Raw genomic sequence first — 87,231 nt, 5'->3', positions numbered from 1 at the left:
GTCATTGAATCTGCTTGTCGCTGAGTTTTTCTTCGTCGAGCGGTGTTTGGTTTCAGTCTTCTCTTCTTTTTTAGAGTCATTGAATCGAAGCATAGAGGAGGCGAAGAACTGGGAGTCGCCTAGTCGTTTCAGTCTTCTCTTCTTTTTTAGAGTCATTGAATCCGACCCTATTATTTTTCTTTCTGTCCAATCCGCTTCTTATTTTTGACTGTTTTGGAGGTGCTTTCCGATTATCTTGTAACTGCGAAAATGTTTTTAAGGATCATCGAAGGTCATCGGCATCCCCTGCTTTCATCGACTGGCGAGATTCAGATGGCGTTGTAAATAGCGGGCAATTTAACCAATGCAAAAGATGAAGACCTTATATGACTTCTCAATCACCCCCTACAAGGTCGCATATTTCAGCCTTTCCCGATTCTTATCTGTCCGCATCCATGAGGCTTATATGCTCCTATTGCATAATGCTCTAGCGCAGCTAGGCTTAGCGCCAACTCTCTGCTCTTAACGTCACATTCAAACTCGTAGACTGAGCCTGCGGAGACAGCTGGTTCAACACGCCTCATCCTATTAAACTTCAGTGACCATCCGCTGAAGAGTTCGCCCCTCACAACCCATCTTCTCAGGTTTACGTCGGGAAGCTTAGGCTTACCCTCACTGAAGGCCCATGAATAAGCCCTACGCGCAGCCTCAAGCAGTGATGCCCCGTCAAGAGATCCGCCATCAAGCAATAGGGGGGAGAGAAGCCTGACTCTAAAGCGGTCCGCCGCAAATTCATCAGCCCAACTCTCCAGAGAAGATGTATCGACATGCTCAACCCTCAAATCCTCGACGACAACCTTTCCAAGCCCCCTAGACTTTGACCCCCCAATCCCCTCATCTGGCAGAGCCCTCTCCAATACGTTCCTAAGAATGCTTAGAGCACCGCCCAGATCCCTGTGAACAACAATCTCAAAGCTGAAACGGCTTCCAAACTCTATAACCTCAAGGGTGTGAAGTGTGCCAGCGGCTTCGGCATCAGACACCCTGATCTGCGCCGCTGAAACCTTTTCTCGGTCGACGGCAGTCAAAGTTAACCTGCCAATCTTAACCGGTTCATCATCAAGTTCTCCGCATCCAGAACACTTAAAGCCCCTATAGGGCTTAACTGATGCGCCGCACTTACAGACATCTGGAGCAATGAAATCGTCGAAAACCCTCCTGCACTGAGGACTAATGCACCTAAAGAGCGTCATAGGGCTAGGCTCAAAGACCCCATTACAAATCAAATGCTGCGGATAAGAGTAGCGGAAGAATACCTTTGAAGTCTTACCGAACTCCTCTCCAAACAACTGGGCATAGAGGCAGTCTTCAAAGTGCTCACAATCCTCATGATTAATCAGAGGCCTATCAAGTTTGCAAACACTCTTTATCAAAGCTGTGCCAACAGCTCCGCGGAGAACCGCTCCCGGGAGATAACCACGGCAACGCTTAATGACACCGGTCCTCAAACCAGAGCCTATGTGAAGCGGTGTAACAGCCCTCAGAACACCACGTATTTTATAGCAGAATACACTCATCTGTTATGCCTCTAGTTTGAAAGAAGCCAGTTGCTCAGCTCCTCACCCTTAATCTCCCTCTCTTCCTCCTCCCCAAGATAGTAACCAGCAGTCCTCTCCTTAACGCTCTTAATCTTTATCCTAACCTTACCAAAACCTCGTGTCGAAGATCCGCCTAAAGCAGAGTCCTCAACAGACTTCAAAGCAGCCTTAAAAAGTTTAAGCTCATCATCGGTAATGTTCTCGGCAACAATTTCCAAACTGAATCTAGCACCTGCGGGCACCGCCTGTATAGAGTAGAGTGCACCACTCGCCACAGTGCCGGTTCCTCTATCTATGGCAATACCAGTCCTCTCTAATAGTATATCAATTTTATCTATTGGGTATGCATCCCTAAACTTCACTTTGCTTGCGCAGGAGATTTTCCCAGCTGTCCCAAATATTCTGCAGCAAATGCAGAACTCTTTGATGTCCTTCTTCTTTGAGCCGCACATCTCCCGCACATCTGGCGGCCTACAAACCTCGATGCCCTTCTTACGCGCTATCCTTTCAGCTTCGCTTCTCACTCTGCCCTTCAAAGAAGACCCTGGAATATACGGCTTTCCATCTGGAGAAGTCAGGACTGGTAATTCAACTTCGCCGATATCAACTTCAGGCTTTCCCGACCCTATGTGAATCGGAGTCACCGCTTCTATCTCCCCCGAGATTATGATTCTCCTCTCCAACCTTTCAAACACCATATCTCTCACCTCCATTATCTTTGATCAATCCAAACTCTCAAATCCAAACTGGAGAATTCAGGGCTGCTCTTCAGAGAGTTCTGGATCTCCAAAGCCAAAAGTTTCGGATTTTCATTGAACCGGCTTATCTTAACGTTCAACTCAAGGCTTTTGCCACGTAGTGACATCTTCACTTCCTGCAGCTCAGCCCCCCTCCTCTCAACAATCCTTCGGATGACAGGTTCAGCAATAGCCTTTAATCCTAGTATTGGCTCCTTCTCAATGTAGTCGTACAGCATCACAGCGTACATAAAAACCTTCTCAAGCGAGCTCCTGTCCTCCTCATACTTTTCTACGAGATCAAGCATCTTGGAGAACCCTTCAAACCCTTTGACATCCCTGCCGATCTGCCTTTTGATGTACGCCTGCACATATGGCAGTGGCTTAGTCTTTATAAGCCGGTATACTGTCTGCAATTGCTTAGCGCCCATCCCAGAATTAACCGAGACCTTTGCGAGATCCTCACCTTCAGCCTTAAAAATTTTTTCTTCCGACATCCTCCAAACTACCTTTAAATAGGTTGTAAACGAAATATGCTTCGGCCAACAGGTCTGTCTCGAGATACTTTAGGATCTTTTCTCCATCACTCCAGCTCAGATACTCTCTACCCACCAGATATTTGGTTAGAACCTCAGCTCTTACACGCCCCTCACCACTTCCTCTACGACTCGCCGCAGCCTCTGCTACCCGTCTAAGTTGAGAGGATGAAATACTGCTAGCACGCATGAAATTGGCGATGTCAAGTATCTTATCCAGCGCGTCCCAACTCCAAGATTTAACCATTCTCAGCTCAGTTGATGTCACCCCAGCGCCGCCAATAGCAGCGTATGCGATCTTATTTTTACCCTCACTCTTCGCCTTTGATAGCAAGTATCCAGCAGCCTCAACGCCAACATAAACAGGCAGCTTGTAATCGAATATGGCAACCCCTGCCGATAACGTGCATTCTCCCGCCATCTCCCGTCTAAAAACAGAGTACGCCTCCTTCGCGAATTCCAGGGCTGCATTACCCGGCGTAAACGCTAATAGGTCGTCTCCTCCCATGTACACGGGTTCACCGCCAAACTTCTCAAGAACATCTATGAATCTTTCCTCAAATACCCCATGAATCAGATCGCTTAGAGTTGAGATTCTTGAAGGAGTGCACGCCCTCCCCTTCTCAGCAAATTTTTCGCCTTCAAGCAATCTCCCGACACCGTCACCGTCAGCTTTTATGCACCCAACAAGGTTCCTCTCATCCTTCAGTTTTTCAAGCTCAACACCCTTACCCATCTCCCTAAGACCCCAGCATGAAACACAGAGCCTCTCAAATCTCGGCGCAGCATCTATGGGCAGGAGCTTCAACTTATCCTCCATCATTCCAGGCCGCATCCGACAAACATCGCAGGGCTCCACATCCTCCTGCAATTCAACCCTTGGAATGAGTAGTCGAGTTCCTTTCTCCCGCCGCATCTTCTGAATCGCCTCCCTCCACACTTGACCATAGGCATCCATGAGTCTGTCCCCACTACTAATGATGAAACAAGTGGTGATTGAAAGAAGACCGTTAACAGACTCTACAAAACTTTCCTCGGCGACATTTAGCGCCTTCTCAGCCAGACCAGGCGGGGATATTGCAAGAAAACTTCCTCCAGACGCGTAGAGGACGCATTCAGGCCCCAAGACTTCACTCAGAGATTCCTTGGCCCTGAGGGTTGCATTGATTATCAGTCTGCTCCTAGCGTTCAGATCAGGCAGGCGTAGAGACTCATTTATAAAATTGGAAATTCTGTCAGCATCGCCGCTTAGGAGGGCGAATTCATACCTACTTGGATCGTCCCCTCTCCAGCCTCCGGAAAGATATATGCATGTCGCGAATGCCGCCGCCAGCTTCAAATGGTTCCAAAGCGAAACATCATTCACCCCATCCCTAGTATCTGCCGGAATGAAACGAAGATCCGAAACCTTCAATATGTTGAAAACCCTAGAATACGCCCTCTTTGAGTCTTCAGAAAAATTCCGGCCAGCATCAACTAAGCTGCGAAGAAGCATCTGAGACAAGTACGCCAAATGAGATGCCTCAGTACTCTTCCTGATAATATTCCCTGCAAGGGTATGAGTCAATTTCACTGGCGGAGACGGTATAAAGGGTCCCTTGGAGGGCTGATCCCGCCTATCTGCGCCGGAGGAAATATTGTCAGCCAAACAAACTATTCTTTCTACGTCATCCTTTGGCAGACATTCATCCGCATATGATGGCCCACTATGATGCCTTTTCGCATGAAGCGCAATCTCCTCGCCAAAGCAGGCCTTCACAAACCTATATGTGTATTCAACATGCTCAGACCAAGGTCTCCTATTAGCCCAGCATTCAAGCTTTCCAATATCATGAAGTAGCGCAGAGACTCTTACGACGTCAAGTTCATCCAAAAACCTGTCAGCCCCAAATAATATTTTTAATCATTATAAATAAAAAATTAATTCTCTTTTCAAGCAAGCCTCCCTTTTTAAGCTCTATAAATATTGGATGCAAAACATTAATGATAGCCCCCTCAAAAAATGGAATTTTGGTCATCGGGGGCGGTCCACTGCGCATCTCAGGAGAGAAATGCTTGTAAATCATGTACACCACCAACATTAGGAAATGAGAAATTATTATTCTAATTTTGCTCGAGTGAAATTCTATTTAAATAGAGTTGAACACTATTAAAATGAATAAGAGTGGAGGACACCATATGCTCACCGAATGCAAGGAAACACCAAATTATGAGTGGGCCTTCTCACAAGATAACAGTAGAAAAATTGCAGAGGCAATCGCTAGGAGAGGAGGAGTAGCAAGGTTCTCAGAGATAGAAGCAACGTCGGGTGTGAAGGGATCAGTATTATACCACCACCTGAATAGGCTTGAGAGATTTGGAGTAATCGAGAAAGAGGTGAAAGGAACATATCGCCTAACTTATAGGACACCGCTATGTTTCCTCTATCAACCGGAAACAAAGGTGCCAGTAGTGTATCTCGGGCTTCTTGGAAGAAGAGAGGCGAGAGAGGAACCGGAACCAGCAGTAGCAATTAGGCTGCTTGCAAAAGAGGGCTTAAGGCCAGATTTTATTTATGTCGTAACATCTCCGGAAGCCCTCAACGAGTGGAAAGACTTGAAACTACCCTACAATTGGATACTATGCTATAGGGAGGAAATTATAGATGTCGACGCTGTCAAAGAGAAAATTGAACAGCAGCTAATCAGCCTCATAAAACAGTTCAATGTTATAATGGATTGCACCTCAGCCACCAAGCCCGCGACCATAGCATACTATGAACTAGCGCAAAAATACAAAGTTCCACTCATCTACATATATGAAGAAAACGTTCAGCTAAAATGGTTAATCTCAAAGGAAGAAATAGCAAAAACGTTAACATACATTGCATCCAAAAATAGATGATTACACTAGACCCATCATACTGGCAAATAAGACCTCAATCACGACCATAGACGCACTAGACTTCTTCCAGAGGCTGAGTTCGACATCCATTACTTCTAAATCACTATTGACTGATCCTAGACTATTGCTAATCTCACATAGATCTGAATGGATGCAAGCACTTACCGAGGTAAACCACAAGTCGGAAAGGATGAATTCGGCTGGAGCACTCTCCATATAAATCTGTTTTAAATCTTAAATCAGCGCATATGAGTAGGCGGTGATGTTTATGAATGAGACTATTAGAGCCATCAAGAGTAGGAGGAGCATCAGAAGGTTTAGGACTGAACAAATACCTGACAAGATATTAGATGAGATATTAGAGTGCGCCATTCATGCGCCTAATGCTAGAAACCAGCAAAAGTGGCATTTCACAGTTATACAGAACAGAAGCATCCTTGCCCAGATGATTGACATTTTGAGGGGGAACATGCTAAATTCAGGAGTAGAATTTTTGGTTGACAGAGCCAAGGATCCCAGCTTCAATCCCTTCGGGTGCGCTCCAACAGTGATACTAATCACAGCCGATAAGTCGGCCAGGTTTGTCGAGTTTGACTGCGCGGCAGCCGCAGAGAACATAATGATTTCCGCAGAATCCCTCGGCCTAGGCTCACATGTAATGGCAATAACCGAATTAATTTTTGCATCAGAGAAGGGACAGAGGCTTAAAAGAGAATTAGGGATCCCAGAAGGATATGAGCATATATGCACAATATCCCTAGGATACAAGGATGAGAACCCGCCGCCAAAACCTAGAAGAAGAGATGTAATAAATTATGTAAAATAGCATTTTCAAAACTTCTTTCAGCCACTCCTAATAGTCCTAATGGTTAAAGGAGAAGTTTTGCCGAATTTTATCCAACAGAAGTGGGTCTATTCCCAAGCCCACCCTTAATCATAGATGATGGGAAAGGCTATTGGAGGACTTGACTTCCTTACCAAAGGTTTTAATGGAATCCGTATCGTGAAGGTTGTTCCCTTTCCAGGTTTGCTTTTCACTGAGATTCTTCCGCCATGCGCTTCTATGAAGCGTTTACATATTGGGAGCCCTAGACCCATGCCTTGGGCTTTTGTCGTGAATAGGGGTGACCAGATCTTCTCTTGGATCTCCTTTGACATGCCTACTCCACTATCCTCAAAGGCTACTTGAATTTCTTCTCCAATTTTCTTGCCTCGGATTCTCAGGGTTCCACCATTCGGCATAGCGTCTATAGCGTTCTGCATTAGGTTCAGGAAGACCCTTCGCATCTTTTCAGCATCAACCGTCACACTCGGCAGATTCTCCATAGAGATTTCGACATCAACCTTTTCAGGAACCCTGGCTAAACGTAGAGCCTCCATTATTATCTGCCTCAGCTCCGCCTGCCTCGGCACAATGACGACTTCCCGCGAATAGTCCAATAGGTCGTTGATGATCTTGTCGGCACGTTTCACACCCTCAAGTATTATCCCAAGCATCTCTCTTTCCCTCCCACTAAGCTTAGAAGAGGCTTTGGCGTTTATGTAATGCGCAGCGGCAGCCATACTGGTTAAGGGGTTCCGCAGATCATGTCCAACCATGCATGCCAATTCGCCTATTGCCGCTAACCTTTCAGCCTTCAAAAGTTTCTCCTGCGCAGCATCTAATTTTCTCCTAGTCTCCTCAAGCTCTTTTTGAACAACCATTAAGGACGCGAGGCTGCTTCCGAAGTGTTTGCTAACCACGAATACTAAGCCCATCGGCACATGCCCATAGGACGCGAAGACAATCGTTAATTCCTCAGCCCAGCCCATCCCAACCGAGATCCCAGTGAGCATGTAGGATAGAAGCGTCAGCAGAAAAAGGAAGGCTATTAGATCCCGTCTTCTCACCACAAGGAAGAGCAATATCAGAAATGCGAGTAAGGCCAACGTGTAGATCAAGACGAGATACAGCATTTCATACTCGGCTCCAAGCGAGAACGGCGACGCCAACATAACTGCAGACAAGCCTGCAACACCTAGAAACCATCTGAACGGCTTATCAAAACTCTTCATCTTTAAAAGGGTGGATAAACTTGCCAATAAAATAGCAAATGTGATAGGCATAAACGACCACTGATAGGATCTCTCCAAGAAGGTTGAAAAACCAGCGGACTTCAACATTGAGTGGACACCGCCAACAAAGGCGAATCCCAAACTTATAATGAACATCAACTTCTGCTTATTCCCATCCTGCCGATACATGTGAAGAACGATAAGAATAAGCAAAAGGGTTAAAGTCAACGGAACAGCCCAAAGAAACGCGTATACGCCATCCACAAGTAGATACCCTTAACGCTCTCGCCTAGAGGAATATCACCTATTCTTCCACCAATTAAGCTTGTGAAATCCATAATACAGTATTAATTTCTTAGAAAAAGAGAAATTGTGCTCGGAATCAAGTAAGATGATAAGCAATTGCTGAGAGAAGCATTTATCGTTGTTATTGCCGAATGGTTGCTTATTTCATTTTCATTATCCACTTGAGAGTATAACAATATAATCCGCGGTGTCCGCGCACATATCCGCCGCTTGCTCTATAAATTCTATAAGGTCGTCAACGATTATAGAGGCCCCGACGTTCACTTGCCCCCCATAGGTTATGAGCATCTTTTTTATCGCCAAGTATTCCTTATCTATCTCGTCTTCGATCTCCTCAACCTTCGATGCATATTTCAAAGCTTCATCCCTGGCGGACAAGACGTTCTCTATGCTTGCTCGAAGGGCTGATGTGCACTCAGCTAATGTCGAGGTCATTTGCAAGATACTCTGAATTATCTCTCGCGGCACCTGCGTATCCTGAAGAACCCTCAGACACCTCGCAGCGTCCTTTACAAAATCTGCGAAGGTATCCAGCCTTTTGACGAGGTGCAAGATGTCTTCGCGGTAATCCGCATACAATGCGATATGCTTTGACATCTCTTTGAAGATCTCTCTCCTCAAGTTGTCAACTTCTTCTTCGGTCTTGAATAGACGCTCTATATTTTGGTCCGCTTCCTCCTTGGCTCCAACTGTTAGACTCTGGACAGCCTTCTGCAACTGCGTCACCGTGTCAAGAGCCTTCACTATCTGTCTCTCTGCCAGTTCCAGCGCCCTGGTCTTGCGTTGCTTCTCAAACCAAGAGTAGCTTCTCTTCTCCAACAATCTTCACCTCCCTACAATCCGAAAACCGGATTTGTTACGAGAGATCATCTTAAAACAACCTTCCTCCCTGTTGCGATGTAAATTATCGATTCGCAGATGTAAGTTGCATGATCTGCTATCCGTTCTAGATATCTAACTATTAGGACGCTTGAAACCACACACCTGATCGCGGCGTCCTTCTCTTCCATCAACTTATTAAGAAAATCAAAATACAGGTTGTCCACCTCATTTTCCTTCTCAGATATTTTCTCAGCAAGTTTGGGGTCATGGCTCCTAAGAGCGTCAGCACTTAATCTTATCATCTCCAGCGTTCTCTCACCCATCTCATGAATATGCAAGTTCACCCATTTCTCGCAGCTCTTCACACCTTCCAGCCGCTTGTTCGTGTAGGATATGTCGAGCGCATACCTTCCAAAACGGGCGAAGTCGTAGGCTATTTTCATGTAGGATTTTATTGTTCTCAAATCCGAGGCCACTGGCTGAAACCTCGCGATGAGCTCAAACGCTTTGTCTTCAACATCATCAGCCATAGCAACAAGCATATCAGACATTTCGCGGACCTCCTCGTGTAGGTCTTCACCCTCAAGACACTCCGTCAAGGACATTGAGACGATACGATATGCAAGTTTTCCCATCTTGTGAAGTGTAGCCGAAAGCTCTTCAAGGCCGGCATCAATAATCCTACTCACAATTTTACACCTCAACCAAATTCTCCAGTAATATACTTCTCAGTCAACTCGTTCTTCGGATTCTCAAATATTCGTCGAGTCTCATCATATTCTATCACCTGACCCAAATACATAAAAGCCGCATAATCAGAGACCCTAGCAGCCTGCTGCAAATTATGCGTAACTATAACGACTGTGTACTTCTCACTTAGCTGCCTGATTAAGGCCTCTATCTTCGCCGTGGCAATAGGGTCAAGGGCGCTGCAGGGCTCATCCATAAGTATAATCTCAGGTTTCACCGCCAATGCTCTTGCGATGCAGAGCCTCTGCTGCTGACCGCCAGACAGGCTGAAGGCATCATCATCCAACCTATCCTTAACTTCCTCCCAGAGCGCGGCCTCTCTAAGGCTTTCCTCTATCACTTTATCCATATCATTATGGCTTACAGTTTTATGAATCTTGAGCCCAAATGCCACATTTTCGCGGATAGACTTTGGAAAGGGGTTTGGTTTCTGAAAAACCATCCCAACCTTTCTTCGCAACTCATACACATTCGTATCTTCATCATAAATGTTCTTGCCGTCTATGTATACCTCTCCGCTTGTATGGCATCCGCCGATTAATTCATTCATTCTATTTATAGCCCTTATCAAAGTGGTTTTCCCACATCCTGAGGGGCCCATAATCGCCGTCACCGCATTCTCCTTTATTTGCAGGTCTATGTCCTTTAGAACATGAAGGTCTCTAAACCAAACATTGAGTTTCCTGATGTCTATCTTAGCCATGGTTGTCTTCTCCTATAGTAAACCCTTAGAACTATCGCGGCCGCAGCAAATAAGATAACTATGAAGAATAATATTAATGCGATTCCAAATACTTTCTCAGGCGGCTCGCCTAAAGCCGCAATTTTCACGAAGAGATTATACGCTAGCGCCATCACAGGCTCTAAGGGCGATTTAGGCAGGCCTCTTGTAATTATGACGCATGCTGTAAATAATATCGCCGCAGTCTCTCCTGCAACCCTAACGATGCCTAATAACACGCTTGTAATTATGCCAGGCGCAGCTGTTGAGACCTTCATCGAGCATATTGCACTCCACTTGGTCGCCCCTAACGCCAAGGCGGCTTCCTTAAAGGTTTCAGGCACCATCCTCATAGATTCCTCCGTCCCCCTAATGATTATCGGAAGCATCATTAAAGTTAATGTCAACCATCCAGCTGCAAGTGAAATACCCAACCCCAATTGCCTGCAAAAGACTGTGTAACCAAAAAGTCCTATAACTATAGATGGCACCCCAGCCAGATTGTTGATGGATTGATCGATCATTCGTGTCAGGTTCCCGCGGGGAGCATATTCAGCGAGATATATGGCGGCTAGAATTCCAATGGGAGCGGCAATCCCCATTGCACCTAAGAGTAGGTAGACGGTTCCCACGATCATTTCGAATAATCCGCCTCTCAGCGCACTGGTTGTTAAGAGATCTAACCTGAGTGTTCCAATACCGCTTAAAAGAATGAGGAGAATCATGAAGAATGCAGCTAAGCAAATAACAGTCGGGATCCCAAGAGCCGCAAAAATCACGTTTTCCTTATACAATCTTCTCATTTTCTACGACCCCCACTCCTTATCTCCTTTTTTATGATCAGATCAGCTGCGGTGTTCACGATAAACGCCACTATGAACAAGATTAATCCTAGGCCGAATAATGCGCTATATTCTAGGCTTCCGACAGCGGCTTCGCCCATCTGCATCGCTATGACTGCTGTCAAAGGGTATACTGGCGACAGGAAATTCCACGGAGGCGTCGGAACCATCGCCACGTTGCCAGCAACCATCAACACGGCGACCGTCTCGCCAATCGCCCTTCCAAAGCCTAGCATGATGCTTGCGAGGATACCTGACTTAGCTAGTGGAATAACAACGCTCCTTATCATTTGCCATCTTGTTGCACCTAGAGCTAACGCAGCCTCCTTATACTCCTTTGGAACAGCGGATAATATCTCACCTGAAACGGATATGATCGTTGGTACTATCATAATGGACAATAAGATTGAAGCTGTTAAGGCGACGGTGCCAGATGAGATTCCGAAGACTAATGCTATTCTCGGAACCAAGTATACTAGGCCTATGAACCCATAAATTATTGAGGGGATGGAGGCAAGCAGCTCAATAATTGATTTTATTATGTCTCTTATCGAGAAGGGTAAGACCTCAGATATGAATATTGCGGTGGCAACACCTATCGGGATAGCTAATGCAAGAGCGCCTGACACAACCATTATAGAGCCGTAGATTAGGGGAAAGGCTCCAAATAAATGCTCATTTGTTTCCCACCTCTGCCCTATTATGAAGTCTAAACCGAAAGTTGAAAAAGCTTGAAAGCCTTCTTTGGCTATGAAGATCAGCATCAATAATAGGATGATGATTGAAAAAGACGCGCAGAAAAACGAGATAATCTCGGCAGGCTCTTTTCTAAAATACTTTAAAAAAATACGGTTTATTATAGGCTTTTTAACTTCCAGCATTGTATATCGCCTAGAGTCTAGGGTACAGGTAGGGCAGCATTAGGTATCCACATTCCTCAACTATTCGCTGTCCCTCACTACTTTTTACGAAGTCTATGAACCTGTCTGCCAGAGACCCGCTTGGCGGTTGACCATTCGTTACAAAGTATAGGTATCGTGAAATCGGAAACTCACCACTTGCGATAGATTCAATTGTTGGGTATACATAAGGTTTTCCATATTCCTTTGCTAAAGCAACGGGGACCATTTGCTGGCTTAGAAAACCATAGCTCACGTAACCTATAGAATACGGTGTAGTCTCAACCTTATTCCTAACCGCCGGGTTGCTTGGCTGCACACTTGCCTTTGCCGTCACATTATATTTCCATGGCTGCATTGTATATTCCTCAAAAGTGCCTCTTGTGCCTGAACCGGGTTCCCTGACGACAACGACTATTTCTTTGTGGGGCAGTCCAGGTCTAACTTCGTCCCAATAGGTGTATATGCCCGCGAATATTTTGCCCACCTCCTGCAATGTCAGATTCAGAGAACTGCTAACTGAGGGGTGAACGACAACGCAGACGGCGTCTAATGCTATGGGATGCAACCAGAGGTCAACACTCTTGTTTCTGGCATTGTCTATCTCTGTTTTCTTCGGCTCCCTTGAAGCCATTCCTATATCCACAACCCCGTCTATAACATTGCTATAGCCGACTCCACTTCCTCCGCCTTGCACAGTGATCGTGGTAGCGTTATACTTGTTCATGAACACTATTGCGCAGGCATTGGCTATTGGTAGAACTGTGGTTGACCCTGAGAGAGTTATTTTGGATGTCCGCCAAGCACTATCCTCCAGAAGTTCTTGCGGCGTGGCCGTTGTACTGGCGCCTATATAGTATCCAGCGATTAGCCCGACTATCAAAAATATAATCATCGCGCCTATTGAAACAACATTGGAAACACCTCTATACTTACCCTTGCTCATTTATTTCACCTCGGGCACTATATTTATGTCAGAAAAAACTTATAGGTTTCCTGATTAGATAATATAGTGATAGATTGACTATATAGATGGGATCATTAAATATGATGGATCAATCAGCTGAAGAGATAAGAAAAATACAATTTACTGGAAAATCCACGTACATTATTTCCCTTCCAAAGAAATGGGTAACTTCGCATGGATTAAACGCCGGAAGCCAGATAATCGTCTCACAAAAAAATGGCTCACTAATCTTAACACCTAAAGAAGTGGCGAAGACCGAGACAAAGAATTTTGAGGCAACCCTAAAGATCTCGGAGAGTGATGACCCAGACATAATAACAAGGCAGATCATATCATTATACCTAGTCGGATATAGCTCGATAAGGGTGCTGGCCAAGGATGAACGGATAAGCGCAGCGCAAAGAAACGCAATAAAGGATTTAGTTCGTAAAAAATTAGTTGGCACAGAAATAATTTCGGAGACCCCGAACGAAATTAAAATGCAAATACTGATAGGCTATCCAGAGATCTCTGTTGAAAGCGCTTTGAGACGCATGTGCCTGATAGCCGCATCCATGCATGAAGACGCAATAAAGGCGTTAAGGAGCTTGGATAGAAATCTTGCACAAGAAGTCGTCCAGCTAGACGACGAAGTAGACAGGTTTAACCTTTACGTGATACGACAATTGAAGGCAGCTGCTCAAGACGAGAAGATCCTCAGGGATATCGGACTCTCCAGCCCGCGGGACTGCCTCGGCTACAGAGTTATAGTAAAATCGGTTGAAAGAATCGCGGATCATGCAGCAAGTATAGCTGGAAATGTATTACTCCTCGAGGAAGAACCAAATGAAGAGATCTTCCAGAAAATTATGGAAGTAAGCATCTTCGCAAAAACGGTTTTCGAGGACGCGATAAAATCACTCTTTAAGAGAGACTATTTCATGGCCGACCAAGTAATCTCTAAAGCAAAAACAATATCGCTAATAGAGAGTAAAATAATAAGGGAGGCCCAATCCAAGGTCAAGCAGACCGATATTTCTAACATGAGGATGATAATGGAGAGTATACGGAGAACTGCTGAGTACGCAAGCGACATAGCAGAGATAGTCCTAAACCTTAACATCAACCAAATAATTACAGCATAGTTAAAGCATCCAAACCTGCCATGGTTAGAAAGCAATTAACCCAAAATTGCAACGAAACTTTGCAATTTCTCGAATTCTACGGTATGGGTTCAGGCATAATAAGAAAAAACCAAATTAATTGGCAGCCCATTAAATTCTTTAGCGATCAATAATCGGTTGATGAAGGAAAGATTCCAGACGTTCGGGATTTAATGGTAGGAATAATGAGGGGAAGATTAACTGAGGAAGACCGTAAAAAGGCTCTTAAAGAGATTATTGGGCTAATACATGCCGGAGTGCCCCCAAACCAAGTTAAGGATAGGTTTATGCAATTTCTTGAGAGTGTTAGTCCACTCGAGATTGCTAAAATAGAGCAGGAGATTGTAAGCGAGGGTTTATCTAGGGAGGATATACAGAAGCTTTGCGATCTGCATTTAGAAGTCTTTAGGGAGCAATTGGAAAAGCAGAAGCTTGATGCTATTCCAGAAAGTCCCATCGGCATACTCATTGAGGAACATATGATGCTTCAGAAAATTACAAGAAATCTCAAATCATCGGCTGAGATGTTGTAAGTCCTTGAAAACTTTGAAGCCGCTAGAGAAGAGTTAACACAACTGGGACAAATTATAGAAGATCTTTTAGACGCTGAAAAACACTATTTAAGAGAGGAGAACTCCCTTTTCCCAGCTTTAGAGAGGCATGGAGTAAACGAACCGCCCGCGATAATGTGGATAGAGCACAATCAGCTTAGGGAGAAGAAGAGGCGGCTTAAGGAACTTGTTGAAAACTCTGAAAGCATTAGTTTTCCAGAATTTAAGAAGCGGCTCATGGAACTGGCTAGTACCATAAGCAATTTGCTCGAAAGCCACATATTCAAGGAGAATACTATTCTTTTTCCCACGGCCCTACGTGTCATTACAAATGAGCAGGAATGGTCTACTATGATGGCTGACTTCGATGAAATCGGTTACTGCTGCTTCACTCCAAAGCATTTAATATCTAAGACTGCGGCGCCCACCCCGAGAGTAGTTGTTGAGAGGCAGACTGGAAGGGAAGACCTGCTACAGTTTGAGACTGGATCGTTGACGGAAGAGGAGATTGATGCCATCCTGAACACTTTACCATTCGACATAACTTTTGTTGATAAGGATGATGCTGTACAATACTTTAACAAAGCTGACAAACGTATATTAGTGAGAACAAAATCAATCATCGGCAGAAGGGTGCAGCTTTGCCACCCACAAAAAAGCATCCACATAGTCAACAGGATATTGGAAGCCTTCAAAAAGGGCGAGAAGGATGTTGCGGAATTATGGATCCAATCTCACGGTCGCCTAATACATATAAGATATTTTGCAGTCAGGGATAAGGACGACGGATATCTGGGAACAATGGAAGTAACCAAGGATATAAAGAGGATAGAGGGCGAAAAGAGACTTTTAGACTGGGAAGGATGATCATTAGGCGCAAATAACACTATCATCAGCTCCGTGGAAGTGATGTTTAAGCATCTCAGGGGAAATTGAACAATCCTATCTCACATTTACGGAGAACAATTTAAGAAGCTTAGTCACTAATACTGGCTTCAACAAACATCTTGCCAAAAGGTTGGCAACCTTTAAGCGCATGATATACGATAGGTTCTATTGTCATCAATCTTATTCTCTGTATCCTCCAAGGATCTCGACCAAGAAGATCAGGTATAAGGAGAGGAGGATCGCCCCCTCCTTCCAGCTTATTCTTTTACTCGAGATGAAATACCATAGTAATAAGCAGGATATAAGCGCATAAACAGCTAAGCCAGTGAAGGCAGCCATATTTACCCTGAAATTCTGGCCTATCAAAGCCGTTCCCAAGATGAGGGTTACGTTCATGAAGCATGACCCGACAATATTTCCTAAAGCCAGCTCCGCATGCCCCTTAAGAGACGATTTTAAACTGTTTGCAAACTCTGGCAGGCTTGTTCCAAAGGCAACTATTGTGGCGCCAATAACCACTTTTGGGATCCCCATATACTCTGCAATGTATGAGGCTGAATTCACAAATATGGATGCGCTTACAATTAGAATAAACACACCAATTATGGTTAAGAGGACGTGGCGAGCAAGTTTATCATCCCTTCCATCCTGAGCATCCGCGTTCTCGATTCTCCTCTTCCTTGAGACCCTGTATAGGTTATATATGAAGAGCGCTATGAGAGAACAGCCTACTATCCTGCTCACATACCCCACGTAGATCAGGATTAGAGGAACCATTGAGGCCATGAAAAGCCCGAAGTAAAGGGTTTCCACCTCCTCTTTAACCTCTAAATGTGCCCCTCTTTTCCTTATCAGGGAGACTATTAGAAAAGTCAAGCCTAAAATAAGGCATATGTTAACTATATTCGAGCCTAGAGCATTCCCAACAGCTACACCAACATCCTCCAACCCAACCGCAACAAGAACTGACACGCTTAGTTCAGGCAGCGTCGTAGTCATAGCAACCAAGATAAAACCTACAACAGTTTTTCCCAGACCAGTAATATCTGCAACCCTGACGGCGTTTTCAACGGCTAAGTCGCTTGAACGATCAAGAATAAAGAGCGTTACTAATAGGATCAGCGCATTTCCAAATGGCCCCAACCACTCGAACATCTTAGATCAGCATTCTCAATAAACCTTTTTTAATAAGCATTTCCCTCGCGTTACCAGTTTTCAAGAAAACGCGGTCAGCAGCCTCATCCTCTACATCTTAAGGAAAAATACGCGACCATCTCAAATCTCAGTGCGGCGGCTTAGCCACACCTACCAAATAAACCTATAAAAACTATATAATCAATCCTTATTTTATTCAGAGTTCAAAATAATTAAAGGACCTTATCTTATGAGGTTGAGTTGGTTGAAAACCGTCTTATTTGTCTGCGTAGAGAACAGTTTCAGGAGCCAGATCGCTGAAGCCTACTTCAATAAGTATGCGCCTGAAGGCTGGAGAGCTGTAAGCGCAGGTATTCAACCAGCGGATAAAGTTCATCCCAATGCGGTTAAGCTTATGCTTGAGGATGGGATAAATATAAGCCGCAAGAAGCCGAAGCTCATTACAAGAAAACTCCAAGAAAATGCTGATGTTGCTGTCATAGTTTGTAGTGGCGCTCTATGCCCGATAGTCTATGCTAAGCACATCGAGGAGTGGAATATCCCTGACCCTGCGAGGATGACGCTTGGAGAGGCTAGGAAGATAAGGGACGAAATAAAACAGAGGGTCATAGATCTTATAAAAAGGCTTAAGCAAAATATGCTATAAGATGTGGGTGAAGCAGTATGAGCGGTTCTAACGGAGTCTATGATCTCGTGATTGTTGGCGCAGGCCCAGCAGGGATAACCGCAGCCATATACGCAGCCAGGAAGAGGATGAACTTCGTTGTGCTAACCCTGAATGTTGGCGGTCAGGTCACCTATTCATCCGGGGTTGAGAACTACACTGGCTTCCAATACATAACCGGGGAGGAACTTGCGGCAAAGTTCTACGAGCATCTGAACCGTTACAGCTTCGAACTGAAGATGGAGGAAGTTAAATCGGTCAAGCCTCTGAACGGCATGTTCCTTGTCAAGACGGACCGTTCCGAGTATAGGAGCAGAACAGTTATCGTTGCAACTGGTAGGAGACCAAGGGAGCTCAATGTCCCGGGGGAGAGGGAGCTTAGAAATAGGGGGGTAACATACTGTGCAACGTGTGACGCGCCGCTCTTCGAGAATATGGACGTAGCCGTAGTCGGCGGAGGAAACTCTGGCCTAGAAGCAACCCTACAACTGACAAGGATCGCAAGTAAGATATACCTAATCGAGGTTATGCCTCAACTCAAAGCCGATCCCATACTAGTTGAAAGGGCCCTAGCAACGGGGAAGGTTGAGGTTTGGCTTGGTACGAGAGTTCTTGAGATCACAGGCGATAGAACGGTAAATGGGATTAAAGTTGAAAGAGGAGGAGTAACATCCATTTTACCAGTTCAAGGAGTCTTCATCGAGATCGGATCCGCGCCCAACTCTGGAATGATTGATTTCGTCGAGAAGAACAAGTGGGGAGAAATAATCGTAAACTGTGCATGTGAAACAAGCTACCCTGGACTCTTCGCAGCAGGAGACGTGACAAGCGTTCCAGAAAAGCAGATAATTATAGCGGCTGGCGAGGGCTGCAAAGCAGCGCTCTCAGCATACCGGTACCTCATCTCTTCTAAGATGAAAGATTCGTCGAGGCCTCTTATCACTTAAGCCCTGTACTCTGCTTGACACATTCTCTGTAACGTCTCATAAAATCCTCGACAGCATGTTCAAGATCGGTCTTTGATAAAAAGCCGACCACCGAACCCAGATATTTCCCATCGCAGTAAAAAGCGATCGTAGGCGTACCTAAGACGCCGTTTCTTATCGCAACCTCTCTATTATTAGGATTCTTAAGAACATTGAACCTCACAAACTTTACCCTGTCCCCGTACTTTTCTGCAACCTCCTCAAAGATTGGATTCAACCTAATACACCACGGGCACCTCTCATGCCAGAAGTCAACGACCGTCAGGATGCTAGATGCTAGAACCTCCATCTCCCAGTCTTCAGCATTAACATCCAATACATTAGACATGAACGCACCCATTTCTTAGTATCTGAGAATGGAGATTTAAGTTTTCATTGCCTCCTCACATATGCCGCATTCTGGCATAGAATACCTTTAATCGCAGGCAACCACGTCAAGGTTAATATACTTCAAGCCCCAAAGAATTGTGGGGATATGAATGGCCGAGAAAATCGTTAGAATGGTATATATTGGTAACTCTAAAAGGATACCTGTTGGCGAGGCAAAAAAGTTCTCATACCCCGTTGGTGATGAAAAGGGAACCGAGAGGCCTGGCATACTAATCCATCTAGAGGAAGGATTTGTGGCTTATGATGCCTTATGCACACATCTTCAAGCCGAGGTTGAGTGGAACCGCTACACGGGAAAAATCTGGTGCACACTACATGACGGCATCTATGACCCTAAAACAGGCAAACCTCAGCTTGGAATGCCCAAACATCCCTTAAGAAAGATAGAGCTGAAGATTGAGGAGAATGGAGATATCTACGCTCTGATTTAGTTTGCACATCAAGAAAAACTATGGTTCTCAATTTTCTCAAGGTTCGCCCTGCCCTTACAGCATCATCCGTAATTTCCTATCCCATAGAGACCGACCATCTACTTCATTAAATACTAGGTGTGTAAAGGCAAGGAAAACCGCGCTATAATCTAAGAATCATTTAAACAGGAAAATAATTTCTAGGAGTTAGCAGGTGAGAGATTGCACAATCACAGCCATCATGATGTGCGTCACTTGGCAGAGTTTAAGAGGAGATTCCGGGTTTCGCTCTTTCTGACCGTCCCAATACTGCTCCTATCAAGAATGGTTCAGATGTGGTTTGGGCTTGAGTGGATCCAAGTTCCCTTCCAAAAAATGATTTTATCCATCTTCTCGATTATCATTTACGTTTACGGCGGATGGCCCTTCCTTAATGGGCTACTTCAGGAGGTTAGGAATAAACAGCCGGGTATGATGACTCTTGTAGGCACAGCGATCTCAGCGGCCATGTTCTACTCTCTAACAGCTTCCGCGGCGGATGGGAAAGATTTTTTCTGGGAGATTGCAACCCTCATCGACGTGATGCTTCTGGGACACTGGATCGAAGCTAAAAGCGTTCTAGGCGCCTCCATGGCTCTGGAGGAGCTGGTTCACATAATGCCGAGTATAGCCCACGTTGTTAGGAACGGTGAAATTGCGGATATCCCTGCCTCGCAGCTGAGCAGATATGATATCGTTCTTGTTCGCCCCGGAGAGAAGATTCCGGCTGATGGGGTCATTATAGAGGGTGAATCGTCTGTCAGCGAGGCCCTATTGACAGGTGAATCAAAACCAGTATACAAGAAAGTTGGGGACAAGGTTGTGGGCGGCGCCATAAACGGTGAAGGAATTTTGAAGGTTAGAGTGGAGAAGACGGGTGATGAGACCTACCTATCCCAAGTGATTAAGATTGTCAGGCAGGCTCAGGAAAGCAGGTCGCGTACTCAAGACTTGGCGAACAGGGCAGCTGCCTTTCTATTCTATGTCGCGGTTGCTGTTGGAGCCATATCGTTCACAGCCTGGTCGCTTATCGGATCCGTTGACACCGCTCTTGAAAGAGCGGTTACAGTCCTTGTAATCGCCTGCCCGCATGCCCTCGGCTTGGCAATACCATTAGTCATAGCCATCTCAACATCCATCGCTGCGAGAAGCGGGGTTCTCATACGTGATAGACGCGCCTTTGAAATGATTAAGGATGTTGATGCAGTTGTCTTCGATAAAACAGGCACATTAACAACTGGCAGATTCAGTGTGAGTGAAGTAATCTCCCTAATCCCTGAAGATGAACTCTTAAAGTTGACGGCAAGCGTCGAGCTGAACTCTGAGCATGTAATCGCAAGGGCTATCATCGAGTATGCGAGAAGCAGGGGCTTAAGCATCCCTCAAGCCACAGGCTTTAAGGCCTTTCCAGGACGAGGCGCATATGGAATCGTCGGGCAAAGAGAGGTTTACGTTGGAAGTATGAACCTGCTTAAGGAACTAGGTATAAGTCTTGAGGATAACGAGTTGACGAGAATGAGCGGCCACGGCGAAACCGTTGTCTTCACAGTCGTGGACGGAAGAATCGCCGGAGCCTTCGCGTTAACCGACACCATTCGATCCGAATCATATGAGGCGATCAAAGATCTTAAGGGGATGGGTTTGAAGGTCTACATGATTACAGGGGATTCTGAGGAGGTTGCAGGATGGGTTGCAAAGGAACTGGGTGTAGACGCATACTTTGCAAGGGTTCTTCCACATGAGAAGGCGGAGAGGATAAAGCTCCTTAAAGAGAAGGGCCTAATGGTTGCTATGGTTGGGGACGGCGTAAATGATGCACCATCCCTCCTCACAGCAGATGTAGGTATAGCCATAGGTGCTGGAACAGACGTTACGATAGAATGCGCAGATATAATCTTAGTAAAGAATGACCCTAGAGACGTGGCAAGGCTGATTGAGATTTCCCGTAAAACTTATTCGAAAATGGCCCAGAATCTATGGTGGGCAGCCGGCTACAATATTGTTACGATACCAGTAGCTGCTGGCGTTCTTTCATGGTTAGGTGTAAATCTCCCAGCCTCATTAGGCGCATTAATAATGTCGCTGAGCACAGTTCTAGTAGCAATCAACAGCCAAACCCTCAGAAGATATGAGCCTGAGGGGGCGGGAAAGAGACTCTTGGTTACGGATCCAGTCTGCGGGATGAGGATAGATCCACAAACAGCATACAGCAGAATTGAGTATGAAGGCGTTACAGTCTACTTCTGCTCAGAATTCTGCGAAGAAACATTCCTAAAGAATCCGAAAAGATTCAAGTTAGAAACCTAATTTGGCGGACTGTTCAGCGGCCAGGTTAAAGCGTTGACATCGCAACAAACGATAGACTTGTCGCCAGAGTCAATAATGGCATCACCAAGAAACCATACTTAGAGAATTGTGAAAACGATATTTTTACTCCCTTTTCCGATAATATTTTGTTCCACATGAGCCCAGCAAGCGCCCCTGTCAGCATATAGTTTGCGCCCAGATTGCTTCCAATGACCAATGCCGACATGACGCCGATCTCGGTCATACCGGACAGATGAGATGAAAGATTCTCCTTAATCATCTTAACAAAGAAAACGGTCATGGGATGGTTATTCATTAGGCCTGCGGCAAGTGCTGAGAGGAAGCTCAAGCTGGGCACGGTTATGAGCGCATCTTCTGAAATTATCTTCAAAATTGCTGGGGCGAATAAGCCTGTCCACCCAGAAACCGCTAGCGCCTCGACAATTATGAATAAGCCTACCAAGAACGGCGCTATCTTCCAAGGCATCCTAAAAATAACAGTCTTCGCCCTAGACCTATTGAATGCAAGGTTGTACAGTGCCATAATCGTTGCGAAGGATAGTGCAATAGTCCATGGTTGGGCATCTATATAGTCTCCGGGCAGACTTATCACAAATAACATTGCTCCCAGCACAAGCAGGCCGAATATTGCGCCCCTCCTATCCTTAAGTGCGGCTGAACCATTAACCGCCAATTCCAACCTTCCAGGAATCCTCCTCCTAAAGATTAGCATCAGCAAAAATAGGCATGTGAAGGTGGCCGCGATTGAGGGAATAAGCATCCACCTTGCAAATTCGATGAATTCTATGCCGAAGGCATCCGCAATCACAATGTTTGTCGGATTCCCAACATAGAGCCCCATGCTAAGCACATTTGCGGCGAAGAATTGCGCCACCAAGAAGGGAACAGGATCGATCTTCGCATGTACAGCCATATAAAGAATGACGTATGTAACCGTCAATATCACAACGTCGTTGCTCGTGAACATTGTCAGAAACGACGTCATCAAGAAGAGATATGCGAATAGCTTAATGCCAGAAGCCCTACCAACCTCCACAACTCTTAGAGAGACATGCTCAAAGAAGCCTGTACAATCCAATGAAATACAGATATAAGAAAGGGACAGGATGAAAATTATCACAGAGTACGGCTTAATATATGAGCAGCCAAAAAGCCCGCTTGCCAACAAGGTTGAGGCAGGCATCCCGGGAATTGCAAGCAGAACTAAAGCGCATAGAAGAGGCGCCGATCCATAATCGATCCGCACCCTCCTCGAAAAGAAGGGAAAATTCACACTCGGCTGCCTAAGAGTCAAGATGATTGAAACAATAAAAGCAAGCATTGCAACGATCCCATGAATAGACAATGATTACGCACCCGCCACCTAGTAGGAAATCAACGCCAAAGACTACTATGAAATCAATGGGATCCAGCATACATCTAAATAAACATTACTCACCAAACAGGCCAATCCATCAATTTGCGAAAAAGCCAAATCTGAGGAAAATATAATCTGGCGGGCCCGCTGGGATTTGAACCCAGGACCATCGGCTTAGGAGGCCGACGCCCTATCCTTACTAGGCCACGGGCCCACCAAATGTAAGAAAACCTTCACGGATTAAAAACCTTTTATCCGCATCAACTTAGATCAATTAAGCCATAGCCGCAATCCACATCCTCAACGAACTGCGAAAAACATAAAGGCATACCAAACCTAAATCAAGGTAGACACAACTGGGCCGGTAGTCTAGTCGGCTAGGACGTCGCCCTCACGCGGCGAAGGTCGCCGGTTCAAATCCGGCCCGGCCCACTTAAAATTTTAAGTGAACCAAAGGACCTCGCCAACTTCAAAGTTGATTGCGCTAGCCGCTGGTTTTTGCTCCCAAGGGTGTTAAAAAAGAACAAGTTCCTGAGCTCATGTCTAATTTAACCGCTGGAAAATTCTCCAGTTGTTTCAGCTTGTCGACTATGCGCTGCCTGTCTTCAAGACTGATTTTCTTTAAAAATTCATATGCCTTTTTATGGAGAAGAACCCTAAACTTCATCGAGGGATTTCAACTCGTTAAAGCGCTTTTCTTGATTATCTTATCAACCTGTTTTAGCAACAAATACTCTTTTCAACGGTTAGGAAAAAATCTTCAAGAAAGGCCTTTAACTCGTCAAGATTCCTGCCTATTTCCTCAACCTTCTCTAAAACCGTTTCACTCAAAAACACCCAAAATAAACGAGTACAAACTCACCCTAATAACATTTTGCTTCTCTCCAATCTGAATAGTTCAATTAACAGCGATTAATAGAATTCTTCTAAGTATTTCTGAGCGTAAAGCGAGTTTTTAGCATTTAAGGTTGTTTGCTGAACCGGGCTCGATGCATGTTTCCTACATAAGAATATATTTTCAGTGAGGATTTTTATCGTATGGATGTGGAAAATGCTTAATGATCTTTTGTCGACGGCCTAGGTGTTATCCTTGTTGCTTCTTCGTTTTTGCTTGCTGATGCAGCAGTATGTGGCGTCTTTCTCAGCGAAATTCGTCAGGGAAGTTAAGCTAAGAAGCAGGCTCTCATAATGCTTCGTAAATGCATATTTAGCCATCTTTAACCTACCGGATGGGAAGTTATTATGCCGTGTACCGGGCCTATAAAATATGCTTAAATAGCCCTGAATGATTATTACGAGAAGCAAGTGATAATTTGATGGGAAGTTCTTGGGTTTGGAGCTGGCGATAGAGACCGTGGGCTTAACGAAGAGGTATGGCCCCATCATCGCTGTTAACAATCTTAATCTAGAAGTTGAGAGGAACGCTATACACGGGTTTTTAGGGCCTAATGGAGCTGGGAAGACTACTACGATAAAGATCCTGGTGGGATTGTTGAGAGCTGATGAGGGGTTGGTCAGAGTTCTCGGTCAGGAGGTACACGGCGATATGCCTGAGACCCGGATGAGGATGGGCTATATGCCTGAGCTCCCGAAATTCCCGAAGCATCTGAAGGGCTGGGAGCTCCTAGATCTTTATGCGAGAATGTACGGCATGACTGAACAGCAGCGTAAGGAGCAGATTTCGAGACTTTTGGAGATGGTTGGTCTTAAGGGAAGAGAAAGGGACCTCATCGGCAAATATAGTAAGGGTATGCAGCAGCGGCTGGGCATTGCACAAGCAATGATAGGCGACCCAGAACTTGTGATCTTAGATGAGCCGAGCCTAGGCCTAGACCCCGTTGGCATGGTTGAAGTCAGAGAGCTCGTTAAGAATATGGCGAAAGAGGGAAGAACGATATTCCTGTCATCGCATTTACTATTCGAAGTTGAACAGGTCTGCACACATGTAACAATAATCCATAAGGGTGTAGCCTTAGCCTCAAGCACTCTCCAAAACATCGTAGGCAATCTTTCAGGCCACCCGATCCTAGAGGTTGAGCTTGCAAAGCCTTCAGAAGAGGTTGTAGAATCCCTAAAAAATCTACCATTCATCTCAAGCGTGGAAAAGGATGGAAACATGCTGACGATCAAGCTGAAGACTAGAGACGATGTTAGATCGGAGGTCTCGCAGCAGATCACAAAGGCCGGAGGCGTCATCGTTTCAATGAGTTTGAAGGGCCAGACCCTAGAAGAGTATTTCATGCAACTTATAGCAGAGCGGGGGCAGAGAGGCTGAAGATGGAAAACGGATTTAGAAGAAACTGGATGACCCGCTTCTGGGCAATAGTCGAATACGAGCTACTTTGGAACATTAGGAAGAAGAAGTTTATAGGCGTCGTCGCCATCGCCTTCGCTCTCACCACCCTCTCCCTAATCCTACCCGTCATCCTCTACAACATTATCGGGCAGCAGCTCCAACAGAACCCCGACCACGTAATAAACACAGGAGCGGGCATAGGAGGTTTAGGCATGTTCCTCTTCGCCGTCGCCATCGCCATGAACAGTATATCAGGAGAATTCGAAAGCGGATCAATAGTCCCACTGTTGACAAAGCCAGTGTCAAGAACAATGATATTTCTAGCTAAGCTCTTCGCAGCGTTCATAACACTACTATCAGCATACACTGTCCTCTTCGCTTACCAGACTATAGGCGGCATAATCATATATGGTCCGCAGAACAATCTCCATCTCCTACCATTATCCCTGCTTGGAACAACCCTAAGCACATTCGTCTGGATCGCTATCGTGCTCGCAATAGGCTCCATCTCTAAAAGCTCACTAATTTCCGCCCTAGGAACCTTCGGCATCTTCATGGCACTATCCATAAGCCACCCAATAATCCTACTATTCTCAGACCAAGCATGGATCCTTAACTATATTCCAGGAAACGGGGTCACCGGATACATACTAGGCGCAGCCGGCCAGACAACCTTCACGCCTGGATTGGCTATATCCACAGGAACAGACAACATCGCTGCAAATCTGGTTAACTATGCCCTTTACCCATCGGCAGAAGTAAAGTTCTATAAGATGTCGTTGAGGGGACAGTATCCGCAGCTTCTTTATTCTGAGCCCATCTCCATAGTCTTAGCAAGATCGATCCTAGTTGCCTCAGCATACATCATAGCACTACTAGCAGCATCATGGTACGCCTTCAAGAATGCAGAAGTTATGGAATAGTTAAGAAATTGAGGAGCCCACCAGATCCCGCGCATATAATGTTTAATAGAGAGGGGTCATCTACTCTTCAAACATATGAGTATAACTGAAATCTTGACGCTCTTCTCATTAGGCTTCTTTGCAGCCGTACCCTCATCAATGGCTGGACTTGGAGGGGGATTCCTAATAGTTCCAATCCTCATTCTCGTCCACCAGCTGTCATCCCAAAAAGCCGTCGCAATCAGCGTCGCGGCAATGTTAGGCACAACACTCTCAGCCACAATTGCCTATGCTAAACAGAGAAGAATTGACTATAAGCTTGGCCTACTCTACGATGTACTCGACCTGCCAGGAGTTACCATCGGCGCCTACCTAACCACGCTTCTGCCCTCCAATCTGCTGAGGACAATCGTAGGCTTATTCATCATGTCAATATCCATCCTACTCATAGTCCGCAAAGAATCCAATTCGACCCCAAGAGTTTGTGGCACGCAAAATGGTAGAGGATGGAAAAGGAGTAAGATTGACTTCTCAGGAAAGACCTTCGAATATGTCATTAGAAGACCCGAGCTGGCGCTATTAAGTAGCCTCGCAAGCGGATTAGTGACTGGACTGGCTGGTCTAGGAGGCGGAATAACCGACACGACGACAATGATCCTGCTAGGGGTACCACCACACATCGCGGTTGCATCTTCAGCATTTGCGATGGCTCTTACCAACGGTGTTGGGGTACTCATGCATGTCATGTTAAGCAACATTATGGTTGAGTACGCCCTCCCCATAACCATCGGGACCATCCTAGGCGCCCAGGTAGGTTCAAGCCTCGCCAGACGCCTAAAAGGAAAAACTCTTAAAATGATAATTTGCTCAGCCGCTTTCCTCATGGGGATAAGATTGATCCTACCCTTCTAATCTAACCAAAAATTTTACTAAACCATCCCTCGGCCTAAATTCTCGGTTAACACTATCATTTTCAGCCTTCTATTCTCCTACGTCATGGTGCATGATATTCTTGTTATAGTGTGCCATCAGGAGAGATAAACTTATTATGCATCCACAACATTATCCATCAACGCTTCTCTTTACACTTTGAAAATTCCCTGTTAAGAGGTGAAAATTATTATCTATATCCATGGAAATCCAGATCTGATTATTGCATCGATTCACTCTCGAGGCGTGGTATGGCAAGTGTTGGACATACGATATTTAACAAGAAAAAGTAGGGAGATAAGAAGACAAGTAATCGAGATGATCTACCGGGCTAAGACTGGGCATATAGGAGGCTCTCTGTCAGAAACGGATATCCTCGTGGCAATATTCTACGCTATTATGAAAAAGGGGGACAAATTCATCCTTAGCAAGGGGCATAGCACTGAGACTTATTACTCTATATTAGCGGATCTCGGATTTTTCCCAAAAGAGAGATTGAGAGATTACTGTCAATTCGGATCGGAACTAATCGGGCATCCTTCCATCGACGTGCCAGGCATTGAGGTTGCCACAGGCTCCCTTGGACATGGCTTATCCATCGCCTGCGGGTTGGCGTGGGCTTTCAAAGCAGATGGGAAGACTAATAGGGTTTATGTTCTAATGGGCGATGGAGAGTTGCAGGAAGGATCAGTCTGGGAAGCCGCGATGTTCGCCGCTACCCATAGCCTTGACAATTTAGTCGCGATTGTAGATCGAAATATGCTTCAAATCGGAGGATGCACAGAAGCAATTGTGAAACTTGAGCCTCTGGATGAGAGGTGGAGATCTTTCGGATGGGAGGTGAAGGAAACAGACGGTCATAACATCGAGCAGCTAATAGAGACCATCGGCTCGCTTTCATTCAATATGAAGCCTCATCTTGTCATAGCGAAGACCGTCAAAGGGAAGGGGGTCAGCTTCATCGAGAACAACTTTAGGTGGCATCATGGCAGATTAAGCGACGAAGAATACCAAAAGGCAGTTGAAGAACTTAGCCGTGAACCAGTGGAGGAGGAATAGATGAACGATTTGCCATGCAGAAAAACTTTTTCCGATACTTTATTCGTAAAGGCGAAAACGGATCCATCAATAATAGTTCTGACGACTGATGCCAGGTTCTCAGCTGCCGTGGATAATTTTGCGGAAAAATTACCACAACAGTTTATTGATGTGGGTATAGCTGAACAGAACGCTATTGGAATAGCTGCTGGACTATCTAAGGCTGGAAAAAAGCCCTTCGTCTTTATGCCAGCCTGCTTTCTAACCGCTAGATGCGTCGACCAGATAAAGGTTGACGTAGTCTACTCGAAGGCCAACGTTAAGTTGATAGGTGTAAGCGGAGGCGTTAGCTACGGCCCATTAGGCTATACACACCATGCAGTAAACGATATTGCGATAATGAGAACATTTCCAGGTATGACAGTAATTCTGCCAGCGGATCCAAGCCAGACAAAAGCGATAGCGGAAAAGATGGTTGAATATGAGGGACCCGCATACATTAGGATGGGAAGAAACCCGGTGCCAATAGTATATGAGGGTGAAGCCAATTTTGAAGTTGGAAAAGCGAACATACTGATGGATGGCAGCGACGTCACTATTATAGGCACGGGTGAAACAACATACCATTGTCTTGAAGCAGGAAAAAAATTGAAAAAGCACGGTATAAGCGCAGAGGTTATCGATATGTCAACCATTAAACCACTGGATGAGAAGACTCTTCTGAAAACATCGAAGAAGAATGGCAGAGTAATCGTTGTAGAGGAACATACGATTCACGGTGGACTAGGAAGCGCAATAGCCGAGTTTCTAATACAGAATAATCCGGTTCCAGTGAAATTCATCTCGCTTCCAGACGAGTTCCCAATCTCTGGGAGCCAGCCCCAAATATTCGAATATTATGGCCTCACATGTGAAAAGATAGTTCAAAAAACCCTTGACTTTTTAGAAAGATTCAGAAATTAGGTGATTCAGAAATGGGGTACGTCGTATCAATTGATCAGAGCACATCTGCAACCAAAGGTATATTATTCAACTTGAAAGGCGAGAAGATTTCTGAAGTCTCATACCCTCATGCACAGTATTACCCTAAACCTGGATGGGTGGAGCATGATCCTGAGGAAATCTACATGAATGTCTTAAGGGTCATATCTTCCCTCCTTAAGACCTGCCATCTAGAAGAACAGGACGTCCTTGGAATCTGCATAACAAACCAGAGAGAGACGATAGTTGTCTGGGATAAGAGGTCTGGTAAGCCCGTGTATAACGCTATTGTGTGGCAGTGCCTTAGAGGGGCTGAACTCTGCGAAGAGTATAGGAAATTAGGATATGAGGGCATAGTGCGTGAGAGAACGGGACTATTACTGGATCCCTACTTCTCAGCAAGCAAATTGAAATGGATTATGGAAAACGTGAAGCCGCCTGAAGGAAAAACTTTAGCCGGTACGATGGACAGCTGGCTCATTTGGAAACTCACTCGAGGAGCGGCCCACGCAACAGATCCTTCTAATGCTTCGAGGACAATGCTTCTTAACATAAAAACCCTATCATGGGATGATGAATTGCTCAGAGTCTTCGGCATCCCTGCTTCAATGATGCCCAACGTTATGCCATGCAACGGCATATTTGGATATACAGATTGCGACGGACTATTAAAGAGGGAAGTACCGATAAGCGGGGTTATGGGAGACTCCCAAGCCGCGCTCTTCGGCGAAGGATGCTTTGAGAAGGGAATGACGAAGGTAACATATGGAACCGGATCATCCATCGCCATGAATATAGGCGGGGAATATCTCCCGCCTCCAAACGGCATTGTTACATCGGTAGGATGGGCAGTAAATAATGAAGTCTCATATATTTATGAGGGAAATGTACACGCGACCGGTGCGACGTTAAAGTGGCTTCTTGAGAATTTAGAGATCTTGGAAACGACCGACGAAATTGAGAAGATGTGCCTTGCATTAAACAACAATGAGGGCGTATACTTTGTTCCTGCGCTTAGCGGGCTAGGTGCACCATACTGGAAGGCCGACGCCAGAGGCATGATATATGGTCTAACATTTAAGACCCGAAAAGAGCATATTGTCAGAGCTGCGGTGGAGGCGATAGCCTACCAGATTAGAGACGTCTTAGAAGTGCTTATGAAGCATGCAGGGGTAAAGATTGGAGAGATGAGAGCTGACGGTGGAGCTACCAGAAACAGTTTCCTCATGCAGTTCCAGGCCGACATACTAGGCATACCAGTTCTACGTGCCCGTATAGAAGAGATCTCTGCTTTAGGATCATTCTTAATGGGTGGACTTGGATTTGGAATCTGGAAAAATCTTGAAGAAGTGAGATCCATAATCAAGGAGAAAGAACCGGATGTATTCATGCCCAAAATGCGCTTAGAGGAGAGGGAGAAACTCTATAAAGAATGGAAGGAAATAGTCCAAAGGATACTAATATAAGCGCATTAAGGAATTTTTGAAGAAGTGGAGGGAGCGGGATGAGTACAACTTTCGGTTTGATAGTAGGTCATAGAGAATTCTTCTCAGAGGAGTTAGCAGCTCAGGGAAGGGAAAGGATGATAAAGGTTTTAGCAGAGGAGGGTTTTGATGTTGTCTGCCCATCCCCAGATGAGACCAGGCTTGGAGTAGTAGGTTCATGGGAAGATGCAAAGAGATGTGCCGAGATATTTAAGAAGAATGAGGAAAGGATTGATGGCATAATAGTTTCGTTACCAAATTTCGGAGATGAAAAGGCAATAGTTAATACGATAAGGCTTAGTGGGCTAAGAGTCCCGATACTGGTTCAGGCTTTCAGAGACAGATTAACATCGCTTGACCCTTCTTCAAGGGGGGACAGCTTCTGCGGCAAGATCTCAGTTTGCAATAACCTAGTCCAGTACAAGATTCCGTTCTCTCTGACATCTCTGCATACAGTAGATCCCGAGGAAAAGACTTTCAGAGAGGATCTAAAATGGTTCGCCATGGTATGTAAGGTAGTTAAGGGATTGCGAAATATTAGATTAGGAGCGATAGGGGCGAGGCCCTCTGCCTTCAACACTATGAGATTCTCAGAAAAAATTCTTGAGTCCTTAGGAATTTCTGTAGAAACATTGGATTTATCAGAGATTATAGAAGGAGTAGGCAAATTGCCCTCATCCGACACTAAAGTCAAGGCAAAAGCTGAGGAGATTAAGTCTTATGCAAAGTTAAGTCATTGCTCTGAATCTAAGCTGAATACACTTGCAAAGATCTACTTGATCATCGAGGAATGGATAAGAAAGAACGATATTAGAGCAGTAGCCATTCAATGCTGGACATCTCTGGAGCGTAACCTAGGGGTTATGCCATGTGTAGTGATGAGCATGCTGAGTGAAAAGATGATCCCAGCAGCATGTGAAGTTGATATCACGGGGACATTATCAATGCTTATTCTACAGCTGGCATCGGGTACACCCTCCGCAATCGTAGACTGGAATAACAATTATGAGCAAGAAGAAGACAGATGCATTATTTTCCACTGCGGCAACATGCCGAAATCCGTGCTACAAATAGAAAGTATAGGCTTTGGAGAAATAATTGGAAAAGTTGTAGGCATAGAAAACGCTTTTGGGGTGTGTATAGGAAGGGTTCGGGAAGGCCCGATGACATTTGCGAGACTAACAACCGATGATGTAAACGGGAAGTTAAAGGCCTACATCGGCGAGGGCGAGATAACCTCGGATCCAGCAGAAACATTCGGCGCATTCGGGGTGGTTAAGGTTAAAAATTTACAAGCCCTATTAAGTTATGTCTGCAGAAATGGCTTTGAACATCATGTCGCCATAAACAGGTCACACACGGCAAGAGCTATTTATGAAGCCCTTTCTAATTATTTGGGCATAGAGGTCTACTGGCACCAATAAAAACTTGTTAAGCAACAGTCAGCGTGAAAAGCCAATATGGATTTTAAGCGGATTAACAATTATTTTTGAATGGATTGGAAAGATGGGAATCAAATAAAGCTGGAATAAATTCAGGCGGATTCAACGTCTTAAGGTACAGAAAAACCATCCTTGTCGAGGCGGTCTTCTGCCTCTTAGCACTCTCCTACGTTGCCGCACCATCTTACGCTTGGAGCAACGGAGGCTACAGCTCAAATCCGCACAGCCCAAAGTATGGGACGCATGATTGGATCGCCGAGCATGCTTTAGATTGGCTTCCAGACTACGCTAAATGGTGGATAACTGAAAACAGGAACCTATATCTCTATGGCACTGAACTCCCGGATAACGGTCAGGCCCCAGATGGGATAGGAGACACCTTAAAACATCACATATACTATAGTCTAAACGGCACCTTAATTGATGATTCTGCAGCCAGAAGGGCGAATGAAACATACCAACAGGCATTAAACCATCTACTCTTAGGAAACTTTTCTGCTGCGGCGAAATACGCAGGTGCCATGACACATTATATTGCCGACATGGCTGTCTTCGGCCATATTATGGGGAAGAATACAGTTTGGGGTGAAGAGACTCATCACAGCGACTTCGAGGATTACGTGAATGCAAGAACAGGAAGCTACGATTCCGAGTTTAGCGCAGCCCTATACTTTGATGGAGAGTTAAAAATTATATCGGCTTATGAGGCGGCCGTTAAACTTGCCTATGACACCACATTTGACCGTCTCGGTAGAGGATTAACATGCCTTTGGATGGACAGGAACTATAACTGGAGCAACCCCACGTTTGTGGGTCGTGTAGGAGAATTGTTGAATCAGGCCGTAAACTATGTAGCGGATGTTTTATACACCCTCTACATCGAAGTTGAGCAGAGGCAGGTTTTCGACTTCACTTTATCCGTTAATCCAAGTAACATAAGCGTCAATAAAGGCGGGAATGGAACAGCCCTTATCAGTGTCGGCAAGATTGTTGACTGGCCTAGAGCGGTCACGCTCTCAGTTACAGACCTTCCTCCAGGGGTTTCCATATCTTTAAGCGTTCAGTCAAATACTCCCCCCTACACATCAACATTACTTATACTGATAAGTCGCACGGCGCCGTTTGGATTATACAATTTGACTATTACGGGCAAATGCGGAGATACAATTAGAACAGTGTTCCTCAGCCTAATAATAATGGAGCAGAGCCGTGAATGGTATGAGGAACCAATAGGCGTCGCAGCATTACTTGCAGCCGCAGCATTGTCCGCCGCGTCCATGATCCTACGTCGCAGGCGTAGATGACCCATAAAACATTGAGAATCTTAAACTTTCGCCTCGAAATATTGTAGAGCAGCCATAATATTCGAGACTTCGACTACCTTTATATTGTATCCTTTCTCTCTAAGATATTCTTGGACATTTACAGTCTGAGGAATGTAGCGTATAATTCTGATTGGCCCCCTCTGGATAACCTCTTGTATGTAGATTGTCGCAACTGATTGACCTTCTGGAACGAGGAATAATGTTGCACCGTTCATCGCGGCCGCCATGGCCTTCTCGATTATCCCTCCAACCCTTCCTATTGTCCCATCGCTGTATATCTCGCCAGTTATAACCACATCCCTTCTAGGCTCTTTACCCTTTAGCATCAGGGATAGGAGTACGGTTATTGCTGCGCCTGCTGAGGGGCCATCCACAACATCTATCGATTTGTTCGCGGTAACTATGAGCATACAATCTATGCTAGCTACGCTGGCGTTCGTGATCTGGCAAGCTACTGTGAACGCTGTCTCAGCTGACCTTTGGAGCTCGATCCCAATTTTCGGATTTGTAGCAATAAAGACGTTTCCCGACCCATCTATGAGCTTAGCGTATATCCTTAGAATCTCTCCCTCATAGGCTCCCGTGCTGGTTGTAGTTACACCCACCATGTATATCCAATTGTTTCCCGTAACAGAGGCGTTGGTCGGATGGTATTCGAGGGTGCGATTGAGAATCTCCAAACTTTCCCTAAGTGAAAGATTTTCAATGCTCAGTTCGTTGATCCTATCTTGAAGGCTCTGTAACCATTCAGCATACTCAACTACCCGCCAATAAAGGAAAATGTTTACTGAGAAGCTAAGGCAAAGCGCGATAAGCATCACGAGAAATACCTTACCAGCGGTTTGCATCGACCTTCCTCCAAAAGTCGTAAATGATTATCAAGGGATTAAATATTATGCTCCATAAATCCACCATTCAAGTTCCGGCTATAACGATCATAAAAGATAAAAACTCTATTAGTCTATCTCGACTCCCATGAACGCTCTTATCAAGAAGCTTAAAGCAAATGTTAGTGATGCTATTCCGAGACTTATAAAAACCATCTCGAGAAACCTCTTTTTGAATGGAAGACTCTTCGCAACAGAGACATAGAAGGTGAAGACGAAGATGATGATTATCGCATCAATCATCGTGAGCACCAGACACATGTACAAGTCTGGAAGGATTAGATATGGAAATATAAGGACCAGAACCGTCAGAATATAAGCCACGCCTGTATACCCTGCTGCTTTAATTGGGACCTTTCCACTCCCCTCAGACTTTGTTGAAAGGTACTCTGAAGTGGCCATAGATAGGGACGCGGCAACCCCAGTAATCAAACCAGCCATCGCAACTAGAAGTGTGTCTTGAAGAGCGAATGTAAACCCTACAAGAGCCCCGGTCAATTCTACAAGCGCATCATTCAGGCCAAGAACCATTGAGCCCACATATTTCAACCTCTCTTCGTCGATCAGCTCTAGCAGCTATTTCTCACGCTTATCTTCATCTTCTATAATGCTTCTGGCGAGAGGGATACACGCCGATATTTTTTCGTAGGTGACTTGTGCAGCCTCCTCACCGCTCTCCATCAGCTTTATGCCAAATGTTACTCCAAAAATTCTTGAAATCATGAGAAAAATCCATACCTTAAGCCTGTCTGGCTGCACATCTTTGCCAGCATATTCCCTCCAAAACCCGTAATGTTTCCATTCATCATATGAAATGCGTTTCAAAGTCTCTTTATTATAGGATCCTTTATAAGTTGGGAAAGCCTATCGTAAACGAGATGCTCTGTGATCTCATTTCTTTGGGCGGCTATCAGCATTCTCTTAACATCATCACTCAACATTTCTGGTCAACACAGCCATAATATGCAAAATCTAATATTAAAATAAAATCCAGTCAACCTCATTTTTTAGTCCCTCAAAAAATTCTATGAAGATTCGACTAAGCATATATTGATTGTCGAATAAACATATGCTAGTATTACTGGGACAGCCGATAAGCTTAGGGAGTTTGAAGACACCGCAGATTGTCTTAATCTCTCAAGAGAGTTTCTGTTTTTCCAAAATATTGGCATTTGACACTTTAGAGATCCCCCCACGTCTTGTATATCCATCTATAGGTTCCGTTGTCATATAGCGTCCATGAATCGCATCCCACTTGACCCGATATCCACTTATTTGTGGTGTCGTCCCAGTAATACCAGAACCAGTACTTCCATTCGGAGGGAGAAGGGGCAACGCCGTTAATAGTTTTCATGAAGATGTGGCCGGGTTCCATAGATGGGTAGTACTCGTATTCTATTCGGGCCACCTGCCGGGTTAAGTCAAAAAGTGACCAGCCTAGTCTTGCAGTCACATTATGCCATGTCTTTGTGCCGTTTCCATAGTCGATGCAGAGGTTCACCCTTATCGTAGTCACTTCGCCCAGCAGGCTTTCAAGACTCTTTGTCATAATATTTGCCAATAATTCGTCGAACTCCCTGAGTACTGATTCGAATTCTTCCCGTGTGACATTTTTCCGCCCTGCAAGTTTTAGAGTTGCATCTAACAGGCTTCTGTATGTCTCCTGTAATCCTAGAAGGTCGTTAATCGTTCCAGTATAGTTGCCGCCAAGATTATAGAGCAATTGGGCATATTTTCTGGCAAGCATTGAATAATCATCTTCCATGAACATGTAGTATTCTCCGAGTAATACATTGTAGTCTCTCATGAGGAGGTCCTGCTGCTCTAATGCCCTCTTGTATCCTCTAGAAATCCCTGAAATCGTTAGCAGTCTCTCATCTGACAACCTCTGAAATCTGCTCATCTCCACATGATAGTATGCTGCAAGGCCTGAAGTGCTCAGCGCCCAAACAAGCGCCGCTAAAGCCAATACGGTTATAGTTCTCTTCTCAACCACTCCTATTCACCTCCAATATCGTGTTGGTAACTTTAATTAAAGGATAAAGTGCAACTCCGAACAGAGCCGCGTTTGAAGCGACATGAATTATGGAAAATGGTGTACCATAAGCCAGAGCAATCATTAAGGCTAAATTGAAGGGTATATCACTTAAAGTTTGGTAGACCGCATACCCTAAATTAGTTATCAAATCGTAAATCAAGGTCAGAAGGGCCCCCAGTACGGCAACTTCAACACAAAAACCAGCAGAAAAATGGTTAGACACAAACCTCCTATAAAGTCCGCCGACTAAACCTACAAGACCCATGCCCACCATTTGAAAGGGCATATTCAAACCAGCGAAACCCCATGGCGAAAGAAAACCATTAATAAACATCACGAAACCACCAAACAAGCCACCAACAAGAGAGCCGAAAATGAAACCACTGAAAAATGTCAGAAGCGAGGTGAACTCCACATTTGGAGGCCTAGGTGACAATTGAAGAGACAGACATAAGACCGAAAGAACACTGATGAACGCAATTTTTGTTGTCTTGTTAGACACCATTCGCATACTTGGATGGATAATCCATCCAAGTATATATAGTTTTACCCAAATACAACAATTAGAACCGACTATTAAGTGAGCCCAAAATGCCGTAAATTACAATGTGTTTAGGAATTGGCCCATATTATAAAGTTAGCCTTTCACTAATCCTTTCATATTGGCCGCTTAAAGATCGCTCAGATCCGAAATAACCTCTTTGTTAACTTGAGGGTTCGCAAGCAACTGTTGGAGATTCTCGCCTCAAATAGAGGATGCCGAATTATTTCTAGCGGTGTGCCTAAATTAACTAGCATGCTGATCATCACCTTCAACCATTAATGGGTCAATAAGAAAAAAACGTGAGTGGATAGAACAGCTGATCGAAAGCGGCTTCGAATATATCTATGAGCAAGATGGGCTTAAGTTCTTTAGGAAGAGAAAATTATGTGTTCCTGGTTCATCCAAGAGTATATAAAGAGTGGACCGGGCGGGATTCGAACCCGCGGCCTCCGCCGTGCGAGGGCGGCATTCATACCAGACTGAACTACCGGCCCATTCACTATTTTTAGCTTGTCTTCATTTAGATCTTAAATTAATGTTTTCCGCGTTATTGAAATTTTGCTTATAGCGTTTCGCGTTTTACGTATAGTACTCTTCACATATGGTTCCTTACCTCTTGTGGAATGTAGCAGCTTACGAATTTTTAACAAGAATATAATTAAGGTTTCCCGACAAGATCTTATGAGCGGGATTGATAGACGAAAAGGATATATGTCCTATTTTCTTTTGTGAATGATTGTCGGGCGGTAGCTCAGCTTGGCAGAGCTTCCGAGCTAGCCCTTTTATGCGGGCTGGCGGAGATGCTGTAGTCGTCTACCAGCGTGGTAGGCGATCTCAGCCTGCCAAGCGTACAGAAACCGGATTGTCGCAGGAGAGCCGCAGATGATCTGCGGTTCGGCGAATTCAAAGTAGGATGGCTGTCAACGGCCTCCTATGAGAATCCTGCCCGCCCGACCAATCTTCTTCAAGCACATTGAGGAGGAAAAATTAAAAATCCCCTCTACCAATCTATCTGTCCGCCTGAGAGAGTTGATGGAAGAAGCTGGAATGCCTCAAGAAGATCTCCTCTCCCTCGAAAATAATCTTGCTCGGGAACTTAACACCATTAGGGCAGACAGGGATATGCGTAGAGAAGAGCTGAAGAGGATAGCCAAAATCCGCGATGAACTCAACGCAGAAACGCGGAGACTTCGGGATGAGGTCAGAGCCTTGAGGGTCAGAATAGGCGAGGCGAGGGGGGAGATCCAAAAGCTGAGGTCACTCAGAGATGAGGCGAAAAATAGACGTGCGAAGATCATAGACGATCTTAAAACATTGAGACAAAAACTGAGAATGGAGCTTGCTGCCAGACCTACCCGAAGCAGAGATTCTTTGCGGAAAGAGATAGAAGAGATAGAATGGAGGATCCAAACAGTTCCGCACGCAATTGATGAGGAAAGGAAGCTGATTGAGAAGGTTAAAGATCTGGAGAAGCAGATAGAATCTTATAGGAGGATAGATGGCATAAAGGAAAAGATTGCCTCCCTCCAAAAAGAGGCTGACATGCTCAAGGATGAGATAGCCACTTATAATGACAGTATTTCCCGGATTCTTGAGAGTAGCAAAAAAATTTTGAGGGAACTGGCGGAGAAAACCTCACTGCTCAACGAGAACCGAAGTAAGGCTGATGAGATGCATAGAAGGTACCTAGAGGTGAAGAAAGAAGCCCAGCTCATTGAAGAGAGATTCAGGGAGATTCAGGGAAAGATCAAAGCCCTCAAAATGAGGATCCATGAGAGTGAGGAGGCAGAGAGGGCTAGAAAGGAGATGGAGATGCGGAGTAAAGTTGAGCAGGAGGCATTGGAGAAGCTGAAGCGGGGGGAAAAGATATCCTTCGAAGAGTTCAAACTCCTCGCAGAGAGAGGTTTGATCTAAAAGATTTATTGGGAAGAACCCAAATTTACTTTTAGAACAGGTTGTTTGGAGAAGGGTAATGGCGGAGAAGCAAGAAAAAAGCTTGGAACATCTTCTAGTTTTATGCGTTGATAGGGATAATGATGTTGGAAGAAAGACAGGCATAAGGACACCTGTTATCGGAAGAGACAACGTCTTGGATTCAGCACTGAAACTGGTCCTTGCAGATCCAGAGGAAGCTGACGCGAACGCTATGTTCGAAGCCATCAGAATCTATGACTCCCTAAGGACTGACAAGAATACGTCCGGCCTATACGAGGTTGCTGTTATAGCGGGCTCCGAGTTAGGCGGGTTAGCCGCCGACCGTAAGCTCGTCTCCGAATTATCAAGCGTACTAGAGAAGTTCAGGACGGATGGACTTATACTCGTCACAGACGGATTCTCAGATAAGGAGATCATGCCCCTAATACAGTCAAGGGTTCCAGTAACATCTTTACGCAGAGTAATCGTTAAACACAGCGAATCCGTTGAGGAGACGGCCGCAGTCTTCTCCAAATATTTGAGAATGCTTGTAGAGGACCCGCGCTACTCTAGGATCGCTCTTGGGCTGCCTGGCCTGCTTCTACTCTCGCTGGGGGTTTTGACCCTCCTCGGCATATTCCTACAGTTTGATATTTACCTGTGGACGTGGATCGTCCTCCTCCTGATCCTTGGAAGCTCCCTCCTAGGAAAAGGCTATGGCCTAGACAAGAAGATCGTTGCCTTCTTCTCAAGGATCTATCACTACTCGATATCAGGTCTCGTCTCAGGGTTCTCGCTTATCACGGGCATCCTCCTGATCGTCACAGGTATATATCAGGCAGGATCGTACATAAACGCCAATTTTGATCTTAGATTCCAGTTTCCAATTGAGGTTGGAAAACTCCTTGAGATCTTACCTCAGCTCATCGGATGGTTCATTAACAAGTCGATTGATATGGCGATAGTCGGCGTATGCATTATACTCATAGGCCGATCGGTCGGATATCTTCTGGAGCGGGACTCAAGGTTCTGGCGGACCTCAGCCTTGGTCGCCATCTTCGCATGGTCATGGACGATACTCCACCAAGTATCCCTGATAATCATTAACCCCGTCCTGCCGGCTGAGGGGCTGATCATGTCAGTGATCATAGGAATAATAGTTATAGTGGCATCAGGGCTCATCTCCCACTTCCTCGGAAGAATTTATAAGGATATATTTAGGGAGAGAAGCGAAAAAACGGAGGAAAAGCAATACAATGTCCCCCAGTGAGAAAGGAGGGATTAGGGTCGCCATAATCGGTGGAACTGGGCTAGAATCTCTACTGAAAACCCCCCACACAATACGTGTAGGAACACCATATGGGCTTCCGCCTCCAATATCGGTAGGGGAGACCCAAGGCAGAAGCGTCATTTTTCTTCCACGCCACGGCCATGAACATTCAGCCCCTCCGCATCGGGTGAATTACCGAGCCAACATCTACGCGCTCCATACGCTCGGCGTAAAGAGGATAATAGCAACAAATGCTGTCGGCGCAATCAACTTAGACCTTAAACCTACAGACCTAGTGATACCTCACGACCTAATCGACTTCACAAGGCAAAGACCATCAACGTTCTTCGATGATTCAGCTGTGCACATAGATTTTTCAGAGCCTTTCTGCCCCTATCTACGCGGAATCCTAGCGGAAGAGGCGAAGAAAACTGGCTCCAGAGTCTGGGACATGGCTGTCTATGCCTGCACTGAGGGCCCACGCTTCGAGACCCCGGCCGAGATACGGATGCTCCGGATCCTAGGCTGCGATGTGGTTGGCATGACCGTGGCGCCCGAGGCGGCTCTCGCCCGTGAACTCGGGATATGTTACGCATCATTATGTTTCGTTTCAAATATGGCTGCGGGGATATCTGAGAGGCTTACTTCGAATGAAGTTTTAGAGGCTTCAAAATCTGTGATGCCTCAGATCAGAAAGGTTATAGAAGGCGCTATATCTCGAATCTCAGATGTTAGGAACTGTCTCTGCTCAGAGGCTTTAAGTGGATCCAAGGTAGGTTAACAGGAAATGCTTAAGACCCTCCTCTCAATCCTTGGCGTCTACCGCCTATATGAGCGGTGGCTCTGGCATCAGATAAAGGATGCGCAGATGCCTGAGCACATAGCCATAATCCTCGATGGAAACAGGAGATGGGCTGTAAACCATTCCCTAAACCCTAGCATAGGCCACCATTACGGAGCGGACAAGACGGAAGATCTACTGAGGTGGTGCTTAGAGCTAGGCGTTAAGACCGTCACCCTTTACGCCTTCTCCACCGAAAACTTCAGTCGACCTAAGGATGAGGTTGAAGAGCTAATGAGGATCTTTAAGGAGAGGCTTGAGCAGACATTAAGGAATGAGGACATACATAGGCACAGGGTAAAGGTCAAAGCTATAGGAAGACTGAATATGCTTCCCCCGCAGATTCAGGAGCTAGTCAGAAAGGTTGAAGAGATGACTAAGGACTATAACGAACACTTCTTGAACATTGCAATGGCCTACGGCGGCAGGGCGGAAATCGTCGACGCCGCAAAGAAGATCGCGATGGAAGCGAAGGAGAATAGGCTTACAGTAGATGAAATAAACGAAAACCTCTTCGAGAAATACCTTTACACAGCGCATCTTCCAAAACAGGATCCAGACCTAATAATCAGAACATCAGGCGAAGAAAGATTGAGCGGCTTCCTGCTCTACCAGTCCGCATACAGCGAGCTATGCTTCCTAGACGTATACTGGCCTGAGTTCAGAAAGATAGATCTTCTAAGAGCGATAAGAACATTTCAGAAGCGCAAGAGAAGGTTTGGAAAATAGTTTTACATCACCCTAAGCGTAGGTCTATGATACATATTTCCTTCTCTGCTCAGGTAAGAGGCCTTTCCATAACAGGAACTGTTTTCTGGCATCATCTAGGAATGTCCTAGTCCTATTAAGCCACATTTTAGGATCTCCTGTCTTCCGCCTCAAAATAATGAAAAACTGATACTTGTCCTCCTCCTTCTTAGCTTTAAAGACAGCCGTCTGAGTAATATCTTGTTCGACTGGACTAAGTATCACGTCGACCGATAATTCCAGGTCATTTATGTTAATGTCGGAGACGGAGAGCACGAGGAAGCCTGTCTTTTCGCTTCCGGCTCCTTCATAGTACTCCCTCAGGTACCTTAGTACACCCAACGCCTCAAAATGCTCCACCTTTAATGGTATCGGAACCTCCCATACGTCCCCCATAGGCTTTGTAGCAATCTTCCATCTCCTCTCCAGCGAAGGCGTAACTATCTTGGATGCTAAAAGCGCGGGATACAGCGACGCCAATAGGACAGTCGCTATAATCAGTATCATCGATAACATCACGGATATTGACATGAAATTGAATGTGTAGTCCGGAGGAAGCAGATTCATGTTTATGAAGACCGTGTTCATTGCATAGCCGATCAGGTAACCCGCAAGTATTCCGCTGAAGGCTAATGTGACACCTTCAGTCATGAATACAACTATAACCCCTCCCGGCGACAGTCCGATAGTCGAATAAACATGAACATCTCTTTTTCTTGTGATCAATGTTCCCAGCATAAAATTCACCAGTGAAAGCAGAGCCAATGCCAGAAGAACAGTTATAGTTGCATCCCATCCAGCAAAGTGGAAGACAAATAATCTCTGCAAGCCATATGATTCTCCATTATAGCCAACATAGGTGGATAGATTCGTGCAGGTGGTAATATCGGCCGCTATCTCTTCAAGTTCATGGAGAGACCTCTCAGTTTTCGGCGTTAACGCTATGCTCGAGATGAAGCCGCCTAGCTCCAATGCCGTCTCCCAAGGTATTATAACTACCTGATCAGGCGAAACTGGTGAGGGAAGAATCGTCTGCGGATATAGGGTGGATGATAGGGAAAGATCGGTTGAGAAGCCCGGGTCTATTGGAAAGATGGGGTTTCCATCAAAATCTAGCACCTGTCCCTGAACATCCATTATCCCGACCACTGTAAACTTTGCGTCCAGCCCCCTAATGGTTACAGAGTCCTTAACGTTGATCTTTAAGTGGTCAGCTAGACTCTTTGGCATTATACAATCGTATCTCCCTATAAAGATGCTGCTACCGCTTATGTATCCCCCGAATATTAGCTGCAGCTCTTTTGATGACAGCCCTAGGAATACGAGTTGCGACCGGACTGCTCCTTTTCCAGAGGCTTCGATCTCCGCTACTGGCATCAGCTCGGGGCTTTGGGTTTGTGGGTAAAGCCAGACCCTAGGCGAAATTTCATAGTCGTCGCCTGCGATCCACTTCAAATAGTTGACCGTGTTTATGTCAAATATTTTTCCTCTCTCCTCCGGCGGAAACCCATACATGACCTTGAGTAACACGCCATCATACGGCGCGCTTAGGATGCTCTGCCCCTTAACTGTTGCATATCCCTGCGATGCTGAGGTGAAAGCTGTCATAGCAGCCGTAACAAATGTTATGGTTATCATGGCCAATGCTGACAGCATCTTTCTTTTTCGCATACTCTCAACAGAGTATGTGATAGTATGCATTATCGTTGATACTCGACCTGTCTTGAAGATATGCTCACCTAGGAGGCTCACGCTGACCGCTTCAACCAGATCTTTCAGCTCGGTTAGGAATATAACGAGTATCGCAGCCAGCAGGATGAATACGCCGACGCTTATCACGGTCATCAGTGAATTCGTCATGACTGAGAACGCTGGGTGAACCGCTGAGTAGATGCCGAAGGTCAGGAGTGCAAAGCCGAGGATCCCTATAAACCTCTTAGATGATCTTAACTGGATAATCATCTTTTCGAGAAGCACGGAGTATGGGAGGATTAGTAGGGAGAAGAAGATTAGAGAGTTTGCAGCCTCATGGTATAGGGGCATGGCGGCGTTTGCGTAGGCATTATAGGAGTATTGTAGGGCTCGGTATGAATTGGCGTATATGCCCTCATAATCCTTTGCCGAATATGAGTTGTTCGCCATAATTATATATTTGAGGGCTTTTTCAAGCATCTGCTCGGCAAAGGCTACCCGAATATTGAACTTGGCGAAGCTCTCATATCTGCTCTTGGCTATTCGGTACATATCCAACGCAGCACGGTAAACCGTCAATGTGACCACAACATTCTCTGAGACCGTGATTCCATTTCCTTCGGGATTGTCTGCCGTGCTATTTGACATTAGCATGGTGGGCCAGGAGTATGCATCTGAGTTAGGGTTAAAGGCGACGGTTATCTTCTCTCCTTCCTTCACGTATATGTTGGCTATCCCATCAGCCCCCATAAATGCGCCATAAAAGATTGGTGAAGATTTTGAGTCTGTAGCGTAGATGCCTAATCCAAAACCATAGACGCCTATACCTCCTGAAAGCGCGGCAAATCTCGTCGCCGAAGATATGTACATGTTCAGGTAGCTGTGGTTTGGGTTTCTATAATCTCTCACAATTAACTCCGTAAGGCCGAAATAGTCAATCATATCGAAGAGTGTAACATGCTTACATTTGAACAGTGGAACAAGCGCGCTTACATTTGGCGTGATAGGAAACACGGTTGTTCGGAGCCCGCCTGCAACCTGCTGCGCGGTGCCATAAAATCCCTGATCAACAGCATACTCGACAGACCCACTTATAGGGTTAAACTTCCACGCATCGATCTGCCATGAGACTAGGGGCACCAGCCCATGAAAAACGAATCCTCCATCCTCTCCGCTGATCGTGTACCTGTATGCGAATGGCCATGCATTCAGGGCTTGGCTCTCATATATCTGCAGCCTAACGAGGGAGCATGGCACTGGCTCATACCAGCCAGTGTAATTGCTGAATTCAACAGTCTTACCCGAAAGTGTACTATAACCCATAGATGCCAGCCCAAATTGGAGCTGAGACCATCTTTTAGGCGAGACGTCGCTGTAGGCGTAAGGAGGATCAACATCAAAGTTTCTGTTAGCAATTCCTTGAGCCAGTGTCGTGGCAGTTATGACCTGTGGCCAAATCTTTGTCCAGTCTATACCTTGGTCAAGTGGGCTGAGCCAAGAGATCCTCCTACCATACTGAGTCTTTAATGTAACCGACATCATCGAGGCCGACAATGCTGGTTCCGTGTCAAGCATGTAGAAATCGTCTTGGGTGCCGAATCTGGATTCATATGTAAGGCCGAAATTGACAAGATTAACCAGTTTCTTAACATCTTCCGGAACATAATTTTCTAATCTTAGGTCTCTAATCGACACGTCGAGTAATCTCTGGAACCAGGATCTTAGCGGGTAAAATCTCTGCACATAAGTTTGCGTTAGGGCGAAGATCGTGTTTCTTTCACCAGCCCCCCAAGCATAGCTAGGCTCCATTGATCCGTAGACTGAACTTACATATAGACAATCCATTTTTGGCGATTCGCTTGAAATATCTAGACCCAGCTGGATCCAAATTCTCTTATTGGAGCTCAAGAGAGTATCCTCCACGAACTTTACAGCTCCGACGGTTCCTTCCCAGTGGCCTGAATAGGCAACAAACCATATTGTTGCCCTGGGCTTGTGCATCTTGAAGTATCTTGCCATCTCAAGGAGGATGGAGATGCCTATGGAGTCTTCAGATGATGGCGAAATAGCAGGTACTATGCTCCATGAGTCATAATGGGCAGAGAAAATTACAACGTCTTCTTTGCTGTCACCCTCCAGGATTCCGACAATATTTCTTGCCTCAGCATTCACCCATCGCATTCTTACATGTACTGTGACCGTGCCATTGCTGTCAGCCACCTCCTTAAGTTTCAGCCCCACATCCCTTTTAACATATAGTCGCGGAAACTCAAGTGGAGAAAGTGAACCCTTAGCAAGCGCCTCATATTTCGTGGTGAATGAAGGCTCAATGAAGATTACTGCTTTCGCTCCCAGCTTAGCAGCATTGATCCAGTTTCTTCCAGAGTTAAAGTCGAGTAATATTATAGAGCCATTGACGTCTAGGCCGCTCATCTCTTCGAGCGTACCTTCTCCACAATAAATTATCTTACCCTTGAACCCTCCTGAGATGCATGAGAGCCCACCGTTAGGCCAGAGAGAGTATGCAGTGAAATTTGAACCTGCATTAGCACCATCATTAACAATGATGTATGAGCCCTCATCTTTTGGGATCGGCGTCCAGTAATCGTGAACCAGCACTTGGAGCCCTAGATCTCTGAAAAACAACTCTATATACTCAGATGCAAGCCTGCATCCCTCATAACCTGTAACCCTTGTCCCCAGAGAAGAGAAGAATTTGACATGCGACTTAATATTATCAAGGCTTATGTCATCGACGATTACCCATGCTGCACCACCGCCTATGCGTGATCCCGCCTCGATTGCTCCGCAACAAACCGGGCTCCAGGAGAGAATGAAGGTTACCGCTAGTGCCAACGCCGAGATCTTTCCACAATCTAGAGCATGCTTCACCATGGCCACATCCACGCCGACTTATACATGAGAGCTAGGACAACGTTAAGCATAAGCATTAAACCTTCTCCTGAAAGCTCTCCTGCAACAATATAGCCCATTATACACCGCCATCTTTCCGCCCCGCCGAAAAGTTTAGGGGCTAGGTATCGGCTGACCAGGGATCCGATGAAGAGTGGGATAACGGAGTGGGGAGGAAGGTATAAACCCATAACTAAGCCCACAATCGGAAAAGAAAGGCCTATTACCCTTGAGATCTGATCCCCGATTATCAAGGCCACGAACAGGGCTAGCGCCGGCAATCCTATGCTCTCTAAGGTTATTTTCAATTGTCTAGACACAATCATCGCATCGTTATATGCGGAGCTAAGCGCGCTGTAGACTGTGAAGGGGTATGCAGATGACGGGATTGGCGCTATTCTCCAGAAGAAATCCAGCGAGATGAGACCGGATAACTGGGAAAGGAAGTATCCAAGCACCCATACTATGAGAAGGTCTCTGGGCCTTGCACCCACGTTTGACGATGCCTTAACCTGCTGGGAAAAGTACGCTGGCCCGCCAGAGTCTATTGCCGGAGGCTCTAATATGAAGCCGGCGTATCCTTGATATGGTGAGAAGTATATTAGTGTGTGCCAAGTCCATCCTGGAAGCCCAGGAACAGAAAAACCCGTCTCACCTCTAAACGCGGTTACAACCATTGCTATGAAGAAACCGAAAAGGAACACGTAGAGGATGGGTATTAGGAGACTGACTTCGGGTACAAGAATGTGGAAATAGACTACAGATAAGCAGCCAAATAACAACCATAAAAGAAATGACACTCTAAGCGATGGTAGCCCAACCATTACTCCAGGCTGCTCGGAGCCCCCTGCATGGAACATCTCCTTTAGGGCTTCAACTATCGGCTTCCTAGCCTCGAAGAGAATGAGGAAGGCTGAGGCGGCGATTGTGAAGCCTATCTGCGGTGCAAACCATATCCGAAGATATGATCGGTTCTGGACGGCAATAAGCCCCATTCCCTTCGAGTATTCTCTAACCCATTCTGGAGCTGCCCCAGGAAAGGTTGTTATGAAGAGCGAATTCATGATAATCCATATTAAGATGGAGGAGATGAGCATTGGGATTGTCTGGTTAACTGGTACAATTAGCCCCCCAAAATATGATGATAAGACGGTGACTAGCCCTAAGAGGGCTCCAGGAAGCATCTCCTCTATAATGCCTGTTAGGTCAAGATATGGTATTGGTATGAGCACGCCGCCGAATGAAAGGGGCAGATAGGCTATCGAACCGAAAATGACGCCGACGGTGAACGCGGGAATAAAGTACTTCACATATTCTCTCGGTCTCTCGCCTAGAAAGGTCGCTATCGAAGCATCTACAACAGCGTATGGGAATGGATAATTCAGTCTCTCAACGTAGATGTGGGAGGCCATTATTGAGAGGAAGATTGTAATGGCCAGCATTAGGACGCTCCAAACGAACCATACGATAAGCGGCGTTAAGAAAGCTGGTTGAAAGAATGTGCGGGCAGAGTATGATCCGGGAAGAGGAACAAGCCATGTGGGAATATACTCGATAAGCGGTCTCCCGGAGATGGAGTAGGAGCTGATAAGCGGCGAGTTAACAAAAAATGTTCTATAAATTATGTTGTAGTATATTGGCATCGCGGTGCCTCCCCAAGCTGCTGCGTAGTATAGTATGAGAACCTCCTGTCTTGAAAGATTTGAGCCAGTAAGCCTGACAATCTCCGAGAATACCAGCGTTATGAAGAAGACCGCCACGGACCCTTGAACAACACCAGTAATAAAGTATGAGTAGATGTTGACTGGAATGAAGAGGAAGATCGATGTTACCATCGCCAGAATGATCCGCCAACTTAGCCCCGTCTTCGGCTTCATTCATCCACTCTCTAGCCGTATGTTGGAACTAGGCGGCTTCCTTCGGTATAATCATTTGCAGGATCTTAAGAATTTTGCTATTCAACTTCATTGGACACCCTCAAACGGTTGAGGCATTAAAAAAATAATGGGTGGAAGCGATTGATCACTTCCAAAGCGTCAACAGATTCGGGATTGAACTTGTGCAGAGGACATAGATGCCGACGATCAGGTATAATGCACCTAAGCCTATTGCCAGACCAGCTAAAATCGGGACTAGATATTCCATCGTTCTCTTTGGACCTAGAATCTTGCTTAGCGAAATCCTTAAGGCTATGCCTACAACGGCGTTGAGCCAGAAGTTCCAGCCTCCTAACCCAGCGAAGCCGATTGCAAAGCCAACTGGATGTAGGAAGAACCATGGAAGGAATGAGCGGAGCGCTGCGACCACTATTACTATCACGGCCGCTATGATTGTTGCTATCCAATATTGACTGAACGGCATTACGCCTGTCGCGTAGGATAGGCTTCTGTTGCCCCAGTCGAGGACAGCCCTAATCGTTCCCAGCCAGCTAATGCTGCCGCTGTATTCTCCAAGGTTACTTATTCCAGCGTGGCTGTTAACATATGTATTGAATACCAATGCGAATGGAACCAGCGCTATGACGGGCACTATTGTGTAGAGGAAGACTTTCCTAATGTTTGCGTTAGTGCCACGTGCATATCCGTATGCTATTGCCATGAAGGGCGGGGCTATTGGGCTATTCGACTGGTATGCGCCGGTGCAGTGGCCCATGCTTGAGCATGAGAGACTGTAGACCGCCAGAGCCTGGTTCATTTGGGGCGCCGAAGCAGACCATACGCCGATGCTCGAGCCAATGTAATGTCCAAGTCTCCAGCTCATGTATCCATGGCAGTCCCCACCAAGCCATATCGAGTTGGCCCATATGTATGCGCATCCGACGTTTATAAGGGTGAAGAGGAGGAACCATATTATCTGCATGAAGAGATTTCCTCCCGCCGCTGTCAGTATCCCCAGCATCATAATTACGCCTGCAAACATTAGTAGCATTCCCGCCCTCATTGAGACGCCGTCGACTTGGAAGTCCCTGCTAAGTGACTTGAAAGCCTTTATCCATCTGTCTCTAGTAGCCCAGAATGCTATTAGCCCAAGACCAATGTAAGAGCCCACCCTAAACTCCAGATGTGGAATGGGCCAGACTTGACCGGGATCCGTGCCTCTGACTATTCCTGAACTTACAACGAGAGGTCTGTAGATTAGACTGAAGAACATTCCCACGATAGCTATTGAAGCTGAAATGTCTAATGGTAGGATAGCGTATAGGAGAATTAGGTATACGACGATCTGGCCCGAAAGATGAGCTGATGGAAGCATACCGCTAAAGTATGGGCCAAGGTTGATTGGATATGTTCCGTATCCTCCGCCGACCACCGCTCCGAGTGGAACCTGTGGCGCAACCTGTGAGATTATGAACGGTACATTAAGGACCAACCCGATTAAGAAAGCCGCCCAGAAAGCCTTGTTTCTTGCACTGGCAAGATTGAAGATTGACAGCCATTCAGCATTATCATGCTCCGAAACTGGAAATGTGTTATTAGTGAGGTACACCGCTGGCAGCGCCATAGGAAACTGTATCCTCTCCGTGTCATGCCAATATGGACCAAGTATTAGGAATAGCATGGGCCATGTTACTAGCACGACGGAGATTAGCAGAAGCGTCCAAGAGATTATTGGGCCTATCAGAACAGACCAGTTCTGCCCGCCGCCTCCTCGATAGTAGCTAGCGACATCTTCTGCGTAATGTGGGGCCAGCCACGCTGGCAGTAGTTGCCGAACATAGTCTGCAGCGCCTGATGGAAAGATGGGGGCTACAATGCAGCTGCTGTATGTTCCAGCAATCACGTCTATGAAATTGGCATCCGGCGACCCCGCGAAGAAGAAAAACTTTCCGGTCAATATGGCTAATACAAAGACTAAGGAGACCGCGAATTCTTTACTAACACCTCTGCCTCTTATTCCACGCTTACCGATCAACCCAAGGATGAGCAGCACATAGATGTATGGCACGAACATCCCGTCTACAACCCAGTATTTAGCTGGTGAGAAAGTTCTTGTAATGTAGCCTACAGAAAAGAAGACCCACGCCAGAAGTATGAGCACCAAGATCTCTATCGGGGAAACCCTTGCATGTATTCTTTCCTCGCTCATTTAGGGTCGAGTGTTAATTTTATTTAATGCGAATAAAAGACTTGCGATGAACCTTTTTTATTGGCAATCGACCGCTTCGTAGGAACAGGACTATAGTATATGAGAAAACTCGCCAAATGCTCAGACCAGTTGGTCACCAAATCTACATGAAGGAAAACAATAAGAGACCTAGCGCAAGATAAATTAGCCCAAGCGTCATACCCGTGGATCTCTCAGTCTTCTTGAACCATCTTTTAAGCTGACTGGTCTTAAGGTCAAAAGTGTAAGTCATCAATGTGATCAACAGGAAGGGCACTATGATAATGATGTTGTATATGAAGAGCAAAATTACGCCTTGAATAATGGTCTCTGTTCGTGAAATCAGAGAAAGAGCAACGAAGTAGGGGGCGGATGTGCAAGGGAGAAGTAGTATTCCAGCAACCGCTCCAACAATGAAGGAACCTAAGGAGGTAGCAAAGTTTTTTTGCAGAAGAGAGGACAACTTATCGGATATTGACGTCGGTACTCGTGAAATATTTTTTCCCAGCGTTACTGCAACCATCTCCCGCAAACCTAATATTATCGAGGCAACTCCAACAATCATAGCCATAATAGGCTTAAGCGGATGAGAGTATCTCAGCAAAACATTCATTCCCGAACCAAGAGCGAAGTATATAGTGAAGATGGCTGCTGAGTAAGTTAGCCCGGCTCTTAGGACCGCTTTCTTTCCCATATTGAAGATTACGAGTGTGAGAAATATTATTAGAACGTGGAACTCGCATGGGTTGATTGCATCTGCTAACGCCGCTGCCACAATTGCAGGTATGAACATTTGGAAATCAAGTCCAGTCGCTAATTCGTCAACGCTCTTATCAGTAAGCAGCTTGGCTATTCGCTGACAAACTATATCTTCTAGGAATGTTTCCGGCTTAACCACTCCATATCCATCTTTACCGAAATATACTGGCACTCTGTCGTATTTAGTCTCGGTTACGACGATCCAGTCATCCTGCGAGAATATGACCCTTCGGAATTCTACGACAGCGAATAAAGTATCATTTTTGAGAATTAGTATAAGCGGAAGGATGGGGCTTTCCATACCTGTCTGTTCAAGAATGCCTATTAGGACCTCTAGATTTTTGCTGTCCTTAATGTCATATATTATCGTTTCCCTAGGAAAAATATTTAAAAGCGGCTGAATCGCATTCATACAGCCTTCACAATCAGGGTTTGTGAAAACGTGAAAAAATGTAGCGTCGGAGACCAATGCCATCGAATTCAATGTTAGTGTATTGGAAACCGTAAAAAGAATGCAGATATATACTAGACCAGCCATCGTTTTTATACAGAGCGATCTCATTATTCTTTTCTCCAACAACAGCATAGCCGAAAATAAATTGATGGTATATAGAAAAAAATTGGGGATCTAAGAAGGCTTAACTGGATCTATTTCTTCTTAAAAATGAGGGTATGGCTACTCCGATTACCAAGCCAACCGCTGCTCCACCGCCTAAACCCATGTAAAGATTATTTGTCGCCTGATTCTGGAGATTGATCTTGTCAGTCTGCAATTTATCGACCTGACTCTGGAGGCTTGCCTTCTCTGACTGTAACTGACTAACTTGGTTCTGAAGATTTGTAACTTGTCCTTGCAGCTGATTCACGCTGTTCCGGAGGCTAGACACTTGACCCTGTAGAGTATTAATCTGGCTTTGTAGGGTACTTCTCTCACTCAATAGGCTGCTTATGTTGGATTGTAGTTGCGAGATTTGAGATATGTATCTAAGCATCTCTAAGTAGATATCGTTGCGGGGAGCTCCGAAGCAGTATAGCTTGCCGTCCCCGGCGCCGATGAACAGGCAGCCATACGCAATAGCACCATAAGCCTCATCACATCTGGTCGCATGGAACACGTCTGTCTGATACTTCCAGATAGCCTGTCCAGTGCCTAGGTCTATCGCATGGATAATCGCGTCCCTACCTATGATATAGACGGTGTCTTTGGCTATTGCCGGTATATTATACCAGGCCCCTACTACGCCCAGGGAGTAGTTCCAAATCAGTCGCCCAGTTTCGATGTCAAAGCAGTATACTATGCCATTATGGCTCCCGGATACAACGAGTTTGTCGCCTGCAACTGCGACGCCGCCTCTCAAGTTCCCACCATTAATTAACGTGTAATTTCTTACAACCTCACCCGTTGTCGCGTTAAGGGCATAAACTATGCCGTCAGCTACTCCAGGAGCCGCCTGCACAGAAGCGAAAACCAGCCCTCGATAGTAGGTTACTATGCGCAGCACATTACTATTTAAGGTCCTATTCCAGAGTAGAGCTCCGGTTTTCAGGTCTAGGCAATAAGCTTGATCATCATCTGACCCAAAGTATACCTTTCCATCAGCTATGGCTGGACTGACGTCTGCCTCATCTCCAGTAGTGAAGTTCCATATGACGGCCCCGGTTGTCGCATTTAAGCAGTAGAATCCCCTACCTTTCACTCCCGTTACAACCATTCCATCAGCCACTGCCGGGGAGCTACGCATGATGGGAATATATGTTGTCCCAGGTGTCGGCGGCACCACGAACTTCCAGATCAGCGCGCCTGTAAAGACATCTACGCAGAATAGTGTCCCATTTCTTGAGCCGAAGTATGCTTTTCCATCAGCCACAGCCGGAGTGCTTCTCATATCTGGCGTGGACCCCGTGGCTGTAAATTTCCAGATCAGCGTCCCGGTCGAGGCGTTAACAGCGTAGATGTTATCGTCATCTGATCCGAAGAGGACGATCCCATATGCAACAGCAACACCACATCTTATTCCTTGACCGACGCTTCCCGTGTCAAATATCCATAACGTATTATTTGTTTTCGGCCCCGCCTCATCCGTATATCCGGTTCGTTGCAGATTATATCCTGCCATAGGCCAAGCGTAATATGTGCCACTGGAGCTTGCTGATGCCCTGACAATCGGAAGTGTGGCAGAGAGCATGATTGAAAAGACGGCGAATGCCATCATTAGAGTCGATGTTTTTCTCAAGCCAGTTTTCGGCTTCGCTCTCAAATTTCATCTCCTCCTAACTAAGAGTTCCTTATTAATTAATATGGTTTAACTTTTAAGCTTTTTCTCAAACCAGATTCCTTTTTTGTGAGTCGCTTAATAAAAAAGAAAGGGTTCTTCATCTTTTCTTCAAGATGTAGGCGATGATTATGCCGATTATTAGGCCGGCTCCCGCACCGCCTCCTAGACCCATGTAGAGGCTATTGGATGCTTGTGATTGGAGACTTGACTTGTCAGATTGTAATTGATTGACCTGGCTCTGAAGATTATTGACCTGATTTTGGAGACTAGCTATTTGGCTTTGAAGTTGGATTGCATACTGTAATAATTCTGGATATTGCGTTACTGTTATTGTAGTGTCACGCTGAAGATCGATTGTGCCCACATAGAGTGGGATGGATCCATATTCTACTTTCACCGTGTAGTTGCCCCTGAAGATACTGAATGTTGCTTCCCCTGATGCGCTTATGTTCTGGGTAAACGTGTTCGTCCCGTTTGATATCGTGGCTTTTGCACCTATGACCGCTGAGCCATTCGCCCATATTACTTTTGCAGTCAATTTCATCGGAAGGTTTGGCGGTCTTCCAAAGCAGTATAGCTTGCCGTCCCCGGCGCCGATGAACAGGCAGCCATACGCAATAGCACCATAAGCCTCATCACATCTCCAATACTGGGCAGGATCTGTAACATATTTCCATATCATTTGGCCGGTGTTCAGGTCTACCGCATGAATTGCAGCGTCTGGAGCGATTAAGTAGACTATGTCCCGTGCGATTACAGGTATGGCTGCGTAGGCTTCAAGTCCAACCGTTCCGTAACTCCAAAGCCGCTGACCCGTCTCAATGTCGAAGCAGTAGACGGTTCCGCTTGTTACCCCTGTAATAACCAGCTTGCCGCTTCCAACCGCGACGCCGCCTTTCGGATACCCCATGATCGTGTAGTTTCTAATGTTTTCGCCTGTGGTTGCGTTAAGGGCGAATATTCTTTCTAATCCCTGAGACGCGGCGAATAATAGCCCATTGTAGTATACTGGCGCCCTGATCACATTGCTGCCTACATTCGTCTTCCAAATTAATTCGCCAGTATACAGGTTTACACAGTAGACGTAGTCGTCGTCGGAGCCAAAGTACACCCTATCCTTTACTACTGTTGGGCTTGAGTCTATCTCATTCTCCGCGGCGAACCTCCAGATCACTTGACCATTCGTCGCGTTTAGGCAGTAAAGCTTTCCGGATTTTTCCCTAGTTCCGAAGAGAACTCTGCCCTCTACGACCGCTGGAGAGCTGCGGAAGATAGAGACATTCTTTCCGTCCTCATCGACTGGAATATAGTACCATTTGACGGCGCCTGTGTAGGCGTCTAGGCAGAAGAAGACGCCGTTTCTGCTGCCAAAGTATACTCTACCATCGGAGATTGCTGGTGTGCTTCTCACGTCCGCTTTTCCGGTGCCTGTGAACTCTGTAACGTTAAACCTCCATATCATCTGTCCAGTAGTCGCATTTACGGCGTATACGCAATCGTTGTCGGAGCCGAAGTACACTATTCCATATGCAATTGAGACGCCGCTTCTAATAGGCTCGCCATACGTGCCCGTATCGAACACCCATAATAACTCATTAGTCGCCGGGCCTAGATCGCTCGTATAACCTGAGCGGGAAAGATCACGCTGTCCCATTGGCCATGGAGCATCGCTGGGCGCGGTTATTCCACCTACCCCGCCTGTTCCACCTGTACCACCAGTTCCTCCCGTACCACCAGTTCCACCTGCCCCACCAGTTCCACCTGTACCACCAGCACCACCCGTCTCTGCAGGCAATATTACATCCTCTTCACTTAGTGTTATTGTTCTTCCATCCGCAGTCGTTAGTGTAACTTTTATTGTGTATGTTCCTGGTTGCTTGTAAGTGTAGGTGACGGATGGATCATGGAAGAGGACTACATTTGTTACCGTTAGTTTTGTTCCGTCGCCGAAGTCCCAATCACATCTGACAATCTTATCTGAGGGGGTTCTATAGGGCTCGATGATGCAGTAGTACCTTGCCGTGGTGTTTCCGACATAGATATCTGTCCTGTTTAGGTAATGTTTTGATGGGTATGGATCATCCACAGATTTGAGGTTAACCATTATTCTCGGCTGGAATGGTATATTTGTTCCCGCCTGCGCCATTATCTTAAGTTTTAATCCTTCTGTTGCAGGTTCTATCTTGGCGGTGTAATAGTCCTCGCGTCTAAAGACAAGTCCGGAGTATCCCGGGCCAACTTTAGCTATCGCCCCATTAAGGAATAGATTATCCTTCAGCCTCACATATCCAGGATAGTCCAGCTCGCCTCCTGAGCCCACAGGAGCCACCACCGCTTCCTTGTTTTCTAATGCCTCGAAGACATTTGCCTCAACAAGTAGCTCTCCGTACATGCTTGCGCCCATTCCATAATCGCGCCAGCCATAAAGATAATTGTTATACGCGTCAACTTTTCCCCATCTGATCCTTGGGTTGCGCTGATCGGTGATGAAGAAGTAGTTATGGTGAAGTGTTAAGCGAACATTCTTCACCTCTTGTTCCCATGCATCTCCACCTATGAGCATAGTTTTCTTGTGACACCAGAATCTACACCATGAGACCGTTACATCTACACTTGGTCCAGCGGTCTTCACTATGTCTATTGCTCCATCGTTCCCATTCATGAAGTCGCAGTGATGGATCCAGATCAGTGTGGATTCTCCTCTGATCTCTATAATATCGCCGCCGACATTCTCGAAGCGTATGTTAGTTATTATGATGTTCTGTTGAAAATCTATTCTAACCCCCTTCCTTGCAATCACGATTTCTGCGCCTCTTCCATCAATCGTCTTATTTGATCTAATGTACAAAGGTTCCTCGTTTCCAAGGTCTATGGTTCCATTCACATCGAACACAATCCATAATGGCTCAGGCAATGAAACTGCCTCTCTTAACGTTCCAGGACCACTCGCTGGGGAGAGCGAAGTCACACGGTATACTCTACCGTTTAACCCGCCAGTGACATCCTTGGCGAAACCTTCCCGCTCAGCCAGTAAGCTTGCAACGGAATATCCCCGGTAACTCCAATCTAGAGTAGCTCTCTCCGTACTTTGACCCATTACCCTCTCTTTTACAGCTGTAGCTCCTACATGCGAAATTGATGATGCTAATAAGATGAATAATGCTAGAATTAAGGCATGGTATCTCATTATCTTACTCTCCGCTTAATTTAATTCATCTTGAACTATAGGTTGTGTGTTATTAAGTTTTTCGTCTTTCCTGTTCAAAGTAGGATAGGCGGAGCTAGACGTGTTTAGAAAAACAAAAATTTTATATAGGCAGGTTCCGGATGATCTTATCTGCCTAATATTTTGTCCTTGTTTTGAACCCATTCCATTAGAATGTCGCGGATTAGATCAGTGATTCTGTAGATCCACTTTTCCGATATCTCTATTCGGTCAGTATTAAGTACTAGATGGACCCTATACTTGTCTTCTCCTTTGTCTTTGCTGCATACTAATTCATTATTTATCTTTAGGTTTTCCTGTGGGCAATTGTATCTGAACTTTACTTTGCGTACGACCCTACCAGTGGGCGTTTGTACTTCAGGTTCATCCACCACGTCTTCAATCCTCTCGTAGATTCCTGATCTCATCTCCTCCATTCTTGACTTTATGAAAGTCGTGAATATGAGTATCTCCGCTTCCTTCACTTTTACTGGCATGGACATGCTTCTCTCCTGATATACTTTGAAAATCTCCTCCATTCTCGTCTCCTTCTCCTCTTCAGAGATCTTCGCCTTCCGAACCATTGATGGTGTGTACATCTTTATCGCGAGTAGAGCTGGTCTTAGTGTAGAGAGAACACAAGCCAAGACTGCCAGACATAGACATATGGCGCTCCAATACCATTCCACTTTTTCTCTAACTTCGATTCCAGTTCCAGTCAAGAGCATTATACGGTAGAATCCTAGGCCGAAAATGTATCCGAGCCCACCACCAACCATTCCAAGCGTCATTGCCTCCGCAATGAATAATGAAGCGAGCTGCATGGGATTTGATCCCATTGTCGTCAGAATCTTCATCTCCTTGCTTCTCTCGTAAACTGCGTTGAGCATGACGGCGCCGACGTTTATGAGGGCCATCACCAGTGGAACAAGGATTTCAAGAGCTCCCTTTGCCTCATAAGCAAACCCAATGTAATAATGGTATACTGCACCATCTTTAGAGACATAAGCGTCTTTGCCGAAGCTTTTCACAATGGTCTCGACCATACCTTTTATGTCCGCAGCTGGCTTAGGCTTTATTGATATTCTGGAGAGCTGATTGAGGGGGCCTGGTTCTTCAGGAGCCCTTTTATTCTGAACGTTTATCTTTGCCTGAAGTTCCAGCGCCGCTTCAAAGTTTAATATTATGACTTCTTTCGGCTCACATAATGAGTATGAGATGGTGCCGTTGGAAAATGCAGCCTTCTTAGGTCCAAACGGCTGCCCATCTATATCCCTTAACTGCTGGTAGGATGTGCTGCCGAAAATCCCTCGGACTGTAAAGTTTGAGACAATTCCTCCAATCGAGAATATAACCTTATCACCACTGTTTACTCCTAATTCTGAAGCCGCTTCGCTGCTTATGAGTAATCCTTCAAGGTCTCCGTCTTTTAGGTATTCGCCATTCACGATCGCATTGTTCAGTCTTGTAAATTGCGCCTCATCACTTGGCACTATGCCGATCAAACCGTAAATCGATAATGATGATCTATTTGAGAAGAGCCTTCCAATAGGTTCTGTGCTGGGATATGATTCTATCTTTGGAGCGACATGCTCGACTGCGGGATCTTGAGAAAGAGCGTACACAAGGCTGGATCCGAATGGAATAAAAAGCCTATAAACATTCTGTCCATAAATGAATGTTTCATTTCCTGTCGACCTTATCAATATCCCCTCAACGTTCGATGTGTATGGTATCTTCTCGTATGTTAGCCCATAAATATATCCCATAGAAGTTAGTGAGGTGAATGCTAGGATCAGAAGGATCACAGATGATAATGTGAGGATCCCTCTAGATCTTCTTACTCTTATCTGGCGTTTCCCCATTGAGAAGAACGTGGCCAGTACATCCCTGAACGTCGTTAAACCTTCAATTCCAAGCCTCGGTCGGCGCTGCAGGAAAAATACTAGCACCATTACACAGACTATGGATAGAATAGAGGCTGACAAAAATAAACGAATGTTTCCAGTCTCTGGGTTAATTATGGTTCTTGTACCAGGATAAATTTGGAATAGGGCCACGAGAAATACTATATAAAATATGAGGCTGGCAGCAACTTTTTTCCGGTCATCCTCAAAGAGGAAGAAAGCAAGTATTACGCTATAAACGGCTAGGAATGTAGGAAGGTAAACCGCACTCTGAGTACTCACCCCAACATAATAACGCAGGGTTTCTCTAACACTTAGACTTTCACTGTAAGCTTTGCTAAGGGCCTTCCAACATTCATAATAGTCCCGCCTATCCAATTCTCTCCTCGCATCATTTATCGTGCTGATCTGCTCCACTAGATTTGACCGTTCTTGCACAAAGTAGAAACCGATACTCTGGAGAAAAGATAACTCCTCCATGACCGATTGGACAACACTATTCACATCTTTAATGCTCTCACGTAAACTGTAATATGAGAGTTCATAGGCGGCTTCCTCTGACTTGCGGACTGAGACATTCTCAATCCTGAACGAGAAGGATCTAAATCCCACCTCTCTTCTATAGAATGTGGCCTCCACCAACAGATCTAGGTTAACGTCTGCAGGAACGAAGACGAGACTCTTATTTAGCAAGTCTTTCTCCGCAAGATAAAATCTTGTTGTAGAATTGTACTGGCTGATATAGTCTCCATTTAACATAGGAGGCTTTCCACAGGCTGGGTCAATAATCGTCACCGCAAAATTCTCTAGTAGCTCAGATATGCCAGCCATCCATATTGGACCTTTAAGCCTGATGGTTCCGCATGGAACAAGCCGGACCGTCAGATTCTTCACGGTGTCAAAGATTGAGAAATGTATTAAAAATGGTCCGGCAGGCGCATATTCCATATAACCGCTAGTCAAGTTCCCCTTATAGGCGTATATCCAATATTTCCCTTCAGGGACCGCTTCCTCATAAACGTACTCTCCGCTTTGACCTGTTGACCTTATCTTTGACTCCTCAAGCCCTGTGGTAATGTCAAGTATTATTAAAGTTGCGTTTGAGATAGGTTCCCCTGTGTTTGCGTCTGTAACTTTTATGTAGATGCGGCCTATCGATCGTGGGGTCTGCTCACATGCGGATGAAATAATTTGAGCGTTCACCAAAAGTATGACTGCAAGGATGTATGTAGCGGCCTCTTTCCATCCATAGAGCTTCCGGGACCCATGCATATAAGATCCCCGCCAACACTATCTTTACCTCCTTAACATCCATAATAAATTGTTTACTACTCATCACGTTTAATTGCTATACGTTGTTTTTGCAATTGGCAATTAAAAATAAATAGCATTAACAATCTTTGTCTTCTTTAGGTGGGAGTATGGCCCAAATATTTGGTTCAGAGCTCATATTTGAGGAGGGAAGGTTCCCTGATTGCCACGCTCCTACAATCGCTCAACTGCCAGGCGGAGATTTGCTTGCAGCGTGGTTCGCCGGATCGAGGGAGGGAGCTAGTGATGTTGCTATTTACTGCTCAAGGTTTTCCGGTGATTCTTGGAGTGATCCTGAGGTTTTGGCAGACGTCCCTGGAAAATCAGATCAAAACCCAGTGCTATTCGTAGATCCAAATGGTGTTGTGTGGCTTTGGTATGTCAGCCACGATCAAGGCGGACCCTCAAGCATAATAATGTACAAAAAAAGTTTTGACGGCGGGAATACTTGGAGTGAAGATAAAATCTTCCGTCCTAGGAGAGGCTTATGGGTGAGAAATAACCCTATAGTCCTCGATAACGGCGACATAGTCCTCCCAATATATGATAGTAAAGCGAAGCCTAATTGTTGTTATGTTATGATATCTGAGGACATGGGAGAAGTCTGGGACACCTACGGCCCAGTAACAAGTGTTACTGGATGCGTTCAGGGAAACATTGTTCAACTCTCTGATGGTTCTCTATTAATGTATATGAGGACTCGAAGCCATCCATTGCACGGCTTTTTGAAGGCAACAGTTCGGAGAACAGTCCAAGACTCAACAGGAAAGATCGCTGAGAAGAAGGAACTCCTCAATATTGGGGGATTTATCTGGAAATCCATATCGAATGACCGTGGAAGGACATGGAGTGAAGCAGTTGAGACCCAATTCCCAAATCCTAACAGCGGCATTTCCCTGATAAGGCTTAAAAATGGTCATTTTGTTCTAGCATTCAATGACACTCATATAGGGCGCACTCCCCTTAACGTTGCTTTCTCCATTGATGAGGGGCAAACATGGCCATATGAGAGAGTTTTGGAAGATGCTTTTGGACAATTCTCTTATCCTCAACTTCTACAAACAGACGATGGCATTATCCATATAGTGTATACATACTTGCGAAGAAGCATCAAACACTGCTGGTTTAACGAAGAGTGGCTTATGGAAGTGCAGGCCACAGAAAGGGAGCCGGACGTAGGGGATTGAGAAAAAGTAATATCAGCAAATCTGATGAATCCCTATGTGCGCTAATGTCCTCTTCTTAAAAATATTTTTTTATCCTGCTCTGCTTCAGCAAAACTGTATAGGCTAGTTGGAGATGGTAATATGAATCAAAAAATTGTTGATGTCTCTATTAGATTGGATGATTACGTGGGCCTCATAAACCCGAACCTTTATGGTCACTTCATCGAGCATCTCGGGAGATGCATATACCCGGGCATATGGGTTGGCGAGGATTCCAGCATACCGAACATTAATGGTATAAGGAAAGATGTTATTGACGCCTTAAGGGCTATACGTGCACCTGTCTTCAGGTGGCCTGGCGGATGCTTCGCAGACATGTATCATTGGGAGGATGGGATTGGTCCACGTGAGAATAGACCTAGAAGACGCAATTTATGGTGGGGAGGCGAGGAGTCTAATGAGTTTGGAACAGATGAGTTCATAATGTTCTGCAGGTCTGTGGGCGCTGAACCCTATATTTGCCTAAATGTCGGGACTGGAAGCCCACAGGAAGCGTTTAACTGGGTTGAATACTGCAACTTTACAGGTCGAACATTCTATACTGAGTTAAGGGCTAGAAATGGTCATCCAGAACCTTATAATGTGAAATATTGGGCAGTAGGAAATGAGAGTTGGGCATGTGGCGGATCATTCGACCCCACATACTATGCTTGGGAGTATAAGAGATTCGCCAATTTTCTAAAGGTGGCGGATCCATCCATCAATCTTATTGCATGCGGCCGCCTAAACATTCAGTGGATGACTACTTTTTTGGAATGCTTGAGAGATCGATTGAACCTTGTAGACGGCGTCGCCATCCACTATTATTTTAGTGGCCGCCGAAACCCTTTCGGAGGGGATGTAGAATTCACAGATGAGGAGTACTACAATCTACTATTCGATGTTCAGAATATGGAATTCTTTATTCAACAGACATCGAGGGCAATCAATCTTGTCGGAGAAAAGAGAATTGGTATCGTGGTAGATGAATGGGGAACCTGGTATCCTCAGGCGACACATAAGGTTGGACTTTTTCAACAAAACACCCTTAGGGACGCTATTCTTGCGGGATTAGTTCTCAATCTTTTTAACAGGTATTCAAGTATTATTGATATGGCGAACCTAGCTCAGACGGTGAATGTTCTCCAAAGCCTAATTCATACCGAGGGGCATAAAATCACTTTGACCCCAACATACCATCTATTTGATATATATAAGGAGCACATGGGCAACTATGCCTTAAATGCCAATGTAGATTCACCCATTATTTGCCACCCTACGCAAAAGATGGTGGAAAAATCACCATCCGGAGCCCTTAAGCCGTTAAGAGCGGTGGACGCATCAGCCTCTTTAGATAGAGAGAAAAAAAAGATAGTGGTAACACTTGTAAATCAGAGTTTGGACGAAGATTTTGAGGTAAGAATTAAAGTAATTGAAGGTAAAACAATAAAAGCAGCGAAAATATACATTTTAGGCTCAGCAGATGTCAGAGATTATAATGGGTTCGAGTTTCCATACAAGGTTAAACCGAGAAGCTCATATGAGGAAATCAGTGGAGACACACTCACATACACTGCCCCTAGACACTCGATAAGCGGGCTCATATTAGATTTGGCTTAGAAAACGCTTTGACTGACTATAAAATTATGGAAATTTGCGAATTGAATTGAGAATATTTTTTGAAACATTAAATTTATATTTAGGCTGCGAAGCGTTAAGGCAGATTTGTCGAATGAACTATTGATAGTGGTGAGCTCCATGTCCACTAGAAGTGATGTGAAACTTGAATTCAATGTTGAAACTGGAAAACTGACCTGCACCATTCGAAACAAGACACTCTTCAAGAATGGTTTTATGGGGTTCATCGATGGAGATGGAAACCTAATAAAGATTACAGACAGTTCATATAAGCGATCCGTAGCATGGAAGACGTTGAAGACAGGAGTAGGTGAGGCCCAGGGGTTAGAGGTTACTGCTGAAAGCGCCAATCTCCCGAAACTTAGATGGGTTGTATATTCTATTGGGCGCTGCATTGTTTTCCAGCCTGAAATCTTCAATGATAAGGATAACGACCTATATGTGAGAGAAGTTTACGCACTCGCATTAACTGAGGAAGAAGAAGGAAGTCTCAGAGAGTATGTTGGAAGGATCTTTTTTGGGATGCCATACTGGAAAACCGGAGGCGAGCCGCCTGAGTTCTCAAATGTGAGACTCAGAGTTGTCGGGAAAAATTGGGCAAGATGTTGGTGGACGCTACATATGGCAAAAAGCAAGGAGGGGGGAAACGGTTTGGTAGCAGGAGTCCTAGAAACTGCTAATGTCGAAGTCGCTGTTCTCATAAAAGAGGCTTCTGGAAAACCAATTCAGGGATTAAACCTAATTATAAGCGGCGGCTGCTACTTGGATCCATTATGGGGATCCGGGTCATGGGAAGAATATAATGGACCAGCATTAGAGAGGAGACCGCTAAGGATAAGACCTGAAAGATCCTTCAGAATGTCGGCTACTTTGCTCATGTGGGGCGACGACATCTTCAGCGTCATGGACCAATACGCTGAAATGTTGATGAAATATAATTATATAAATATTCATCCGACGCCAGTTGCCGGAGTATTCATGCCATACTCCTTCGATAAAGAAAACAATGCTTATACGCTCCTGGGCCGAGAATCATTCTTCATCGAGTGGATGGATTATCTAGACCATACAGGGCTGGGAAAGTATGGCCTCAAATATTTCTGGCAGGACTTTTCTTCTCACGGTTCACCAAACCTATTCAATCCGTATGAGATGAATTCATTCCCAATTTGGGTTGAGAACAGCAGAGGGTATAGAGTTGAGAAATACTTTCCAAGCGGAATCAAAGCGTTCGCGGATCTAGTTCACCGAAGAGGATATAAACTCTGCCTAAGTACACGCGCATTCCTTTACGTTAAGGCAGGAGAACACAACGAGAAAGAAAAAGTTAAGGAGATTTATGGAAAGATTGCGGACTGGGACATTGACTATGTGATCCTGGATTTCCATTACGACTTTACACATAATCTATCATGGGAACGAACCGCCATGGAGATATTTAGGGATCGATACCGCCAAGTGCGTGAAGCTGTTGGAAAAAATGTCTTCATAGAGGCATGCGGTGTTCCATTTGGCCCAGTCATAGGATTTGCAGATGCATTTAGAACCTCACGTGACTGGAGACCTCATCTTTCCGACCGTGTCCTTTCAGGTCTTAAGGCAATGTATCATCTCCATGGAAGGTGCTTCTGGAATCATCCGGAATTCTTCGATGTTTCGGAGACACCTTTCTGTCCCGCAAACTATCCACGCCCAAAGCCATACTCCTTTGAGAGGACGAGATCATGGATTTCGCTACTTGGAATCATGTGCCTAAACATGTTTGCAGGCGGATATTTGCAGAAGTTCGCAACCAATGAAAGAGTGGAGTTATACAAGAAAATTCTTCCAGTTTATCCGGGGCGAGCGAGACCCGTCGACCTCTTTGAGAATGATTTACCACAAATCTATGATCTGATCGTAAAGAAGCCATTTGGCGAATGGCATGTCGTTGGATTATTTAACTGGAGCTGCACTCAGAAAAAGACCATTCGTCTTGACCTAGGAAAGATAGGTTTAGCCGACAGAAAAGTTCTCGTCTTCGACTTTTGGAACAGAAACTTCATTGGAGTGCAACATGGCGAGATTGCTTTCGAGATTCAGCCTAATGACTGCAAGATTCTTTCCATACATGATTTCAGCGAGTCTCCTACAGTAATCTCGACGGATAGGCATATTACGCAGGGAGGGATAGAACTTGAAGACTTAAGGTGGGAGGGGGGCAGGCTGGTCCTAGACGGGATTTCAGTTAGTCCGGAGGACACAAGCCACAATATCTTCATTTATGTACCCGAAGGGTTCAGTCCAGTTCGCTTTAGCGGAGTAGAGAGCACTAATATTATGGGACCGATCTTGAAGGCTACAATTATGTTTCAGAAAGGAGAGGAGAGAAAAAGCTGGAGGATCTGGTTCGGGAAGACATAAATGTCTCGCCAGGCTTGACTCTTAATCTGATACAGAATGGCCTTTGTTAAACGTCACACCCCCTGATTTTTTGATATATTCCATTTTCTCTTCCGGCTTAAGTGATCTCCAAAGTAACAACTGTTTTCTAACAGCGTCGGCGAACCCTCTATTCTGCTGAATCCACCTATCACGCATGCCCGTTAACCTCTTGGTCAGGAGGAAGATCCTCCATCTTGCATCCTCGGTCTTTGCGATTACATTCGCTTCTTGAATGATACCTGTCTCATATGGGAAGAGGTGTACTTGCATGCTATACCCCATATATGGGACCCCATCCGCCTCTCCTTCAACGTATTTTATGCTTTCAACCCAGAAAACCGGCGCGTTCGAATCATAATGTCCAGAGAAAAATTCTCTCATGAATTCCAGGACCCCTCCAACCTCCTCCCCTGAGGTGAAGAATGGCATCGGGATATCCCAGTTATCGCCGACTGGTTTTGTTGGCATTTTCCAAGCTCGCTCTAAACTCGGTGTGACGAGTTTTGCAATGATCGTCGCCGGGTATACGCTCACAAGTATCACCATCAGCATCGCTCCTAGCACAGAGACATTGAATTGGATTATTGAGTACGTGTAGTTTATTCCTAGCTGTCTCGCAATTAGCAATAAGAGCACGTTTCCTCCGATGAAACCACAAACGCCGCCTATCACCGCATGGACTGCATGCTCGGTTAGGAACATAAGCGCGGTGTTTAATGGCGAGGCACCAAGCACTGAATATACGGAAATTTCTTTTTTCCGTTCCATGACTGATGCGAGCATCATATTCAATATTGAAAGCATGCTTATTCCGATGGCGGGAAACATGTATTCAAGCCCGAATACTTGCGTTTGCGAAATGCGTGTCGGCGTGTAGACTTTTCCATCCATACAAACCCAGAAGGATAGGCTTCCGAATCTCTCATAGAGCTCTTGCACGACGGTCCACGCGAGACTTGCGTTCGAGATTTTTAGGCTTATACATCCAGTACGCGCTCCCCAAATGTTAATGACGGTCCAGTACGGGATGAAAATAACCTCAGATGGCTCATAATATGTTACCCACGCGTCCACAGTTTTTGATGCTCGAATATCTACTGGCAGAACACTGTACCCGTCAAGTTCTCCTGCAGAGGAGATCTCTTCATCTCTTATTATTCCTATAACCTTGTAGGGCATTCCCTGAATTTCTATTATAGAATTTATTGTTGCCTTAAGTGATTGGGCGTGGGAACTCATTAGTATGCACGCATATTTATCTGTGGATAGGAACCATCTTCCGTTAAAGTTTGGTAGGAAACTTGTGAAATGATGATCCTCTGGAGATAACCCGTAGAGGCAATATACTTTGATTGAGTTATTTTCATGTGTGATGTCTATTCCGGCTTCGTCATCATAGTACCATGGCCAATACCACGCCCTCTTCGCTATCATTGCTAAGCTTGAGTACTTGATCTCCACATAATTTTCCACTAGCTCACCTATCCAGTGACCTTCTCTTTCTCCCCCCCATTCATTGTAATGGATAAGTATACCATTGTATGGGATCGTTTGATAGCCGGTTTCAGGCGGAACGAACCTTTGCGGAATCACTGGCACGTCTTGAATAAACCATGTCATGGCTACTAGCGCACTTATGGTGAGCGCTATTGACACTAGAACAAGCGCGGTCCTCCCCTTCCTCTTTCGCATATTCTCTATTCCCAGCTGAATAGCTGCAATTGCAAGTTCTACTCGGCCTACCTGGATCTCGTGGCGACCAAAAACCTTAATTCTTATCTCATTCAAAAATGCTACAACCTTACTAAGTATTATGAAAAGAATCGGGATTGACAGGATAACTGTACTAAAAGCTATGACCATTAGAACCGGGTTTCCTGAAAGTTTGAACGTCGGGTTTACAGTATAAATTATACAGAAGATGAGTACTAGTATTAATATTGTCGATGCTATGCGTTTACTACCACTTGATTTTAGTATGAGCCTTTCAGTCAAATAGGCGAAGGGCACCAAAAAGAAGGCGACATAAGGCGCGATGGAAACGATGTTCTCAATTTCGCCTCTCTGATTGGCATATGCCCAATATAAGTCGCTCCACGCATCTATCATATAGGCGTAGGCTTCCGAGTATGATAGATTATTTAATGCGATATACACTTTCTCTAGGCTTTGTACACCCCTTATGAAGCGACCATAAATGTAGGGATCCACGGGCTTATACTGCTCCACCAACCTAAATCTTTCTTCGATAACCCATCTCAGATTCTCGCAGTAAATTAAATATGGGTACTTTAGGATAGTTTGTCCATATCCAAAAGTTATACCCGTCCCAAGCATATTTTCTCGGCTGGCGTTAACAATGAGACCATAAGGCACTCTTCCCCTCCCGATCATCACCTCTATAGGCTCGTTTGTTGAGAGAAGAATCGCCGCGAGACCGACTGCAGGGTCATAAAGGACGGCGTAGTGTTCAGGTTGGACATGCGAGAGGAACGTATTCACCGTGATTGATGGGTGAGGAAAACGATCATAGAGATTTCTACTTACAAATTCTCCAATAGCATAATTGTCAGACACGATTATTGTGCTAGTAACGTTTTGTACAGTGAGGTATCCGAGGAAGCAATCTCCATATTTACCCTCCCAAACAGTATTAGCGAAGGGATATGGAATCATGCTTCGCCGTCCAAGATCTGGACCCACAACTATCTGGCCTGTTTCAGGATCTATGGCATAAGCTTCAAAGTATACTTCATCATCTGTTCCGACCCAGGCTTTTGTTGATACTCGGACAGTATATGGGAACCTAAAGGTGCCGTTCTCGTCTGAGTATGTGAAGAACCTGTAATATGTTGGGCCTGTTCCTCCCCATCCGTCCCAACCTGAAGCCTTATTTACGCTGTAGTACATTCTTGCGACTACAAGGAGGTTAGGAACTGGTTTATACCATGTCGTTTTGGGGTCCCAGAAGGCTGTTTGCCCTACAAATGCTCCATTTCTTTGGACACGCCCGCTTGGAGCGCATGATCTTAGCGGGTTCTCTATAAGCCACTGCACGTCCTCATTCGAATACAAAGTTAGAATTAACGCATATATATATCGCAGTTGTTTCTCGAGGTTTTCGAAATTCAACTTGTCATATGTATCGAATGGTGTGAAGATGTATGGACGAATATCCTTCGCCGTAATGATATTGAAGAAGGCTGGGTTGCAATAGTCAGGCGCTCTGCTTCCCCAAGGGTCGAAGGCGTCTAATTCCGTCAGGAACGCCCTATTCGGATGGGGTTCATGATAGTTGGTAGGCGGGTCTCCAGGACCCCCAGTCCTCATTTGAATGTATGTAGTCCAAACTGTAGGCGGTTCTAAGCCTGCCCGAACATATGCTTCCGATATTGCTTTTCGCATATTCTCAAGATGCCTGCCTATCCCGATATAGGCTTCTGTGTGGCCAGCCTGAGCGTGGGTCCAGAGGTGAGCCACATTTGTAACATGAAGGGCATCTGACCCAGTGGAAAGGTCTAGGTTAAGTATCATCCAGATCTTTTGGCTTATTTCCGCATACTCCCTACTCTCTGCCCATTGAAGTGCACCTGCAACTGTCTGATAGTGGCCTCCAAATGCGATGAATATTATCGTCGCCTTAGGCCGATGTTCGTTGAAGTGTTTAGCAAGGGCAAGTAGTGCTGCAATTCCACATGCGTCCTGGGCTCCTGGCGCAAGATCAGGAGCAAACGAGTATGAGTCATAATATGAGGAGATCCCGAAGATGACATTCGGGTTCTCTCCTCGAATGAAGCCAATTATATTCCAAGATTCAGCATTCTCCCATCTAACAGTTGATTTTATTGTAACATTCTTGCCTAGATTGATGAAAAGACTCTTCAAGTCTTCCTCCTTCACATAGAAGCGGGGGAAGTAGACTGGGAAATTCTCAAGATACTTCGGGTGGGTGTGATGATGCCCGTATGGGGAGAAACTGTTTAATGGATCTTTGGGCGGCAGGAAAATTACGGCTTTGGCTCCCAGCTTCATGGCATTAAGCCATCGATTTCCAGATTCATAATCCAATATAACTATTGACCCTTCAATCCTCATTCCGTCGAAGTCTTTAAGGTACCCTTCACGGGCGTATTGAAGTGTGCCACTTATCCCCTCAGGCGGCGTGGTTGAGGGGCAAACTAGGTTAGGTAGCACTGGATATAATTTTATGACGCTGCCGTCAGGAAACGTAATATTGGCGCCGTAACTCTTCGGTACTGGAACTCTGAAACTCTGAATGGAAACATTCTCCATTAGTCTATTAAATTCTTCATAAATGTATCTTGCGGCAAGCTCGTTTCCCAGAGTCCCCGTGGCGCGACTGTGCACACCAGATATTTCATAGATCCCTTTTGACAACATGTAAAGATGATGCTTGACAAGTTCCATGTCTACCATACTTGCGAGTTTAAGATAGTCCATTTCTGAGGGGGTTGAGGTGACTGTTAAAATTTGATCTGCGCGGTAAATCTGGGTTAGGTTGAAAAAGCTGATGAGCATTATACTCGCCATTAATAAAATCTTGATCCATTTGCATACTTGCCTTTTAGATGACATTATTCCTCCACTTATATTCATCCAATTTCACCATGGAAGAGAGAGCTTTGAAGCGTCCACAAGCATAAGGGAGACCGCTATGGAGACCGCTATGCTTAAGCCGAGAGTAACACCAGCGGCTATGATGTTTCTATACTCTTGCCAGAACTTTTCGCCGAGTATCCGCCGTATTAGAAGAGAAGCCAGTCCGCTAATTAGGTAGGCTATCGCATTCGGAGGCAATGTGCCTACCCCTACTGCAAGAGCGATCACCGATATTGGAATTCTGAGAAAAACTGACGTTAAGTGAAGAACCACAACTATCAACACCGCCAATCCGACATGGCTAATGTTGAAGAGGCCTGCTGCTCTTCCCCCAACCCAAATGGAGGTATAGGTAGCCGATATCGGCCAGTATATGACTGTTCCAGGATATCTTCCTGAGGGTATGGGAGCTATGCTAAGGAAGGCTTGGGTGAAGAGCAATGAGAGGATTATGGCTACCGGCGCGAATATAAGTGTTGTCTTCAGAAGAGAGGATGATTTCGTCTTGGTTAACTCAGCTATCTTTATCGCATGGACATTTCCACTCCATGTGCTGAATGGTGTTCCACTGAGCCCCTCAGAATATGAGAAGCCGGGATTCGGCGAGAACCAAACCTTCACGGGAGCATTAGTCGCATAATATATAAAGTTTTCTATTTGACCTAGACTGGGTGAAAGTCCAGTTTCACCCTGGGCACGAGAACGTGTGAGCATGTTTAGGAATAGAAGTGATGGGAACGCTGCTAGAACCCATGGGTTCTGCCCAACCCATTCTGGAACAAAATAAAGGAGACAGCATAACTGGACTATGAAGCCTATCGTTATTGGAATGAGTGCTCCTAGGAGCAGGCCGCCTGGAATAGGCTCTGTTCGCCTGTCTTGGCTCCTAGCCCGAAGCGTGAAGAGTTGACTGAATGTCCTCCTAAGCATTTTTGGCTGTGAAATTAGGGGAAGTAGACCAGCTGCAAGTGAGAAACCAATTTGGAGACTAGCCCACATGTAGAGGATTGAGCGCTGAGCCAGTGTCTGAGCGGAGAAACCTGGAAACCACCAGTCCCTTATTCCAAAAGGGGGAGAGAGTCTGATAGATAAGTAATTTCCAATAATAAATATTGCAACTGATGCTATAAATATCTGCACTATATGCCCGAATGGAACTATGAAACCAAGCAGATATGAACTAATGTCTGTGGAGATACCGATTACTGCCCCTGGCAGCATAATCTCTGTATATCGTGTTAGGTCGATCCAGGGTAAAGGAAGCGGGGAGGCTCTCTCATATGGGATCCCGGTGGTAACCTGCACAAAGAAAGGCCATACATAAACCATCATCCCATATGAGAGACCAATCAGGGCGCATAGACTCAGGATTTTGACTCGATATTCTCTTCTTTCGCTGGTCATTACGAGGATAAGATCAGCGTTCATTTTGGCTAATGGGAAGGGAAGGTTCTCATTCTCAATGAATATTTCCTTTCCAAGCATACTCCATCCCCAGCTCACTAAAAGACCGATTAAGGTCAACGATATTAAAATCAGTAAAGGCGCAATCATGTCCCTATGAAAGATGTTTCGCGATTCATACGCAAGACTGTCCGATGTAGGCGCATACCACCACGGTATCTCTTTCTCGAAACCGAATGCTTTTGCAAAGTCGCTCTTAACAAACCATGATCTGTAAACTAGGTTCATCGCATTAAACCCTATCCCTCCAGCAAACATGAGTATTATTGCGGCTTCCTGCTTTGAGATGTCGATTTTTGAAAGCCTTCCAAGCTCGACAAATAGGATGAGTGTGAATAGACTACTCGCCGCTCCTCCAGTACCCAGCATTAGGTCTAGGTACATACCTGAAGGTATGAAAACTACAATTGCATACAGAATTGCTAGGACAGAATACTTTGTCAGTCCTGACCTGTACTCGTTCTCTTCGTACATATGCGGCATCCTTTGACTCTTTTTGGATTATGATTATAAATTTTTTTTAAGGTTTTTGCAGTTTAAAAAAATATGGGGGTAGTTGTCTAAGGGCTTATCAAGGGGCGTAATTTATTCCGAAAGCCGTCTGCCACTTGTATGCCAGCTGGAACCAGTGCTGTATGAAGATGTTAGCACCGAAGGCTATTATTATGCCTATGGCTATCGGTTTAGCGATCTTTTCATAGAATGTCGCACCTCCAACTCTGGTACTCAGATACTTGATTATCAGCATCGCCAATGATAGAGTCCATGTCGGTCCCATAACGACACCGAACCAGAAGCCTTCAGGCGAGATCCTGAACCATTCGAATTTATCTCTGAGAATATATAGGGTTGTGGTTATTGCTATTCCTAAGACCACGAATGCTGTTCTGACCGTGTATATCTCCATGACTGCTTCTCCGCTTGGCAACGTGATTCCTATAGAGCCAACAGACCTTACGAGAGCCCTTCTCACCATTTTCTGGATTAGGCTTATGCTGAAGAAGCGCCCTGAAAGAACATCGTTGAGGTATATTGAGGCTATGTGCCAGACATCGAAGAGTATCAATGAGACCGGTATAAATATCAGCGCGGCCTTAAGAACATCTTTGCCCTCAAGTTTCACTCTATTCGCAATATAGAAGGCTGCGAGCACCGAGGCGGCTCCCATTATCAGCCACCATATTCTGAAGCCGAATGTTCCGCCATATCCCGTCATTCCACCCCAGAATGCGCTAAAGGTGCACATTGCCGGATCCATGACCCTGTAAGGATCCGCTAGCCCGAATATCGCTGCTGTAATGTGCCGTTGGAAGGCATTCATAGATCCAGGGAACTGTCCGGGGTCAAAGTTTGCAAATCCGTACGTTGCAAAGATGAAGGCGGCTCCAACTGCTATTAGTCTTAGCTGACCTATCCCGACTGCGAAGGACAAGAGTATTATGGGTAGACCCCATGTAATCTGCCATCCGACAATCGTGAAGCCAGCAAGTATCATTATTATGGAGGCCAAGACAAGTATCCATACACTAGTGTATGATGTGGGCGCGTTGGGATCTATTTCCTTCTTCACTTTCCTTCCTGCCGCCGCCTTGAATATTGGACTGAAGACCGATCTGTTTTTCCAAAGTGGAATTATAACGAATGGTATGAATAGACCTAATCCAAGATATACTCCTGCACCATACCAAGCGCTAGCAACGCTTCTAGCTACCCCATAGACAGCGTCCGTGGCTTTCCATGTAGGAAGGCGTCCTATGGAGTAGAGTATCATCGGATATATCCACTCGAAGAAGATGTCACCTACAAAGCATCCAATTAGAACCTCAATAGGCATAATGAAGAAGGCTGCATGGTTAACTGGCCACAGATGAATCAGCAGGGCCACCCATGGAAGGAAAGATAGTCCTAGCAATGTGGGGTCCACCTCAAAGATGTTGTCTGAAGTCCACCATTGGAGCGCTCCAACAGTCGGGTTCTTTTCCGGATAAGTCCACCATGGCATCCATGTTTTGAATGATACTCCTTTAACGCCTGCTAGCCAGAGAATGTTGTTTGGCGCATACATGGAGAAGAAGAGGAAGAAGAAGATTAGGAAGCTTAGGATGAGAGGTCTTCGAATCTTCCTTCCGGCTGCATCTTCTCCCTTAATGAAAGCTAAGGTTTCTTCAAAAGCGACGAGATTTATCTCACCCCATGGGAAGGAAAGCACCTCGATCTCGATGAATGATCTTCTAACCAGGAGGGCTATAGCCACACCAAGGTATGCCATTCCCGTAAGCGATAACACTCTGTATGCGATAAGAGGCATCCATGCTCCCCAATCTATGGGCATCATCGTCCCCTGCAGCAAATTTCCCTTAAGTACGCTTCGCACATAGCTTGCATTCGAGAATTGTCCTGGACACCAGACAGTGCCAGCATAGAGAGCTAAAAATTCCTTTTGGCGCGCCTCGCTTTCGAAATACCAGCATATCGGCGCCATATATTCATGGATATCCTCGCCTGACATGAACCCATCTTTTGAAAGGTTAATGGAGGTGATTAGCACACCTATTATGAATATCATTGCTAGCTCTTGCTTAGAGAATCTCCCCCGCCTGTCGATAAGCAGGATAAGACCAATAGTGATTAGGCTTAGAAAGATTCCGCCAAGTACCGTCGTATGTAGCGCTCCCGGGAAAAGCATGAAGGCGCTATCAAGATGGGTCAACGCCCCAACGGTCTCGTAGAAGTCTACATACTCGGACTGGTTGAAAAACGCTGCAAAGATCGATAGTATTATGCCTATCACTAGAACCTTAGGTGTAAGCCCACTTCTTGGGTGTTCGATTTTTTCTGAGCCCCCTTCCAATCTATTCGCCACCTGAAACTTTTTCCATTTCCTTAATGGATTTCGTAATTAATTAAAAAAACTTTCGCATCCTTCTCGCATAGCTACGATTTAATCTGGGGGAAATATAGGGGGTTGATGGGTGCCTGCTCATCCGCGCTTCTTCGCGCTTATTATGGATATTATGTCCCTGTCTCTTAGAATATAATCTTCTCCCCTTCTTATTTTTGTTCTTGCATCGATAGCGTGAATGAAACTCTCACCCAGCTCAGTATGTATTAGGTACGCTAGCTCCCTAGCTTTTGTTCCATATGGGACAAGCCTAGCATCGGGTAGAACTCTGCCGTTATGGTCGGTCAATTTCTCCGGATCCTCCACGGTGTATACGACTATCATGTTCAGGAGCTTAAAGAAGGCCGCATTTATCGCTTCTTGCACCCCAGTTGTCGAGTATTGTCTTAAAACTTTTTCTTTAATGATGCTCAGTGCTTTCTTTTGCTTATCTGTCAGGCTTTCCGGCTTTAAAACCTCGAAGTCCATGTCGCCAGGCCTATATTTTACTAATCCCTTCTCAGCCGCTCTCCGAAGGACAAGTTCCGCCTCGGCACTGCACGGTATAACCATATACCCCAGATCCTTCAGTCTTATAATATTTTCTTCGGCTGACGGCATGTCGATCTTGTTTGCAGCTATGAGCATAGGCTTTGAAATCCTGCGTAACGAATTAACGAATTTTAGAAACTCCTCCTCAGACCATTTGGCTGGCTTATCCGGGTTTAGATCCGTCTCTTTAACCGCTTCGATGATGTGCTTTCTTCTAATTGAGAGTCCGCTTAGCCTCTCTTCAAGTATGGAGAATAGATCAACTGATCCTGATTCCACCGTTCTTGAAATCTTAGGCCAGTCTTTATTCAAAATCTGTGCAAGCCACATTGTCAGCTCTTTTTCCAGGAATTTCACGTCCTCGATAGGGTCATGTGCTCCTGGACTGACCATTTTGCCTTCTAAGTCTGTTGAGCCGGCAGCATCTACTATGTGGATTAATGCATCGGCCTTTCTGATCTCGTCTAGGAACTGGTTTCCTAAGCCTCTGCCCTGCCATGCACCTGGCACGAGGCCTGCGCAGTCTATTAGTTCGACTGGTATGAGCCTTATTCCTTCAAGGCAGATTGAGTTAACGGGATTGTCAACCACATTTAACTCTTTGCACACGCATTGCGTCCTTAGATAGCCTATACCCCTATTCGGTTTTATTGTTGTGAATGGGTAGTTGGCAATCTCAACAGTAGCTAGTGTTGCTGCGCTGAAGAAGGTTGATTTTCCGACGTTTGGTTTACCCACAATCCCCACTAGGAATGTTATCTCTATTCACCCTTCATTATGCGTTGAATTTTCCTTCCCTTCTCATTATTTCCCTCGCAACGATCACCCCGCTTGCGCTTGCCTGGATCAGGCTTCTAGTTACACCAGCGCCATCTCCTATCGTGAATAGGTTTCGGATGCGTGTCTCTAAGCTTCCGCTAAGCTCGAGTCTAGAGGAGTAGAATTTGACTTCCACGCCGTATAAGAGCGTGTGTTTGCTGTAGATGCCTGGCGCAACATTGTCTAATGCCTGGAGCATCTCTTTTATGTCTGCCAGGTAACGGTATGGAAGAACGAAGCTCAGGTCTCCAGGTGTAGCGGTCTTTAATGTTGGTTTAACGACGCTCCGCCCGATTCTATCCTCCGTCGATCTTCTACCGGCTTCTAAATCTCCAAGTCTCTGGATTATTACACAGCCGCTGAGCAGGTTAGCAAGCCTGGCAATGTACTCTCCGTACGCAATTGGCTCCCTGAATGGGTAGGTGAATGCCGTGCTGACGAGTATCGCGAAGTTTGTGTTTTCCGTCTTTCTCTCCGCATAGCTCTGTCCGTTAACGCTGATTACCCCGCCATAGGACTCGGTTATAACTTCTCCGTAGGGGTTGACGCAGAATGTTCTCACCTGATCGTCGAATGCTCTCGAGTAGTAGATGAATTTGGGCTCGTAGAGGACATTAGTTAGCTCCTCCATGACGGATGCCAAAACCTCTACTCGTACCCCCACATCGACAGGATTGTTCAATGTCTTCAGGCCAAGAGACTGAGCCTCACATTTAAGCCACTCCGCTCCGCTTCTCCCTGGAGCTACCACCACGTATCTTCCATAGATCTTTTCTCCATCCGCTGTCTCGACGCCCTTTGCCTTTTTATCTTCGACTAGTAAGCTCTTAACCTCTGTTCTCATCCTCACTTCGACTCGGTTGTCCAGGTCTTGGCGTATTCTCTGAAGGATCTCCCCGCACTTTTCGGTTCCCAGGTGCCTAATCTTCTGTCTTATGAGCTTGAGACCCGCCAGCGCCGCCTTCCTTTCTATTCTCTCCACTTCATCCAAGTCTTCGCCATAAACTATCGGGGAATCACCATACTTCGTGTATGTCTTATCGACATAGTTGAGTAGCGAAGAGAGCTCTTCTTGTCCTATATACTCGTTTAGCCATCCGCCCACCGATGTAGAGAGGGTGAGTTTACCGTCGCTGAAGGCTCCGGCTCCTCCCCATCCTGAGAGAAGCAGGCAGGGATCGCAATGTAGGCATCCAAGCCCCCTGCTCGCTGGGCATTTACGCTTATCTATGTCTGCGCCCTTGTCCAGAATTAGTATGCTAAGATCAGTGTTTTTTGCAACTTCGAGGGCTGTAAATATTCCGGCCGGTCCTGCTCCTACAATTATTAGATCATATGGCAAAGCCGTTCCTTCCCAAAGAAGATAAAGCAGAGGCGATATATGTTTTTCTTCCGGCGGCCCCACTCCTCCATCAGCACACACTCATAGTATCTTAGCCATTCTTTCGCATGCCTCTTCTATCCGCTCCTTCGGCTGGGTTACTGAAAATCGTATATATCCTTCGCCATATTCTCCGAACCCGCGTCCAGGCGTTACAACAACGCCCACCTCAAGGAGCTTAGATGCGAACTCTATAGAACTTGTCCCACATTTCGCCCATACATAGAAGGTTGCAAGCGGCTTTTCGCATCTCAGCCCAAGCCTCCTAAGATTTTTTACAAGAGTATCTCTACGCTCAGCATAGATCTCAGCGGTCTTTCTTACATACTCGGGGGGTTCTCCATTTTTGTATTCTGCCAGAGCCTTGGAGGCTACCTTCTGGATGTAGACTGGGGGTCCAGAATCTATTTGCGACTTTACCTTCACCAGCCCGTCGATTATATCCTTGCATCCCACTGCGAAACCTATTCGATCCCCGGTCATACAAAATGTCTTCGAGCAGGAGTGCATTTCAACAGCAACATCCTTAGCGTCGTCGATTTGAAGTATACTAGGAGCCTTAAACCCGTCAAATGTAATCTCTGAGTACGCGTTGTCATAGCATAGGATGATATTGTTTTCTTTTGCAAACTCAACGGCTCTTCTGAGATCATCTTCTCTCATAACCGCTGCTGTCGGATTATTCGGATAATTAAGGTACATCATCTTTGCGTTATCAACATCTAAAGCGTCGAAGTCCGGCTTGAATCCATTCTCTTCCAGGAGCGGCATCTGTATGGGAATGCCATCGCATAGAATTGTAGCGCCGTTTGCATAAACGGGATAGGATGGATTCGGCACCAAAACTCGATCTCCAGGGTTCACGAAGGCTCTTGCAAGGTTTGCAAGTCCTTCTTTAGACCCTATTAATGCAATAACCTCATTGGCAGGGTCCAGATCTACTCCAAACCTTTCTTTATACCAGCGTGCAACGGCCTGTCTGAATTCCGGTTCCCCTTGGCTGAATGAGTAGTTATGGTTTTTAGGGTTTGAGCTCTCTTCTCTCAGTGATTCAAGCACGAAGGGCGGAGGCGGAATGTCGGGATCACCGATACTTAGAGAGATCAGATCTACGCCTTGACGTTTCTTCTCGTTGATTATCTTCTCAAGTTCAGCGAATAGATAGGGAGGAATCTTCCTAACCCTATTGGCTAACTCAACCTTCATGTTTCAACCCAACTTTTCTATGCGATGGATAATATTTTCTATCAAATCCGTATTATAAACCATGCCGACCAAAAAATAATGATGACAGATTTATCAAATCCGAGGTCTCCATTTATAGTTGATGGTGTCCAGCCGCATTATCCCATCGTTCCTCAAAACTGCATAGAATCTTCTTTAACACTTCCACACAAAAGGTAGAGCGGAGGGGCCGGCGTCTCCATACTCGTTTTGCTATGATGAAACCGCAAAATGGATTAAAAACTGATCCGAAAGTAACGTTTTTATTTTGCCCATATTTTAATCCTAAAAGAAGAATAGTCGGGTGATCTTTATGCCGCTGGTTGGTAGGGTTGAATTAAGAGCAGAGAAGGATGTCAAGGCTGGCACAGAGATAAGTCTTACTGAATTAATTTCGTACTCTGAGCGGAGTAAAGAGTTCACGTTAGAGTCTGACGTTGAACGAGATAAGACGAAGTTAAAGATCACGATAGCAAAACTGGGCAGTATTGAGACGGTGGCTGACATAAGTAAGAAGAAAGGAGAGAAGACGAGCATTTGGATGATAACAAAGTTAGCTGACTTCTCAAAAAAGGTTAAGGCCGGCGAAACCATCAAGAAAGGTGATATTCTAAGCGTAACATTAGAGACGGTATAACGTCACTCTTCCTTCTTGAGTGAAAAACTTATCTTTTTATTGTCACCATCCATTTTCCCTTGAAGTTAGAGATAAAAATATCGGATTACATTCTTGCTTAAAAAGTGTAATTTTTAGGTGTCTAGTGATTCGTTTCGGATAATCTGTCAAAAGAGAAAGTTTTCCGCGTAAGGTTTTATGATTGGTTGCCCTGTTCGGGATTAGGTTTTAAGTGTTGCCAATCTTAGCTGCTTAACTCCCCTTTCCCCCATAAGTCTCTCAGCCATTCTTTTCATCAATTTAATATTGCCTTTTACCGCTAGTATTTCGAGGCAGTTTTCCTCATCTAAGTGTATATGAGTTGATGAGCAGATTACATCCCTATACTCATGCTGTATATGTGTCAAGTTTTCTTCTAGACCTCTTGTTTCATGATTGTAGAGTATGATTACAGCTCCTACACCATCTCCTTCATCTCCTCTCATCCATGTATATTCCGTCAAGAAGTTCTGCATGGCCAACTGTATAGCCTTCGACCGCTCATAACCCATACCTTTTATCGTCTTGTCGAACTCTTCTAGTAGCTCTGGTCTAACCGAAACTGAGAACCTTCTCACACCCTTGCTACCCATATTGGTCCCACCGAAATTATTTGCGCAATTTTTATTAATAGCCTTTTAGTATTACTATCAATTAAATTGGTAATATCTATTGTATGAGTAGAATTAAAATATCCTCTCAGGATGTCAGCGCCAATGGAAACTGCAGTAAAACTCGAGAATGTTTCAACAATATATGAGGGGGAGAGGAGGCCCGCCATCAAAGACATAAACCTGATTCTAGAAAGGGGGGAACTTGTTTATATCGTCGGACCAAATGCCGCTGGAAAAACAACGCTTATTGAGACAATAAACGGTCTTCTTCCCGCATTCAAAGGCAAAGTTTCCGTTCTCGGCCTAGACGTGAAGACCCATGGATGTCACTTAAGAAGAAGGATAGGATATGTCCCCCAGGATTTTATGAAGGACCCAGGAGAGCCGTACAGGGCTCTTGATGTCGTACTGATGGGTCGCTATGGCATGTTAGGCTTTCTCCAAAGGCCAAGTAAGGAGGATCATATAAAGGCAAGTGAGGCTATGAGGCTCTTTGGAGTTGATCACCTTGCAGATCGGCCGATAGGTAAGCTCTCCGGTGGGCAGCAGCAGAAGGTGATGCTTGCAAGGGCAATAGCTAAGGATCCCGAGATACTTCTTCTTGATGAGCCATTCAGCAATCTCGATCCGGAATCGAGAGTGAGGATCACACAGGTGATAGGTGAGATCCATGAAGAGAAAGATCTGACTACGATTATCGTTTCACATGACGTCCACAACATTTCGAAGATCTGCTGCAGAGCCATAGTCATGGTAGATGGTCGAATAGTGGGGGATGGAGAACCAGAGGAGGTTCTTGAAACCATCCATTTGCCGTGGGACGTGTAAATGGTCTTGTTTGAGTCTACAATCATGATTCGAGCTTTGCTTTCCAGCATCTTAGCAGGGTTCCTCACAGGTCTAGTCGGGGTCTTTGTGGTTAGAATGAGGCTTTCAGCAATAGGTTACGCTATGTCCCACGGCGCCTTTGCTGGAGCTGCCTTAGGCGTCGCAACCAGCCTCAACCCGCTCTTGACAGGGATAATGTTCGCCTCGGGCACCGCCCTTCTTATAGGCCCCGTTTCGGATAAAGCTCGCTTGCATGCGGACACCATCACTAGCATAATTTTTCCCCTCAACATGGCCCTAGCATTCATATTCCTGACCTTAATACCGGAGATCGGGCTTTCCAGCCAGGTTGCAAACGTCCTCTGGGGCAGCATCATATCGGTGACTAACAGCGACCTGGTCTATCTTGCCGCCTTATCTGCAGCGACAGTAGCCATAATTATCTTAGCTTGGAAGGAGCTCTTCGCAATAATGTTCGACAGGAAAATGGCGGAGGCAGATGGAATTCCCACCAAACCCTTCACCTACCTCATAATATTTATTTCAGGATTAGTTGTAACTGTCTCCCTGAAACTTGTTGGCGGCCTCCTCGTATACGCACTATTGTTCAACCCAGCCGCCACAGCCCTCCAATTTCTCGACGACATTAGAAAGATTATTATTGCTTCGCCGTTGCTGGGGATTGGGACGAATATATGTGGCCTTGCAGCCTCATTTTACCTCGATCTGCCAGTAGGCTCATGTATTGTGCTGGTTTCAACAATTATCTTCGCCTATGCCGTTCTCTTTTCGCCAAAAAGAATGAGAAAGGAGGGTGGTACAAGAAGTGGTTGATAAAAAAGCTATTATGCTCGGACTTGTACTTATTCTACCCTTTGCATTTTTAGGAATGACCTTTTTGAAGGCCGAAGGCAATTCTGAAAAGCCGATAATTGTATGCACAACAAACGTGGTTGGCAGTATAGTTCAAGAGATTGTAGGGGACTTAGCCCATGTCGTAGTATTGGTTCAGCCTAGCCTATGCCCAGCAGACTTTGATATGAAACCCAGCGATGTTTACGCTGTCAGTAAAGCAAAGGTTTTATTCAAACAGAATATTCCTGGAGAGTTCTGGTTACAGAGCCTTCTTGAAGCAGCTGGAAACAAAAATTTAACGCAGGTCATCGTTTCAGGCGTATACAATACGCCTGAGGGGGCGAAGAATTACATACAATTGGTTGGCGGAAATCTAAGCCGGATTCTAGGCGTAAATTTTGATGCGAAGATTTCAGAGATGCTTGGAGAGGTTGACAGTGTACATAACTGGATTAAGAGCCAGGCTCAAGCTTTACACGTGTCCTCTGTCAAGGTTATCTGCATGAATTGGCTGAAGACTTTCGTGGAGTCTGTCGGCTTCACAGTGGTTGCAACATATAATCCGCCTGAAACGCTCTCAGCGGCAGACATAGATAACCTAATCAAGACAGCGCGTAATGAGGGAGTAGCCCTAATAATAGATAACTTACAGATCGACGTTGAATTTGGCAGAGGAATAGCTTCACAGGTAGGTGCAGAACACGTTATTCTAACCAATTTTCCAGGAGCCATTCCAGGAACTGAGAGTCTGGCTCGGATGCTACGGTTTAATGCTGGTCAACTCTTCAACGCGACGATCACATGGAGAGCTACAGCAAATCTCAAAGCAGAGATGGAGAGTCTTGAAAATCAGGTATCAATCCTACAGATCACCACTATAGTGGCAGTGACAATTGCCATTGTAGAGGCTGTCTTACTGTATGCAGAGAGAAGTAGACACTGAGGCCTCATGGCCATTAATGGAGAACCATAGTTGTCACCGGCCTAAAAGTACATCATCGAAAAAAAGAAAGGCCTACTTCAACGAGGCATCTGAAAAATGGGATGAGCAGCATAACACCGCAGAATTGGCTGCCCGCCTGGAAAAGCTAGTGCCTAGATTCGGTTTAAAAACAGGATATAATGTTCTCGACGTGGGGACAGGCACAGGTATACTAATTCCTCACATACTCAAGGCTGTGGGCCCGTCAGGCTCAGTTACGGCAACGGACTTTGCAGAAGGAATGATCCAAATATGCAAAAAGAAATACTCGCATATAGAGAACGTCAAAATCAAACTTCATGACGTAGAGGAGGAAGATCTGCCGCCAGAAAGCTTCGATGCCGTCATATGCTTCGGGCTATTTCCACATCTAGAGAAGAGGGAAAAAGCTCTGAGGAACATGAACCGAACCCTGAAGCCCGGCGGCATCCTTATTATAGCACACGCATTAAGCAGACAAGAGATCGCAGCCCACCACAAAAAGGCTTCATCAATAGTCGCTGATGATACTATGCCTGAAGAAGACGAAATGAGACTATTACTAAACAGGGCCGGGTTCACTGAAATTTACGTTGAAGATGAAATGGAACACTACCTATGCATCTCAAGAAAGCCATGATCCATATGCTTAAAGTCCGAAGAAATCAAACCATATTTAGACTCTGTAATCTTAACACAGATCACTACCATACTAGGCTTCTATACACTATTTCCCTAATCTTATCGATGTAACAGCATTATAGGAACATAATCCCTATTCAGCAGGTGAGAATGAGGTGATTGTGCAAGTCATTCTGCACAGGTCCCCTCAGTAATATATGGTTATCGCAAGTTTATAGGCACGAGATTTTTATTTTTCGGTTGATTACCGCGTCGTTCGGGGAATGCTTTTACTATTACTTTTTCCCTCTAGCATGCACTACTGGCTGTAAGGTATGCTTGTTTGTCCATATCCACGAGAAAATGATGGCTTAAAACTCAAGCGTCCATGAGCTATTAAATTCGTAGAGTAGGTAGAGTAGGATAACACCTGTCCGCCATTCTTAAACCAAGGAAGTATGTTTGCTGAGGCTGTACGAACTTGTCACTCATTAAATACATTAGAGTTTTTATCTGCCTCATTGCATATGCGAAGACATCATTAGAGTAGAAAAATGATGAGAGATCAAACAGTTCTTAACCTAAATAATATTACTAAAATTTGGAGGGAAAAAACTTTAAAATGTCTAGACAATGAAGATTAGGGAGCTACTGCCTCTAAAGAGGATCTTATATCAGCTTCAAGACTGCTTAGGATGTCTGTGCTTAGCATTACGTAGACTAGGTGGGTGTATGATGTTTCTTTCAGCTTATTCGAGAGCTCATTTTTATATTCTGAAAGAGACTTCAAGGCTGCCCATGCTTCTTCCATGTCTTTTTTGTTCTTAGTGTTTAGGGCTTTTCTAGCCAAGAATATGGCTTTCGCGCATATATTGAAGCCTGCGACATAGAGATTATAGAGATCTAGCATAGTGTTAAGTTCATCCACCATTTCTTTGGGAAGCCCAAGCTCATCCACATTTAATATTTCTGGAAGACGCTTCACTTCTTTTAGCGCAAGGTCCTTCTCTTCAAATATTACCTTCAAATTCTCTTCGGTCGGCTCCAGAAGTTTAGAGAAGCTAGGTTCCCATCTGCATCTTACGTCTAATGCTTCAAAAGCATCTTTAATACTTGGCGGAAAGCCTCCAAATATGCTGAATGGCGCACCCCTTATATAGACGGTTTTTTCCATAACAGACCAAGAAGCTCTCATGAAATCTTTTAGATTGATTACAGCCTTTGGCGAAGATGGTTTTATCGGCTTATTCATCTCGGATTCGCTGCGTAATGGTGAAAGCAAACCATATTCTAGCCATTTCTCATATATTTCATCCAGATCTGCGTCCACATCCTGAGCAAGATATGCACCACCGAACAGATTGAAAACATGAAAATAATTTTCCTCGACATTTTTCCGAATTTTTCCTTTTAATTGTAACATGCAAGCCCTTGAGCCCTCAATGCCTCTCGTTAGTCCACCTCATCGTTTGGTCAACCAATTAGAATTGCATTAAATATGGTTTTGCCTCCATTATTTATTCTCATAAAAATCCCAAAACGGCAAGATTGTGGATCCATTACAACGGCAGGTTCATTCATCAGAACATTCTATCCCCTGATTTTCTTGTGTTTGCCTTCCAAGAAGCATCCTTTTCCGTGTAGTTGCAGCAGATTTTTCTGAGAATGAATGACTCTATCGAAAAAATCTGAAATTGTTTTCGATTAGCTTCCAATATCATTCTTCCCATTAAATATAATGTAGCCCTTTCTCCTTAGCTTTACCCTCGAGATAAGAGACCACAAATTTAGCTGTCATGCTGAGAAGAGCCAGCTGGACTAAAAGTGCTACCCATTCATGCATAGGATTGAATATGGTGAATGTTTCCATTACATAATGCCTTAGCAAGTCCATTCCAAATGTTACTGGGACACTGAACCCAATGATTTGTAACGGGGCTGGGAGGATTTGTAGTGGAATAAACATCCCTGAGAACATCTGAATGGTAAAATTGAAAAAACTGAACACTGCGGTTACCTGCCTATATCGTAGCGTAAGTGCAGCAAAGATGACTCCCCACTGAACTAATGCTGCTACGGAGAGAATTGTTGAGGCTAAACCTAAGAGGAGACCGTGAATTGTTAGTGTTGTATTTGCCAACCACAGTCCGAAGCAGAACATTGGAAGGAAGAATATAGAGTCTTGAACAGCTAAAGCTGCAACATTACTTACGATATAGCGATAGCGCGAGAACGGACATGTGAAGGTATATTCTATTTGCCCAGTGCCAAGTTCATTCTGAAGCATGTTTGCTGCGCCCCAGAGCGCAGTTCCCTGCCAGCTCTGGAAGCTTATGCCGAAAACAATGAAGGCAACATAATTTGTTGTTCCAACATTTCTCCCAAGCATAATGGAGTCAAATGCAAGTGAAAAGAGGAGCATGCCAGCAGCCCACAGGGCGCTCGTTATAATTGAAAAGAGAAAGTTCACTTTGTACCTTGTTAAAGTTAAGAGGTTGCGCCAAACGGCCATGTAGAAAATCTTTAGTGGGCTAAAAATGCTATTCATTGCTCCTTCCTCCATTAACAAAGAAGGCGAATGCATCTTCAAGTGAAGGTTCAGTGATCCTTACTGGAACTTTTAACCTAGCTTCTCTCATAATATTTAGAACTTCTGGAAGTGCATTGAATGCATCTTCGCAGTACAATTTTGTAACATTGTTGTAACAAACCACATTTATTACTCCACGAACCTTAAGAACCCTTAACTTCACGTCATTTTCAAGTTTATTAGTGCTGATTTCTATTATCTCCTCCATAGCTGCCCGTCTTTTAAATTCAGATGGAGTTCCTACGAAAATTAGTTTACCACGGTTTATGAACGCTATTCTATCGCATACTTCCTCGACTTCAAGCATATTATGCGTCGTTAAACAGATAGTAATGCCATTCTCTCTAGCATAATCTTTTATGAAGCGTCTAACCTTATGCGCGGTTATTGGATCTAAGCTTTTTGATGGTTCATCCAAAAAGCATACCTCCGGATTGTGAAGCAAAGCTCTCATGACTATTACTACTTGCTTTTCTCCTCCAGACAAAGCTATGAAATGCCTATCTAACCTATCTTCGAATCCTATTGCTGATGCTATATATTCGATTCTCTCCCTCGCTATCTCTCTAGGGACATCTCTAAGTGCATGGGCAAAGTAAAAGAGATTCTCCTTAACAGAGAGCCTAAAATAGGCTGATCGCTCAGAATCCTGTCCGGCATAACCTATTATCTCGCGCACTCTTTTCTCATCTTTATTTACATCGTATCCGCCTACCCAAGCACACCCACCGGACGCTTTTAAGAGTGTTGCAAGTATTCTCACGAGAGTTGTCTTACCTGCACCATTAGGACCCAAAAGACCGAAGAACTCGCCCTTCGAAACACTAAGATCTATATGGTCTAGAGCCCTAACACTAGTCTCACCTTTATAGTCCTTGAATATTTTATCGCAAACAATATCCTCCATGTTCTCACGCCACACTGCCACAATATACGACTGGACATTGAAGATAGATTTTTTGAGCAGAAATGATCAAGAGATTGATCACAGACGCTGATGACATTTTCAGATGGACATATAGAAAAAAGAAAGAATGAACTGAAGTTTTTCTATTTAACTGAAGAACAGTCAAATAATTTAACTCTTCTTTCCCCTATTATGCGGGGTTTCATATTCTGAAATACTCAGAAAACAGTAAGTAACAAAGTGGTCGAGGTCCAGTGAAAGTGGACGGGGAGGGATTTGAACCCTCGACCTCGGCGATGCCAACGCCGCGATCATTCCAAACTGATCTACCCGCCCGCAGTAGATGTTTAATTAGAACTTGCAATTCAGGGATTCTTAAGGGTTTTGTTCCCCTAGTGCAGCTATAGGGCAAGTTTTTAATTGTTCAGGTCTTAGTCTACTCTTGTGGTGTGTTAGGTGTCTTCGAAGAGGGTTGGATTCATCGGTTTAGGTGTTATGGGTAAGCCTATGGCCCTGAACCTTCTTAGGGCTGGCTTTCCGCTGACTGTCTGGAATAGGACACGCTCTAGGATGGAGGATCTTTTGAAGCTTGGCGCGTCTGGGGCTAACTCTCCTAGGGAGGTTGCCGAGAGATCCGATGTGGTGATAACCATGGTCTCTGATTCTCCCGACGTTGAAGAGGTGATTCTTGGGTCTGAAGGCATCATTTATGGCGCTCATGAGGGGTTAATTGTCATTGATATGAGCACGATCTCACCGGCGGTGACTAAGAAGATATCTGATGAGCTCGCTGAGAGGAATGTTAGGATGCTGGATGCGCCAGTAAGCGGCGGGGAAGCCGGCGCTAAAGAGGCAACGTTATCGATTATGGTAGGTGGTCCAGAGGATGCCTTTGAAGAATGCTTGCCAATATTCAGGGCTCTGGGAAAGAAAATAGTCTATATGGGACCGTCCGGTTCAGGTCAGATGGCAAAGCTCTGCAATCAAGTTATATGCGCACTTAACATCCAAGCGGTCTGCGAGGGGCTTATCCTCGCGGCGAAGGCAGGCTTAGACCTAGGCAAGCTCCTAGAGGTTGTCACAGCAGGAGCTGCGAACTCGTGGATGCTCACAAACCTAGGGCCGAAGATGATTTCAAGAGATTTCAAGCCAGGTTTTAAGATAAAGCATCAGCAAAAAGA

Annotated in this window: 65 protein-coding genes, 5 tRNA genes and 2 pseudogenes; 33 read left to right on the top strand and 39 right to left on the bottom strand. The window is 45.2% G+C overall.

The window, feature by feature from the left end:
* Positions 1-401: 401 nt before the first annotated feature.
* Genes NZ952_00405 through NZ952_00385 form a run of 5 tightly spaced genes read right to left on the bottom strand, consistent with a single transcriptional unit; the run spans position 402 to position 4,916 of the window.
* Positions 402-1,556, bottom strand: a complete 1,155-nt coding sequence (locus NZ952_00405) for an RAMP superfamily CRISPR-associated protein (GenBank protein ID MCS7119662.1) — start codon at positions 1,554-1,556, stop codon at positions 402-404.
* An 11-nt stretch (positions 1,557-1,567) separates the two neighbouring features.
* The gene (csx7, locus tag NZ952_00400; protein MCS7119661.1) at positions 1,568-2,275 is read right to left on the bottom strand and encodes a CRISPR-associated RAMP protein Csx7; all 708 of its coding nucleotides are present in this window, start codon (positions 2,273-2,275) and stop codon (positions 1,568-1,570) included.
* A 14-nt stretch (positions 2,276-2,289) separates the two neighbouring features.
* Positions 2,290-2,811 (bottom strand): hypothetical protein, encoded by a 522-nt coding sequence (locus NZ952_00395; protein MCS7119660.1) that lies wholly within the window; start codon positions 2,809-2,811, stop codon positions 2,290-2,292.
* Positions 2,789-4,723, bottom strand: a complete 1,935-nt coding sequence (locus tag NZ952_00390; GenBank protein MCS7119659.1) for an HD domain-containing protein — start codon at positions 4,721-4,723, stop codon at positions 2,789-2,791. Before NZ952_00390 ends, NZ952_00395 begins: the two co-directional genes overlap by 23 nt.
* A 7-nt stretch (positions 4,724-4,730) precedes the next feature.
* Positions 4,731-4,916: a hypothetical protein gene (locus NZ952_00385; protein ID MCS7119658.1), complete on the bottom strand. Its 186-nt coding sequence runs from the start codon at positions 4,914-4,916 to the stop codon at positions 4,731-4,733.
* A gap of 112 nt (positions 4,917-5,028) precedes the next feature.
* Here NZ952_00385 and NZ952_00380 point away from each other — a divergent pair, with 112 nt between their 5' ends.
* Both NZ952_00380 and NZ952_00375 read left to right on the top strand, forming a co-directional pair.
* Positions 5,029-5,733, top strand: coding sequence for a type IV toxin-antitoxin system AbiEi family antitoxin domain-containing protein (locus NZ952_00380; GenBank protein ID MCS7119657.1), 705 nt, complete (start codon positions 5,029-5,031; stop codon positions 5,731-5,733).
* Positions 5,734-6,001: 268 nt separating this feature from the next.
* On the top strand, positions 6,002-6,559 hold the full coding sequence (locus NZ952_00375; GenBank protein ID MCS7119656.1) for a nitroreductase family protein: 558 nt from the start codon (positions 6,002-6,004) through the stop codon (positions 6,557-6,559).
* Between the two features lie 104 nt (positions 6,560-6,663).
* On the opposite strand, the gene NZ952_00370 is transcribed toward NZ952_00375, so the two are convergent.
* The 7 genes from NZ952_00370 to NZ952_00340 form a co-directional block, all read right to left on the bottom strand.
* The gene (locus NZ952_00370; GenBank protein MCS7119655.1) at positions 6,664-8,052 is read right to left on the bottom strand and encodes an ATP-binding protein; all 1,389 of its coding nucleotides are present in this window, start codon (positions 8,050-8,052) and stop codon (positions 6,664-6,666) included.
* Between the two features lie 195 nt (positions 8,053-8,247).
* Complete coding sequence (locus NZ952_00365) at positions 8,248-8,913, bottom strand: DUF47 family protein (GenBank protein MCS7119654.1); 666 nt, start codon at positions 8,911-8,913, stop codon at positions 8,248-8,250.
* A gap of 47 nt (positions 8,914-8,960) precedes the next feature.
* Positions 8,961-9,605, bottom strand: coding sequence for a phosphate signaling complex protein PhoU (gene phoU / locus NZ952_00360; protein ID MCS7119653.1), 645 nt, complete (start codon positions 9,603-9,605; stop codon positions 8,961-8,963).
* An 11-nt stretch (positions 9,606-9,616) separates the two neighbouring features.
* Positions 9,617-10,369: a phosphate ABC transporter ATP-binding protein PstB gene (gene pstB, locus NZ952_00355; GenBank protein MCS7119652.1), complete on the bottom strand. Its 753-nt coding sequence runs from the start codon at positions 10,367-10,369 to the stop codon at positions 9,617-9,619.
* Entirely contained in the window at positions 10,357-11,190 is an 834-nt protein-coding gene (pstA, locus tag NZ952_00350) for a phosphate ABC transporter permease PstA (protein ID MCS7119651.1), read from the bottom strand. The genes pstB and pstA overlap by 13 nt, the downstream gene beginning before the upstream one ends.
* Positions 11,187-12,110, bottom strand: coding sequence for a phosphate ABC transporter permease subunit PstC (gene pstC / locus NZ952_00345; GenBank protein ID MCS7119650.1), 924 nt, complete (start codon positions 12,108-12,110; stop codon positions 11,187-11,189). Before pstC ends, pstA begins: the two co-directional genes overlap by 4 nt.
* A gap of 10 nt (positions 12,111-12,120) precedes the next feature.
* Positions 12,121-13,074, bottom strand: coding sequence for a phosphate ABC transporter substrate-binding protein (locus NZ952_00340; protein ID MCS7119649.1), 954 nt, complete (start codon positions 13,072-13,074; stop codon positions 12,121-12,123).
* A 101-nt stretch (positions 13,075-13,175) separates the two neighbouring features.
* Here NZ952_00340 and NZ952_00335 point away from each other — a divergent pair, with 101 nt between their 5' ends.
* The 4 genes and pseudogenes from NZ952_00335 (at position 13,176) to NZ952_00320 (ending at position 15,655) form a co-directional block, all read left to right on the top strand.
* Entirely contained in the window at positions 13,176-14,219 is a 1,044-nt protein-coding gene (locus NZ952_00335; protein MCS7119648.1) for an AbrB/MazE/SpoVT family DNA-binding domain-containing protein, read from the top strand.
* Between the two features lie 203 nt (positions 14,220-14,422).
* Complete coding sequence (locus NZ952_00330) at positions 14,423-14,770, top strand: DUF438 domain-containing protein (GenBank protein MCS7119647.1); 348 nt, start codon at positions 14,423-14,425, stop codon at positions 14,768-14,770.
* A gap of 33 nt (positions 14,771-14,803) precedes the next feature.
* Positions 14,804-15,091, top strand: a pseudogene (locus NZ952_00325) (hemerythrin domain-containing protein).
* Positions 15,092-15,142: 51 nt separating this feature from the next.
* Complete coding sequence (locus tag NZ952_00320; GenBank protein ID MCS7119646.1) at positions 15,143-15,655, top strand: PAS domain-containing protein; 513 nt, start codon at positions 15,143-15,145, stop codon at positions 15,653-15,655.
* Positions 15,656-15,856: 201 nt separating this feature from the next.
* Here NZ952_00320 and NZ952_00315 read toward each other — a convergent pair whose 3' ends face one another.
* Positions 15,857-16,831, bottom strand: a complete 975-nt coding sequence (locus tag NZ952_00315) for a sodium:calcium antiporter (protein MCS7119645.1) — start codon at positions 16,829-16,831, stop codon at positions 15,857-15,859.
* A 244-nt stretch (positions 16,832-17,075) separates the two neighbouring features.
* Between NZ952_00315 and NZ952_00310 the strand changes: the two genes are divergently transcribed.
* Together NZ952_00310 and NZ952_00305 are read left to right on the top strand one after the other, a co-directional pair.
* Entirely contained in the window at positions 17,076-17,477 is a 402-nt protein-coding gene (locus NZ952_00310; GenBank protein MCS7119644.1) for an arsenate reductase ArsC, read from the top strand.
* A 17-nt stretch (positions 17,478-17,494) separates the two neighbouring features.
* On the top strand, positions 17,495-18,442 hold the full coding sequence (locus NZ952_00305) for an FAD-dependent oxidoreductase (GenBank protein MCS7119643.1): 948 nt from the start codon (positions 17,495-17,497) through the stop codon (positions 18,440-18,442).
* Here NZ952_00305 and NZ952_00300 read toward each other — a convergent pair.
* The gene (locus tag NZ952_00300) at positions 18,435-18,809 is read right to left on the bottom strand and encodes a thioredoxin family protein (GenBank protein MCS7119642.1); all 375 of its coding nucleotides are present in this window, start codon (positions 18,807-18,809) and stop codon (positions 18,435-18,437) included. The two genes, NZ952_00305 and NZ952_00300, sit on opposite strands and share 8 nt — an antisense overlap.
* A gap of 151 nt (positions 18,810-18,960) precedes the next feature.
* Here NZ952_00300 and NZ952_00295 point away from each other — a divergent pair, with 151 nt between their 5' ends.
* Positions 18,961-19,302 (top strand): Rieske (2Fe-2S) protein, encoded by a 342-nt coding sequence (locus tag NZ952_00295; protein MCS7119641.1) that lies wholly within the window; start codon positions 18,961-18,963, stop codon positions 19,300-19,302.
* A gap of 225 nt (positions 19,303-19,527) precedes the next feature.
* Complete coding sequence (locus tag NZ952_00290) at positions 19,528-21,627, top strand: copper-translocating P-type ATPase (GenBank protein ID MCS7119640.1); 2,100 nt, start codon at positions 19,528-19,530, stop codon at positions 21,625-21,627.
* 25 nt (positions 21,628-21,652) lie between these two features.
* On the opposite strand, the gene NZ952_00285 is transcribed toward NZ952_00290, so the two are convergent.
* Positions 21,653-22,993 (bottom strand): SLC13 family permease, encoded by a 1,341-nt coding sequence (locus NZ952_00285; protein MCS7119639.1) that lies wholly within the window; start codon positions 22,991-22,993, stop codon positions 21,653-21,655.
* A gap of 148 nt (positions 22,994-23,141) precedes the next feature.
* Positions 23,142-23,219 (bottom strand) — tRNA-Arg (locus tag NZ952_00280).
* Positions 23,220-23,363: 144 nt separating this feature from the next.
* On the opposite strand from NZ952_00280, the gene NZ952_00275 reads away from it, so the two are divergent.
* From NZ952_00275 to NZ952_00235, 9 genes are all read left to right on the top strand, one after another.
* Positions 23,364-23,437: transfer RNA gene (locus NZ952_00275), tRNA-Val, on the top strand.
* Positions 23,438-24,332: 895 nt separating this feature from the next.
* Positions 24,333-25,280 carry an ABC transporter ATP-binding protein gene (locus tag NZ952_00270; GenBank protein ID MCS7119638.1) on the top strand — a complete coding sequence of 316 codons (948 nt, stop codon included), beginning with the start codon at positions 24,333-24,335 and terminating at the stop codon, positions 25,278-25,280.
* 2 nt (positions 25,281-25,282) lie between these two features.
* Complete coding sequence (locus NZ952_00265; protein MCS7119637.1) at positions 25,283-26,224, top strand: ABC transporter permease; 942 nt, start codon at positions 25,283-25,285, stop codon at positions 26,222-26,224.
* 75 nt (positions 26,225-26,299) lie between these two features.
* A complete protein-coding gene (locus NZ952_00260) occupies positions 26,300-27,115 on the top strand; it encodes a sulfite exporter TauE/SafE family protein (protein MCS7119636.1) in 816 nt (271 codons plus the stop codon).
* 279 nt (positions 27,116-27,394) lie between these two features.
* The gene (locus NZ952_00255) at positions 27,395-28,192 is read left to right on the top strand and encodes a transketolase (protein MCS7119635.1); all 798 of its coding nucleotides are present in this window, start codon (positions 27,395-27,397) and stop codon (positions 28,190-28,192) included.
* A complete protein-coding gene (locus NZ952_00250; GenBank protein ID MCS7119634.1) occupies positions 28,193-29,134 on the top strand; it encodes a transketolase family protein in 942 nt (313 codons plus the stop codon).
* An 11-nt stretch (positions 29,135-29,145) separates the two neighbouring features.
* Complete coding sequence (gene glpK / locus NZ952_00245) at positions 29,146-30,618, top strand: glycerol kinase GlpK (GenBank protein ID MCS7119633.1); 1,473 nt, start codon at positions 29,146-29,148, stop codon at positions 30,616-30,618.
* 38 nt (positions 30,619-30,656) lie between these two features.
* On the top strand, positions 30,657-32,060 hold the full coding sequence (locus tag NZ952_00240; GenBank protein ID MCS7119632.1) for an L-fucose/L-arabinose isomerase family protein: 1,404 nt from the start codon (positions 30,657-30,659) through the stop codon (positions 32,058-32,060).
* 74 nt (positions 32,061-32,134) lie between these two features.
* Positions 32,135-33,382: a zinc dependent phospholipase C family protein gene (locus NZ952_00235; GenBank protein MCS7119631.1), complete on the top strand. Its 1,248-nt coding sequence runs from the start codon at positions 32,135-32,137 to the stop codon at positions 33,380-33,382.
* Between the two features lie 20 nt (positions 33,383-33,402).
* Here the strand turns inward: NZ952_00235 and NZ952_00230 are convergent, their stop codons facing one another.
* From NZ952_00230 to NZ952_00210, 5 genes and pseudogenes are all read right to left on the bottom strand, one after another.
* Positions 33,403-34,251, bottom strand: a complete 849-nt coding sequence (locus NZ952_00230) for a hypothetical protein (protein MCS7119630.1) — start codon at positions 34,249-34,251, stop codon at positions 33,403-33,405.
* Positions 34,252-34,359: 108 nt separating this feature from the next.
* Positions 34,360-35,231: pseudogene (locus NZ952_00225) on the bottom strand (VIT1/CCC1 transporter family protein).
* 239 nt (positions 35,232-35,470) lie between these two features.
* A complete protein-coding gene (locus NZ952_00220; GenBank protein ID MCS7119629.1) occupies positions 35,471-36,286 on the bottom strand; it encodes a hypothetical protein in 816 nt (271 codons plus the stop codon).
* Positions 36,279-36,833, bottom strand: a complete 555-nt coding sequence (locus tag NZ952_00215) for an ECF transporter S component (GenBank protein ID MCS7119628.1) — start codon at positions 36,831-36,833, stop codon at positions 36,279-36,281. The genes NZ952_00220 and NZ952_00215 overlap by 8 nt, the downstream gene beginning before the upstream one ends.
* Before the next feature lie 458 nt (positions 36,834-37,291).
* Positions 37,292-37,366, bottom strand: a tRNA-Ala gene (locus NZ952_00210).
* Positions 37,367-37,612: 246 nt separating this feature from the next.
* On the opposite strand from NZ952_00210, the gene NZ952_00205 reads away from it, so the two are divergent.
* From NZ952_00205 to uppS, 5 genes are all read left to right on the top strand, one after another.
* A tRNA-Tyr gene (locus NZ952_00205) sits at positions 37,613-37,829 on the top strand.
* A 75-nt stretch (positions 37,830-37,904) separates the two neighbouring features.
* Positions 37,905-38,786 (top strand): hypothetical protein, encoded by an 882-nt coding sequence (locus tag NZ952_00200; protein ID MCS7119627.1) that lies wholly within the window; start codon positions 37,905-37,907, stop codon positions 38,784-38,786.
* 58 nt (positions 38,787-38,844) lie between these two features.
* Complete coding sequence (locus NZ952_00195) at positions 38,845-40,056, top strand: DUF373 family protein (GenBank protein MCS7119626.1); 1,212 nt, start codon at positions 38,845-38,847, stop codon at positions 40,054-40,056.
* Positions 40,043-40,837, top strand: coding sequence for an S-methyl-5'-thioadenosine phosphorylase (mtnP, locus tag NZ952_00190; protein ID MCS7119625.1), 795 nt, complete (start codon positions 40,043-40,045; stop codon positions 40,835-40,837). Before NZ952_00195 ends, mtnP begins: the two co-directional genes overlap by 14 nt.
* Positions 40,838-40,843: 6 nt before the next feature.
* Positions 40,844-41,626 carry a polyprenyl diphosphate synthase gene (gene uppS / locus NZ952_00185; GenBank protein ID MCS7119624.1) on the top strand — a complete coding sequence of 261 codons (783 nt, stop codon included), beginning with the start codon at positions 40,844-40,846 and terminating at the stop codon, positions 41,624-41,626.
* 24 nt (positions 41,627-41,650) lie between these two features.
* On the opposite strand, the gene NZ952_00180 is transcribed toward uppS, so the two are convergent.
* The 7 genes from NZ952_00180 to NZ952_00150 all read right to left on the bottom strand — a co-directional run bounded on the left by NZ952_00180 (position 41,651) and on the right by NZ952_00150 (position 59,772).
* The gene (locus NZ952_00180) at positions 41,651-46,231 is read right to left on the bottom strand and encodes a M28 family peptidase (GenBank protein ID MCS7119623.1); all 4,581 of its coding nucleotides are present in this window, start codon (positions 46,229-46,231) and stop codon (positions 41,651-41,653) included.
* Positions 46,225-48,126, bottom strand: a complete 1,902-nt coding sequence (locus tag NZ952_00175) for a hypothetical protein (GenBank protein MCS7119622.1) — start codon at positions 48,124-48,126, stop codon at positions 46,225-46,227. Before NZ952_00175 ends, NZ952_00180 begins: the two co-directional genes overlap by 7 nt.
* Before the next feature lie 145 nt (positions 48,127-48,271).
* On the bottom strand, positions 48,272-50,335 hold the full coding sequence (locus NZ952_00170; GenBank protein MCS7119621.1) for a hypothetical protein: 2,064 nt from the start codon (positions 50,333-50,335) through the stop codon (positions 48,272-48,274).
* 142 nt (positions 50,336-50,477) lie between these two features.
* Positions 50,478-51,674 (bottom strand): hypothetical protein, encoded by a 1,197-nt coding sequence (locus NZ952_00165; GenBank protein ID MCS7119620.1) that lies wholly within the window; start codon positions 51,672-51,674, stop codon positions 50,478-50,480.
* 76 nt (positions 51,675-51,750) lie between these two features.
* Entirely contained in the window at positions 51,751-53,370 is a 1,620-nt protein-coding gene (locus NZ952_00160) for a PQQ-binding-like beta-propeller repeat protein (protein ID MCS7119619.1), read from the bottom strand.
* A 115-nt stretch (positions 53,371-53,485) separates the two neighbouring features.
* Positions 53,486-56,575 carry a PQQ-binding-like beta-propeller repeat protein gene (locus NZ952_00155; protein MCS7119618.1) on the bottom strand — a complete coding sequence of 1,030 codons (3,090 nt, stop codon included), beginning with the start codon at positions 56,573-56,575 and terminating at the stop codon, positions 53,486-53,488.
* A 146-nt stretch (positions 56,576-56,721) separates the two neighbouring features.
* On the bottom strand, positions 56,722-59,772 hold the full coding sequence (locus NZ952_00150) for a hypothetical protein (protein MCS7119617.1): 3,051 nt from the start codon (positions 59,770-59,772) through the stop codon (positions 56,722-56,724).
* 149 nt (positions 59,773-59,921) lie between these two features.
* Between NZ952_00150 and NZ952_00145 the strand changes: the two genes are divergently transcribed.
* From NZ952_00145 to NZ952_00135, 3 genes are all read left to right on the top strand, one after another.
* On the top strand, positions 59,922-60,998 hold the full coding sequence (locus NZ952_00145; protein MCS7119616.1) for an exo-alpha-sialidase: 1,077 nt from the start codon (positions 59,922-59,924) through the stop codon (positions 60,996-60,998).
* A gap of 120 nt (positions 60,999-61,118) precedes the next feature.
* Entirely contained in the window at positions 61,119-62,636 is a 1,518-nt protein-coding gene (locus tag NZ952_00140; GenBank protein MCS7119615.1) for an alpha-N-arabinofuranosidase, read from the top strand.
* A gap of 138 nt (positions 62,637-62,774) precedes the next feature.
* Complete coding sequence (locus NZ952_00135) at positions 62,775-65,057, top strand: hypothetical protein (GenBank protein MCS7119614.1); 2,283 nt, start codon at positions 62,775-62,777, stop codon at positions 65,055-65,057.
* A 21-nt stretch (positions 65,058-65,078) separates the two neighbouring features.
* On the opposite strand, the gene NZ952_00130 is transcribed toward NZ952_00135, so the two are convergent.
* The 6 genes from NZ952_00130 to NZ952_00105 all read right to left on the bottom strand — a co-directional run bounded on the left by NZ952_00130 (position 65,079) and on the right by NZ952_00105 (position 78,001).
* Positions 65,079-69,674 (bottom strand): M28 family peptidase, encoded by a 4,596-nt coding sequence (locus tag NZ952_00130; protein MCS7119613.1) that lies wholly within the window; start codon positions 69,672-69,674, stop codon positions 65,079-65,081.
* A 27-nt stretch (positions 69,675-69,701) separates the two neighbouring features.
* A complete protein-coding gene (locus NZ952_00125; protein MCS7119612.1) occupies positions 69,702-71,636 on the bottom strand; it encodes an OPT/YSL family transporter in 1,935 nt (644 codons plus the stop codon).
* A gap of 97 nt (positions 71,637-71,733) precedes the next feature.
* Positions 71,734-74,013, bottom strand: a complete 2,280-nt coding sequence (locus NZ952_00120; protein ID MCS7119611.1) for a hypothetical protein — start codon at positions 74,011-74,013, stop codon at positions 71,734-71,736.
* Between the two features lie 129 nt (positions 74,014-74,142).
* A complete protein-coding gene (locus NZ952_00115; GenBank protein MCS7119610.1) occupies positions 74,143-75,342 on the bottom strand; it encodes a redox-regulated ATPase YchF in 1,200 nt (399 codons plus the stop codon).
* Positions 75,343-75,370: 28 nt separating this feature from the next.
* Complete coding sequence (locus NZ952_00110) at positions 75,371-76,756, bottom strand: NAD(P)/FAD-dependent oxidoreductase (protein ID MCS7119609.1); 1,386 nt, start codon at positions 76,754-76,756, stop codon at positions 75,371-75,373.
* 81 nt (positions 76,757-76,837) lie between these two features.
* Positions 76,838-78,001 (bottom strand): LL-diaminopimelate aminotransferase, encoded by a 1,164-nt coding sequence (locus NZ952_00105; protein ID MCS7119608.1) that lies wholly within the window; start codon positions 77,999-78,001, stop codon positions 76,838-76,840.
* 331 nt (positions 78,002-78,332) lie between these two features.
* Between NZ952_00105 and NZ952_00100 the strand changes: the two genes are divergently transcribed.
* On the top strand, positions 78,333-78,656 hold the full coding sequence (locus tag NZ952_00100) for a hypothetical protein (GenBank protein MCS7119607.1): 324 nt from the start codon (positions 78,333-78,335) through the stop codon (positions 78,654-78,656).
* A 200-nt stretch (positions 78,657-78,856) separates the two neighbouring features.
* Here NZ952_00100 and nikR read toward each other — a convergent pair whose 3' ends face one another.
* Positions 78,857-79,267, bottom strand: coding sequence for a nickel-responsive transcriptional regulator NikR (gene nikR, locus NZ952_00095; protein MCS7119606.1), 411 nt, complete (start codon positions 79,265-79,267; stop codon positions 78,857-78,859).
* Positions 79,268-79,390: 123 nt separating this feature from the next.
* Between nikR and NZ952_00090 the strand changes: the two genes are divergently transcribed.
* From NZ952_00090 to NZ952_00075, 4 genes are read left to right on the top strand one after another with little or no spacing between them, the layout of a single operon-like run.
* A complete protein-coding gene (locus NZ952_00090) occupies positions 79,391-80,116 on the top strand; it encodes a metal ABC transporter ATP-binding protein (protein MCS7119605.1) in 726 nt (241 codons plus the stop codon).
* Entirely contained in the window at positions 80,117-80,950 is an 834-nt protein-coding gene (locus NZ952_00085; GenBank protein ID MCS7119604.1) for a metal ABC transporter permease, read from the top strand.
* Positions 80,943-81,914 carry a metal ABC transporter substrate-binding protein gene (locus NZ952_00080; GenBank protein ID MCS7119603.1) on the top strand — a complete coding sequence of 324 codons (972 nt, stop codon included), beginning with the start codon at positions 80,943-80,945 and terminating at the stop codon, positions 81,912-81,914. Before NZ952_00085 ends, NZ952_00080 begins: the two co-directional genes overlap by 8 nt.
* Entirely contained in the window at positions 81,892-82,572 is a 681-nt protein-coding gene (locus NZ952_00075; GenBank protein ID MCS7119602.1) for a class I SAM-dependent methyltransferase, read from the top strand. Before NZ952_00080 ends, NZ952_00075 begins: the two co-directional genes overlap by 23 nt.
* A gap of 621 nt (positions 82,573-83,193) precedes the next feature.
* Here the strand turns inward: NZ952_00075 and NZ952_00070 are convergent.
* From NZ952_00070 to NZ952_00055, 4 genes are all read right to left on the bottom strand, one after another.
* Positions 83,194-83,976 carry a hypothetical protein gene (locus NZ952_00070; GenBank protein MCS7119601.1) on the bottom strand — a complete coding sequence of 261 codons (783 nt, stop codon included), beginning with the start codon at positions 83,974-83,976 and terminating at the stop codon, positions 83,194-83,196.
* 306 nt (positions 83,977-84,282) lie between these two features.
* Positions 84,283-85,101: an ABC transporter permease gene (locus tag NZ952_00065; protein MCS7119600.1), complete on the bottom strand. Its 819-nt coding sequence runs from the start codon at positions 85,099-85,101 to the stop codon at positions 84,283-84,285.
* Positions 85,094-86,050: an ABC transporter ATP-binding protein gene (locus NZ952_00060; GenBank protein MCS7119599.1), complete on the bottom strand. Its 957-nt coding sequence runs from the start codon at positions 86,048-86,050 to the stop codon at positions 85,094-85,096. The genes NZ952_00065 and NZ952_00060 overlap by 8 nt, the downstream gene beginning before the upstream one ends.
* 261 nt (positions 86,051-86,311) lie before the next feature.
* Positions 86,312-86,386, bottom strand: a tRNA-Ala gene (locus NZ952_00055).
* 120 nt (positions 86,387-86,506) lie between these two features.
* On the opposite strand from NZ952_00055, the gene NZ952_00050 reads away from it, so the two are divergent.
* A partial coding sequence (locus tag NZ952_00050) for an NAD(P)-dependent oxidoreductase (protein MCS7119598.1) occupies positions 86,507-87,231 on the top strand: 725 nt, incomplete at its 3' end.

The organism is Candidatus Bathyarchaeota archaeon, assembly GCA_025059045.1.
Taxonomy (GTDB): Archaea; Thermoproteota; Bathyarchaeia; order Bathyarchaeales; family DTEX01; genus JANXEA01.
Note: the sequence above shows the minus strand (reverse complement) of the source record. Positions and strands in the feature narration are given on the sequence as shown.

Excerpts from the sequence above, each read along its gene's own strand:
- NZ952_00385 (MCS7119658.1), bottom strand. The coding sequence starts at position 4,916 with ATGATTTACAAGCATTTCTCTCCTGAGATGCGCAGTGGACCGCCCCCG.
- NZ952_00140 (MCS7119615.1), top strand. The coding sequence starts at position 61,119 with ATGAATCAAAAAATTGTTGATGTCTCTATTAGATTGGATGATTACGTG.
- NZ952_00305 (MCS7119643.1), top strand. The coding sequence starts at position 17,495 with ATGAGCGGTTCTAACGGAGTCTATGATCTCGTGATTGTTGGCGCAGGC.
- NZ952_00065 (MCS7119600.1), bottom strand. The coding sequence starts at position 85,101 with ATGAATAGCATTTTTAGCCCACTAAAGATTTTCTACATGGCCGTTTGG.
- nikR (MCS7119606.1), bottom strand. The coding sequence starts at position 79,267 with ATGGGTAGCAAGGGTGTGAGAAGGTTCTCAGTTTCGGTTAGACCAGAG.
- NZ952_00240 (MCS7119632.1), top strand. The coding sequence starts at position 30,657 with ATGAGTACAACTTTCGGTTTGATAGTAGGTCATAGAGAATTCTTCTCA.
- csx7 (MCS7119661.1), bottom strand. The coding sequence starts at position 2,275 with ATGGTGTTTGAAAGGTTGGAGAGGAGAATCATAATCTCGGGGGAGATA.
- NZ952_00405 (MCS7119662.1), bottom strand. The coding sequence starts at position 1,556 with ATGAGTGTATTCTGCTATAAAATACGTGGTGTTCTGAGGGCTGTTACA.
- NZ952_00175 (MCS7119622.1), bottom strand. The coding sequence starts at position 48,126 with ATGAAGCCGAAGACGGGGCTAAGTTGGCGGATCATTCTGGCGATGGTA.
- NZ952_00330 (MCS7119647.1), top strand. The coding sequence starts at position 14,423 with ATGAGGGGAAGATTAACTGAGGAAGACCGTAAAAAGGCTCTTAAAGAG.
- NZ952_00070 (MCS7119601.1), bottom strand. The coding sequence starts at position 83,976 with ATGTTACAATTAAAAGGAAAAATTCGGAAAAATGTCGAGGAAAATTAT.
- NZ952_00295 (MCS7119641.1), top strand. The coding sequence starts at position 18,961 with ATGGCCGAGAAAATCGTTAGAATGGTATATATTGGTAACTCTAAAAGG.
- NZ952_00260 (MCS7119636.1), top strand. The coding sequence starts at position 26,300 with ATGAGTATAACTGAAATCTTGACGCTCTTCTCATTAGGCTTCTTTGCA.
- pstB (MCS7119652.1), bottom strand. The coding sequence starts at position 10,369 with ATGGCTAAGATAGACATCAGGAAACTCAATGTTTGGTTTAGAGACCTT.
- NZ952_00180 (MCS7119623.1), bottom strand. The coding sequence starts at position 46,231 with ATGGTGAAGCATGCTCTAGATTGTGGAAAGATCTCGGCGTTGGCACTA.
- glpK (MCS7119633.1), top strand. The coding sequence starts at position 29,146 with ATGGGGTACGTCGTATCAATTGATCAGAGCACATCTGCAACCAAAGGT.
- NZ952_00130 (MCS7119613.1), bottom strand. The coding sequence starts at position 69,674 with ATGTCATCTAAAAGGCAAGTATGCAAATGGATCAAGATTTTATTAATG.
- NZ952_00200 (MCS7119627.1), top strand. The coding sequence starts at position 37,905 with ATGGAAGAAGCTGGAATGCCTCAAGAAGATCTCCTCTCCCTCGAAAAT.
- NZ952_00230 (MCS7119630.1), bottom strand. The coding sequence starts at position 34,251 with ATGCAAACCGCTGGTAAGGTATTTCTCGTGATGCTTATCGCGCTTTGC.
- NZ952_00075 (MCS7119602.1), top strand. The coding sequence starts at position 81,892 with ATGCAGAGAGAAGTAGACACTGAGGCCTCATGGCCATTAATGGAGAAC.
- NZ952_00100 (MCS7119607.1), top strand. The coding sequence starts at position 78,333 with ATGCCGCTGGTTGGTAGGGTTGAATTAAGAGCAGAGAAGGATGTCAAG.
- NZ952_00135 (MCS7119614.1), top strand. The coding sequence starts at position 62,775 with ATGTCCACTAGAAGTGATGTGAAACTTGAATTCAATGTTGAAACTGGA.
- NZ952_00215 (MCS7119628.1), bottom strand. The coding sequence starts at position 36,833 with ATGGTGTCTAACAAGACAACAAAAATTGCGTTCATCAGTGTTCTTTCG.
- NZ952_00395 (MCS7119660.1), bottom strand. The coding sequence starts at position 2,811 with ATGTCGGAAGAAAAAATTTTTAAGGCTGAAGGTGAGGATCTCGCAAAG.
- NZ952_00170 (MCS7119621.1), bottom strand. The coding sequence starts at position 50,335 with ATGAGCGAGGAAAGAATACATGCAAGGGTTTCCCCGATAGAGATCTTG.
- mtnP (MCS7119625.1), top strand. The coding sequence starts at position 40,043 with ATGTCCCCCAGTGAGAAAGGAGGGATTAGGGTCGCCATAATCGGTGGA.
- NZ952_00150 (MCS7119617.1), bottom strand. The coding sequence starts at position 59,772 with ATGCATGGGTCCCGGAAGCTCTATGGATGGAAAGAGGCCGCTACATAC.
- NZ952_00380 (MCS7119657.1), top strand. The coding sequence starts at position 5,029 with ATGCTCACCGAATGCAAGGAAACACCAAATTATGAGTGGGCCTTCTCA.
- NZ952_00155 (MCS7119618.1), bottom strand. The coding sequence starts at position 56,575 with ATGAGATACCATGCCTTAATTCTAGCATTATTCATCTTATTAGCATCA.
- NZ952_00315 (MCS7119645.1), bottom strand. The coding sequence starts at position 16,831 with ATGTTCGAGTGGTTGGGGCCATTTGGAAATGCGCTGATCCTATTAGTA.
- NZ952_00165 (MCS7119620.1), bottom strand. The coding sequence starts at position 51,674 with ATGAGATCGCTCTGTATAAAAACGATGGCTGGTCTAGTATATATCTGC.
- NZ952_00340 (MCS7119649.1), bottom strand. The coding sequence starts at position 13,074 with ATGAGCAAGGGTAAGTATAGAGGTGTTTCCAATGTTGTTTCAATAGGC.
- NZ952_00105 (MCS7119608.1), bottom strand. The coding sequence starts at position 78,001 with ATGAAGGTTGAGTTAGCCAATAGGGTTAGGAAGATTCCTCCCTATCTA.
- NZ952_00090 (MCS7119605.1), top strand. The coding sequence starts at position 79,391 with ATGGAAACTGCAGTAAAACTCGAGAATGTTTCAACAATATATGAGGGG.
- uppS (MCS7119624.1), top strand. The coding sequence starts at position 40,844 with ATGCTTAAGACCCTCCTCTCAATCCTTGGCGTCTACCGCCTATATGAG.
- NZ952_00335 (MCS7119648.1), top strand. The coding sequence starts at position 13,176 with ATGATGGATCAATCAGCTGAAGAGATAAGAAAAATACAATTTACTGGA.
- pstA (MCS7119651.1), bottom strand. The coding sequence starts at position 11,190 with ATGAGAAGATTGTATAAGGAAAACGTGATTTTTGCGGCTCTTGGGATC.
- pstC (MCS7119650.1), bottom strand. The coding sequence starts at position 12,110 with ATGCTGGAAGTTAAAAAGCCTATAATAAACCGTATTTTTTTAAAGTAT.
- NZ952_00060 (MCS7119599.1), bottom strand. The coding sequence starts at position 86,050 with ATGGAGGATATTGTTTGCGATAAAATATTCAAGGACTATAAAGGTGAG.
- NZ952_00320 (MCS7119646.1), top strand. The coding sequence starts at position 15,143 with ATGGCTGACTTCGATGAAATCGGTTACTGCTGCTTCACTCCAAAGCAT.
- NZ952_00250 (MCS7119634.1), top strand. The coding sequence starts at position 28,193 with ATGAACGATTTGCCATGCAGAAAAACTTTTTCCGATACTTTATTCGTA.
- NZ952_00195 (MCS7119626.1), top strand. The coding sequence starts at position 38,845 with ATGGCGGAGAAGCAAGAAAAAAGCTTGGAACATCTTCTAGTTTTATGC.
- NZ952_00085 (MCS7119604.1), top strand. The coding sequence starts at position 80,117 with ATGGTCTTGTTTGAGTCTACAATCATGATTCGAGCTTTGCTTTCCAGC.
- NZ952_00125 (MCS7119612.1), bottom strand. The coding sequence starts at position 71,636 with ATGTACGAAGAGAACGAGTACAGGTCAGGACTGACAAAGTATTCTGTC.
- NZ952_00265 (MCS7119637.1), top strand. The coding sequence starts at position 25,283 with ATGGAAAACGGATTTAGAAGAAACTGGATGACCCGCTTCTGGGCAATA.
- NZ952_00375 (MCS7119656.1), top strand. The coding sequence starts at position 6,002 with ATGAATGAGACTATTAGAGCCATCAAGAGTAGGAGGAGCATCAGAAGG.
- NZ952_00300 (MCS7119642.1), bottom strand. The coding sequence starts at position 18,809 with ATGTCTAATGTATTGGATGTTAATGCTGAAGACTGGGAGATGGAGGTT.
- NZ952_00145 (MCS7119616.1), top strand. The coding sequence starts at position 59,922 with ATGGCCCAAATATTTGGTTCAGAGCTCATATTTGAGGAGGGAAGGTTC.